Genomic DNA, 115,343 nt, shown 5'->3' with positions numbered 1-115,343 from the left:
TCGCTCTCGTACATGAGTACGCATCCGGAACTCTACAAATCGTTGAAAAATTCTCCGGAGAACGTAGCCCAAATGGCAAAGTATGAAAAAGCCTTGAGCGGCAAAGAGGTACACTATCTGCCCAAAGACAAACTGGAACCGGACGGACTGCCTTGGATCAAGAACGGAGACATCATCGCCCTGACCACCAATACTCCGGGACTGGACGTAAGCCACATGGGCATTGCCATTTACATCAAGGGGCAGTTGCACCTGCTGCATGCTTCATCCAAAGAGGGTAAAGTAGTAGTGGGCAAAACCGCACTGAGCCAAATGTTGAAAGACAGAAAATCGCTGACCGGCATCAGAGTGCTGAGAATGAAAAAATAAATCGAGAAAGGGAGCACAACGGACTCTCCCCGATCCCCGAAACCATTTTGATATATTTCGGGGATTTTTCTTGTCAATATGAAAGGATATTAGCGGATTTCATGACAATGCCTTCTGCTTTTAGACAGCAACCGGAAGTGAGGAAGGCGGAAAACGGGACTTTTCTTCCCGGAAAACCGGACTTTTGTAGCCGGAAAGCCGGGGTCCGACCCGAAAAGTGCCGGGATTTCTCCGAAAAGAAGTAAGCATTCGGTCCGAAAGACGTAAGCATTTACAGAATATGCTTACGTCTTTTCAAATTATCTCTATATGTTTTCCTACTTTACATCTATTGTTAGGGTTTCGGAGGTTAAAAGAGAAAGATTATTCTCTGGTTGTACTCCCGAAGCAGACAAGTTCGAACTAACAGAAAGAGAGCTACATGTTCTTATTACGCACCTTTTCATTCCGATGGCTTCACGACATCGCCATTATGACAGCCTGCAAAGATATCTGATATCAAAAATAAAATCGCCAACCCGCAAGGAAGGCGATTTTATCCGTTCAGTGTATCATTGGGCGGAAACAGAGCAATCTGAAGAGGTTTGATTATCATTTTGACAAAAGGACAGCAAGCAACTCCCGGCCCAACCGTTCTTTCACCTGCGCCATATCGATGCTGCGGCCAAGTTCTTGCTGAAGCGAGGTCACACCCTTATCAATGAAACCACAAGGATGGATGTAGCTGAAATAACGTAAATCGGTATTGACATTCAATGCCAATCCGTGCATTGTCACATAATGGCTGCTCCTGACTCCTATCGCACATATCTTGCGGGCCCGGGACGTATCTCCCTCCAGCCAGACACCGGTCGCCTTCTCCAACCGTCCCGCCACAACGCCGTAAGACGCGCAGACACGGATGACGGCTTCTTCCAATAAATGCACATACTCCTTCAATCCCAATCCGAACTCTTCAAGATTGAGAATCGGATAGCACACCAGCTGCCCGGGACCGTGATAAGTGATGTCTCCCCCACGGTCGATATGATAGAGAGTGGCACCGATAGTCTTCAGTTGCTCCTCTCCCAGCAACATATTATTTTCTTTCCCGCTACGCCCCAGCGTGTAAACGTGCGGATGTTCACAAAAAATTATACGGTTCTCGTAACTCTCCCCGTTCTGCTTCGCATGGACAAGGGCATCGAACCATTCCGTCTGGCGGCTCCATGCCTCAGAATATGGAATGAGTTCCCAATCGGTTGTAATTGTTTTCATAAGGACAAAGATAAAAAAATAAAAGAAAATGTGTATATTTGCGTGATTCAAAAAAAGAAAGTAATATGAAGTTTGACTTTCCACAAGTAGATCTTCCGTGCGAGATTTTGGCATGGAATGATGTAACCGAGGATATATTAAATATCTACAAACAATCATGCAGGCTGAAAGCCGGCATCTTTGCTATTTGTACGGAAGGCAAGATGACCGCAACCATTAATCTGATTGACTACGAGATAAAACCGAACGACTTGATCACACTGTTACCGGGTACCATTATCCAATTCCGCGAACGCACGGAAAAAGTACGTTTATGCTTTGCGGGATTCTCATCGGAATGCGTAGAGCGCATCAATCTGATAAAATCAATGGTCAGTTCCTTCTCCAAAATAACCGAATGTCCGATTGTAGAATTGCAGGAGGATATAGCCAGCTATCTGATAGATTATTTTTCTTTGCTGGCACGCGTGACGTGTGACGAAAAATTATCTCTCCCCTCCGAAATGACAGAGGTGTCTTTAAGATCGATCCTGACTGCCGTCGGATTAATCTATCAGAGATACTCCTCGAAAAACCACAATACGAACCGTAAAGAAGAAATCTGCCGCGAACTGGTAGGACTGGTCACGGAACATTACACCGAGGAGCGTCGTGCCCAGTTCTATGCGGACAAGTTGGGAATATCGCTGCAACACCTCAGTACCACGGTCAAGCAGGTGACCGGACGTAACGTACTGGACGTCATAGCCTACGTGGTCATCATCGACGCAAAAGCCAAACTCAAATCGAGCAACATGACTATCCAGGAAATCGCTTATTCACTGAACTTCCCCAGTGCTTCGTTCTTTGGAAAATATTTCAGGAGATATGTAGGCATGAGTCCGCTGGAGTTCAGAAACAGCTGACGACTTTCTCCGGGAAAGACATTCAAAACCCTTTTTTACCACAGAGGGCACAGAGTAACACAGAGCGTTCATGTGTTGATTATTCATGACTTAAAATTTGCTCTGTGTCACTCTGTGCCCTCTCTGTGGCAACTTCTGAAAGGAATTGTTATTTTCTGGCCAGGCTCAGTGAATTCAGCACGACACTTACACTTGAAAATGCCATCGCTGCACTGGCAAGCATCGGATTGAGCAGCAACCCGTTGATAGGGAACAAGATTCCGGCTGCAATGGGAATACCTATCAGATTATAGATAAACGCCCAAAACAGATTCTGGTGAATCAGTTTTACTGTTTGCTTGGAGAGTTCGAATGCACGGGGGAGCAACAGCAGATCGGATGTCATCAACGTAACCATCGCCACATCCATGGCTATATCGGTGCCTTTCCCCATCGCTATGCTGACATCAGCCAAAGCCAGCGCCTGTGAGTCATTGATTCCGTCACCCACCATAGCAACCGTTTTGCCCTGCATCTGGAGCTCACGCACAAACTCTTCTTTATCATCCGGCAAAGCATCTGCCACAAAGCGGTCGATGCCCAATTTGCCCGATACGGCAAGTGCAGTCCGCTGTCCGTCACCGGTCAGCATGCAAATGTCGATGCCCTGACGTTTCAGTTCCTTCACCGCCTCGGCAGAAGTCGGCTTTATCTGGTCGGCAATGGCGACAACGGCAAGTACCTCTGTTCCACGGCCAAAGTAAACGATACTGTTCCCGTCCGATTCGTATTGCACCATCATCTCGGCAAGTACGTCAGAAAGAGAAGCACTGAAATCTTTCAGCAATTTGTGGCTGCCCACCCAATAAGTGTCACCCTGATATACCACCTTGATACCTTTTCCGGTGATACTCTCAAAACTCTCCAACTGGGCAGGAACTATCTTCTCCACCTCTTGCAGAGAAGAGACAATGGCTCCGGCAAGCGGATGTTCGGATTTAAGCTCGGCTGCCAGCAGAACATTCTTGAAATGCTCTTCCTGTACTTGGGCCCAAAGCCATCCGGAGACAGTGGGGTGTCCCTCGGTCAATGTCCCGGTTTTATCGAGTACCACTACATTGACTTTACGCATCTGCTCGAGGGCAACAGCATCCTTTATCAGAATATGGTTGCCGGCAGCTTTGCCGATGCCCACCATCAGAGCGGTAGGAGTAGCAAGTCCCAAAGCACACGGGCAAGCAATGACCAGTACGGATACAGCCGAAAGCAAGGCATGTGAAAAATAATCGGTTCCTCCCACCAACAGCCAGATGACAAATGTCAGCACGGCAATGCACAGCACCACCGGTACGAAGATACCCGTCACTCGGTCTACGATACGCTGTACGGGAGCTTTACTTCCCTGCGCTTCCTGAACCATGCGGATGATGCGTGCCAGCACCGTCTCACTTCCCACACCGGAAGCTTTGATTACAAAAGCTCCTTTCTGGTTGATAGTTCCCGCCAGTACCCGGTCACCTACCTTCTTCTCTACAGGAATAGGCTCTCCGCTAATCATGCTTTCGTCTACATAAGACTCTCCTTCAGACAGACGTCCGTCCACGGGAATCTGTTCGCCCGGACGTACGACCACCAGATCGCCGGTTTGCAACTGGTCTATCAATATGTCTTCTTCGATCCCTTCGCGAAGCACTCGGGCCACACGGGGCTGAAGTCCCATCAATTTACGAATGGCGGTAGAGGTGTTTCCCTTAGCACGCTCTTCCATTAACTTTCCGGTCAGTACAAAGGCAATGATGACTACTGCGGCTTCGTAATAGACGTGCGGTTCAAGTCCGCGGCTATACCAGAACTCAGGGAAAAATGTATTGAAGACACTGAACAGGAATGCGATGGAGGTACTCAGTGCCACCAGTGTATCCATATTACTCCTCCCCAGACGTGCCTGCCGCCAGGCGTTGACGTAGAAAGATCCACCAAAAAAGATCATTACAGGGAGAGCCAGTATCAACTGGATCTCGTTAGAGAAAGGTACATGCATCAGAACCATAGAAAACAGTAACATAGGAACAACAAAGATCCATGCACCGATAACCTGCCGCTTCAGCAGCCGGTAGTGTTTCTCCTGTGCCTCCTCCTGACGTTCCTCTTTCAGGGCCTCTTCCACTATCAGGTCATAACCTGCGGCAAGTACAGCCGCACGGATCTCTCCGGGGGTCAGCTTGTCGGCCTCGTACGAAACGGACAGTGTGTTTGTGGCGAAGTTGACCGATGCGTCTACCACACCGGCCAGTTTCTTCACTGTTTTTTCCACATTATTAGCGCACCCTGCACAGTGCATGTTCAGTACAGGAAACGCCTTCTTTGTTATATTACTCATAATCTATTATTATATATACTGTCTAATAAACAATGAGGTAAAGAACAATGTTCACTTCTTGTCCGTTTCCTTTGCCTCCTTTATGACTACAGCTTCGTATTTAAATTTCCGAAAGCCTTCTTTCAGCTTTTCAACATTTGTCTTTTCGGCATCATAGGTAATGGTAACGGTTCGTTCCTTGAGATCGGTTGTAAAGTTTTTAAGCCCTTTCTCGAACTTGATATTATTCTTCACCTTTCGTTCGCAGTTGGCACATTCCATCTGTGCCACTTTGAAAACGACAGTACGGAAGTCTTTTGCCATAACGGCCGTCACCGAGAGCAAAGCCACCACCAGGGTAGCAATCATTTTTTTAGTCTTCATAAATGTAAGTATTAGTATTGATAAATTCTGTGATCTGTCACTTTTTATTCTTAATCTCTCGCCAGATTGAACCTGACTCCGATATATCCTTTCGCTCCATGAACCGGCCCCCATATCATGGTTGAGTCAAAACGATCGCCCCAAGGATCGGCAGCGTCGATAATCGGATTCTTCTGTTTAAAATTAGTCAGGTTTTCGCCCCCGATGTATATCGACCAGCGGCGGAAGTAGCGTGTCACTTGGGCGCTGAGTTGGCTGAAGCCTTTGTAGCGTGCATCCCACGAAGGGGTTCCGTCGGCAAGTGTGTACGGATTGGGCATACGTCCTCCCCCGTTCATCTGCCATGTGGCGTCAAACTGCCACAAACCCAGCGGAGTCTGATAAGAGGCAGTGACGAGGCCTTTATATTTTCCCGTCAGGGGCTTCTCCATCAATTGATGATTATAGGTAGTCTTGGCATCTGTCCAGCGATATGCGGCAGTCAGCGAGAATCCCTGAAAGAAGGGATAAGTGGCCTCCACCTGAAATACCTGCGAGTACGAGCGTCCGTCGAGATTGTAAAAGGCCACTTCGTGCGGATTCGTATCCATATCGACAACGACCTGTTTCAGAAAGTCGGTGTAATAGTATTCCAGGTTCAGGTTCAGCGTCTTCCCGAAAAGCGGGATATATCCCGATATGCTTGCTCCATAATTCCAAGCCTCTTCCTGATCAAGATGATCGGCGATGCTCACCTTGCGGCTGCTTGCCATCAGATAATTATTCTCGGCAAGCACATGGTTGGTGCGATATCCCTTTCCGGCGGAAAGACGGAAATGAACAAAGTCATTGGGGTTGTACTTAATGTGCGCACGCGGAGTCACAAAGAATCCGTACTCACTGCTATGGTCGCCACGAAGTCCGGCCATCAACACGAACTTATTATCCAGGTTGAAGGTATACTGTGCGTAGGCCCCGCCCACCGATTCACGTGCAAAAACTTTCGTCAACGGTGTTTCAGCGTTATTGGTCAGTCGGTAATGCTGGTCGTATCCGTCATAATTATAGCTGAAGCCTGCAGATAGATTGTGCTCTTTCGTAAATTCGGTTTCGAACATAAGCGAAGCATAGGCGTTGGATTGGTCGACGTTATAGATCTTCCGTCCATAAAGTGCATCCTGATTGTGCAACGTACCGGACAGAATCAATGCAAGATTCGTATTCTTCTCCTTATTAAATATATAGGCATTCTTAGTAAAGGCCTCGTAGCGCCGGGTGTCGATGTCTATTTCATACCGATCGGCTGCCGGCACGCCGCTATGGCTCACCTGACCACCTTTTCTGCTTTCGTCCAATGCCTTGATACCGGCCTGAAACACATAATGATCCCCCATATATGCCCAGCGATTCCAGAAGTTATACTGCTCTATCCGGGGAATATCGGCAAAGCCGTCATCATTGCCGTCGTGTGCCTTTGTTTCATTCTCGTAATGCGCCAGCAATGAAGTACTCCACCGCTTGGACAGTTTCACGGTGGCGTCTGCATTCGCTTCATAACGATTGGTAGTACTGGCAAAGAGGTTGGCCGAAACCCAATCGGCCTCAGGCAACTGCGGCTTCTTAAACTCAACATTGATCTGTCCCGTAAGAGCCTCGTAACCGTTTTTTACTGACGAGATTCCCTTTGAAACCTGTATACTATGCATCCAGGGACCGGGCACATAACCCAATCCATAAGGAGAAGCAGCACCACGATAGTTCGGGATATTCTCGGTCAGCATCTGCACATAGGTTCCGGAAAGCCCGAGCAACTTGATCTGTTTCGCTCCCGTTGCAGCATCCGAATAGCTGACATCTACCGACGGATTGGTAACAAAACTTTCACCGAGATTGCAACATGCCGCACGGCAGAGCTCGTCGCTGGTAATGATCTCTTCGTTCATCACACTGCTGCGCAACTTCAGCGTACTCAACTTACGGCTGACAATCTGCACTTCACTCAGTTCCATTCCTTCGCGCAGCACCACGTCCAGAACGGCTTTCTTATCGTTCACTTGTATGGTGTCGTTTTCGTAACCTATAAAACTTACGATCAGATGATTGGACTTGTCGGGTTTAGATATGGAAAAAGTACCGTCCTCACGAGTGGCTACCCCACCGGGAATGTTTTTCCAGAAAACGTTGGCACCTATAATCGGTTCGCCTGCCTGATCTTTCACCGTACCGCTCACTTGCGCCTGTACGGTCAGACTGCCGAGAAGCAGTCCGGTCAATAACATGTATTTCATTAAATTTCTTCGTTTGTCTTTTTTATTCGGTTTATATTCAATAAGAAACAGATAGGATTCACCGCAGACTGCACAGGGTGACACAAGTTACCCGGCTCCAACAATCTACGGAATCAATCCTTAAACGGTGAAAGCCAGTGCAATCTGCGATGCAATCCGAACAATAAAAATCGAAGAAACTAAATAAGCAAAGTAGAATAAAGAGCCAGGTAATGCCGGGAGCTTGTCTTAGGTGGTGGTATCACATAAGGGGGATCCAACACCTCATCGCGGAAAAGAGCACATAGCAAGTCCGATACCTGGTCACAAAGTAACAAGCTGACAGGAGCAGGAACAGAGGATTCGAATGCCTGCTTTACCAGATCAAGCTTATAGATGGTCGCCGTGCATCCCTCTCCCCGGCATGATTTATGGAACTCAAAGTCAAACTTACCACAGAAGCCGCATTTGTCAGCACAGCAACAATTTGCTGTTTCACAACCGCTGCAACAATATTGGGCAACAGAGACTCCCGCTCCTACATATACTATAAGGAGAGAAAGCATAACGGCAAGTATATAGCGGAATCTCTTCATAACGGTTGCAAAGATAAGCAGATTTAACCAGCCCGCCGCATTCTTTTTTCTTTTTTTATGCTGTCGATTCACTAATATGAACTATATTTGTCGATAGTGAACGATTATATAAATGTTGAATTTAAAGAAGAACCCCTTATGAAAAAACAATATGTCAGCCTACTTGCGATAATACTTGCTACAAGTGGCTTTTTATTTTCTTGCGGTGACAAGATGAACAAGAATACCGGTGCGCTGGAATTCGACAGTATACAGGTGAACGAAACGGCCCATCTCTTCGGAGATACCGCAAAACCGGCATGTAATCTGACCATCAATTTCGCCTATCCGGTGAAGTCGACAGACAATAAACTGAAGGACAGCCTGAACAGCTACTTTATAGCCGCTTGCTTCGGTGAAGGATATATCGGAGAGAAACCGGCGCAGGTGGTAAAGGAGTACACCGAATATTACGTAAAAGAATATCGCACAGACCTCGAACCGATGTATGCCGAAGACGAAAAGAACAAAGAGAGTGAAGGCTCCATCGGTGCATGGTACTCATACTATAAAGGGATAGAAAGCCACGTGCAACTTTATTATAAGAATCTGTTGGTCTATCGCATAAACTACAATGAATATACCGGAGGCGCACATGGCATTTACATGACAACTTTCCTGAATATGGACCTGATAAACCTGCGTCCGCTGAAGCTGGACGACATTTTCACTGGTGATTATAAGGAAGCACTGACCGACCTGCTGTGGAACCAGTTGATGGCGGATAAGAAAGTAACAACGCATGAAGCACTCGAGGATATGGGTTACGGCTCTACCGGAGATATTGCTCCGACGGAAAACTTCTATCTGGACAAAGACGGCATCACCTTTTATTATAATGTATATGATATCACCCCGTATGCCATGGGACCGGTAGAAATTAAGATTCCATACGAAATGATGGAACACATGCTGGGCAGCAACCCGATCATCGGAGAGATGAAATCAAAATAATCTAACTTTATTATTAAAATACAGATATATTACAACCTTATGAATACAACAGAACAAACTTCCTCCCTCCCCTCTGCCGGAGGGGAAAACGGAGTGAAGCTTCTTCTTAAATACTTTCCCGACTTGACGGAAGAGCAACGCAAACAATTCGCGGCGCTTTACGAACTTTACATTGACTGGAATTCTAAAATCAACGTAATCTCACGCAAGGATATCGAGAATCTGTACGAACACCATGTGCTTCATTCGCTGGGTATCGCCCGCATCATCCGTTTCCGGGCCGGCAGCAGCGTCATGGACCTCGGCACCGGAGGGGGATTCCCCGGAATACCGTTGGCCATTCTTTTTCCGGACACGAAATTCCACCTGGTGGACAGCATCGGCAAGAAAGTACGTGTAGCAACCGAGGTAGCCAATGCTATCGGACTTAAAAATGTCACTTTCCGCCATGCACGGGCCGAAGAAGAGAAACAAACATTCGACTTCGTTGTCAGCCGTGCCGTGATGCCCCTGGCCGACCTGATAAAGATTATCCGGAAAAACATCTCGTTCAAACAGCAAAATGCTCTCCCCAACGGACTTATCTGCCTGAAAGGAGGCGAACTGGAACACGAGGCGATGCCGTTTAAGCATAAGACAAGTATGCATAACCTGAATGAAGATTTCGACGAGGAATTCTTTCAAACCAAGAAAGTGGTATATGTAACGATTTAAACGATCAAACAACATAGTCATGAAAATTAAGAGATTTGAGTTCAATATGTTTCCCGTAAACTGCTACGTTTTATGGGACGAAACGAACGAGGCAGTCGTGATAGATCCGGGCTGCTTTTATGACGAAGAGAAACAAACTTTAAAGAACTTCATCGTCACCAACAATCTGAACATAAAACATCTGCTGAACACTCACCTGCATCTGGATCACATTTTCGGAAATCCATTCATGCTTCGCGAGTTTGGGCTGTCTGCCGAGGCCAATCAGGCCGACGAGTACTGGATAGACGAAGCCCCCAAACAGAGTCGCATGTTCGGTTTCCAACTGAATGAAGCACCCGTCCCACTGGGAAAATATCTCCATGACGGAGACATCATCACCTTCGGAAACACAACACTGGAAGCAATCCATGTACCGGGGCACTCTCCCGGAAGCCTTGTCTATTACTGCCGGGCTGACAACTGTATGTTTTCGGGCGATGTGCTGTTTCAGGGAAGCATCGGACGGGCCGACCTGGCCGGAGGCAACTTTGATGAACTGAAAGAGCATATCTGCAGCCGCCTGTTCGTCCTCCCCAACGAAACAATCGTATATCCGGGGCACGGAGCACCGACCACCATCGGAATAGAGAAGGCGGAAAATCCGTTCTTCAGGTAAGAGATTATCAACAAACCTTATTATAAATAAATCATTAATAACATGAAAACCGATTTATTAGCCTGCCGCCACATCGGCGTCAACAAAGCGGATGCCGAAGTAATGCTCCGGAAAATTGGAGTTGGTTCGCTTGACGAACTGATCGATAAAACCATTCCGGCCAACATTCGGCTCAAAGCACCTCTGGCACTACCCGCGCCGATGACCGAATACGAGTTTGCCCGCCACATCGCCGAACTGGCAGGCAAAAACAAACTGTTCACCACTTATATCGGTATGGGATGGTACAACACGATCACCCCGGCAGTCATCCAGCGAAATGTCTTCGAGAATCCGGTCTGGTATACTTCTTATACTCCTTACCAGACAGAAGTTTCGCAAGGAAGACTGGAAGCCCTGATGAATTTCCAGACTGCCGTATGTGACCTGACCGCCATGCCCTTGGCCAACTGCTCACTACTGGACGAAGCCACCGCTGCCGCCGAAGCTGTGACGATGATGTATGGCTTGCGTTCACGCAACCAGCAGAAGGCGGGAGCCAACGTGGTGTTTATCGACGAAAATATCTTCCCGCAGACCTTGGCGGTCATCACCACCCGCGCCATCCCGCAAGGCATTGAAATCCGTACCGGAAAGTTCCGGGATCTTGAATTTACGGACGACCTCTTTGCTTGCGTCCTGCAATATCCCAATGCAAACGGTAATGCGGAAGACTACCGCGAATTTACCGAAAAAGCACATGCAGCCAACTGTAAAGTAGCTGTAGCTGCCGACATCCTGAGCCTTGCACTACTCACCCCTCCGGGCGAATGGGGAGCGGACATTGTATTCGGTACCACACAACGCCTGGGTACTCCCATGTTCTACGGTGGTCCTTCGGCCGGTTATTTCGCTACCCGCGACGAATACAAACGCAACATGCCGGGACGTATTATCGGATGGTCGAAAGATAAATATGGCAAACTCTGTTACCGCATGGCACTCCAGACACGCGAACAGCATATCAAACGAGAAAAAGCGACTTCCAATATCTGTACCGCTCAGGCACTGCTCGCCACCATGGCAGGATTCTATACCGTCTATCACGGACAGGAAGGCATCCGCAACATCGCTTCACGCATCCACAGCATTACCGTTTTCCTGGAAAAGAGCATCGGTAAACTGGGATTCAAGCAGGTGAACAGACAGTATTTCGATACCCTGCGGTTCATTTTGCCCGACAGCGTATCGGCACAGCAGATTCGCACCATCGCTTTGAGCAAAGAGGTGAACCTGCGCTATTTTGATAATGGAGACGTAGGACTGAGCATTGACGAAACAACCGACGTAGCAGCTGCCAACATTCTGCTCTCTATCTTTGCCATCGCTGCCGGAAAAGACTTCCAGAAAGTGGATGACATCCCCGAAGCAACTATCATCGGCGAGGAATTGAAGCGCCAAAGCCCTTACCTCACACACGAGGTATTCTCTAAATATCATACCGAAACGGAAATGATGCGCTACATCAAGCGTCTCGACCGGAAAGATATTTCATTGGCACAATCAATGATCTCACTCGGTTCCTGCACCATGAAACTGAATGCAGCCGCCGAAATGTTACCTCTGAGCTGCGCCGAATTTATGTGCATGCACCCGCTTGTGCCGGAAGACCAGGCAGCCGGATACCGCGAACTGATTCACAACCTGAGTGAAGAACTGAAAGTCATCACCGGATTTGCCGGAGTAAGCCTGCAACCCAATTCCGGTGCTGCCGGCGAGTATGCCGGTCTACGCACTATCCGTGCCTATCTCGAAAGTATCGGACAAGGACACCGCAACAAGGTATTGATCCCCGCATCTGCACACGGCACCAATCCCGCATCAGCCATCCAGGCCGGATTCACGACTGTAACTTGTGCATGTGACGAACATGGAAACGTAGATATGGATGACCTCCGTGCCAAAGCTGAAGAAAATAAGGACGACCTGGCCGCACTGATGATCACCTATCCCTCGACACACGGTATCTTTGAAACGGAAATCGTAGAGATCTGCCAAATCATTCACGCCTGTGGAGCTCAGGTATATATGGATGGAGCCAACATGAATGCACAGGTAGGACTGACGAATCCGGGATTTATCGGAGCGGACGTCTGTCACCTGAATCTGCATAAAACCTTTGCATCTCCCCACGGAGGAGGCGGCCCCGGTGTAGGCCCGATCTGCGTAGCGGAACATCTGGTACCGTTCCTTCCGGGACACGGACTGTTTGGCAACTCACAAAACGAAGTATCCGCCGCACCGTTTGGCAGTGCCGGTATTCTGCCTATCACCTACGGCTATATTCGCATGATGGGTGCCGAAGGACTGACAATGGCAACCAAGACAGCCATTCTCAATGCAAACTATCTGGCTGCCTGCCTGAAAGATACGTATGGCATCGTATACCGGGGAGCCAACGGCTTCGTGGGACACGAGATGATTCTGGAATGCCGGAAGGTATACGAAGAAACCGGTATCAGCGAAAATGATATTGCCAAGCGCCTGATGGACTACGGTTATCATGCTCCTACCCTCTCCTTCCCCGTCCACGGCACACTAATGATAGAGCCCACTGAGAGCGAAAGCCTCTCCGAACTGGATAACTTCGTCCTTACGATGTTGACCATCTGGAATGAAATTCAGGAAGTGAAAAACGGTGAAGCCGATAAGGAAGACAATGTACTGATAAATGCCCCGCACCCTGAATATGAAGTAGTAAGCGATCGGTGGGAACACTGCTATACGCGTGAAAAAGCCGCATATCCGATAGAGAGTGTGCGTGAGAATAAGTTCTGGGTAAATGTAGCCCGTGTAGATAATACGCTGGGCGACCGTAAACTGTTGCCCACATGCTACGGCTGCTTCGACTGAAATTAATTTGATTCACCACAGAGTAACACAGAGTACACGGAATAGAAATTACAAGAGATAAACTCCGTGATACTCTGTGAACTCTGTGGTGAATTTAAACTTGAATCCGATACTCTATTCCACAATGGTTATTGTACCGGCTTTAACTGTCTTTTCTTTCAACAATGCGCCTTCCGCTTTATATCCCAAAGCTACGCAACCATAAACTTTATGATTTTCGGGCACTCCGAGAGAAGTCAGATAGGCCCGTACCTCCGGATCATCACAGGTCGTACCGAGCTGATTGATCCAACAGGAAGCGATACCCAGTGAAGTGGCTGCCAAAAACATATTCTCGATAGCACAGGCACAATCCATCCCGGCCCACCATTGCTTGGGTTCATTGGACACGATGACCAAGGTTGGGGCATGATAGTAACAGCAATACGTCTCACTGTGCCCCCGTTCCCGAAGATGCTTGTCATCACTTTTGGCAAATGCCCCTTTGATCCGTTCATTCAGTTCCTCCAGTTTCACCGTATTACGGACGGCAGTAAAATGCCACGTTTCGTAATGCATGCCGCTCGGCGCGTAAGCACCCGCTTCCAGGATGGCGTTCAAGTCATCCGCCGGAATCTGCTTTCGATCATACGCACGTACACTACGCCGTGCCTTAATGGTCTCTAAAACTTCATTTGTCTTCATTATCTATTCTCCTGCCAATCGGATTTATCTTTTAATCAACCCAATCTTTACATTCAGTTTGAAATAATACACTCCGTTCTCTCTCTCGAGGAAGCCATACTTGTCTTTATCAACCGATCCTTTTTCAAGACGCGAATTCAGATAAAGAAAGTCCTCAAATGCTTTCCTTTCCGATTTATGATAGCACAGTACCTCACCTTTGCCATCGACCAGCAATATACCTTCAACTGCCGAGTCGGTCCCATTGTATATTTTGGCCGGACGCATACCCAAGGCAAGTGCCAGCAGAAACTGCTTCATTTTAAACTCGTAAAAGCCATGCTTGCTGATCAGCTCCTCTTTTATCTTGAGAGGATTTACGATCTTCATCTGTTCGGTCAGTTCACTAACGCGTGTGATACCGTCCAAATGCATCATACGCACCATCTCTGCCAGCACACGGGGGAAGTGCAGATCGATCATCAGCAGATTGCAACGAAACACACGGTCCGCTACGTCCGAATACTTCAGTACGCCTCCCAGACGCTCAATCATCATCATACGCTCGGCCACCTCCGTGGGTGATTCAGGGAGGGCATTAATCTTATTGACGGTCGGAGTAGCAAACTTTACACCGGATTGCTCCAATTTCAGGTTTGCAGCACGTCCCCCATCCAGCAACGGATTCATTGCACTCAGACGCGAACGGACATTGAAACCGGCTAACGGAGCTTCGGGATGCCAAAAGGCGATTGAGAAATCAGTACGATCTTCCGTCCGTGCTTCAAGATCAAAGATCCCGGCTTCATCCAAAAACTCCTCCACCTCATCGGGAGAAGTGACTTCATCCGTAGACGAACCTTTTATCGCATTCAGAATCAGGTCAGCCACCGTTGCAAAATCTTCGCGGGGCAAGCTTTTTCCGACTTTCTCACCTTCCATCCGGATATCTTCTCCTTCGATATAGTAACGCCGGGTGCCATCATGCTCTTCACGTTGAATCATTGCAATGGGCCAGCACTTTTCGTCTTCTTTCTTTGCTTGTGGAGTTCCGAGAGAAACTTTTCCGTCCGCCAGCAGACGAAAAAAAACATATAGCTCACTCCACTCTCTTTTTGTTGCTTCAAATGCCATTCTATCTATTTTTTATTATGTGTGGGAAGAAAACCTCCCCCCTGTCTTATTTCTTTCTCTTATCCATTTCCTTTTTCTTCATCTAAAATACGTGCAGTCTCCACCTTTTCCAACCGAGACCTTAAGCGAGGCATCGCCGACTGTCGGATGCGAAGCGTCATGCTGCAATCCATATCATACGACTGGGAGAGAATTTCCGGTTCCTCCTCTTTCACAATCCGCATCACATCGTTCATAAACGGATATTCAAAAAGCACGGTTACTTCTTCATCCACCGTTTTCTCTACAACAGTGGCAGCGGCAATAGCCTCGGCGGCGGCAGCTTTATAAGCCACAATCAATCCACTGGTTCCCAACTTGATTCCCCCGAAATAACGGACCACAATAATCAGTATATCCGTCAGTTCGTTCGAGTTGATCTGTCCCAGAATCGGTTTGCCGGCCGTACCGGAAGGTTCTCCGTTGTCGTTTGCACGAAAGTTTTTACGTTCGTGCCCCAACATATAGGCATAACAGATGTGACGGGCATCGTAATATTTCTTCTGATACGTCTCCAGATGACTCTTAATCTCTTCTAATGTACGCACCGGAAGAGCGATGGCAATGAACTTACTACGCTTCTCGGTATAGGTACCTTCTGAAGCTTCAGTAATGGTTTTGTATGTATCTTCTGACATGATATCCGGAATCATTTTTAATGGTTCAGGCTATACCCAACAACTGTACTTCAAAAACCAGGGTAGAAAAAGCCGGAATGGGACCGCTGGTACGTGTCCCATACCCCATGGTATACGGGATGTAAATCATCCAACGATCTCCCACCCGCATTTTTTGCAAAGCGATCTGCCATCCCTCAATGACCTCACTCAAACGGAAAGCTTCGGGGCAGTTCCGTTTCCAGGAATTATCAAATTCCCGTCCATTGATCAGCGTCCCCTTGTAATGGACAGACACCACACTGCCAGGCCGGGGGGTAGCGGTACCACTACCTTCCTCCAAAACCTTATATAATATGCCACAAGGCAATTCACATACATCCGCTTCGGCACGTAATGCCTGCATGAATTGCTCATTCTGCAACTTGTATTCTTCTTTTCGTCCCATAGATCTATTCAGATAATAATTACTTCGGTTACAAAGATACGGAAAAACGTACATATTTGGATAGCCCGGAATGCAAAACGAGAATGTTCCCCTGTTTTAGAGTAACATCCTCGTTCTTTTTCTACATCGATACGCTCTTTATTCCAACTCGTGTATCACCAGCCCGGAACGCAGTTTCGGCTCGAACCAAGTGGTTTTCGGAGGCATAATGTTTCCCGTATCGGCAATATCCATCAGTTGCTTCATTGAAACGGGATAAAGAGCCAGTGCCACTTTCATCTCTCCACTATCCACCCGTCTGCTCAGCTCACCCAAGCCACGGATACCTCCCACAAAATCAATCCGTTTGTCCGAACGCAAATCTTTGATACCCAAAATTTCATCCAGAATCAGATTGGAAGAGATCGTCACGTCCAATACCCCAATGGGATCATTGTCGTCATAAGTTCCCGGTTTGGCTGTCAGGCTATACCATTTACCTTCCAGATAAAGGGCAAAATTATGCAATGCAGCGGGTTTATAAATCTCTTTCCCCTTCTCCTCTACCACAAAATTCTTCTCAAGAGCAGCCAGGAATTCGGCAGGTGTCAGACCATTGAGATCTTTCACCACCCGGTTGTAATCAATAATAGTCAACTGGTTCGCCGGAAAACATACAGCCATGAAGTAATTATATTCTTCGTCTCCGCGATGACCGGGATTCTGTTTCGCCTTCTCGGCTCCAACCAGAGCGGCAGCGGCCGAACGATGGTGTCCGTCGGCAATATAAAGTGCCGGCATAGCAGCAAACTCTTTTGTGATCACAGCAATGTCATCGTTATCATCAATCACCCAGAAAGTATGCCCGAATCCGTCACCGGGAGCAATAAAGTCGTATACCGGTTTTTGAGCCGTATACTTCCGGATGATAGTGTCGAGCACTGCATTGTCGGGATAAGCAAAGAATACCGGTTCGATATTGGCATTGTTCACACGAACATGCTTCATACGGTCTTCTTCCTTATCACGCCGGGTCAGTTCATGCTTTTTGATAACGCCGTTCATGTAATCGGGCACATAAGCACCTACCACCAGTCCGTACTGCGTCTTGCCGTTCATGGTCTGGGCATAGATGTAATAATTCTCTTTATCATCCTGCACCAACCAACCTTTATCGCGAAACAGACGGAAGTTTTCTGCCGCCTTGGTATAGACTTTCTCGTCGTGTTCGTCTGTTCCGACCGGAAAATCTATTTCAGGTTTAATAATATGATACAGTGATTTCTCGTTTCCGGCAGCTTCTGCACGAGCCTCTTCTGAGTTCAACACATCATACGGACGTGATGCGACCTGTTCTACCAAGTCCTGTGGAGGGCGGATGCCTTTAAATGGTTTTATTGTTGCCATAAAACTGGGGATTATTTGTTCACTCTAAATTTTTCGCAACCCTCTTTCAGGAAGCCTACAATCTGTTTCGCCGCAGCAATACCTGCATTGATATTTGCCTCGGCAGTCTGAGCACCCATCTTCTTTGGTGTCGAGAAATAACGTCCGGCAAAGAGTTCGGCGAACTTCGCATTGGCAGCAGGCATAATATCGGTGATGTATTTAAAGTCCGGACGTTCTTCCATCAGCTGAATCAGTTCGTCCTCATTGATCACTTCTTTGCGAGCCGTATTAACCAGAATAGCCCCTTTCGGCATATTGGCCAGCAGATTATGATTGATGGAATTTTTCGTTTCGGCTGTAGCGGGGATGTGCAGTGAGACGATGTTACAGGTCTTATAAAGCTCTTCGGCAGAGTCGACAGCTTTCACCCCATCTTTCTCTATCACGTCTTTCGGACAGAAAGGGTCATAAGCATAGAGTTCCATACCGAACCCCTTGGCAACACGCGCCACATTGCGTCCTACATTACCGTATGCGTGGATACCCAGCTTCTTTCCCATCAACTCCGTACCCGATGTTCCGTTATAGAAGTTACGGACAGCATAAACGAGCAAGCCAAATACCAACTCGGCTACGGCATTCGAGTTCTGTCCCGGAGTGTTCATCACACATACACCGTGTGCAGTAGCTGCATTCAGGTCTACATTATCGTATCCGGCACCGGCACGAACCACTATTTTCAATTCTTTCGCTGCATCGAGCACCTCGGCGTCGATGATGTCACTACGGATAATAATGGCATTTGCATCTTTCACTGCGCCAAGCAGTTGGACTTTATCTGTATATTTCTCAAGCAGAACCAATTCAAATCCGGCTCCTTCTATTTCTTTCTTGATGCCATCCACCGCAATCTTGGCAAATGGCTTTTCGGTTGCAACAAGTACTTTCATTTCTCTTTTCTGTTTTGGGAGAATTCACCACAGAGGATACTGCGGACACAAAATGCCGTCATTCAAGAGAGCCCTGTACCCTTTCCGTATGCTCTGTGGTAAAATCACATTATTAATGAAGTTTCTCAAATTCCTGCATGCAGTCAATCAGTGCCTGTACGCTCTCTTTCGGCATTGCATTGTAGCAAGATGCACGAAAGCCACCCACCGAACGGTGTCCTTTAATGCCGGACATTCCTTTATCCGTAGCGAACTTCAGGAAGTCGGCTTCCAGATCCTTATATTCCGGTGCCATTACGAAACAGATATTCATGCGTGAGCGGTCCTCTTTAGCAGCCGTTCCCACGAACATCTTGTTGCGGTCTATCTCGGCATACAGCATGTCTGCCTTCTCGGTAGCCCGGCGATCCATCTCTTTGACACTACCCTGAGCCTTAATCCAGCGCAAAGTCTGCATGGCGGAATAGATAGGCAATACGGGAGGTGTGTTGAACATGGAACCGCCGTCGATATGGGTCTTATAATTCAGCATGCTCGGGATGTAACGTGACACCTTGCCCACTGCATCGTCTTTCACAATGACGAATGTAACGCCGGACGGAGCCAGATTCTTCTGAGCACCACCATAGATACAGATGTACTTCGAAACATCTACCGGACGAGAGAAAATATCAGATGACATATCGGCAACCATCGGAATCGGTGAATCGAGATCTCCCTTCAACTCTGTACCATAAATCGTATTGTTGGTGGTCACATGGAAATAGTCTGCATCAGCAGGTATGGTAAAGTCTTTAGGGATAAACGTATAGTTTGCGTCAGCCGAAGAAGCTACCTCAACCACTTCGCCAAACCCTTTCGCTTCTTTCATCGCTTTCTTCGCCCAAACACCGGTGTTCAGGTAAGCAGCTTTCTTTTCAAGGAAGTTGTAAGGTACCATGCAGAACTGCATACTGGCACCACCGCCCAAGAAAAGTACCGAATACCCTTCGGGGATGCTAAGTATTTCCTTAAACAAAGCTACGGCTTCGTCCATAACTGCCTGAAAATCCTTGCCTCGGTGGCTGACTTCCAAAACAGAAAGACCTGAACCGTTGAAATCGAGAATAGCTTTCGCTGTTTCTTCTATTACTTCGCGAGGGAGAATGGAAGGGCCTGCACTGAAATTATGCTTTTTCATTTGATGAGTGTTTTTGGTTATACAATTTCGTTATTTTATGTCTACTGACATGGCGAATTTACGAATTTATTTCCTCTCAACAAACGTTTCTCTATAAAATTACAATCTCAGAGGGTATTTATCTTACTTTTTAATGGTTTATGCAGGAATTATACACCATTTTGTTATCTATACATGCCAAGATGGTAGAAAAAAGTTCAAACTGATATTATTACAAGGCTATCTATTTTGAAATGAAAGAGAGAGTGACTAAAAAGTGAATATTTATAAGAAGAAGAGGCAAAGACCGTAAAGAACCGGGGCGGACGACCGGAGCGCCGGGGTACAATGTTCGGAGCGCCGGGGTACAGTGCCAGGAGCACCGGGATGTAGGGAAGGAAGAGCCGGGATCCGAAAAGCTGTTTCACCACAGATTTCACAGATTAACACAGATTGATGATTTATCTTATCAGCAATAAAACTAAAAGTAATCGGTGTAATCTGCGGTGAATGTTTCTTGCGATCTCACCACTGAATTCACGGATTAACACAGATTGATGATTTACCTTATCAGCAATAAAACTAAAAGTAATCGGTGAAATCGGTGGTGGCGTGCCCCCTCTATCAAATAAATCCGTTTTAATCTGCCTCTTCAATCACCGTCTTCATCCCTTTGATCTTCTCACCGCGTATAAGCGTCAGCAATTGCTTGACCTTAGACCTCCGCACGGCTACAAAAGCATAATGATCCTTCACATCGATTGCCCCAACATCTTCACGCGCCAGATTTCCTTTTTTATAGAGGAATCCGGCAATATCGATCTTACTCAATTTGTCCTTCTTCCCTTTACCTATATAAATAGTTATCCACTGAGGTTTAGACGGACGGGACGCGTTCTCCGGTAAGTCAAAGATATCGAGTTCCGAAGGTATATAATCCGGTACACGTTCCTCCGGATTCAATATCAGATAAGAAGTACCCGTCGCATCCCAGCGGGCAGTACGTCCATTACGATGAGTAAAAGCTTCTTCATTCACCGGGATATGATAATGGATGATATGCTCCACCTCCGGTATATCAAGTCCGCGGGCAGCCAGGTCTGTAGACACCAGCACCGGACAACTGCCATTACGGAACTTATACAGTGCCCGTTCCCGATCCGGTTGCTCCATACCTCCATGAAAGCGTTCATTGGAAACTCCTTTTTCCGTTAGTAAGGCACTCACACGGTCCACCGCATCCCTGTGGTTACAGAAAACAATACTCGAACTGCTTCCCAACGTACAAAGCAACTTATAGAGGGTTTCTATCTTATCTTTAGCAGGCGAAACCACCTTCATCAACCGCAAACGTGATTCCTCCACACCGTTTGTCAGGAAATCAAGCTTTATCGTACGGTTCAGTCCTGTAAATTGCGGAATCTCTTCCGCATCTGTTGCCGAAGTCAGAAAACGCCGTTTCAAGTCGGGCAACTGTCCGATAACCGTTGCCATCTCTTCCTGAAAACCAAACTCCAGGCATTTATCAAATTCATCGATCACCAAGAGGCTCACTGTGCTTGCATCGAAGTTCTGCTTGGAGAGATGGTCGTTCATACGTCCGGGCGTACCAATGATAACCGCCGGCTGCATTCCTTTCATCGTCCGATGTTCTTCCATTGCCGGACGTCCGCCATAACAGCTCATTGCCTTGAACTCTGTTCCCATCGCCTTGAACACCTGCTCTATCTGCAACGCCAACTCGCGCGAAGGCACCAGCACCACAGCTTGTACTTCTTTCACATCAGCCCTCAGACTACCGACCAACGGCAACAAGAAAGCAAGGGTCTTGCCCGAACCTGTGGGCGAAAGCAATATCAGGTCTTCACCACCTTTATTAAATGCCTCAATAGACGCTTCCTGCATCGGATTGAGTTGTTCTATTTTCAACCTTTCGAGTATATCCTTCAAACCATTCATTGTTTTTTCCACATTTTTGAATAATGACACAAAGATAAAAAAAAACTGCTTCCGGACAGCCGAAAGCAGTTTCTTTATTATAATTCCCGAAGGATTATCCACCGAAGTTATCAAACATCAGGTTCTTAGCCGGAACACCAAGATCGTCGAGCATCTTCTCAACAGCCTTGCTCATCGGGCCAGGACCACACATGTAATATTCAATGTCTTCCGGAGCTTCATGGTTCTTCAGATAAGTCTCGTAAATCACGTTGTGTACGAAACCTGCTGTATACTTCACGCCGGCTGCGTCTGCTGCAGGGTCCGGACGGTCAAGTGCCAAGTGGAACTTGAAGTTCGGGAAATCTTTTTCAATCTGCAGGAAGTCTTCCAGATAGAACACCTCGTTCAGTGCACGGGCACCATAGAAGTAGTTCATCGTACGGTCGGTGATGTGCAGTGTCTTCGTCAGGTGCATAATCTGAGCACGCAACGGAGCCATACCTGCACCACCACCAATCCACATCATTTCGTTCTTCGAGTCGAGGATCGGGTGGAAGTCACCGTAAGGGCCACTCATGGTCACCTTATCACCCGGCTTCAGCGTGAAGATGTAAGAAGAAGCGATACCCGGCATCACATCCATAAAGCCCGGTCCCTGGTCTTTCGGTTTAAAAGGAGGAGTAGCGATACGTACAGTCAACATGATGCGATCACCCTCAGCCGGATAGTTGGCCATAGAGTAAGCACGGATAGTCGGTTCGTCGTTGCGGCACTTCAAACCCAGCAGACCGAATTTCTCCCATGCCGGAAGATATTCGTCACCGATCAGGCTCTTATCGATATCCTTATCATAATCCATCGAGAAGGCAGGAATCTTGATCTGAGCATACGAACCCGGCACGAAGTCCATGTGTTCGCCCGGAGGCAGAGCCACGATAAACTCTTTGATAAACGTAGCCACGTTCTTGTTCGAGATCACCTCACACTCCCACTCTTTCACACCCAGGATAGACTCGTCGATCTTGATAGACATATCCTGTTTCACCTTTACCTGGCAACCGAGGCGCCAGTGATCGGCCTGTTCTTTACGAGAGAAGAAACCGGTTTCGGTAGGCAAAATCTCGCCACCGCCTTCGAGCACCTGGCAACGGCACTGTCCGCACGAACCCTTACCACCACAAGCCGATGAAAGGAACACATTGTTGGCAGACAACGTACCCAGCAGTGTACCACCCTGAGATGTTTTCAGTTGTTGCTCTCCATTCATCGTAATCGTAACCTCGCCCGAAGGAGAAAGATAGCTCTTCGCAACGAGCAGTATAATGACAAGCAGGATGATCACCACAAGGAAGACTCCGATACTTGCTAATATTAAAGACGTCATTGTTTTATTCTTTTTACTTTAGTTATAACTTCAATCCAGAGAAACACATAAAGGCCATAGCCATCAGTCCTACTGTAATAAACGTAATGCCCAGACCTTTCAGCGGAGCGGGAACATCAGAGTAGGCCATCTTTTCGCGGATAGCAGCCAGACCAACAATAGCCAGTAACCAACCGATACCCGAACCGAGCGCGTATACCACAGCACTACCTACACCGGTGATGGCCTGCGGGTTCGACGGATCCATCGTGATTCTCTGCTGCATGAACAGTGAAGCACCCATGATGGCACAGTTAACGGCGATCAGCGGCAGGAAGATACCTAATGAAGCGTAGAGCGAAGGGCTGAATCGTTCCACTACCATTTCTACCAACTGCACGATACCGGCAATAACGGCAATAAAGAGAATAAAACTCAGGAAGCTGAGGTCAACACCTTCAATGATAGCATTGGCAGCCAGCACCTTTGTCTGAAGCAAGTAGTTGACCGGCAACGTAACGATCAAAACAAAAGTTACGGCGATACCCAGTCCTACAGCAGTTTTCACATTCTTCGACACAGCCAGATATGAACACATACCCAGGAAGAAGGCGAATATCATGTTGTCCACAAAGATGGAGCGGACGAATAAACTTAATAATTGTTCCATAATTTTTCTTTTACTTTCTTAGGTTGTATTACTTTTCCTGGAGTTCTTTGCAACGGCTGCGCTGATACCAGATGATACAAGCACAGATGATCAGTGCCATCGGCGGCATCAACATCAAACCATTGTTGATATAGCCCATCTTGTAGAATGACTCAGGGATAATACGGAAGTTGAGCAACGTGCCCGATCCGAGCAACTCGCGGAAGAAAGCCACGATAATCAGAATCTTGGCATATCCCAGACCATTACCCACACCGTCGAGGAATGACTCCCACGGGCCGTTTGCCATGGCAAATGCTTCCAGACGTCCCATCAGGATACAGTTTGTAATGATCAGACCTACGTATACCGAAAGCTGCACGCTTACGTCATATGCAAATGCCTTCAGCACCTCACTTACTATAGTTACCAACGCGGCTACTACCACCAACTGTACGATGATACGGATACGGTTAGGAATCGTCTTACGCAGCAAAGAGATAACGACGTTTGCAAAGGCCGTAATCACAGTTACCGAAAGCCCCATCACGATAGCCGGTTCCAGTTTGGCCGTTACAGCCAGCGCCGAACAGATACCGAGCACCTGCACGGTTACCGGGTTATTCAATCCCAGCGGAGTAGCGAATACTTCTTTATTCTTTTTAGAAAATAATTGGCTCATATTCTATCGTTCCTCCTTAATTATTAGTTAAAAATTTATCGTACTGGCTCAGACATGCTTTGATCATGGCATCCACACCTTTCGAAGTGATTGTACCACCCGAAATACCGTCCACCTGATAAGCAGGGTCTGTCACCTTTCCGTTTTTCTCTACAGCCAGTGCTACCTGTCCATCCTTCATCACTTTCTTACCTGAGAATTCACTTTGGAAAGCAACTGTCGCAATCTCGGCACCCAAACCCGGAGTTTCGCTGGCATGCGAGAAATAAACGCCATAAACAGTGTCTTTATCAGCATTTAAAGCCACATATCCCCAGATAGCGCCCCAAAGGCCGGCACCATAAACCGGTACTACATACTTGGTCTCTCCGTCTACCTCACATACGAAAACGTGCAAGCGATTGTTTTCTTTCGCTTCTTTTTCATAGCTGATAGAGAAACCATCCGTATTTTCTGTCAGAGTGCCATCTACGTTCATCAACATGTCACCCTTTACATATTTATTATATTCAGCATCGGCGTCCTTCACATCTCTGATGTTCAAAGCAGCCAGAATTTGCTTCTTCGTATCCAGCTCCTGATTCTTGTTCTGAATCGCTTTCAGTGAAGAGCTGACGAATGCGAGCAGGAATGCCACGATAACAACCATTACCGAAGCATAAATGATAGTATAAGAATTACTATTTGTATTCATCTTTCTTGTTCGGTTTAATTGTTAGACTTAATAGCGCGTTTTTCACGCAGTTTGATGTTGCTCTGAACCACACAGTAGTCGATCAGCGGAGCGAAGATATTCATCAGCAGGATAGCGAGCATCATACCTTCGGGATAACCCGGATTCAGCACGCGGATGATGATGGCCATCGCACCGATCAGGAATCCGAAGATATACTTACCGGTCTCCGTACGTGCAGAAGTCACAGGGTCGGTAGCCATAAATACGGCACCGAAGCAGAAACCACCCAGCACGAGGTGTTCGTACCAAGGCATGTGAGCCATGGCAGTGTCCGGACCTACAGCATTAAAAATCCAGCCCATGAAAGCACCACCTACGAATACGGAAAGCATCGTTTTCCAACTTGCGATACCTGTCCACAACAGGATAGCAGCACCAATCAGAATAGCAATCACACTGGTTTCACCGATAGAACCCGGAATCAGACCGGTCACCATGTCCCAGGAGAAAGCCGGGAACCCGTTCGGATCGGTAGCAGTAGATGCTACACCCAACGAAGTGGCCGCTGTCAGTCCGTCTACCGTATTGCCCAGTCCGAAGATACTGTCTTGCGCCACCCAAACGGCATCACCCGACATCTTGGTAGGATATGCGAAGAATAGGAAAGCACGGGTAACGAGCGCAACATTGAACACGTTCATACCTGTACCGCCGAATACTTCTTTGGCGAAGATAACAGCAAATGCAGTAGCTACCGCCAGAATCCACAACGGACAGTCCACCGGTACGATCATCGGAATCAGGATACCCGAAACGAGGAAACCTTCCTGAATTTCTTCCTTCTTCCACTGTGCTACGACAAACTCAATGCCCAGACCCACTACATAAGATACGATAATCTTAGGCAGTATGGCCAGGAAACCGTAAATGAACATTTCGATGAAGCCACCCTGAGCTCCGGTGTGAGTGAAATGCTGGTAACCTACGTTGTACATACCGAACAGTAAAGCCGGTATCAACGAAATAACCACAATCGACATGATACGTTTGCTATCAATCGAGTCGTGGATGTGCGCTCCCGATTTCGAAGTGGTGTTTGGCACGAACAAGAATGTTTCGAAACCGTCGAACACCGAACGAAACGCGTGGAGTTTGCCGCCCTCTTCAAAGTTCGGCTTTATCTTATCGAGATAATTTCTTAACGCTTTCATTAATTATGAATTATATAAATTATGTGTTATGAATTACATCATTTCAGCACGAAGCATATCGAGTCCGGCACGAACGATGCGTTGCAATTCCAGTTTCGAAGAGTCGACAAACTCACACAAAGCAAAGTCTTCGGGCGCTACTTCGTAGATACCCAGAGCTTCCATGCGGTCAATGTCTCCGGCAATGATTGCTTTGATCAGGAATTCAGGCAAAATGTCCATCGGGAACACTTTGTCGTATTCGCCGGACATGATCATATGGCGTTCGCCTCCCTTGATACGGGCATCGAGCACATACTCCTTCTTATTCCCCATCAACCAGCTGAAATACGAGCGGTTGACACTGAACTGATTGAAACGGGGCATGATCCATCCCAACATTTCGTGGATGTCATCGCCTTCGGGAATCACGGTCAACTGACTGTCGAAAGCACCGAGGAATCCGTTTGGTTTCACCTGCTTGCCTGTCAGCACATTACCGCTGATGTAACGCAACTCCTTATCTTTTGTCACGTTTCCGGCAAACACATTGGTCAACAACGCACCTACTTTCAGTTTGTAATAAGCCGGTTTCAGGACTTCAGAGCCTGTAACGGCTACAGTGCGTGTCAGATCCACCCGTCCGGAATTGAACAGACGTCCGATGAAGATCACAGCTTCTGCGCCGATGGTCCACACGGTTTCACCTTTCACCACAGGAGCTACATGATTGATTTGCACCCCTACATTTCCGGCAGGGTTCGGTCCGTCAAATACGGTTACCGTGACATTTTTAGCCTGTGTCAAGGCTGTCGTTTTTTGTTTGCTGCTAATACCGAGATACGTCTTGGCGATCTTAGCCAGGGCATCCAGTCCAGTCTGGAAATTAGCTTCTTCCCCTTTCAGAGCGAACTCAAAATCGGGTGCCAGCGGGTTGCTGTCGAAAGCAGAAATGAAAATAGCCCGCGGAGCGACTGTCGGATCGGCAATCACGTCATACGGACGCTGTCTCATAAATGCAAACATACCAGCTTCCAAGAGTGCAGCTTTCACAGCCTCACCGTCGAGTTTGGATACGTCCTTCTTGCCGAATTCTTCGTAATCCTGCTCAGCAGCGGCTTCAACCACGATGTTCAGCACCTTACGGCGTGCACCGCGCTCCACGCTTGTTACAACGCCGCTAACGGGCGAAACAAATTTAACTTCAGGATGGTTCTTGTCGATAAACAAGGGTCCCCCGGCCATCACATATTCCTGTTCTTTCACCACCACCTTCGGAGTCACTCCTGGGAAATCATCGGGTACGAGTGCGTAGAATCCCGGTTCTTTCACCGTTGAGAGCTCTTCAGCAGCTTTTCCTTTCAGGTTGATGTCAAGGCCTTTACGTAACTTTATTACATTTGCCATGTGATTATATAAAATAATGGTTTCATAATTTGCCCGCAAAAGTAATAAATAATAATGTGAATAAAGAGGAAATGTGAAAGGAATTAAGGAGATATTTCTTTAATTAGCATCGTTAACGATCACAAAGATACTAAAAAGGCTAAAATTATCACTGATGAACGGTCAACAAAGAACGAGGAACAGGCTATACTGAATGAATTATTGACGGCGAACAGGGGATGCCGGAAAGTATAAATTATGGGGGGGACATAGCCATCCGGAAAGAAGGGTGTAGCCTTAGTTGTAAAAGGGTGTAGCCCTATGGATGAAAGGGCGGAGCCCCAACAGCAAAAGGGTGTAGCCATCCGCGGAGGACAGCTACACCCTTTTTTATTTAGCGTCGATCGTTTTGAACCCTTCAATCGATATATAAAGATATGTATTCAATCTCCTCTCCCCCCAAAGGACGCTCCCCTTATAAACCGGGGGAGAATGAAGGCAATACCTACCTTATGGCACAAACCTGTTGACCGTTTATCATTCAGAGTTCATCGGTCAGCGTTCATTTCACTCTTCCGGAGCAAACATCGGGTCCCAGGCAGGCAAACGAACAGGTTTCTGCTTCAGAACTTCCAACACTTTGGAAGTTGCGAATTTCTTTTCTACCACCAGGCGGAACATATATTCGTTGAACCACTGATCCGTCATAATCAAGTGTCCCTGATAGCCATTGGCAGCTCCCCAACTGTTTTCCACCATCCATTTCACCGGTTTGCCATCCTTAATGTCTACCGCCATCAGAGTCATGGCATGGCTCGATCCACTGGCAAATGTCTGCACACGCTGTTTCTTATCCATACCGAAAGTGGTACCCATCAACGAAGCATAGTCATAGTTGTTCACATCCAGCAACCCGCGTTCCGAGTTCAAGAATTTACCTACATCACACGAAAAATACATCATCGTACTATCCTTCAGCGAAGCGATGGCCATCTCCTTGATTTCATCGGCCGGCAGGTTAACATACGTCCAGTTGCGTCCGTCATAACGGTGACGGTCAAAGTCGATTTCATAACACTTATAATATTCACGGCTCGGATCGTTCATCAGCATCACGTAATTGTCCAGCAGATTCTTGTCGCCGTATTTTTCGAGGAACGACATCGGTGTGTATTGTGCAGTCTCCACCGGATTTCCTTTTTCATCTTTACGCGTCCAGGTAAACTCCGTAGGCGGAACCCCCAGATTCAGCACCAGCATGCGGTATACGGTGCCCAGCATTTCCGTTTTACTGTTCTCAAGCGCAGGCAGTTTGTCTCCATTTGCAGCCTGATCACGCAGTTGCAGACCAAATTCACGCAATTTTTCAGCAATCAGCCCAGCCATGCGTGATGTATTCTCGCTGCTGTTCGTCTCAGGCATCACCTCTTTGGGCACCAGACCATATTTAGAAACGATGTCGGCTACACCTGTAAACGTACCTCCGTCACTCAGCGGATTACGGAACAGCCACTCCACCATTTTGTCGTCCATCGGCTTCTCACGGGTGTCGATGACACCTTGCAGGAAAAGATTCGCTTTCTCCAGTTGATCCCAGAAGAAGTTGTAATTCTGAGAAAACTCAAACGATCCGAGTCCGTACCGGGCGATGGCTTTGGCGCGCATCACATTCAGGCCGGTGAACAGCCAGCAACGACCGGACGATTTTTGGTCTGTAATTCCTTTTGAGTCTACTTTAATAGAAAAATGGGTATCCATTCCCTTCAGGTTGTCCTGATTCAGAGCAAGCTTACGGATATCGTTGTTACCGATCGCGTTACGGATGGCCTTGTCGGTTGTCGTGCCCTGGTAGTTTTGTTTAATCCGGTTCAGCATTTCGGGGCTGATACCTCCCTTGTCCTGCTGTGCATACACACTTAAGAATGCGGCACTCAGAACAAAAACAGATAATATTCGTTTATTCATGTGGTAAAGTAATTTGGTTAATAAAGGAGCCTTCTCCTTTTTCTTTGCAAAAATAGCATCCTTTTCCGGATTTTTTGTCACAGTATTTAGATTTATTATCTATTCGAATGAAAACTAATCCAAATAAAATAGTTTCCTTTGCACCCATATTCGTACATAGCAATGAAAAAACATATAATAGGTATATTGATGGCGATCATGCCCGCCACCTTCACTGTGGCTCAAGAAGAAGGCACTACGCTCAGCACTGACACGACAAATCAAGACAGCATTCCCGCCCTATCCAAGCGCGAACTACGACGTCAGCGGGTGGCCCGCCGTAACCTTCACTACAATATTCTCGGAGGGCCCAGCTACACTCCCGATTTCGGTCTGCTGATTGGCGGCAGCGGGTTGATGACCTTCCGGATGAATCCCAGCGACACCACCCAGCAGCGCTCTGTAGTGCCCGTAGCCATTGCCCTGATGTTCAATGGCGGACTCAACCTGTTCTCCAAGCCGCAACTTTTCTTTAAGGGCGACCGTTTCCGTATTTTCGGACAGTTCAGTTATAAAAACACACAGGAAAACTTTTACGGCATCGGTTACAGCACCAATAAGGATTATGTGCGCAGCGACACCACCAGCCAGTACCGCTACAGCGGATTACAGATCAACCCCTGGTTCCTGTTCCGCCTGGGCGAAAGCAACTTCTTTGCCGGTCCGCAAGTCGACCTCAATTATGACCACATGTACGATCCGGCCAAATACCTTGTCGACCAACCCTCTTATAAAGCGGCCGGCGGCACAGAGAAAGGCTACAAGAACTTCAGTTCAGGTGTCGGTTTCCTGCTGACTTATGATACACGCGACGTACCCGCCAATGCCTATCGCGGCATGTATCTCGACTTCCGAGGCATGATGTACCAAAAATTCCTGGGAAGCGACAACAACTTCTACCGTTTGGAGATAGACTACCGCCAGTACAAAACGCTGCGCAAACGCGGTGTGCTTGCATGGACCGCCCAAAGTAAAAACGTATTTGGCGACGTTCCACTCAATAAATACGCGCTAAGCGGCACTCCGTTCGACCTTCGGGGATATTATATGGGGCAATACCGCGATAAATCGTCACACGTCGTCATGGCCGAATATCGCCAGATGATCAATACGGACAAGGGCAACTGGGTGAAACGCATGCTCAGCCATGTAGGCTATGTGGCTTGGGCCGGATGCGGGTTTATGGGTCCCAATCCGGGAAAAATAGAGGGTGTTCTGCCCAACATGGGCGTGGGTCTCCGCATAGAAGTACAACCCCGTATGAACGTCCGTCTCGACTTGGGACGCAACATGGTGAACAAACAAAACCTGTTCTATTTCAACATGACCGAAGCATTTTAAATAAATTATATTCAAATTCAATGCTATATTTATAAAAAAAGGGGTATATTTAGGGCATTAGTTGCAGATTTGTCTTATCTTTGCACAGATTTCACAAGCATACAGACAATATATACAAATAAATATACCCGTTTATGAAAAGAACCCTATTCATATTCATTAGTATACCCCTACTCTTATTTGGCGCAGTTTCTTTTGTATATGCGCAGGAAACCAGCGATTATTCTAAACTGGATACGGAAGACTATACTAATATTTCTCTCCCCCCACTTGACCTTCTGTTCGAAAATGCCAAAGGAGGACCGATCTATGAACTGGCCGGTGTAAAAGAGCAGATTGAGCGCAAACTGCTGGCCAAGGAAAGACGCGCGTTCCTGAAGTTTTTCAGTGCCCGGGGTAGTTATCAGTGGGGAAAAGTCGGAGTAGATAATACGTTTACCGACGTTTCCACCCCCATTATGTACAACTACAATACATCCAAACAAACCATGTATACAATAGGCGGTGCAGTCAGTATCCCCTTTGACGAATTATTCGATCTGTCTCCTCGCGTTAAACGCCAAAAACTGAATGTAAAAGCTGCTGCCTTGGAACGGGAAGTAAAGTTTGAAGAGATGAAGCGGGAAATCATCGAGATGTACGCAACTGCAACCTCTCAGCTCAATGTATTAAAACTTCGTGCCGAAGCCTTGGAGTTAGCAACTATGCAATATGATGTGGCCGAAAAAAATTTCGTAAATAACATCATTGACACAGGAAATTTATCTGTCGAGAAGCAAAGACAATCCGCTGCATTAGAAGCTTTCGAAAAAAGTAAGTTTGAAGTAACCAAGAGTCTGATGATTCTGGAAGTCATCACCCGTACACCTATTTTAAGAAAATAAACAATCATACATTATGGACTATGTATTTTATCTACTCCGTTCCCTCTATCGCGTGAAATGGTGGATCCTGTTGGGTACTGCCCTTATTACCGCTTTTGTATATTTCCGTATAGGACGCATGCAAGGAGGCTACAATGTGGAATCCACCCTTTATACAGGGGTTGTATCGGGCTATGGCATCGAAGAAACGACTAAAGTAGACTGGGCGTTGGCTCAAAACTCAATGGACAACCTGATCAATATCCTGCAATCGGAAAGTACCCTGAAGCGTGTCTCCCTGCGTCTCTTCTCACGCGTCCTGGTAAAAGGAAGGCCGGATAAAGACAACGAAGGAATCACCGCCTCCAGCTATAATTATACTTACAATCACATGAAGAACAGTAAGGATGGTAAAGCGCTGGTTGCCTTGATCGATCGGAGCAGCGAAGACAAGACCATGGAGAACTTCATGAAATATGAACGTCCGGACAAAGAAAATTATATCTACGGATTGTTTTATTTTCAGCATGTATTTTACAGTTTTCAAGCCCTGAAGAAGATCAAAGTAGAACGCAAGGGGAACAGTGATTTAATCAAGACCAGCTACCAGTCCGGTGATCCGGGCATTGCCTATAATACGATCGACATCCTGATGAAAGAATTTGTCAACGAATATCAAGCACTCCGTTACGGAGGCACCGATAAAGTGATTGAGTACTTTGAAGCAGAACTGAAACGTATCGGAAAGGAACTTGCCGGACAGGAAGACAATCTGACCCAATATAATGTGGACAACCGGATTATCAATTATTATGACGAGACCAAAGAGATAGCTGCCATCAATAAAGAATTTGAATTGCGCGAACAAGATGTCGAGTTTGCTTACAACAGTTCGAAAGCGATGCTTATGGAACTCGAGAGACAGATGGACGCAAACTCCAAGCAACTGATCCATAACGTACAGTTAGTGGATAAACTAAAGCAGACAAGCAATTTAACCGGAAAAATCACTGAGATGGAAACGATTTCATCACCAAGTGACAGCACCGGAACCAAGCTCCAAGCCTACAAAGACCGCTTAGCGCAGAATCGGAAAGAATTATCAGACATTGCCAGCCGATACGTGAACGGACAACATTCCAAAGAAGGAGTTGCCCGAAACACCATCGTGGAACAGTGGCTCGACCAACTGCTGCTTTTTGAAAAAGCGAAAGCCGAACTGAAAATCGTACAAAAAAGCCGTAAAGACCTGAACGCGAAATACACTCACTTTGCTCCGGTGGGCACCACCATCAAGCGCAAAGAACGCATCATCAACTTTACCGAACAGAGCTACCTGACCAATTTAAAGAGCTATAACGATGCCCTATTGCGCAAAAAGAACCTGGAGATGACAGCCGCCATCCTGAAAGTGCTCAATCCGCCTGCCTATCCGATCAATCAGGAATCTGTAGGACGCCGGAAAATTGTAGCGATGGCATGTGCCGGTACCTTCATCTTTTTAGTAGCAGTATTCCTGTTGATAGAACTGATTGACCGCACCCTGCGTGACACGACTCGTACGCGCAAGCTGACAGGCGGCATTGTACTGGGCTCCTATCCTGCTCCCATGAAGCCCGGCCCCGTCAATAAACAATGTGAGGATGCGGCCACCCGTTATATGGCCACCGCTATTCAACGTTTCTTCACCGGACGAGCAGAAGGGCTTCCTTTTATTCTCAATCTTCTCAGTACCGAAGAAGGCAGTGGCAAGTCCTATTTGGCAGAGCGCCTTAAGAACTATTGGGAATCGCTTGGCCTGAAAGTACGACTGCTGACCGACGGAATTGATTTCGATTCCGGTTCGCCCGGTTTCATATTATCCCAAAGTCTGAAAGACATCTATACGCCTCAGTCCGAAGAAATCGTGATTGTGGAATACCGCAATCTGAAGCAAATAAACATACCGACACCCTTGTTGCAAGAAGCTCAATTGAACTTATTGGTTGCTTCGGCTATCCTTGGTTGGAAAGCGACTGACAAGGTATTACTCCAAAAGCTCAGGTTACAGATAGGAAAGCCTCCTTATTTCTACCTCAACCGCGCGCCGAAGTACGAAGTAGAGACTTATACTGGTATGCTTCCGCCTTATACCTGGATGCGCAAACAGATGTATCGGATCTCTCAACTCGCATTGACAGAAAGGTCTCTATACCGCCTCCGCAGCAAGAAAACCTCCAAAGACAATCTCCAGGATGACGATGATGAAGAATGATGAAGAAATCTATAAAGAACGGGATCCGGATACATCCGAACCCGTTTTTTATCTTTTGTTCGCCTCTCAGTTGATACTGATGTTGATGGGGATGTTCATATCCGTCAAGATGGGACTGGTCACTCTTCCGATAGTGACCGTATTGGGTGTGATCGCTCTGGGCAGATGCGGTAGCCGGAGTACAGACTGGAAACGGGGAAGAAACTTAATGGCAGGGCTTATCCTGTTATGGGGGCTCTATTGCCTGTTCGAAATAGGCAATCCTAACCACGTGCAGGAAGCCTGGAACATAGCCATCACCCAATACTTTTTCTACCCGTTGCTTTGCGCATTCTTAGTGCCCCTGACCATCCGTAATTATAAGGGAATAGAAATTCTGCTGCTGATTTGGTCCGTTTTCGTTTTAATAGCCACCCTGAAAGGTTACTGGCAAAAAAATCACGGCTTCAACGAACGGGAGTTCTATTTTCTTTATGTACTGGGCGGATACCGCACCCATATCATCTGGTCCGGCATCCGCTATTTTTCATGCTTTTCCGACGCGGCCAACTATGGAGTCCACGCAGCCATGGCCGCCACCACTTTCGGTCTGTCCGCCTTCTTCGTCCGTAAAAAGTGGATGAAGATATACTTCGGTGTCATCACTCTTTGCGCTCTTTATTGTATTGGCATCTCGGGTACCCGGGCAGCCGTAGGCGTACCGTTGGGAGGAATCCTACTGTATGTTTTAATCTCTAAAAACTGGAAAGGATTGGTGTTTGGAGCCGTTTCACTGGTTGCTATTTTCTCATTCTTTTATTTCACCAACATCGGAGACAGCAACCAGTATGTCCGCAAGATGCGCTCTGCCTTCCGTCCCAGCAAAGATGCATCCTATCAAGTAAGGGTTGAGAATAAGAACAACATGAAAGCATTGATGGCAGTAAGACCCATCGGTTACGGGCTCGGCCTGTCGAAAGGAGCACGTTTTCAGCCCCGGGAGCTGATGCACTACCCGCCCGACTCGTGGTTGGTGAGCGTATGGGTAGAAACGGGAATCATAGGACTGGTGCTCTATCTGCTTGTTCATGGAGTACTCTTTGCCTGGTGTTCCTGGCTATTGATGTTTAAAGTGATGAACAAGCGCTTGAGAGGCTTGTTGGCCGCCTGGCTTTGTATGGCTGCCGGTTTTTTCGTTGCCGCCTATGTAAATGATGTGATGCAATATCCCAACTCCATTATCGTTTATACCGGTTTCGCCCTTTGCATAGCGGGTCCATCTATCGATCCCGTGATGCAGAAAGAAGAAGAGGAACTGAAAAAGAAGAAAAATAAGACAGAACAAGAAGAATTTTATTAATAATTAAAATAGAAATGAATACGATTCACCACAGAGTACACAGAGGACACAGAGTTTTAATCTCTTATTTATTAAGATGTTTAAGAGAAGGATATTCTCTGTGTTCTCTGTGTCTTCTGTGGTGAATAATACTCAAAACCGTTACATAAATGAAACAAACATCTCCTGTCATCTCTTTTATCACCATCTGCTACAACGGCTTGAATGACACTTGTGAGCTGATAGAGTCGCTACGCGCTACCGTACATTCCGTCAGTTACGAAATCATTGTGGTGGACAACGCATCCCGGGAAGACGAAGCCCGGATGATACAGGAACGATACCCCTTTGTGCGTACCCTCCGCAGCGAGAAGAACCTAGGATTCGCGGGAGGCAACAACCTCGGGATACAGATAGCGCAAGGACAATACCTGTTCCTGATCAACAATGACACTTACCTGACCGAAGACGGGCTGCCGGCCTTGATTGAACGGTTGGAAAGCAGCCCCCGCATCGGAGCTGTTTCGCCCAAGATCCGCTTTGCTTTCCCGCCGCAAAACATCCAGTTTGCCGGATACACCAAGTTGAGCCCCTATACGATGCGCAACAAGGCTTTGGGTATGGGATGTCCGGACGATGATACTTTCACGCCTCGCCCCAGCGCTTACCTTCATGGAGCCGCGCTGATGCTGAAACGGGAGGTCATCTGGAAAGCCGGGCTGATGCCGGAGATTTATTTCCTCTATTATGAAGAGTTGGACTGGTGTACCAGCATGACGCGCGCCGGCTATCAGCTTTGGTACGAACCGCGCTGCACCGTTTTCCATAAAGAGAGCCAAAGCACCGGCAGGCAGAGCCCCCTTCGCGCTTTTTACATGATGCGAAACCGAATGCTTTACGCCTGGCGCAACCTGTCAGGAATGGAACGCTGCCTGTCCATCGTTTACCAGATGCTGGTAGTAGCTCCCAAAGACAGCCTGCGCTTCGCCCTGAAAGGACAGCCCAAGTTAGCAGGGGCCGTCTGGCGCGGAGTGAAGGATTTCTGGGCGCTGTGCTGAATCGTCTGCATAAATGTTTAAACAATAACCCAATATCAGACTTATGATACTAACCTTGATCGACTGGATTTTATTCATTCCGCTGGCGCTCTGCGTCAGCTATCTGCTGGTGTATGCCATCGCTTCCAAATTCTATCGTTCCCCCATCTATCCGGAAGCGGACAAGTTGCACCGCATCGCCGTATTCTTCCCTGCTTACAAGGAAGACAAAGTCATCATCGACTCCGTACGCTCTTTCCTTGAGCAGGACTACCCCAAAGAGATGTACGATGTATACGTCATCTCCGACCACATGCAGGACTCCACCAACGAAGCCCTTCGGCAGCTCCCCATCCGTCTGCTGACAGCCACCTACGAAGACAGTTCCAAGGCCAAAGCTCTCCTGCTGGCCATCCGTGCCATCCAGGAGGACGGAAAGGCAAGCGGGCTAAGCGACTACCGGCTGGCTTACATGTATGACATCGCCGTGGTAATGGATGCCGACAACGTAACCGTCCCCGGTTTCCTTTCCGAAGTAAACCGTGCCTACTCTGCCGGAGTAAAGTCGATGCAAGCCCACCGCGTAGGCAAAAACCTGAATACGGACATCGCCCTGCTGGACGGGGTGAGCGAGGAAATCAACAACGGATTTTTCAGGAAAGGGCACAATGTCCTCGGATTGTCCGCCGGCTTGGCGGGTTCGGGTATGGCTTTCCAGTATTCCTGGTATTACGAGGCTGTGGATCAACTCAAAACGGCAGGCGAAGATAAGGAACTGGAGCTTCTGCTGATTGAGTACGAAATGCATACCGTCTACTTGGATCACCTGCCCGTCTACGACGAGAAGACGCAAAAGAAAGAGAACATCAAGAATCAGCGCCGGCGCTGGATGGCAGCACAATTCAGCATTCTGCTCAGGGCGTTGCGCTTCGTAAGAGACGTCAAGGAGGATGCGGGATGGTGGCGATGGTGGCCGGAACCGGATTTGACCAATAAAATTGTCCAATGGATGCTCCCCCCACGTCTGGTGCAACTGACGGCCGTTTTCGGGCTGACACTGCTCGCCACATTAGTGAACTGGCAGGCGGCACCCAAATGGTGGGTATTGTCGGCAGCACAGGTGGCAGCCATGTTCATTCCCGTCCCCGCCCGTCTGCTCAACGGTAGACTGCTGAAGGCACTGATGCAAGTACCCTCGCTGGCACTGGGAACCATCGCTAACCTGTTCCGGCTCAAAGGAGCTAACAAGAAATTCATACATACCGAGCACGGTGAATGACATAAGTTCACCACAGATTACACGGAATTTCCGTTTCTCGTTTACGGGTATCCGGAGAAAATAAATCCTCTATGGGACACGGCTCTTTCATCAGGGCGGACGCTCAATAAGTATAACATCTTATTAGGGTTGTATTATTTCCTAAATATGTAGTCCCTTCCTTGTGTTTTTCAATATTTCCTGCTCCTTTTGTCTGTGTGTAATATAATTCATTACATTTGCTTTTTACTATATTAATCCATATCGCAATATGACCATTCAAGCCTTTTCAGCTATTATTCCTGATGTAAGAGATGATAAGAATAAAATATATCAGTCTAACGAAATAGTGTTCATCGCCCTAGTCGCTGTTATCTGCGGTGCTGATACGTGGAACGAAATAGAAACATTCGGAAAAACACATGAATCATATTTCAAGGCTCGTCTTCCGGGCTTGGTTTCCATTCCTTCTCATGATACCTTGAGCCGTTTCTTCTCCATATTGGATATCGATTGGTTTGAAGAATGTTTCAGGTTGTGGGTTGATGACATCTGCCGTAGAATTCCCGGAGTGGTATCTATTGATGGAAAAGCCATTTGTGATAATCCCGATAAAAGTAGTAACTCAGAAAATGGAGTGAGAAGTAAACTCTACATGGTCAGTGCCTGGTCTGTATCTAACGGTATTTGCCTTGGCCAAAGAAAAATAGAAGAAAAATCGAATGAAATAAAAGCTATCCCCGAGCTGATAAAGACACTGGATCTTGAGAATTGTATCATAACCATTGACGCTATCGGCTGTCAGAAATCAATCACTAAACTAATAATAGAGAACAAGGCTGACTATATTTTATGTGCCAAAGATAATCATGAAGCACTCAGGGATATAATAGAGTTTAATCTTAGTGAGGAATCGAGATACTATTTATGTCACGCAAAAAGGTACTTTGAGGAAAACAAAGGGCATGGAAGAAGTGAATACAGAGAATGTGTATGCATAAGCGCTAAAAATCTTCAGTATTTTCTCAAAGGCTGGACGGGAATCAAGACATTGGCAATGATAAATTCTATTAGAAAAATGGGGGATAAAGAAGCTGTCATGGAAACAAGGTATTATATATCATCATTGGAACCTGACCCGATTATCATACTCAAATCGATTAGATCACACTGGGAGGTTGAAAATAACCTACATTGGGTACTTGATATAGGATTCAGAGAAGATGATGACAGGAAAACAGGAAATGCAGCTATCAACTTTTCTGCCATATCAAAGTTAGCACTCATGCTATTGAAACAGAGTAACATCAAACTGGGAATGGCAGGAAAGAGGAAAGCCTGTGGATGGGATGAGAAAATAAGAGATAAAGTCATTGGTATTGAAGAAATATAGAAAATGATAAGATGTTATACTTATTGAGCGTCCGCCCTGAACTTTCATTTACTCCGCCTCCCTCTCATACGAAAAACGCGTTTCGATCTTCCATCTTCTACCTTTTTGAATGCATATCATTGATTGTGAGATGCATAGATTAGTGGAAGATGCGGTTTTTATGCCATTTATCTTCCCCCCCATCTTCCACCCACCGTTTTAAAGGGCATTTAAGTCGTAACAATTTGGAAAACAAATGGATATACCCAATCTCTTATCCGTTTATCTCTCTAAAAGCATTTCATTTCCCTTACTATCTTTAGTCCAAATGATTGGATCTTTATCTCGGCCCGGGTATGCGGGCTCATCAGCCCAGGTATGCGGGCTGGGATAAAGAGTTATATGACAATGATTAATCTGTTGTACTTCTTCGGTAATAGTCGGCCAAATCCTTTCTTAAAAAAGAAACAACGAAGCGCTGCTTCCACATCACAGTGTGCGAATGGAAGGCTTTTTTTATGACACATCCTTATACAAAAAAACACGTCTAATCTTTGCAGAATAAATAACCATAACACTCTTAACAGTCATGACGAACAAGAAACAGAAAACACCGGAAAAACTTCCAATAGAGCCCGAAGAAGCAAACATCAAGAGAGCCAATAACATACTACAGAAATCCATCGGATTTTTTTAATGAACCTGCGAAAAAAGCGGATATCTCTACCACTCAGACCTATGAGATGATGGAAATAGACCGCAGCCTGCTTAGCAAGCTGGAACACGGCAAAAACATGTCGACACAGAAACTGACGGCAATCACGGCCTACTATCTCGCCTTCATAGAGGGCAACTCGACGATCAAAGTGGACTATGAGGAAGTTCTGAGGAAAACCATCGCGCAAACTTCATCTTTTTTCTGAGAGCGAAAAAGATGAAGTTATCCTTTTTTTTCATTACTTTTGCAAAACTAAGACCAAACAAACATCATGAACGCATTAATCGTTTTCAATGAAAAAGATACGGATAACCTCTTTGTGCGCACGCTACACGAGGCGATCCGCCGCCAGGGAATTGACGTCGAACGATCCACACGGGCCTTCTGGGAGTCCAACATCCGGTATGACATTATCCACTTTCAATGGCCCGAAGAAGTGGTGGGATGGAACTGCACCGACCCTTCAATCATAGAAAAACTGAAACAGCGCATCGACCATTTCCGTGCCGGAGGCAGCCGCTTCGTGTATACACGCCACAACATCCGTCCGCACTATTGCAGCAATCCCATCATCGGGCAAGCGTATGACATCATTGAAACGAACAGCGACCTGACCGTACACATGGGACAGTTCAGCCTCGACGAATTCCGCAGCCGCTACCCCAAGAGCCGCAACACACTGATTCCGCACCATTTGTACGAACACACTTATAATGAAGCGATCTCACGACAAGAGGCCCGAAGGCAACTGGGCATCCCGGCGGACCGCTACGTGATCACTTCATTCGGCAAATTTCGCGACTGGGAGGAGATACGCATGGTACTCGGCGCATATACACACCTCCAGACAAAGAAAAAGTATCTGCTGGCCCCGCGCATGTTCCCGTTCTCAAAACATCCCGGAAACAGTAATCCTCTGAAACGGCTCCTCTCCCGCATCGGATATCACCTGGCGATGCCCTTACTCAACAAAACGCTACGCATAAAGGCGGGAGCCAGCGAGGAACTGATCAGCAACGAAAGCCTTCCACTATACATCGCCGCCGCGGATGTGATATTCGTACAACGCAAACAGATTCTGAACTCGGGCAACGTGCCGTTGGCTTTTCTCTTCCATAAAGTAGCTATAGGGCCGCAAACGGGAAACGTGGGAGAACTGCTGCGCGAAACCGGTAATCCGGCATTTGACGCCGCCCGTCCGGAAAGCATCGTCCGCGCTCTGGAAGAAGCCGCCTCACTGGCCCGGGAAGGACAAGGAGAGAGGAACCACGAATACGCCATCGCACGCTTTGGGACGGAACACATAGGCAGCATGTACGCCGAAGCCTACCGTCTGTTGCAAAACGCAGATCATTGATCGCCCATCGCTAATCGTTCACCGTTAATCGTTAAAAAGAAATGACTTCCATTAAACATCAACTCTTCTCCGGAGTATTCTACACCGCCCTGGCCAAATACAGCGGCATCGTCGTGTCCCTTGTCGTCGCGGGCGTACTGGCACGCCTGATCTCGCCGGACGACTTCGGCGTGATGGCCATAGCCACGGTGATCATCGCCTTTTTCAACCTGTTCACCGACGTAGGTCTGTCACCCGCCATCATCCAGCACAAAGGATTGACCCAGGAGAACCTGTCCGGACTCTTTTCTTTCACCATCTGGACAGGTATCGGCCTGGCACTGCTTTTCGCCGCTGCCTCGTGGCCCATTGCCGCCTACTACGACCGGGAAATACTGCGGACGCTGTGCCAGCTGCTGGCCGTCAACCTGTTTTTCGCCTCTGCCACCATCGTTCCCAACGCACTGTTCTACCGCAACAAAGAATTCAAATTCATCGCCCTGCGAAGCTTCGTCATACAGATTGCCACCGGTGCGGCAGCCGTCGTGGCGGCTCTGTGCGGAGCCGGATTGTATGCGCTGGTCATCGGGCCCATCCTGTCGGGCATCCTGATTTTCGTGGTCTCCATACGACGCTATCCGCAGCGCCTGAGGCTTACGTTGGGGCTGGACGTGTTGCGCCGGATATTCTCCTACTCTGCCTACCAGTTCCTGTTCAACATCATCAACTACTTCAGCCGGAACCTCGACAAACTACTGATCGGCAAGTACATGGGAATGTCTCCCCTGGGTTATTATGAAAAATCGTACCGTCTGATGATGCTGCCGTTACAAAACATCACACAGGTGATCACCCCGGTGATGCACCCCATCTTCAGCGAATACCAGAACGACCTTGAACGCCTGGCATCGGGTTACGAACGCATTGTCCGCTTTCTGGCCTTCATCGGACTGCCACTGAGCGTGCTGCTGTACTTCACGGCCGGCGAGGTGACCCTGATCCTGTTCGGCGACCAATGGATGCCCTCCATCCCTATATTCCGGATACTCACGCTGTCGGTAGGCATACAGATCGTCCTCTCCTCCTCCGGGTCCATCTTTCAGGCGGCAGGCGATACGAAAAGCCTGTTTGTGTGCGGCCTGTTTTCATCGGTACTCAACGTGGCGGGCATCCTGTTGGGCATTTTCCGGATAGGCACACTCCAAGCCGTAGCCACGTGCATCACACTGACGTTCACCGTCAACTTTGTGCAATGCTACTGGATGATGTACCGGGTGACTCTGCACCGCAGCCTGCGACATTTCGCGGTTCAGCTTGTATCACCATTAGCGGTCAGTGTACTGCTGATAGCCGTACTCTATCCGCTCAGCCTGCTGACAGAAGGAGGCAACATTTTTCTGACCCTGATTGTAAAAAGCATTATATTTTTCTGTATATTTGGGTGCTATATACAGTTGACCGGTGAATATGACATCATCGGCAAGGTAAAAAGCATCATAACCAAAAACAAACGATGAAAGCACTGTTTCTTATATTCCACGGATTCGAAGAGGCAAACGGAATCAGCAAAAAAATCCGCTATCAGGTGAAAGCACTGAAAGAGTGCGGAATAGATGTACGCACATGCTGGCTGGATGATGATCACAATCATAAACGACGAATGGTGGATAATCAGGTACTTCAGGATTACGGTAACGGAATCCGTGGAAAGATACTGAAACGGACAGGCCTGAAGTGTATTGTCGATTATGTAAAATCGAACAACATACAGATAGTGTACGCAAGAAGCGATCACAACACCACCCCTTTTCTAATCTACATGTTTTGGCAACTGAAACGAACTGGAGTGAAAACGGTCATGGAAATACCAACCTATCCATACGATCAGGAATATAAAGGACTTCCGTGGGGATACCAACGCGTATTGCTGGCCGACAAATGCTTGCGCAGGTTGCTGGCCAAGCAAATCCACAAAATTGTCACCTTCTCTGATCATAAAACCATTTTCGGACGCCCGACAATACGAATATCCAACGGAATAGACTTTGACGCCATCCCAATCAAACAGGCTACCACTCCCTCACCCAAGGAATTGAACTTGATCGCTGTTGCCACCATACACCCTTGGCACGGCTTCGACCGAGCCATTCGGGGAATGATACAGTATATCCAAAATGAACATAAACAAGAAGTCAGACTACACATCGTGGGGCAAGGTGTGCCATCAGTCATGGACGAATATCAAGAATTAGTAAAGAATAACGCATTAGAGCCATATGTCATTTTCCATGGCCCCCTGTTCGGAGAGTCCCTCGATAAAGTATTTAACGAATGTCAAATAGGAATAGGCAGCCTGGCACGTCATCGAAGCGGAATCACTTACCTACGGTCACTAAAAAATCGTGAATACGCCGCCCGGGGCATCCCTTTCATCTATTCGGAAATAGATGAAGATTTTGAATCAATGCCTTATATCATGAAAATACCAGCAGACGAATCGTTCTTAGACATCCATCGGATTATCAAGTTTTACGATTCAATAAAAGAAATGCAACCATCTGACATACGAGCATCTATCAGCAACAAATTGTCGTGGAAAGTACAAATGAAACACGTAATTGAAGAGCTATGAAACAACCCATCAAAATAGCCTATTGTATACCTGGTCTCTACGCTACAGGCGGCATGGAAAGGGTGCTTACCTTAAAAATAAACTACCTTGCAGACGTGTTAGAATATGACATATACATTATCCTGACCGAAGAAAAGGAACTGCCCCCTGCCTATACATTATCGGACAAAGTGCACCTGATCAATTTTAACCTTAATTTTGATCGCATGCACTCAACAGCCCCGCATCTATGGCAGCGGCTATGGAAATACAGACAATTGCAAACAGCCTATAAGAAGCGGCTGACGGAGACATTAATGCAAATTCGTCCGGATATTACCATCTCTGTCCTTCGACGAGAAATTAATTTTCTTACTTCTATTAAAGACGGAAGCAAAAAAATCGGTGAATTCCACTTCAGTCGGCAAAACTATCGCAGCTTGGAACATCTAACGTTCCTTCCAGCCTTTATCCGCCGGAAATTATCGGAATTATGGATCAAGCAACTTGTTCAGAAATTACGCGAGTTAGATCAGTTCGTCGTGTTGACCCATGAAGATGAAAAAATGTGGCCCGAACTGAATAATGTGATTTGCATTCACAACCCTGCCTCTTTCAAAACCGAACATACCGCTGATGGAACTGCACACCGGGCAATCGCTGTAGGACGATATACGTACCAAAAAGGATTTGACCTGTTACTACCTGCATGGCAGATCGTCAGCCAGCAACATCCGGATTGGGAACTGGAAATATTTGGTGCTGGCGACCGAACTGATTATCAAGTGCAAGCCAAGGAACTGGCAATAGAGCAAACATGCCATCTGAACGGAATAAGTAACGATATAGCAACAGAAATGAGTAAAAGTTCAATTTTCATACTTTCCTCGCGTTATGAGGGAATGCCTATGGTAATTGGTGAAGCAATGGCGTGCAGAGTGCCCCCAATTTCCTTTGCTTGCCCCTGCGGTCCACGTGACATCATTACCGACGGAACAGATGGACTACTGGCAGAAAATGGAAATATTGTGGCATTAGCAGAAAAGATCATTTACATGATAGAGCATGAAGATCTGCGAAAACAAATGGGAAAACAAGCACAGCAAAACATCCGGAAGTTCTATATAGACAATATTATGAAACAATGGGATGAACTCTTTAAAAAACAAAGATCATGAATAAAGCAACACAAATTATCACCAAAATTCGCTATAAATTAAAATATGGAAGTACCGTAGAATGGTATAATTTTTGGTATATAGTCTTACGAAGACGCCAAAAGATCATTCCTCAAATAGCATCTATCAGTGAAACAATCCAAAAGATAGTAGAGGACCGTTGCTCTGTCAGCCGCTTCGGAGATGGAGAAATGCTGCTGACCCATCCTGATAAAAAAATTGGCTTTCAAGAAGGGACTCCTCTCTTATCAAAAAGGCTTAAGGAAATATTGACCAGTAAAAATGAAAAACATCTCGTATGTATATCTGATGTATTTCAACATTTGGAACGATACAACCGAAAAGCACGAAGATTCTGGCGGACCCATTTCTTTATATATGGATCATGGTGGGATCAGTTATTGACATCAGAGCGAAAATATTATAATACATTTGTCACCCGCCCTTATATGGATTTTAAATCCAAAGAAGCATGTGGACAATGGTTTCATGAAATGAAAGCCATTTGGGAAGGTAGAGATATTGTATTTATTGAAGGCGAGAAAAGCCGTTTGGGAGTTGGCAATGACCTATTTGATAATGCACAAAGTATCCGTCGGATTTTGTGCCCACCTTGCAACGCTTTCAACCGCATAGAAGATATTAAAGCCGAAGCATGCAAACAAGATAATAAAGTGCTGTTTCTGATCGCACTTGGTCCCACAGCCACAGTATTAGCTTATGATCTATTTAAAATCGGATATCAAGCCATCGACATCGGGCATGTGGACATAGAATATGAATGGTGGCGCATGGACGCACAACGTAAAGTAAAGCTTGAACGCAAATACGTTAACGAAGCTCCTAACGGAAGTCAAGTGGCTGATGCAGGTGAGGAATACAACAAACAAATTATCGCGAAAATAAATTGAAGTTATGAAAATTGTATATTACTTGCCGTCACTATATGCCCCGGGGGGACTTGAACGTATCATTACGTTTAAAGCCAACTATTTTGCAGAACATCTCGAAGGCTATGAAATCTACATTCTCACTTCTGAACAAGTGGGACAAAAGCCTTATTATACGCTATCTCCAAAAGTAAAGCATATTGATCTGGATGTACCATTTGACTGGCCCTTTAATCAGTCGCGCATCAGCAAACTTTTGAAATACCCATACCGCTACTGGCTATTCAAACGGCGATTCAGCCGGACACTAACTCAAATACACGCCGATATCACAATCTCAACACTGAGAAGAGAGTTGAATTTCATATCTTCGGTGCAAGATGGAAGTGCCAAGATCGGAGAGTTTCATGTAACTCGCCATTCGTATGGAGTGGGAAGTAGAGAATATGGAAAGTCAATTGTCGGGAAACTTAGGAACTACTGGACAAAGGCCTTTATGAAAAATCTCCAGTCACTTGCCAAAGTAGTACTATTGACCAATGAAGAAGCAGAAAATTGGCCGGAACTTTCCAACCTCTGCATCATCCCCAACCCGGTCATCATCACTCCTGACCGACAGTCGGACTGTACAACCAAACAAGTAATAGCTGCCGGAAGATATGCTTCCCAAAAAGGATTTGACCTTTTAATACAAAGTTGGGCTCTCGTCTCCAAGCAGCATCCAGATTGGACCTTACGCATTTATGGCGAAGGCACTCTGCGAGGTGAACTACAAAAAGAAATAGAAAGATTGAAAATAGATAAAACTTGCATACTTGAACCTACAGTATCCGACATCGTAAATAAATATTATGAAAGTTCTATTTTTGTCTTGTCTTCACGCTTCGAAGGATTCGGCATGGTCATTACAGAAGCAATGTCATGTGGAGTTCCTCCGGTTGCATTCGCCTGCCCTTGTGGCCCCAAAGATATCATTGAAAATGGTAAAAACGGAATCTTGGTTCAGCCAGAGAACATTGATGAAATGGCACTGCAAATAACTAAATTAATAGAGAATGAAAAGGCACGAAAAGAGATGGGACAACAAGCAAACATACGTTCGCATCGTTTCCAGATGGAAACAATAGTAGAAGAGTGGAAAGAATTATTCAAAACATTGACTAACAAACAATGAACTGGTATACAGAATATTTATCCTTGTTTGACAAGCCGCTATCACAGTTAGCCCCAAAGGACATAGATAATGTCAAACAATTGCTGGAAAAGCAACAATCAGAGAATCCCCTTGTGTCTGTGGTTCTGATAGCTCACAATGAAGAATGCCATTTGATGAGTTGTTTATGGTCATTGTCAGCAAACCATCATAACTTCCCAATCGAAATATTGGCAGTCAACAATCTTTCAACAGACCGCACTGAAGAAGTATTACAAAAAATTGGAGTCCCCTATTTCAATGAAATGCAAAAAGGACCTGGATATGCACGTCAATGTGGCCTAAACCACGCCAAGGGTAAATATCATCTCTGCATTGATGCAGATACAATCTACCCTCCCTTCTATATTGAAACGCATACCAAAGAATTAATAAAGCCCAATGTGGCGGGTACATATAGTTTATGGAGTTTTATCCCCGATAGAAATCATTCTCGCCTGGGATTATGGGCATATGAATCTCTACGAGATATACATTTGCGCATACAAGCCATCAAACGTCCCGAACTGTGCGTACGTGGAATGGTTTTTGGATTTAAAACAGATTTAGGGCGACGTTTCGGGTTCCGTACAGATATCCGACGAGGAGAAGATGGTTCATTAGCATTAGCTATGAAACCACATGGAAAACTTGTTTTCATAACAAGCCGCAAGGCACGTGCTCTGACAAGTAATACTACGCTCAGTGCTGACGGATCACTTTTTAATAGCTTTCAGATCAGAATAACCAAAGTTATCAAGGAATTTGCGGGTCTATTTACCCAAAAAAAGAAATATGATGATCAAGATTCAAATCTTCTTAAGTAATGAAACTAAAAATATATATAAATAAAGGATTATTATTTCAGGTTCTTATCATGTGCCTTTCATATATAGTATTACTATATATGCATTATTCTGTCGTAGCGGATAAAAGTGATATCAGTACTTTTGCCTATATAGAGAATCTATGCTTTAGTGCAGCAGATATCTGCCTAATCTCTATTATCCCGACTTTATGTATAAAAAGAAGACACTACTTTTTCCTACTTCTTTTTTCAGTAATATGTCTGTTTGCTCTTGCAAATATCTGGTACAGCCGATATTTTTCGTCCTATCTGCCACTGTCATTGTATACCGAATTTAATAACCTAGATGGACTATCCGAAAACATAACAGACGCAGTCAAAACTACCGATTTTTTTGTCTTAACAGCTTTCCTTGCAGGAATAGTGTGCTATTGCATTTTTTGCAAAAAACTGACGTATATCACATTTAAGATCAGAGCAAGGCGAGCATCCTTTATCGGGCTGACCAGTATTCTACTGGTTGGCATCTTGGTAGGAAACTCTGCATTGCGCTGGAAAGATTTAACTTGGAAATACGTAACTCCTTATAATTATACTCCTGTAGAAAGTACTTTCCAATTTGGGATGATATATAGTTATCTGATAGAGTCGTTAAAAAAAGTAAATAAAGATTATTCTGTTGAAGAACTTAAAAAATTGAGCCCTTATTTCTATGTTTCCGATTATGTACAGGAAGAGTGTAAACCTACAAACCTGATATTAATAATTGTAGAGTCATTGCTCTCCTACCCCACAGAATTAGTAATCGATTCAATAGAAATTACTCCGAACCTAAATCAGTTGGTAAAAGAAGGAGCCTATTATAATAAACACATGATTCCACAAGTCAAACTAGGAGAATCAAGTAATGGGCAATTTATCTATCTAACAGGATTATTACCTAAAAAACAAGGGATTACAATCAATGATTATTTAGATAATACATTCATATCAATACCTTCACTACTGAAAAAAGAAAATATAAACAGTAGAATGGTCATACCAACTTCACCCACTATGTGGAGACAAAACAGAGTTTGTGAACGTTATCAGATAGATCAACTCTTCTCTCGGAACAGCTATCCCGATCAAAAACAAGTAAAAAAATGGCTAACAGACCAACAAATATTTAATTATGCAGCATGCATAGATGCCCAAAGCAACAAGCCCTTCATGTCTATTATTTTAACATCATCCACACATTCACCATACGTTCATAGTGTTAAAAAGTATCCAATTAAATATCCAGATAATTTTTCATCTGAGTTAAAAAATTATCTATCTAATGTACACTATATGGATGAATGTCTAGGTAACTATTTGAATTCACTAAAGCGTAATAACCTGTACAATAGTAGTATTATCGTTATAGTGAGTGATCATCAGGCACACGACTTTTTACTCAATGCAGAAACACAACAGATTACCTCTTTAATTCCCTTATATATTGTTAATTCCCCTGTGAAAATTAATAAAAAAATGATTACCCAATCACTCAATCAGATGTATATCCCACTATATTAGATATTATGGGTATTAAAAGTCAATGGAGAGGCATAGGAACCAGCCTACTTACTCCGGACTCTGTTATAAACAGCCAAATGAGAATTGACAGAAAAGAGAAAGAGCAACAAATATCAAACATTATATTAGATAGTAACTTTTTTTCCAAATCAAACCACTAAAATAGACATAATATGAAAAAGCCTACATCAATAAGCCTCATGCTTCTGAGTACATTCATATCTATATCATGTATTCATGACAAGGATCTTTATATCACCCCATCAAAGGTATCATATGTATATCCATTCCAAAATGAAAAAGATAATTATTCGGCAGAAATATCAATAGAACTGGCAAACAGCACTCTACTTAATAATACTCTCAAACAAGATATTGAAATTCCAGCTCTTAAATACAATAAGACACTTTTATTCATGTTGACACAAGATGATTGTAAACACTCAACATATTGTCGAACTTGGGCTGCAATTAATGGAAAACCAATATCAAACTCTACTCCATTTAAGACTTCTTCATCAGATACTCATCAGTTATTTTATGATGCTTTACAATTACTAAATGGAGATCTACCACCTAATACGATTACCCCCTTAAAGACATTAGGTAGTACAGATGGGAGTGGAAATGAAATCAGATTTGCCATCACTTCAACACTCTGGCCTGAAGAGGAATCCATGAACGTACAATCACGAATTATGTTTACACCAAATGGCAATTATTCGCGTTTTTATATGAAATCCGAACTTTCTTGGTATGACATCATTGATATGTTAAACTATGGAACAGGCATCGCTTTTCATGATGTAAAAGCTGCCGATGTAAATGCAGCAGAAAACATCCGGGAACATTTCATCATAGCTCAAGACAGCATATTGAAACATTTAGCAGGAAGAGGGTGCAAGATGCTTGCAGAACCCAATGGAAATAAAACATATCTGGAAGCCGCACAAGCCTACGAACCTATTCGAACCCTTACCGCACAGACCGGAACAATCAGGCTCAACCCCTTCAGCGTGAACGGGGACCTATCGAAAAAAGTGCTGCACAGAGTATTTTATAATTCACCCGCCGAAGTGAAAAATGCGATAGAAACCCAGATGAAAGTACCAGTGGAAATGAGAGAAGCAGTCCATATAGGTGTACACAACACAGACAACGGATGGACCAACTTCCTCCTTTGGCTGAACGACACTTATGGCAAAGATGGCGAAGATTGTGTATGGATGCCCAGTCAGGAAGAGTATTACGAATACAATTATTACCGCACACACGGAAAAATTGGAAAGAGCGTAGACGGGCAAACACTTAAATTGACCGTTAGCCTGCCGGGTCAGGAATATTTTTATTACCCTTCGGTCACCGTCAACCTGAAAGGACTGAAGAAAGAAGACATCCAGTCGATAGGAAGTAATAGTGTCGTCACCGGACTGTCTTACGGAAACTATCATGACGGGGTTATGGTAAATATCGACTGCCGAAAATTTTTGGTGGAACATGCCACGCACTTTGTAGAGCAATATGAAAAAGACAAAACAAACCAATCGAACAAAGCGGACGCACTCTACTTTGTGAATATGCTAAAAGAATCGAGCAAAAAAACAGAATTACTGAACCGGATTAAATAAAAAATACTATGATCACCGTACAAATCCTTTTCTGGCTTGCCCTCCTCCTCGTATTCTATACCCACTTGGGATACGGAATACTGCTTTACACACTGGTCAAGCTCAAAGAACTCACTGTGAAACCCGTCAAGCGGCAACTCCCGCCCGACAAGCTGCTGCCGGACGTGACACTCTTTATCACTGCCTTTAACGAAGAAGACGTTGTGGACGAAAAAATGCGCAACTGCCTGAAACTGGACTATCCCGAGGACAAATTGCACATTGTGTGGACCACCGACGGAAGCAACGACTCTACCAACGAACGACTGAAGGCATGGCCGCAAGCCACCGTCCACTTCCAACCCCTGCGGCAAGGAAAAACCGCTGCCATGACACGGGGGATGACATTGGTGGACACGCCACTTGTGGTATTCACCGATGCCAACACAATGCTGAACCGGGAAGCGATACGCGAAATCGTGTTGGCTTTTGAGGACCCGGGGGTGGGATGCGTGGCCGGAGAAAAACGCATTGCCGTGCAAGAAAAGGATGGAGCCGCAGCCGGTGGTGAGGGCATATACTGGAAATATGAATCGACACTGAAAGCACTGGACGCACGTCTCTATTCGGCTGTAGGAGCCGCAGGCGAGCTGTTTGCCATACGCCGGGAGCTGTTCACAGTGATGGAACCGGACACACTGCTGGATGACTTCATCCTGTCGCTGCGCATCGCCATGCAGGGATACAAGATAGCCTATTGCACCCGGGCATATGCCATCGAAAGCGGATCGGCAGACATGGGCGAAGAGCAGAAAAGAAAGGTGCGCATTGCCGCCGGCGGACTGCAATCTATCTGGCGGCTGAGGGAACTGCTCAATCCCTTCCGTTACGGAGTGCTGAGTTTCCAGTATATATCACACAGGGTGCTGCGGTGGTCGGTGGCCCCGGTGCTGCTGTTCGCCTTGCTCCCGCTCAACGTTGCCATACTGCTGATGGGGGGCTCTCCTATCTGGTACGGCACCATTCTGGCACTTCAGGTATTGTTCTACATCTTAGCGATGGGAGGCTATTACCTGTCTGCCCGGCAAATAAAAAACAAGCTGTTATTCATCCCATATTATTTCCTGTTTATGAACATTAACGTGATGAAAGGTGTTAACTACCTTCGTAAAATGAAAGGAACAGGAGCATGGGAAAAAGCCCAAAGAACGAAAACAGAATCCTTAAACCAATAAACCGAACGAAGCATGGATAGAATACTGCATGACGTAAACAATGCCCATAAGATATTGCAACTGACAGCTGACACACTGATCTTGGTGGACAAAAACGGCACGTGTCTGGACATCGACCCGCACAGCGATTTGTGGTTTCTGCAAGAAGACAGGCTCTTGGGAAAAAATCTGTTCAATCTGCTTCCCGACCATACCTTCCAGAAACTGCTGCCGGACTTCCGCCGGGTGACCCAACAGGGGATAACGGTGGACCGCAACTACAGGCTGCCGCTGGAAGGAGGCGAAACGTACTACTTCAAATGCATCATGCAGCCGTATGACGGCGACAAGGTGTTGTGCCAATATCGAGACATCACGGCACGGAGCAACGTAAAGCTGCAACTGGAACGTACGAATTACGAACTGAAAGAGATACAAAAAGCGGCACAGATAGGGCAATGGAAATATTCATCGCGCGAAAAGACATTCTATTATCGGGGATACAACGGAATAGTATGTACGGAAGAAGAGCGGAGCATCAACTTTCAGGATTATTACGAGACCATTCTGAGCGAAGATCTGCCTGCCGTGAACACATGGATGGAGGCAAACCGCCGTAAACTGGTAAAGGAGTACATCGAATACCGCATTCTGCTGGAAGGACAGGTATACTATATGCGCCAGCAATGCTACCTGAGGGGTGAAGAAGAAGACGGTAACATCATTCTGGAAGGATATATACAGAACATTACGGACATCCAGCGGAAGAGGAATGACATCAACACGCTGACGCATGCCATCAACAATGCCAAAGAAAGTATTTATGCGGCACGGAAAGACGGCACGCTGATATTTGCCAACAGACAGTTCAGGCTCAACCACCGGATCGCGGAACAGGCGGACCTATCGCAAATACGGATTTTCGACATTGTAGGCGACATGGACGGTCCGAAGGATTGGGAAGAACGTTACCACAGCATACGGGAAGGACAGAATTTCAACTTCCTGGCCTACCACCCGCTGAAGCATGATAAAAGCACATTGGCGTTTGAGGGTACGATGTACAGCGTGACAACGGATGACGGAGAGGAAACCTTTTGGTCGTTTACACACGACATATCGGAACGTATACGGTACGAATCGCAGATAAAACGGCTCAACCGCATCATGGATACCACGATGGAAAACCTCCCGGCGGGGATCGTTGTGAAGGATATAGAGAATGATTTCCGGTATATCTACCGAAACCGGGAATCGTATAACCGGGATATCAGCGCGGAAAACGCCATCGGTATGAACGATTTCGATTATTATCCGCTGGAAATGGCACAGCAGAAACGGAAAGAGGACATGGAAATTGCCAATACCGGAAAAGGGATGCACTGGATCATGGAAGGTAAAGACAAAAATGGCAATCTGCTGATTCTGGACAAACAAAAAATCATAGTAGAAAGTGAAGACTTCTCGCCCATCATTGTCAGCATCGAGTGGGACATTACTCAGCTGGAACTGATGCGTCGCGAACTGATGGAATCGAAAGAGAAAGCAGAGACGTCGGATAAACTGAAGTCGGCCTTTCTTGCCAATATGAGCCACGAAATACGGACACCGCTCAACGCCATCGTAGGATTCTCACGCATCATCTCGGAGAGCGAAAACCCGGAAGAGCGAAAAGAATATTATGAAATAGTGGATGCCAACAACGAACGGTTGCTGCAACTGATCAATGAAATACTGGATCTGTCGAAAATAGAATCGGGCATCGTGGAGTTCACTTACGGACCGGTAAAGCTGCACACGCTTTGCAAAGAGATTCATGATGCACATGTGTTCCGCTGCCCGCAAGGAGTGGAACTGAAATTCGACTCGCCGGACGAAGCTTTGAGCATTCACTCGGACAAGAACCGGATTTTCCAGGTATTCTCTAACCTGATAGGAAATGCATTTAAGTTCACGACACAAGGCAGCGTGAGCTACGGCTACAGGCAAGAAGCCGAAAAAGTGGTATTTTACGTAAAAGACACCGGACTGGGCATCGAACCGGAGAAGTTGGGACGGGTGTTTCAGCGCTTTGCCAAGCTCAATAACTTCGCTCAGGGCACGGGGTTGGGACTGTCGATATGCAAGACTATCATCGAACGTCTGGGAGGAGAAATATCCGTTTCTTCGGAAGTGGGGACAGGTACTACATTTACCTTCTGGCTACCTCTGGAAAGCGCAATGCAAGATGTGAAGGCCGATAAGGAAGAACATCGGGACGGAGAAACCGACAACCGGCAATATCCGGAAGCCGACGACCGGACAAAAGAGCCGGCGGGAAGCAAGGAGGAACGTAAATCCATGGAAGTAACGGAGGCGGAAACCGATAAGGCTACCATCCTGATAGCAGAAGATACCGACAGCAATTATGACTTGCTAAATGCGATTCTGGGCAGGAAATACCACCTGGTACGTGCCAGAGATGGCATGGAAGCTGTAACCATGTACGATGAAGCGGAACCGGACCTGATATTAATGGATATAAAAATGCCCAATCTGGATGGGCTGGAGGCTACCAGGATCATCCGGCAATTGTCCGCAGATGTACCTATCATCGCACAGAGTGCTTATGCTTATGAATATGACCGGAAAGCTGCCGAAGAGGCAGGATGCAACGATTTCATCTCGAAACCGATTGCTCAGGAAAAGCTGAAGGAGATGATAAAGAAATGGTTGAGATAAAGAACCTCACCACAAGTTCACCACAGAGGACACGGAGTTCACAGAGGAAGAATTTAAGATCTTTCTATAAACCTGGAAAATAAAAACTCCGTGTCCTCTGTGTCCTCTGTGGTGAACTTATGGTGGACTAAAATGCAGAATTTAAAACAATGGGAAAGAAAGCCGTATCCAAATTATTTTATTATACCTCTGTCGCACTGACTTTTGCTTTGGCTGGTGTCACCATCATCGGAGCATTTGCCGGGCATGTTCCCCCGGAAAGTTCGACTTTAATACCTTTTATCGGGCTCTTGCTGTCGGGGCTCTTGCTGATCAACCTCGCTGCGGCCATCTATTGGGGCATACGCCGCCGGTTCTGGATAGTCATTCCGCTGATAGCCATAGCTGCCAACTGGCAATATCTGGGACGGATATTCCAACCACCCTTTCCGGCGGAAAAAGGAAATGGAAGAACTTTGAAAATAGCGACGTATAACGTAGACAGTTTCGGTAACGAGCAATCGGGGTACTCGTGCAAAGAAATCGCGAAATACATGGAAGAGCATCAAGTGGACATCGTCTGTCTTCAAGAGTTTGCCGCTAACCGATATTTCACCGCAGACAGCATACGAAACACATTTGCAAATTGGCAATACGTCATTATCCCGCAAGCTCCGGACAGCATCTCCATCCTGCAGATAGCTTTATTCAGCAAATATCCGGTGAAGGACAGCAAACTGATCACTTATCCGGACTCAAGGAATTGCAGTATGTGGTGCGACCTGGACGTAGACGGACAAACGGTTCGTGTTTTCAATAACCACCTGCAAACAACGGAGGTCAGCCAAAATAAGCGCAGGCTGGAAAGGGAACTGGCTAAAAACGAACTGACAGGCAGAGAGGAAGCAGTGGCCAGGCAATTGTTGGAGGGACTCAACGAGAACTTCAGGAAACGTGCGGCACAGGCAAAGACTTTGGAACAATTAATCCGCACCACCCCCTACCCTATACTGGTTTGCGGTGACTTTAACTCTCTCCCATCGTCCTACACATACAGTACCGTGAAAGGTGACAATCTTCAAGACGGATTCCAGACTTGCGGACATGGGTACATGTATACGTTCCGGTACTTTAAACGCCTGCTGAGAATCGACTATATTTTCCATTCCAAAGAATTTAAAGGGGTAGACTACTATTCGCCTGACCTCGATTTGTGCAGTGATCATAATCCGGTAGTGATGGAGGTGAAGATGTAAACGGGAGTGTATCAAAACGCCTTTTCACCACAGATCACACAGATTATCACAGATACCATAGATTAAAATATTAATAATCAACGAATTAATCTCACTCTATGTTACTCTGCGTCCTCTGTGGTGCGTTTCACCCCCATAACTCTCTCGTTATAATATAAAAGAAGGCCGTCCTGATTACTCAGAGCGGCCTTTCTTATTATAAATGAATTAGTTTCCTTATTCTACTTTCTTCAAAGAGTCTGCAACATATTCAAACTGTCCTTTACCTGTCACTTTATATTTAATGGTATATTGTGTGGTAGAAGAGCCATCGTAGATGGCGAAGTTAATTGTATAGAACACATCTACACCTTCCACAACATCCGCACTACCATAGATTGCTTTCAATCCCGGAAGGAATGCTTCTGGCAAACGTTCGAACATCAACTTAGTAAGATCGGCATCTGACATGTTGCCATAAGCGGCAGCATTTTGTTCTCTCCACTTCGCCGGGCGGAAATCAAAATTGTTCTGATAAGCAGAGCTACCATAATAATATTCGTTATTACTCTTACCATTAAATATAGGTGCATATTCTTGTCCCTTATTGGCAATCACCCAATCGGTAATGGTCTGATAGAATGCAGCAGTTTCTGCATCGCCCTTTTCTGCCTTCAAAGTAACCACAGTGCTCGGGTCAAAGTTCCACTTACCGTCAGACAGTACAAACTGCTCTGTCTTATCAACAATACGTGTATTCAGTGACCACCTTGTAGTTTCAGCCGAGTATGTGTATTCATCGCTATAAATCTTCAAAGCAGTACCATTGTAATATCTGTAAATCACTACACGTGCATCGCCATCAACAGGATATGCTACCATCTTAGACAAATAAGCAGGCAAATAGTTAACAGCCGGAACTTCTGAAGTAAAGTAACGTTTGCTCTGCCCCATATCTCCATAATCAGCGTATGTCGGAACATATACGTCACCACTCTTATCTTTCCAGCTCTTACCATCGTACACTTTCACTGCGTAAGCAGGAGTAGAAAGACTGTTAGCCGGGATAGAAGTACCTACCATGATGTTATCAATCTGATAAGTAGTAGTCTTTTTATTGGCACCATCACCTACATATTTAAAGGCTACATAAACCTTCTTGCCCGCATAAGCTGATAAAGACATCTTACCGGCAGAAGCGAATGTACCGTAACCGCTTGTCGGCTTGGTAGGGATGTTGAAATCCGAAGTTACGTCAGTCCAGTGAGCAGCTTTAACATCTTTACCATCAAAATCTTCTGAGATAAGCACTGACAGACAGTTGGCATTGTAATAACCCACAGTTACATCAAAACCAAGATAATCACCGGCAACAACAGAAACAGCAGGGGTAACCATCCAAGCTATACATTCACCTTCCATCTTATTGGCCGAGTATTGCACATACTGATTATCATCATAAGAAGTCACTTTCCACTCGGTTCCACCAACAGAACTGAGAAACCAGCCTTTCAGCTCAGTTAAGTCTCCGGTAGGAAGTGCTTCAAAATCCTGCCACATCAACGGATTCTCCAACTGTCCCTCGCCCAACTTATAGTCAACGAAAACAGCTGTTCCTTTTTCAGCATCTTTAAACTTCTCGTTCAATATCTTATACATTTGGCCTTCAGTCTTTTCATTCAGATAAGGCGCAAACGCATCCTCACCATAAACCAACTTGTATTCGGCATCCGTCGGTTTCAGATATTTCACCGAAGCATACTCAGACAACAAAGAAGACATCGCTTCTTTGTACTTATAAGTAATCTTTGCACTCGAGCCCTTATCGGCGGTGTAATACTTATCAAGCAAGAAAGCAGGTATGTAGGTAGCTCCTGTAATCTTCTCTGTCAGATACATGTTAGTCTTCACATTCGCGAGGTCCTTAGACAAATCGTCAGGTTTATGATTCGCTGCAGAATCTTTATTTACAGAATTTGTACTGATAGCCGCATAATCAGCATCAGTCAGCGTATATTCTATCTTCATCAAATTCGTCGGTTGGGTCATCTCGTCCAATCCTTCGAAGTTGTCATCGTTATATTTACAGCCGGACAGCAGAATCAACGATACCGCTACAGGCATTAATAGATTTCTATTCATAATTTAAACTTCCTGTTTTAGATTAGAAATTAACTTTTAATCTCAAGCTATAAGTGCGGCCGAATCCGTAGAACACATTATAAGCGGTCTTCCAGTCGTGATTGCCACCATCTGTAGCGTCAGAAATATAAGTCTGATCGAATAAGTTGTTCACGTTACCTGACAGCACTGCATTCAACTTACCAAAATTGAATTTATAACTTGCGTTCAAGTCGAATGTGCTTGCTGACGGAATACGCCAGGGAGTAGAAAAGTCCTTTTCACTGTTCATCACCAGGTCGTTTGAGGTTAATGCCCAGTCAGCATAGTTACGTGCGTATAAATTCCAGTCGATACCCAGACGAATGGCCTTATCAATCTTGAAAGTAGCACCCAAAGCAGCAGTAGTCTGTGCCGATCCTCCCACTTTCACATCTTTCAGGTTCAGTTTCATTGTACCCGGTTCCAACCCATTGGCTGCGGCATTAACAAGAACTGTTATATCCTTACCATCATTTCCCTTAATAGATGCACTGTTTACAAATTGACCTTCAACAGTGAAACTTCCTGATGCATTGCTATCCCAGCGCCAGTTACCGATAGAGAACATACCGCTCAAATCCAGCCATTGGAAAGGTCTTGCAACAAAATCAAGTTCAACACCCTGGTGTAAGGCGTTTACACCTTGCATATTGATAACAGATTTGGTAGAAACCAGCTTACTTGCATCATAAGGCTCGCTAAGACTACCTTCGTAGTAATTATTAATATCTTGCGAACGAGTAGTAGTCTTATCCATCCAGCGAGTGTGGTAAGCATTGACATTCACCGTCAAATACGTTGAACGGTAACCATATCCGATTTCGAAAGAGAAAACTTTTTCGTTTACTGCATCCGGATTAGTCGCATTGCTGGTAGTTGAATTCAGAAAAGCACCGCCCGAGAAGAAAGGAGCACGGCTGATATAACCGATATTAGCAAAAACGTTATGATTTTCGGTAAGGTTATAATTCAAACCTCCTTTTGCATTCCATCCGATAAAGTTGGTGGTTTTTGATTTAGCGTGTGCCTTGTCATAATAGAAGCGGTCATAACGCCAGTAACCGGTATTAGAAACCGAACCGGAAATGAAAGCACTCAGCTTATCTCTGTTGTATTCACCCTGGGCAAACACACCTTCAGACATTACATAACCATCGTAGTCACGATAAACCACATCACCCACTTTCAACTTCTGATTTACGAATGCCGAACCGGCAGCAGCAGCGGCATTGTTGGAAGTAAGCACATTGGTTCTTGAACTGGAATCTACATAAAAGTCACCACCATAGAGGTCAACCAATTCATTCGTATGCGTACCTTTATAATAACGGTAGTCTATACCACCATAAAAATCAAAATAGTCACCAATCTTGGTTGTATAAGTAGAGAGCAGACCATACCAGTTATGGAAGTTCTTAGACTTCGACATAGCCATAACCGAACCGTTCTCGCTGGCTTCGTTCAAAGCATAGATTTCATCATAAGCAAATGTACCGTCAGCTTTACGGAAAGTCATATTCAGCTTTCCACTGTTACTACCATACCAGTTGCTACGATCAGCACCGGTCAATCCTTGACCGGAATAACCATATCCACGACCGATAGAAGCATACAAGGCTGTACTTAAGCTTGATTTATCATTAATCTGCCATAAGTGGTTCAACGACAACTGAGGTTTATTATATACATTATATGCAGATGATTTTCTTTGTCCATTCAATCCAAAACCGTAAGTAGGATTATAACGATAAGGCTTTTCACCATTCATATAGTTTTTAGCAACTTCTTGCCATCCCTCGATAGTAAGTCCGTCTTTATTTCCACGCTGATTGTGCCACTGAGGAGCAGCAAAAGCAGTAAATGACAATTGATGATTGTCGTTGAAACGTTTTGTGATATTCACAAACCAGTTATAAGCCTCATAGTCGGTTCCCTGAATATAACCATCTGCCCAGGTCTTACCTCCCAAAAGGGTCATAGCCCAACCTGACTTTGTCAATCCGGTAGATACCTTGAACAGGATCTTGTTTAATCCGTCATTACCCATACCGTAAGATATGAAACCGCCCTTATTGGCATCAACTGTATTTGTCACGATGTTGATAGAACCACCCACAGAAGGAGCTGCTACCTTTGACGCACCCAAACCACGCTGTACCTGCATGCTACGAGTCACATCACTCAAACCGGCCCAGTTAGACCAGTAGATACCACCCCACTCCATATCATTCATCGGAACACCATTAATCATCATAGCAGAGTTCTCAGTCTTGAAACCACGTATGTTCACTTTGGAGTCACCAAAACCACCACCTTGCTTAGTTGCATAGATACCCGGAGTTGACTTCAGAACTTCAGGAAACTCCTGCGTTCCGAGCTTTTCTTCGATAAAGACAGGGTCAACTGTTGATACAGCTACCGGTGTTTTACGGGAAACAGCAACGGAAGATGTAATGATAACGTCATTCAATACCATTGCATCAGCTGCCATTTTAATCACGCCCAAATCTTCAGTACCACCTTTGTGAGTAATCTTCTTGCTGAAGTCTTTGTAGCCAAGGTACTTGATGAGCAGTGTCGAACCGGAGGCAGCTTTCTGTGTAAACTCACCATCCAAATTAGTCACACTGCCTTGGGTAGTACCGACAATCATTACGGCTGCACCAATCAATGGCTCACCTGTTTCCGCATCCACAACTTGACCTTTCACTGTTACCTGGGCAATAGCCGTAGCGGCAGAACATACCGTCAGTACTGCAACCAGCAGGAAATGAATTAGATGTCTTCTCATAATTCTCTTTGTTAGTTAATAGAACTTGTTAATTAATAAATTGTAAATAAACGTTTTGGAGTACAAAGGTAATTAATATTCTTTATATATACATTACAAAGATGCTACAATTTTTTAAGAGAGATAAACATATTATAGCTCTATGAAACAAAAAAGCCCCGCAAATCAATTGCGGGGCTTACATATTGTTAAGTATTAGTCAGCTATCAGCTTTCTATATCTCACACGCTTAGGTTCTTCGTTACCAAGTCGTTTCAATTTATTCTCTTCATACTCCGAATAAGAGCCTTCAAAGTAGAACACGTTCGAATCGCCTTCGAAAGCAAGAATATGAGTACAGATTCGATCGAGGAACCAACGGTCATGCGAAATGACAACAGCACAACCGGCGAAATCTTCCAGACCTTCTTCAAGTGCACGCAGAGTATTGACATCAATATCATTGGTCGGCTCGTCGAGCAATAATACATTTCCTTCTTCCTTCAATGCCATGGCAAGGTGCAAGCGATTACGCTCACCACCGGAAAGTACTCCACAAAGCTTTTCCTGATCAGCACCCGAAAAGTTGAAGCGTGAAAGATAGGCGCGTGCGTTAATGTCACGCCCTCCCATGCGGATCAAATCATTTCCGCCGGAAATTACCTGATAAACACTCTTATTCGGATCAATATCTTTATGTTGCTGGTCTACGTAAGCCACCTTCACGGTCTCCCCTACTTCAAATTCACCCTTATCAACTGTTTCCAGTCCCATAATCAAACGGAAAAGAGTTGTTTTTCCGGCACCATTCGGTCCGATAACTCCCACAATACCATTGGGAGGAAGCATAAAGTTGAGATCGTCAAACAACAGTTTATCACCGTAAGCTTTAGCCACATGTTTAGCCTCGATCACCTTATTACCCAAACGAGGACCGTTCGGTATGAAGATTTCCAGTTTCTCTTCTTTTTCTTTCACGTCTTCGTTCAGCAATTTATCGTACGAGTTCAAACGAGCTTTGCCCTTAGCTTGACGTGCCTTGGGTGCCATACGTACCCATTCGAGTTCACGTTCCAGAGTTTTGCGACGCTTGCTGGCAGTCTTCTCTTCCATTTCCATCCGCTTGGTTTTCTGCTCCAGCCAGCTGGAATAATTACCCTTCCAAGGGATGCCTTCGCCACGGTCAAGTTCAAGAATCCATCCGGCCACATGGTCAAGGAAATAACGGTCGTGTGTCACAGCAATTACCGTACCTTCGTATTGCTGCAAATGCTGTTCCAACCAGTCGATAGACTCAGCATCCAAATGGTTGGTCGGCTCGTCGAGCAATAAAATATCAGGTTTTTGCAATAACAAGCGGCAAAGTGCCACACGACGACGTTCACCACCCGAAAGATTAGCCACAGACTGATCTTCGGGCGGGCAACGAAGAGCATCCATTGCACGTTCCAGTTTACTATCCAGATTCCAGGCATCCGTCGCATCAATAATATCCTGCAACTCCCCTTGCCGTGCAAAAAGCTGATCCATCTTGTCCTGATCTTCATAATATTCAGGCAAACCGAACTTCTGATTAATTTCTTCGTATTCGTTCAGTGCATCAACAATGGGTTGCACACCTTCCATTACGATTTCTTTCACTGTTTTAGTGTTATCCAGATAAGGCTCCTGTGCCAGATAGCCTACTGAATATCCGGGAGAAAAGACCACCTCTCCCTGATAAGACTTCTCCAGACCGGCAATAATCTTCAGCAAAGTAGATTTACCCGAACCGTTGAGACCGATAATACCAATCTTAGCTCCATAGAAGAAAGAAAGATAAATGTCTTTTAGCACATTTTTGTTAGGTTGGAAAGCTTTGCTTACTCCCACCATCGAGAAAATTATTTTTTTATCGTCAGCCATATATAAATAATGTATATTGATATTTATGGTACAAAGATAACAAAAATGTTCAGAATTTATTTGCAATTATAAAAAATAGCTCTATCTTTGCACCCGCTTAACAGCAATAAAGGATTGATTCGCTAGCTCAGCAGGTAGAGCACAACACTTTTAATGTTGGGGTCCTGGGTTCGAGCCCCAGGCGGATCACTGAAAACAAAAGAAAAATCAAGCAAATCCCTGATAATCAAGCATTATCGGGGATTTCTTTTTTCTAGCAGGTAGCAGAAAATAGCCGTTTCAAGCATATTATCGGTGGATAAATCGTGGGACTAAAATTTAATCGAAAAAAGTCCCACGAATTTGCATCTTTCTCACTGATACATAGTATTTTGCATAGACTTACTTTGGAAGAGAATACATAGTTTTGTAACTTTAAAAACGATGTAAAAATGGCTCGAAAATCATTTTCTGTATTGTTCTTCATCAAGAAAGGCAAATTATTAAAGAACGGAGAAGCACCCGTGTGCATGAGAATCACCGTAAACGGCTGTATGGTAGATATTTCTATCAAAAGAAGCTGTCCCGTAAACCTATGGAATCAGGCTAAAGAGAATTCAAAAGGCAAAGACCGTATGTCAGTGGAACTGAACCACTACTTAGAAATCACCCGTTCCCACATACACCAAATTTATAGAGAACTAGAAACTTCCGACAAGGTTATCACTGTTGATCTTGTTAGAAAACTGTTTTATGGTGTGGACGAAGATAATAAAACACTATTGCAGGTATTCAGGGAGCATAACGAACAAAGCCGTAAGCTGATTGGCAAAGACTTTGTAAGTAAGACCGTTCAACGGTATGAAACCACTACCCGATATTTGGAAGAATTCATTAAGAAAGAATATCAGCTATCGGATATTGCTCTGAACAACTTGGAAGCCAACTTCATTTCTAAGTTCGATGCTTTTTTGAAGATTGAAAAGGGTTGTGCACAGAACTCTGCTATCACCCGACTAAAGAACTTGAAGAAGATTATCCGCATTGCTTTAGAAAACGACTGGATAAAGAAAGATCCGTTTGCTTACTACCGTTTCAAACTGGAAGAAACCGATCCTGAATTTCTGACAATGGACGAGATTAAGATCATTCTTGCCAAAGAGTTCACCATTAAGCGAGTAGAACAGGTACGAGACGTTTTTGTCTTTTGCATTTTTACCGGTTTGGCGTTCAGCGATGTGAAAGATTTATCACCCGAACACTTGGTAAAAGACAACAAAGGGGAACTTTGGATAAGGAAGAACCGCCAAAAGACAAAAATCATGTGTAACATTCCTGTGTTACCTGTGGCAGCTTCTATACTTGAAAAGTATAAAAATGTGGCAGAATGTACCGGAAAGCTATTGCCTGTATTGAGCAATCAGCGCATGAACAGTTATTTGAAAGAGATTGCCGATGTATGCGGGTTACAGAAAAATCTGTGCACACATTCAGCTCGGCATTCCTATGCCACAAGCATTTGCCTTGCAAATGGCGTGAGCATGGAGAATGTAGCTAAGATGTTGGGACACGCAGATACAAGCGTAACAAAACACTATGCACGGGTACTGGATCAGAATATTCTAAAGGATATGCAAAAAGTTAATAGTTGTCTGTCGGAATTGGCTATATAATAAAGGCAGTAGCCAAAGCCAATATAGAAAAAGGATTGGGAAGAATAAATTTCATTTTCTCAATCCTTTTTTTATTGTAAGTTTTCCAGAACTCAATATGAAACATTGACAAAGGTAAGTTCCGTATTCAGTCCGTTCAAGTCCGAGCCTTCGGTTTAGATGAAAATCTTCCTCTCATTACATTTCGAGCGTATTTTCATCTAAAGACTTGCACAGACTAAATACTTCACTGGAAAAGTCAATGATTCAAATTAAATTCCGAAAAACAATGTTTTCGGGGCTGGCATGAGGAAAGCACCTTCCACTTGATTAGAGTTTAAACAAGTTTCTCATACAAATTGAACCAATCCAGCCCATAGTTGCCAAAGCCTAAATCTACGGTATCAATGTATTCAAAACCGCATTTCTCATAGAGGGAGATTGCCGGAAGATTATTTTCATACACATCCAAACGGATGGATTTTATACCTGATTGTTGAGCCAGTTCAAACGAATAATCCATCAAAACACGACCGATACCCATTTTTAAGAATGAGGGATGCACCACAAAAGTACGTATCACAAAAATACGACTGTAGTCAGCTTCTATTTTCCACCTTACATTATTATAGGCTTCATCGGGATGATGGTCTAAGATAATAGAGCCAGCTATCTTTCCATCATGCCTGACAACAAAAAGAGTATTATTTTCTATGCCAGCAACTGCATCTTCACGGATAGGATAAATGCCTTTTATCCATCCGGGATAATTGGTGGTAGCTGATAGATAATCATTCAGATCATCATATAACTTTTCTAATTCGTCAATATCGGCAGTCGTACCGGATTCTATTACAAACTTCATAATTTCAACTGTTTTGGGATGCAAAGGTATAATTTCCACCTTAATAAAAGAGGTTTCATTTTAAGATAGTGGAAATCATACTCTTTTAGATAGTTATTCTTTCCAGCTTTCAAAGTAGTGCTTTTGGAGCAGCTTATCAATATCGCTCTGGCGATAGATGATTTTACCTTTTATCTGGATAAAAGGGATTAGCCCTGTATCTCGCCACTCTTGCAGGGTTCGCAGACTGACATTCAGTTTTTTGGAAACCTCATTATTAGAAAGAAAGCGTTCCCCGTTCAGGTGGGGCTTGTAATGCTTGACTATAGATTCAATGCCGTCCAGCATCGAATCGAGCGAAGAAATAAATTCTTTGACTTGCGGAGTATCTTTATTTATTAGTTCCATGATTGAAAGATTGTTTTATTGAAATATTGATTTCAAGATTGCTAGATAGCTGGTTAGTTACGCAGATAGTCACCCAGCGATGAAATGCTAAGTACATCTTTTGCCGGATCATAATCTACATAGAGCCGTTTGGATGCAGTGACAATAAAATACTGGCTACCATCTTGCTGTATCTCATAAGTAGCTGGTGAAGCCTGTTTGGTAGTTTCCGATACATATATAATAGAAAGAAGATAGTCTTTATCATTTCGGTAGATGATAACCGTAGGATTCAGATTAATGCTTTCCCATGTACCGACAATGGAAAACAGGTTGAAGGACGGATAATCTTCTTTAGTTCTTTTCATAAGACGTGGTTTGTTTGGGTGATTGATTCTGTGTTTCACTGTCTGCAATAATTCTTTCAATATCGGAAGACTTATAATAAATCTTGCTGCCAATTTGAGAATAAGCCAGCCGTCCACTACTTCGGTAATATTGCAGCGTTCGCTTACTAAAGCCTAACAACAGGCACACTTCCTGACTATCCAGCCAGTTTTCTACTTTCTGGGTATGAGTGCTACACAAACTTTCTATTCGTTTGGCAAACTCGGTGAACCGTTCGCAGACATACGAAAAGGTTCTCTTTTCAATGGTTACTACTTCCATACTTCTAATTTTAAATGGTTTATAAAACGTGTTGATTCTATTTTCTTCGGCAAATGAAAGAAGAATCAAGAGCCGTTTTCAAAACTGTCTGAAAGTGGTATACCCTGTCTACCTCTGGCTCAATCCATTTGGAATATACTCATAGGATATTCTTTTTTTGAATGCATTTACATAGAAAGTCAAATGGAAATAGAGATACGAAAAGATTTATCGCTTATCTTTGCCACATGACTACCAATAAGATAACTCCCGAAGAATTATGGGCAAGACAGCAGATAAGCCCGCTGGATGTGGACTATGATTTGTGGAATGAACGCAGGGCATCCATACAGACATTCTCACAAATGAGCCACAGTTGCATCTTTACGGTAGATGTTTTCAAAGAACGATACGATTTTGCATCCGATAATTTTGCTACTATCTTCGGATATAATCCTACATGGATAAAGACGATTCGGAAGCAGGGTGATTTATTGGAGGAACGAATTCACCCGGACGACCGGGCACAACTCATCGAACACCAGATTGAACACGGACAGTTCATCTATTCACTTCCGCAAGAACAAAGAAATAATTATCAGCAGATATTCCAAATTCGTATGCTGAATGCCCGGCAGGAATATGTGAATGTAATCAGTCGTCACCAAGTGATTCAGAAAGACAAGAACGGAAAGGCATGGATGATTATGGGAGTGATGGATATTTCACCTGACCAAACACCTATGGAGCGAATCAAGCGGACGGTTCTAAATCGGAAAACGGGTGAGATACTTGCATCGGCAGTTGTTCCGACAGACCAACAATTAACCAAGCGGGAAAAGGAAATACTCTTATTAATCCGACAGGGCTTTTTGAGCAAGGAAATTGCTTATAAACTGAACCTTAGTATTTACACGGTGAACAATCACCGCAAGAATATATTGGCAAAACTGAATGTCGATAATGTGATCGAAGCCATCAACCGGGCAGAAAGTTTCGGTATTCTCTATTAACTAAGCACTGGCGTTTTATCTTAATGTACATCATTATTCAATCACTTCAATATAAAAACTAACAGGACGAAAACCATCGTTACACGAAATCATTGCTGAGTGCGGATTTTTCATCCAGCCATCATAGAAGTTACCGCCTCCATTGGCTAATTCCGTAACAAAATAGCTCATTGAACCCCATGCGCTTTCACACAGTTCTTCCGGTTTCTGCCCATCAACTGAAATAAAGGTCGTACCTTGTTCAATATCACAAGTGTGTTCAATCGGATTTTCGTACATAGCCGACAAATCACTATGCTGCACCCTTCTTATAGCTATTATTCTAATCTTTTTCATTTTCAATTTTTGTTACATACGATATATTTGTAGGGTACTTTAAACGTATTTTCCATTACGGCAACCAATCCAAGCTATTTGTCAGCGGATTGGTTTTTCTCCATTGTTCCAGTTCTTTGTAACTACGAACTCCACCCACGAAAACAGCATGATAGATTTCTATGCCGGGAATCTGCACACCGTCCGGCACATCGAATTTAATTTGAAGAATAGTTTGCTTGATTTCCGGGGTAAGTCGGTTCGTTATGGCAGCAGTTACTTTTTCAACCACACCATCATATTTTGAGCCTTTACGAATATGAATCATGTCAAACTTCCACGTGTTCATGTCTTCATCTTCGTAGATGGCGTGCCATTCGATGCATTCTTCTTCTATCTGAATCAGATTCTTATAGTGGACTTCCTTTAAAGAGAGCCGTTCGGCAAGTTCCTGCATCACTGAAAAGCTGGCTGCAATATCCAATGTATCAGTATATATATGCAGGTCTATATCCCTACTCTTTGCCAGCAGACCGGATTTGAGCGAACCTACCAGATGGACAGTTGCCCCAATACGTTCCCATGCTGGGATAATACCGGTATGTTCCAGTATCTTCCAAGCAGTTTGCTGATTATGTAGGGCAAGTTTAAGAATATCCATGTCGTTCATTTTGAGCGTACAAAGATACAAAACTTATGGATATATAGCTATAAATAGCCATTTCCTATCCTATTGGATTGCAGTAATTTTGCGCACCGTTTTGACTCTATTTTCATCCTTTAGCAATAAATTACTATGGTATTCAATCAAACAGAGAAGCAAGAAAGAAGCTATTTGCAGCAAATAATCAATCGGCTGAAGCAGATAATCAGCCATACCGATGTGTCCGTGAAAGACCATGTAGATACATTGGCGGAGTACAAAGACTACCTTTGGAATAATAAAGATATTGATCCACATGAGATACGCTCCATGCGTGAAAGCATCCTGAATCATTTTGCCATAGGCGAAAGTGTAATTGACAAACGCCGACGGCTTGCCAAAATAGTGGATATTCCCTACTTCGGACGAATCGACTTTCAAGAGAAGAGCGAGAGCCATCCGATAATCCCTGTTTATATCGGTATCCACACCTTTCACGATACTGAAAGCCGAACAACTGTAATTTATGATTGGCGAGCACCTATTTCAAGTATGTTCTACGATCATGAACTGGGCGAAGCATCTTATCAATCCCCATCGGGAGAAATTAATGGAGAAATTTCCCTGAAACGCCAATACCGAATCCGAGCTGGAAAGATGGAATTCATGATCGAAAGTGCGCTGACCGTCCACGATGATATACTGCAAAAGGAACTAAGTTCTAATGCAGATGATAAGATGAAGAACATCGTTGCCACGATCCAGCGAGAACAAAACCGGATTATCCGTAATGAGGAAGCCCGAACGCTCATTATTCAGGGTGTGGCAGGTTCGGGCAAAACTTCTATTGCCCTACACCGCATCGCCTACTTGCTATATGCTTTTCAGGGCAGTATCTCTTCAAAAGACATATTGATTGTTTCTCCGAATAAGGTGTTTGCCGATTATATCTCTAACGTCCTGCCCGAACTGGGGGAAGAAACCGTACCCGAAACCAGCATGGAGCAGATACTTTCCGAAGTACTGAATCACAAATACAAATACCTTAGTTTTTTAGAGCAAGTGAATGAATTGCTGACAAAACCAACACCGGACTTTATTGAGCGAATCGAATATAAATCATCTTTCGACTTCATCGCCAGTCTGGATCGCTTTATTTTGCACATCGAAAACCACTACTTTAGAGCAGAGGATGTGAAGCTAACCAAGCATATCACCGTCCCGGCTGAATTTATCGAAGAGCAATTCCACCGTTTCAACCGCTACCCCATGCGCCAGCGGTTTGAGGCAATGACGGATTATATTCTCGATATGATGAAAGTACAATACGCTTTCACTGTGACGACTGCCGAACGGAATTTCCTTAAGAAAGAGATTAAGCGAATGTTTGCCGGAAACAATGATCTGCAAGTCTATAAAGATTTCTTCGCATGGATGGATAAGTCGGAACTGTTTAAAATGCGGAAGAACCGCACACTTGAATATGCCGACTTAGCACCATTGGCGTATCTGCATATCGCTTTGGAAGGTGGTACAAAGAACTATGTTAAACATTTGCTGGTAGATGAAATGCAAGATTATTCTCCAATCCAGTATAAGGTAATACAAAAGCTATTCCCTTGTCGGAAAACGGTATTGGGTGATACCAGCCAGTCGGTCAATCCTTATGGTTCGTCTACTGCGGATATGATTCAGAAAGCTCTTGTCACAGGCGAGGTGATGAAGCTGTGCAAGAGCTACCGCTCTACTTGCGAGATCACTGATTTTGCACAGAAAATACGGACAAATACCGATATTGAACCAGTCGCACGGCATGGAGAGAAACCGAAAGTATTACAATTTAATAATGAGAAAGAAGAACTATCTGCTATTAAAGATTTAATAGTTACCTTTCAGGCATCCGCCTATAAATCACTGGGGATTGTTTGCAAAACCGAATCGCAAGCCTGTGAGATGGCAGATAAATTACAAATTCCTGATATTCATTTCCTATCGAACCAAAGTTCGGCTTTTGTGCAGGGTATTGTTATCACCTCTGCACACATGGCAAAGGGTTTGGAATTTGATGAGGTAATTATTCCACAAACAGACGATAGGAATTATCATTCAGAAATCGACCGGAGTATGCTATATGTGGCGGTCACGAGGGCAATGCACCGTTTAACACTGACATATAGTCGGAACAAAACACCATTATTCTATTAATTTGAAGAATGAAAACGACACGGAGAGAAATGATACAAGCTTTTTTGTTTATAGCCAAAAAGAAAATTATATATTTAGTAGTCGAATTTCCTAGTTTTTCATACTTTCGTATTGTATCAACTAACAAATAGTATTCACTTCTTATGAAACTCTGTATATAGCTACGCTCCTGCGAATAGCCCCTTCAAGAAAGCTATTCGGGTATGACCAAACTCATCTCATAAAAGAGTTTAAATTATTTTATGGTAAAACGCCTTCAAAGATCACTGCTGAATAAAAAGTCCGATTTTTCCTATTTTTGGAAAACTCTATGTTGTAACTTCGCGGCATGGAATTACATAGCATAAAGCAACTGTCAATACTTTATGAATGCTAGTAAAGATGAAGTTAAATATAAACAGTGATTTAAGAAATCGCTAAAAATATAAAAGCAACTATTGAAAATAACTTAATGACAAGATAATGAAACATTTAGATAAATATATTGTTGTGTGCAAATGGGTTGAAAGCTATGAAAGTCCTATTACATTAAAGAAAGATGAAAAAGTTGTAGTCAATTTAGCTATAAAAGAAACTGATCCGGAATGGGTAAATTGGGTTTGGTGTATAGCGGGGAATGGAATGACAGGTTGGGTACCTATACAAATTTTGAACGTATGTGAGACCTTACCGAATGAGCAACAAATAGCTATTGCATTAGAAGACTATTCTGCTTATGAGTTACCAGTAAACCAAAACGAGATAGTAATCGGTTCAAGATGCCTAAATGGTTGGTTATGGTGTCGAAAGGAAAATTCAACCAAAGAAGGTTGGGTACCGATTAGATGTTTAAAGCGATCTATTGAATCATTGTAGAATAAGCATTGCCGAAATGATAAAATAATACCGAATTTGTAGAAAGAAGACTATATATTACGTAATCCATAGTAAAAATGAAATCAAAAATAGACAACAATTTAAGAAATGCGAAGAACATAGGTGCAACTATCGAGAAATACCTTAATGAAATTGGTATATTCACTTTAGCCGATCTTGCAGAAGCAACCTCTGTCAAAGCTTTTATAAAGATACGTGAACAACATCCTGAAAAGACTATACCTGTGTGCTATTATCTATATTCTTTAGAAGGAGCTCTATTAAACTTACACTGGAATGATATTCCATCAGAGTTAAAAAAAGAACTAAAAGATAAAATTCAGGATTAACTATTAGAACAATTTGATTAATGATTAGGCTATTAAAAAAGAATTAGCAGATTGATTCATTTTTACACTCATTAATATAACATATGAGACTACCTTTGCAAAAAACAATAAGTACATTAAAATGATACGATTACAAAATAAAAACAGGTTTTGAAAAGGAAGACATTATTGAGTCCTCAGTTATAAAAGAGGGAGAAATAGTTGATGAACATTTATATAGTATTAGGAAAAAATGAAAATAGATATAGGCGATCACATTATTAGTAAATTATATTTACATGATATAGTTAAAGTGTTGTCCGATGAATTAAGCGGGTCGGAACTGAACACTGTTTTACTGGACGTTTTTAACAAGCGTGTTCAGCAGGAAACTCCCTCGTCTTTACTAAGTAAATATGAGGGCAACAAGCTTGTTAAGCCCGCCTTATTAGAAGATGTTTTAAAATATAAAGAAAATGAATTACGGTGCTATAAATTAACATCGAAGTCCTGAAAACAGTGAATCGCCGTCCTTCCTTAGTAGCGATGGAAGATATCTTTGCTCTGCTACGTGAAAGGGGGGTAAGCATCAACCTTGACTTTCTTTATGGCTTGCCCAAGCAAACAGTAGAGAGCTTTGCCCGTAGTATAGAGCAAGCCATTTCCTTATCACCCGACAGACTGGTCACATTCAGTTACGCCCACGTGCCTTGGATCAATAAACGACAGTTGATTCTGGAGAAATCAGGTCTACCCGATAATCGTGAAAAACGGAATATGTTTGACACTGCTGCCAAGCTATTGCTTGAATCCGGTTATCAATCTATCGGAATGGATCACTTTGTACGCCCAAACGATGAACTGAGTATCGCCATGCAAACCAAAAAATTACACCGCAACTTTCAGGGTTATTGTACCCGACGCACTACTGCACAAGTATATGGCTTGGGCGTAACTGCTATCAGCCAACTCGAATCGGCCTATGCTCAAAACACGAAAGATATTCTCCACTACATCAAGACTATCGGCAAAGGCGAACTATGTATTACCAAAGGCTACGCCCTTTCTCCAACCGAGCAATTAACCAGAGAAGTGATTGAAACCTTAATGTGCAATGGATGCATCGATTGGAAAGCTCTGTCAAACCGTTTGCACGTATCAGTACCGACTCTAAAAGCCGCTACAGCCTATGATGAACAGAAACTGTCGGTCTTTGCCAATGACGGGCTGATTTACTATACTGATGACTATCTTGAGATGACAACCGAAGGTTCGGCATTTGTACGCAACGTAGCCGCTTCACTTGACAAGCTTATGCTCCATACCCCACATTCATATTCAAAACCTTTGTAAAAATGAACCAAGCAGAAACAAAAAATTATCGTTTGCGAGACACGATTATCATTGGTGCAGGTCTCACCGGACTGACTATCGCCTATTACCTCACTCGCAAGGGATGTGATGTCGAAGTAATCGAACAGCAATCCCGCACGGGCGGTCAGATATGTACCTACCACGAAAGTGACTTTACTTTCGAAAGCGGACCGAATACCGGTATAATCTCTCACCCTGAAGTAGCCGAGCTTCTGGAAGCACTCTCTCCAATCTGCCGTTTAGAAACAGCCCGCGAAGCTTCTAAACAACGTCTTATATGGAAAGGTAATCGTTTTCACCCTCTCCCCTCGGGACTGTTCAGTGCAATTGCCACACCATTGTTCAGTACAAAAGATAAATTAAATATCCTATGCGAACCTTTTCGTTCAAGAGGCAACAATCCTGACGAGACCATCGGCGAACTGGTCCAACGTCGCTTGGGCACGTCCTATCTGCATTATGCGGTAGACCCATTCATTTCGGGTGTATATGCCGGTGACCCCATGCGGTTGGTCACCCGTCACGCCCTGCCAAAACTTTATCAGCTTGAACAGACCTATGGCAGCTTCATCCGCGGTGGCATTGCAAAACCGTTTTCATCCCGAAACCAACGCGACCGGCTGGCCACACGAAAAGTTTTCTCTACCCATGGAGGTCTTAGTAATCTGACAGGAGCATTGGAACAGGCCATTGGGAACAAACGATTCTCATTGGGAGCTACTTCAACGTCCCTGATACCTTGTGAGCGTGGTTGGTTGGTTTGCTTTACAGATGCCAACGGGAAGGTTAATCAAATTCGTTGCCGGAAAGTGATAACCACCACACCTGCCTATGCCCTGCCTTCACTTCTTCCTTTTATCCCCACCGAACAAATGAACCGGATCAGCAATCTTACCTACGCTCCTGTTATGCAAGTCTGTGTGGGACTGCATAATACTTATGGAAAAGAGTTCCGCGCCTTTGGGGGATTGGTTCCTTCCTGTGAACAAAAGCCTGTTTTAGGTATTCTGTTTCCATCGGCTTGCTTCGATAATCGTTCCCCCGAAGGTGGTGCATTATATTCATACTTCCTAGGCGGAACAAGACACCCCGAATTTCTGACGAAAAGCAATGACGAAATTACCGAATTAATTGGTACCACCTTGCACGAGATGCTGAATTATCCTGCTGGAATAGCACCCGATCTGATACGCATCTTCCGGCATGAAAAAGCCATTCCCCAATACGAAAGCAGCAGTGGCGACAGGTTTGCTACAATTAACGAACTACAAAAGCAATATCCCGGATTGGTGTTGGCAGGAAATCTCAAAGGAGGAATCGGTATGGCCGACCGAATCAAACAAGCTGTAGAGATCGCCTGCGAAAGATAAGCCTTTAATTTTTAACGTTCTCCTATATTTACAACAGTTTTAGAGAAAACCATCTCTCTTTTTGTATTAAGAACAAAATAAGGATATCTTCTATCAAAATATACCACCGGATTTGAACGTCCATTCGCAAAACTTAGATATTCTACCAAACCTTGCGTTACTATGTCTTTTGAAATATCATTGAGACCAGTTGCTTTATATTATTTAGTTATTCATATTCGATTAACAATTATTTATTTTTTTATCAAGAATTCGCCTTTATTTTCGTTATATTCCATGATGCCGGTGACGCAGAGAAGTAAAGTGATGATTCATTTCAGCTATTTAAATATTTGTCCTTTCAGCATAGTATTTTAGAAAAAGAAAGCGATATCCTAAAATTGCTATCAGAAAATCGTAAAAAGTCCATTCTGACTAACTATTCATTTTCCCAAAAGCAGCGAAACAGAAATGGATTAGTAAGTAATATGCAAATATTCCACATATTTATAGGATGAAAGCAAGAAGCCGTTAACAAGAAGTTAATATCGTAAAAACAAAGAACGAACTTTTCATCAAGAGAAAATTAATATCCCGAAAACAGGAAGTTAACTTCCTGTTTTCGGGATATTAATTTCAGAAAGCAAAACAAGATCAAGCCGTAATAAAAATGATAAACCGAACGAAAAGAAAGGCTGTTTTCTTCCAGAATACAATTATAAATAAACATCGGGAGGATAGCATTTGGGAACCGTTCCGCTATTTTAGCATTCAATTTAATTACAATATTCGTCAATAGCCCTTCATCGTGAGCACGATATTCCCCAAATACAAAACGCATGAATTATGCTATCGCAAAATCCACGCGTTTTTATTCTATTCGTCATCGTCAGCCTGCAAAGAAACGTTTCTCCGCATTTCTAAAATACAAAATGACAGATTACTTTTCAGTTACTCCACTCATTGTTTTCAATGCTACATTCAGCAATGTCTCATTCGTATTGCCAAAAGGCAGATAAGTGCTTAAATAAGAATCCTCGTTATATTCGTATGCAGGTTTGAACCCGTTGGCATAATCTGATTTTTCTTGTACGTTGAATACATTACATACAACCAGATTCAGGATGAACCGGTCCGTCGGATGAACAAACGGCTCTGTAGCAACATATTCTCCCGCAGTTTGAGTTCCTATCAATATCACTTTCATATAAGGGTTAAGGCAATTGATAACCATTTCCGCAGCTCCTCTCGTAGCGTTGGTAGTCAATACATAAACAGTGGACAAATTGAGATTCGCACCCGACTGGATAAGTGCCGGGTTAAACGTCAGATCCTGATTCGATTCTACACGTTTATCACTATACCTCAATAAAGCAAGCAATTGATTCATTTTATCAGCCGGTGCGAGCATTGTACAGAGCAACTGTACACAATCTAAACTGCCGCCGGTGTTATATCGAAGATCTAACACAAACTCATTTACACCATCTGTCTGGAATTCCCGGAAAACTTTCCGTAAATCGTCGTTATAGGCTTGACTATCCGCTGTCGGTCCTGCTTTAAACTTATTGTACATCAGATACCCAACCGTTTTTCCATCCCAAGGAATAACATTGAAATAATGGACAGGTTTATCGATCAAAGAACGTGAAGCAGGTATCGTTGTGTCTCCTATCGATACGACACTACCTGTTGTTTTGCCATCTTCCCCAACTACCTCTTTATATGCACCTATTTGAAGTGTCCGGACACCTCCTTGTTGCAATTCCGGCTCTACCTTTTTTGTGATATAATCTCCATCTAACATCATAATCCAATGCCCACGCTTCAATCCGGCTTCTTCGGCCGGCGAACCTGGAACAACATAAGAAATCAGAGCATTATAAGCCGTATCGTTATCAAGCACTTTATATAGGCTATAGTTGAAACCATAGCTTGGGATAGGCTCGTCAAGCAAAGAGTCGATCTTGCTGAAGCCTTTATCCATGGAAGCGACAGCTTTCTTCAGAAACGCTTCCGGTTTCTGGAAATAGTCCGGAGCAGCAGGTGATGGCATATCTCTATACCACAGATACTCCTGACGCATCACACTGTCTATCCAAATATCGCGTCCCGTCTCTGGATAATATTCCGGCCAGCGGTCTACACCACAGGAAAAAAGACTTGTCAGTATAAGAGTTCCCAGTAAGGGAAGTATCAATCGTTTTCCTCTTTTCATAATTTATAGGCAATCTTAATCTGCGCAAATGTAGTGAATACTTAGCTTTCATACCACAATTACGATATAAAAAAGATAATGGTGAAGTGAGTTAAAACGGAAAAATGGTATGAGAATCTGTAATTCGGATACAGCACTTTCTCTGATACCCGGTACTTTTGCATATAGTATCAACGTAAAAATAGAAAAGAAAGAAATATGACGATCAGAGAATTTAAAGAGCATGTAAAAACAAGGAAACTCCTTGATACAGAAGGAATCCATCAATTCATGGATGTCATGAGTAACGAAGCAAGACGTGTCACATTTCAACTCAACACGGCATATCATACGCCCAACGAGGTACGAGAACTGCTTTCTGAACTGTTCGGTTATCGTGTTCCCTCTTCATTTCGTGTATTTCCTCCGTTTTACACGGATTTCGGTAAGAACATTACTATTGGCGAAAATGTGTTTATCAATGCCTGCTGCCATTTTCAAGATCATGGTGGGATTACAATCGGTGACGGTTGTCAGATCGGGCATAATGTGGTTTTCGCCACACTCAACCACGGACTGCTACCCGAAGAGCGCAAGTCCACCCAACCCGCCCCAATCGTACTCGGCAAGAACGTGTGGGTAGGCTCCAATGCAACCATTCTTCAAGGAGTAAGCATCGGAGACAATGCCATTGTCGCAGCGGGAGCAGTAGTAACCAAAGATGTCCCGTCTGATGCCGTCGTCGGTGGAGTGCCGGCAAAGTTTATCAAAACAATCCGATAAAACAATTACTTCATTATAACATATATCATTATGAACAAAGTTTTTTTATTTTTATTATTCAACTTTTTGACAATAACAAGTATGGCACAAGAAAAAATCAAACAGACAGCCGGGCGCGATCAACTTGGTGACTTTGCCCCTAAATTTGCGGAACTCAACGACGATGTCCTTTTCGGCGAAATCTGGAGCCGCACTGACAAACTCAGTCTGCGTGACCGTAGTTTGGTTACGATCACTTCACTCATTAGCCAAGGTATAACGGATAACTCACTGACGTTCCATCTCCAGTCGGCCAAGAATAACGGTATCAGTCGCACGGAGATATCCGAAATCATCACACATATAGGCTTTTATGCAGGATGGCCGAAAGCATGGGCCGCTTTTCGGCTTGCTAAGGAGGTATGGGCAAAAGATACAACCGGTGTAGATGCAAAGGCCGCTTTCCAGCGTGAAATGATATTCCCGATAGGAGAACCTAACACAGCCTATGCGCAGTATTTCACCGGTAATAGCTACCTTGCACCCATATCGCGTGAACAGGTTAATATCTCCAATGTCACATTCGAACCCGGTTGCCGAAATAATTGGCACGTTCATCATGCGAAGAAAGGTGGCGGACAGATGCTGATCGGTATAGCAGGCCGCGGCTGGTATCAGGAAGAGGGTAAACCGGCGGTAGAAATTCTTCCCGGTACAGTCATACATATCCCTGCCAACGTGAAACACTGGCACGGTGCAACAGCCGAAAGTTGGTTCGCGCACCTTGCATTCGAAATTCCCGGGGAAGACTCCTCTAACGAATGGCTGGAACCTGTGCCTAATAAAGAATACAATAAACTCCCCCAATAATGACAGATCAGTTATGTACAAAATTATATTCGTATTTCTGGCAATAATGGGCATAGCCACTGCATCATGTGCCCAACAAAAACAAGGCGCAAACAGAAAGCAGCCCAATAACAAAGTGCTTATAGCCTACTTCTCGGCGACAGGAACTACAGCAAGTGCTGCTGAAAAATTGTCTAAGGTTACAGGTGGAGAACTTTATGAAATTACTCCAACCCAACCCTATACAAATACTGACCTCAATTGGAATAACAAACAATCGCGCAGTTCGTTGGAAATGAATGATCCGAAATCACGTCCGGCCATCCGGAAATCTTCCAAAGATATCGCCGATTATGACGTGATTTTCCTCGGCTATCCTATCTGGTGGAATCTTGCTCCACGTATTATCAATACATTCATCGAAAGCTATCATTTGAAAAACAAGACAATCATCTTGTTCGCCACATCGGGAAGCAGTAGCATCACTAACAGTATGGCAACTCTGAAGAAAAGTTATCCCGACCTGATCTGGAAAGAGGGAAAACTGCTGAATGGAATGAACGAAAAGGATATCCGCGAATGGATCAGTATAAACCACTCTTCCTATTTTGCATTTCAGAATTTTTGCGTATCTTTGTTTGCAGGGAGTTGTTTGATAGCGCAATACTTCAAAGCCTCTTGAGAATCTATTTTTCGAACCGGTATCCTTCCTGCTGATTTATTAAAAAATAAAACACCTTATTACTATGATCGTACAGGATTTAAATTTTGATCAAACAGTAGCCATGGCAAAAGTCAAAGCGGAAAGCATGATACAAAACGGACTTTATTCACGTTTCGGGTTATCCGAAAAAGAGAGACTGGACAAAGCCCTGTTAGGCTGTATCGGAGAGTTGGCTTTCCAAAAACATCTGAAAAATCTGGGAATCCCATTCGAATTGGACCAGACAGATTTCCAATCCCATCACTCCGATGAATTTGATGTAAAAGTAAACGGTGCCAAAATTGATATCAAAGTAGCAAAGAAAACAACTGCCAACCCTCCAACCGACAATTGGACCTATGGTTATCCACAAGAGCAGCATCCCGAAACAAAAGATTACGTCGTTGTAGGTTGGGTAGACTTCAACAGAAAAGAAGTTGGCTTTTATGGTTGGATCAGAGGAGAGCAAATAGTGGGATTTAAAGTTGTCACCTGCAATTCTTATGCCAAGTATCCTTATCTGACACCTAACCATGAATTCAAATGGGGATGTCTCACCAAGGATTTGAATGAGATTTTGAAGTAAAACGATTAGATTATCCCCCGAAAAACACTCTTCATTGAGTTTTTTCTCATTTTTCTTCAGAAATTCATAGGGTATTCTCCGTTTGAACGATCTTATATACAGAAAGCAAACTATTATTCACCCTTTAAACTCTGAAAAAGATGAAAACGCAATGGATAAGATCAATCGGATGTATACTGGCAGTTTTGATTCTGTCGGGCATCATGCCGCTGGCTGCACAGGACAATGCGGAAAGATACACCACTATCAGTGGAGTAGTCAAAGACAAACTCAACAAAAAGAAACTGGAGTATGTCAATGTATCGATACCAGGAAGCAGTGTCGGTACCGTCACCAACGCAGACGGTGAGTTTACTCTAAAGATTCCCGAGTCGGTTCAGGCCAAAGACATTGAAGCCTCACATGTAGGTTATCTCAATTCCCGTATCCCTTTAAAAGAAGAAAATCCCACAGAACGGATTGTCTGGCTCACTCCTTATGCCAACCTGCTTAGTGAAATCCTGGTAAGAGCCAGAGATCCACGCAGCATTGTGGAAGAAGCACTTCGCAAGATCCCGGCCAATTATAGTCCCCAAAGCAACATGCTCACAGGATTCTACAGAGAATTGGCTCAAAAAGGGCGTCGCTATATCAATATTTCAGAGGCTGTAATCGATATTTATAAAACGCCCTACAATGAAACTGCCGAACACGATCGGGTTCAGATTTACAGAGGACGCAGACTGTTGAGCCAAAAACAGAGTGACACACTGGCTGTAAAATTACTCGGAGGCCCCAATATGGCCATTTATATGGATATAGTAAAGAACCCGGACTGCCTGTTGGCCAAAGAAGACCTATTGTTCTACGAATTTCGAATGGAAGACCCGACCTGCATTGACGACCGATCCCAGTATGTCATCAGCTTCCGTCCAAGAGTAAAATTATCCTATCCCTTATGCTATGGTACACTCTACATCGATAAAGAGCGACTGTCATTCACACGCGCTGAGTTTAACCTCAGTATGGATGATAAGAATAAAGCCACTCAAGCTATCTTAAGAAAAAAACCTTTTGGACTGCGTTTCAAACCCGTAGAAGTATCATACCTGATATCATACAAAAACCTGGGAGGGATCACTTACCTAAGTTATATCCGGAACAATATCCGCTTTAAGTGTGACTGGAAGCGTAAACTGTTTTCTACCAACTATACCATCTTATCGGAAATGGTGGTTACGGACAGGAAAGAAAACAATATTACAGCTATTCCATATAAAGCAGCATTCAAACAAAATCATGTATTCTCAGACAAAGTGGATAACTTTACCAGTGACAACTTTTGGGGAGGCTATAATATCATAGAGCCTACAGAGTCATTGGAGCATGCAGTAAACAAATTAAAAAAGCAGCAGAAGCAGTAATCACTTTTTATAGTATCTTTGACGAACTCTAACTCCCGATATATCCCCAATATGCTGAACGACGTATTTATACTTACTCAAATAAAAGAAGGCAATATAAAGGCGTTTGAAACATTATTCCGCCAATATTATACTCCGCTTCGCCTATACGCCGCCAGCATAACGGGTGAACCGGACGTAGCCGAAGAAATCGTCGAAGAATTGTTCTATGTATTCTGGAAAGATCGGGAAAAACTTGAGATTTTTCATTCTGTCAAGAACTATCTCTATCGGTCTATACGTAACCGCTCTATCCAGTATTGTGAACATCAGGATGTCAAAAAGCGCTATCAGGATGCGATTTTATCCGTTCCGGTAAATATAGCTTCACCCGATCCGCAAGAGCAGATTGAGTACAAAGAACTGCAACAAATTATAAACCGAACCCTTGAGAAACTACCGGAACGCCGTTTGCATATCTTCCGACTACACCACACAGAAGGAAAAAAGTATTCGGAAATAGCCTCTCTCCTCTCACTATCGGTAAAAACAGTAGAGAAAGAAATGACCCGGGCACTCCGGACTTTACGAAAAGAAATTGAGAATTATATCCAGATATCATGAATCGAATCGAAAAAAACAAGACCCAAACCGATCAGGCGTGGAATAAATTACACAATCGCCTGGAGACAGACGGACTGTTACCAACGGTGACAGAACGTCGTTTTGCCATACGTCCGACCGCATGGATCGGCATAGCAGCCATTGCAGCTATTATAAGCCTATGTGTTTACCTGCCTACGGTGTTACGGACCGACCACCAGCTTTCCGGCGGTGAACTATTGGTCAAAGCAAACAAAGAAGAGAGCATACTGGTCACCACGCTTGAGGATGGTTCCGTTGTCTATCTGTCAGAGCAGACTTCACTGGAATACCCCAAACATTTTTCTAAAAAAAGAAGAGAAGTGAGTTTGAAAGGAAACGCCCTTTTTGACATAGCGGGCAATCGTGCACGTCCTTTCTTCATCGAAACCGAGAAAGTACAGATCGAAGTGATAGGTACCGCCTTTCATGTGAAAAACAGTAGCAACTCTCCATTCGAATTAGCAGTTCAGAGAGGTGAGGTAAAAGTTACTCAAAAGCACAATGGCCAGGAAATACATGTCAAAGCCGGGGAAACCGCTACTTTATTGGATGATGAATGGCAGCTGACTATGACCGAGAATTCCGAACAGTTTGCCCGATACATGCAAAACATGCGTTTCAAAGACGAACAGTTGGACAATATCCTGCATGCCATCAACCTTCGCCAGACGGAAATATATCTGCAGAGTTCCCCGGAACTGGGGAAACATGTACTGACGGTTTCTTTCTCAGATGATTCTCCTGAGAAAATGGCCGAGCTAATCGGCCTTGCACTGAACCTGAAGTGCACACGCAATCAAAACATAATCACCCTCTCCGAGTAATCCCGGAATCAAAACCCACAAACAATGAAAGCCTCGAAAAGTCTCTGCCTGCAATGCCTGTTCACCTGTCTGCTATTATTCATAGCAGCCCGGGTAAAGGCGGATGACTCCGGTATACTCGATCGTATCATCCGGTTACCGAAAAGTGAAATGACCGTTTATAAACTACTTTCTAAAATAACGGAAGAGACAGGATACCTGTTCATCTACGACAGCAAACTGGTTGACAATGAACGTACGGTAAAGTTGAAAGGTGGAAAACAGACCGTACGCCAAGCCATTTACAGTATAATTGGTAATGACAACCTTAAACTACGTTCGGTAGACAAACACATCATCATTTATCGACCGGAAACGGCATTAAGCACAAGTAAGGAAGAAAGTTTATGCAGAGACAGCACACTCTCGTTCACTCTTGAAGGAACATTAATAGACCAGCTATCCAGGGAACCGATCCCCTATGCTACCGTAGGTGCCGAGGGTTCCTCAATCGGTAGTGTCACCAATCAAAACGGGAGTTTCAGGCTTCATCTGCCCGATTCCCTCCGAAACGGCCGGATTCGCTTTTCACATCTGGGCTACGTACCGCAAACCACAGATGCATCCCTACTTGCCGGACGAAACGGAACTTTTGCTTTAGAGCCTAAGGTAATTCCCCTACAAGAGGTTATTGTACGCATTGTCAATCCGGTGCGTCTATTGAGAGAGATGCTGCAATTCCGAAAAAAGAATTATTCCAAAGTCCCTGTCTATCTGACCTCTTTCTATAGGGAAGGTATCGAACAAAAGAACCGGTTTGTCAGCCTGACAGAAGGCATCTTCAAAATATATAAGGCTCCGTCGGATGCTCCGGAAAAGACCGACCAAGTAAAGCTACTGAAAATGCGCCGTATCACTAACCAAGCTGTAAAGGATACCTTAATTGCTAAAATGAAATCGGGTATTCATGCCTGCATTGAGTTAGACCTAATCAAAAGTTTACCGGAATTCCTGCTTCCGGACTCCAAAGAATGTGTTTACGTTTACACTTCCAGTGATCTTACTGTAATCGACAACCGGCTTGCCCACGTAATCTATTTCGAACAACGCTCAAGTATCAAGTCTCCCAATTATTGCGGTGAGCTCTATATCGACACGGAAAACAATGCCCTGCTACGGGCACGATTTGAGTTGATTCCTCGGTATATACATAAAGCAGCCAACATACTGGTTGAGAAAAGAAGCCGAAATATCCGGATTATTCCCCAAAAAGTGGTTTATACCGTATCCTATAAACTTTGGGAACATACATATTACATCAACCACGTACGCGGTGACTTACATTTTAAGATAAAACAAAGAAATAAATGGCTTGGTAGCACCAGTCTACATACATGGTTTGAGATGGCCACCTGCAAGATAGAAACGGACAATGTCAGCCGTTTCGGCCACAACGAACGGTTATCTGTAAATACCATCTTCGCGGAAACTCCATTTGCATACGACAAAAACTTCTGGGAAGATTTCAATGTAATTCCCCCTGAAAAAGAGTTGAGTGAAGCCATAGAAAAGATTTCATCGAAAATCGAAGAGACAGGAAATTAAAGCAATTGCCGACACTGTTTATTTCTTCAAGTTCACTCCCCTTTCGGCAATATACACTCCGCTCAGAATCAGTGCCGATCCCAATAAAGCAACTATTGTGATGGTTTCGTCGATCACAATGGCAGAGGTTAGCAAAGTAACAAGGGGAACTACATAAATATAACTGGTGGCACAAACCACTCCCAATTGTTTCACTGCCGTATTCCACATAATATAACACAGCATCGAAGCAATCACCCCCAGAAAAAGCAGATTTAGAGCGACAACGGGCCGGAACAGGATATGTATATCCGTCTGTAAAGGATACACTAAGAACAGGGGCAAAAGAGTCACCAAACCATAAAAGAAAACTTTCCGTGTAATAAACAATGTCGGATAATGAGTATTCATCCTCCTGAGAAGCAAGCAATAAAAAGCCCACATTAATGCAGCTATCAGGGTCAGAATATCACCGGCCGGACTAAGCTGCAAAATGAAACTGCCATTAAACACAACCAATCCCACCCCAATAAGCGCCATCAGAGAACCGCCTATCAGACGTGCTTTTAATTTATCGCCTTTATAGAAAAAGGGTGCCAACAGTGCAGTCAGAATAGGAGTCGTACAGATAATCAGCGACACATTGGAAGCAAGCGTCATACCCAATGCCGTATTCTCGGCTACAAAATAGAGCGAACCTCCACATAGTCCGAGTCCCACAAACCGAAGTTCATCCTGCCAACTCTTAGCCCGCAACACTCGGGGAGAGAAAAACCAGATGCAAATATATGCCAATAAAAAACGGTAGAATAAAATATCGACAGGTGACAGGCCATATTTTATTAAAACTTTAGTAGCAACGAAAGTCGTTCCCCATATCATTACTGTCACCGCTGCCATCACATGATACCATCCGGCCGTTTTCTGAGTTGTTTTCATATTCTTCTATAAATTTTCTCTGCAAAGATAAGGATTGCAGCCGGAAGAAAGTCGTATCTTTGCCACTCATTTCTTATTAAATAGTATCATGCAAGGAATCAAGAATCTGACTCAAGGTCCTATCAATAAACAATTGTTTAACTTGGCGATGCCCATTATGGCTACCTCGTTTATCCAAATGGCATATAGCCTGACAGATATGGCTTGGGTAGGGCGTTTGGGGAGTGAAGCCGTCGCCGCTGTCGGTTCGGTAGGTATCCTGACCTGGATGTCCGGTTCCATTTCCTTACTGAACAAAGTAGGTTCCGAGGTCAGTGTAGGTCAGTCCATCGGAGCACAAAATCATGAAGATGCCCGTAATTTCGCGTCACACAACATTACTATCGCCCTTATTATTTCACTTTGCTGGGGCGGGCTGCTTTTCCTGCTTGCACGTCCCATCATCGGTATCTACGAACTGGAAGCGCACATCACCGAAAATGCAATCGCTTATCTGCGCATTATCTCTACCGGGCTACCTTTCATTTTTCTTTCGGCAGCCTTTACCGGTATTTATAATGCCGCCGGAAGAAGTAAGATACCATTCTACATCAGTGGTACCGGATTGGTATTGAACATCCTCCTCGATCCCCTCTTCATCTTCGGTTTCGGGCTGGGTACCAACGGAGCAGCCTATGCCACCTGGATTTCGCAAGCAGCAGTATTCGGCATTTTTATCTATCAATTACGTTGCAGAGACGCTTTATTGGGACGATTCTCTTTCTTTACCCGGTTAAAGAAAAAATATACCCATCGTATCCTTAAATTAGGTTTACCGGTAGCTACCCTTAACACCTTGTTTGCTTTCGTCAATATGTTCCTTTGCCGTACAGCATCCGAACAAGGAGGGCATATCGGATTGATGACCTTTACCACCGGAGGACAAATTGAGGCTATCACCTGGAATACATCACAAGGATTCTCCACTGCCTTAAGCGCATTCATTGCTCAAAACTATGCAGCCGGACGAACAGACCGTGTGATAAAATCATGGCATACGACTTTGTTGATGACCTCAATCTTCGGTACGCTCTGCACCCTGCTTTTTGTATTTTTCGGAAACGAAATCTTTGCTCTCTTTGTTCCCGAACAGGCCGCTTATGAAGCAGGAGGCGTGTTTCTCCGCATCGACGGTTATTCACAACTCTTTATGATGCTTGAGATCACGACACAAGGTGTATTCTACGGTATCGGACGCACCATTCCACCTGCCGTTATCAGCATCACCTGCAACTACATGCGTATTCCGCTCGCCATTCTGTTTGTCCGCATGGGCATGGGAGTAGAAGGTATCTGGTGGGCTGTTTGTGTCACTACTGTTGCCAAAGGGGTTATTCTGGCCGGTTGGTTTGCATTGATTAAACGGAAAGTGTTGTCGCGCCCGATACTCTGAAAAGAAAAAGCACAGCTTAGACAACAAAAGCACATATCTTCTTGTTTTTTTTACAAGGTAAATGACAGGCAAAACAAATAATCTGTATATTTGCCACGTTTTTATAAAATGGAAGTATCCATTTAATTATTAACTATATAAAAAGAGCTTAATTATGAAGAAAATTAAATTTATGGCTTTGTTTCTAAGCATGGCGCTTGTTTTCGGAAGTTGTGGAAGCATGAATAATACAGCTAAGGGTGGTGTCATCGGCGGTGGTTCGGGAGCGGCCCTGGGAGCTATTATCGGTGGTATTGCCGGTAAAGGAAAAGGTGCTGCTATCGGTGCTGCAGTAGGTACTGCCGTAGGTGCCGGAGCAGGTGTTCTCATTGGTCGTAAGATGGACAAGAAAGCTGCTGAGGCTGCAAAAATCAAAGACGCACAAGTAGAACAAGTTACTGATAACAATGGTCTGGCTGCCGTAAAAGTAACTTTCCCCTCAGGTATACTTTTTGCATTCAACTCTTCTGCACTAAGTGCAGCATCTAAACAATCATTAGCTGAATTTGCCAATATCCTGAAAGAAGATCCGACAGTCGATGTAGCCATTATCGGTCATACCGATAAAGTAGGCAGCTACGAAGCTAACCAGAAAGTATCGGCCAACCGTGCATACGCCGTTGAAAACTATCTTCAGGCATGTGGCGTTAAACCTTACCAATTCAAAAAGGTGGAAGGAGTAGGCTACTCACAATACAACGAGTCGGAAACACCGGAACAAAACCGTCGTGTAGAAATATTTATGTACGCCAGTGAACAGATGATTAAAAACGCTGAAGCCGGTAAATAACGATTTCATAATACACCCACAGGTGTTTTATGCCATGTGCCAATATACTGTTTGCTCCTCCATATAAAAAAGGATGGTAAGTCAGTATATTGGCACATTCGTATAACAAACCAACAAGATCACACACAATGAAACTCCGGAAACCCTTTCGCATTCTGCGCAATCTGATCCTTTTTTTCTTTATCTCCTCGATCGGTGCCGTCATTTTCTATCGATTCGTGCCGGTATATGTCACTCCACTTATGATTATCCGCTCTGTCCAGCAACTCGTTTCGGAAGAAAAAGTGATATGCAAGCATACGTGGGTACCATTTGATAAAATCTCTCCCAGCCTGCCCATGGCGGTGATTGCTTCGGAGGATAACCGCTTTGCCTCTCACAACGGATTCGACATGATAGAAATTAAAAAAGCGATGAAAGAAAACGAAACCCGGAAAAAGAAACGGGGTGCCAGTACCATCAGCCAGCAGACAGCGAAAAACGTCTTCCTTTGGCCACAGTCTTCGTGGGTACGAAAAGGGTTTGAGGTCTACTTTACATTTCTGATTGAAACCTGCTGGCCGAAAGAACGGATTATGGAAGTATATCTAAACTCCATCGAGATGGGCAAAGGTATTTACGGTGCTCAGGCAACCGCTAAATATAAATTTAAAACGACAGCCGCCAAACTGACCCGGGGACAGTGTGCCCTGATCGCAGCAACTTTACCAAATCCAATACGATTCGACTCGGCACACCCCTCACCTTATATCAAACGACGCCAAGGACAAATTCTGCGACTGATGAATCTGGTTCCGAAGTTCCCTCCTGTTGATAAGGAAAAAGCGAAAGAAAAAGATACAAAAAAACAGAAGAAGAAAAAGAAGAAATAGCAACTTCGCCAAACCGCCCCCGATGATGTAAGGATAATATAGAAAAGAGGCCACTTCTGCAAAAAGCAGAAGCAGCCCCGGAGATTTATGTAAAACAGAAAATTACTGTTGAGGACCTGTACCAAAAGCCGGTGCCTCTTTATCATACCAGACACGTTCTTTGCTTAACGTCACAGGTGAATTACTCATCTCACCTTCATACGTATAGCCCTGTGCCTGATAGGCTGCAATTGTAATGTCACGGAGCAAATCAGAATCAAGAGGTTTGCTTACCGGGAAACGTCGCGGAATGACGTACTGGTCACCCAATAACGGATCAAAATCCTGATATGGCAACAAGGTACTGTTCTTCATTGGCACTCCCGAACGACGGGCGGTAACAAACATGTCCATCGGAAGCATCAGATAATGAATATATTGCTGAATATAAACTTTCTCAAGGTCTTTACTCAAATCACCTGTCAGATGGTATGCATCATGTGACAGCATTTCATCAATCATGCCTTCTTTCAGGCTGATTGTCTTATCGTGTACATCGCCTGTGTAGGTTTTATCATAATAAGGAATATGATTCTTAGAGGAAACAAAATCATAACCACGAACAGACATCTCGACACCTGCACTCAAATACTGTTGTGCGGTCATCGGCAGATTGGCACCCAACAATTTGAATTCCGCCAGCAGGAGGTTGGTTTCACCTGCAGAGAAGTACAGTCCGTACCAGCCGTATTCTTCCTTATCTTGTACGGGAGCTACATCGGGAACATCGGGGAATGTGTAAATCAACAGACCTTTAATATTTTCGGTATTCCGGTAGGCAATCGGAGTATAGGTCTTTTTCGCACCGTCTTTGCTCAGCAAATAGAACAACTCGTTGTTGGGGTCGAAATAGTCTTTGTACTCTTCCTTTTTATTGATATCTACCTGACAAGGAACTCCATAATAGCGTACCCAAGGCTCTCCGGGAGCTTTCCAACTCTCAAAGTGTTTCTTTCCGTCCGCATCGACCGTATAGTTCACATTGGCTTCTACATAAGACGGTAAAGCTCTTTTTTGATCAAAGAAACCTTGAACTACATTAGAGTTGTAATCGTTCTTCTGGAAAAAGTAAAACAAACGAGGGTCACGATTGCTCACCATAAAATCGATTAACTGCTTAGTTCCCGCACCAACGGAAATATCATTGTTCCAGTTATTGTCTCTTTTACCTTTATTGAAAACAAAATCATCGTCGAGAGTTAAAATAAGACCGGCCGGATTCTGGGCAGCCTCATTCACGATGGCAATCGCACGAGCCTTGTCTTTATTAACCAGGCGTGCAGCAATTCTGAGTTTCAATGAGTTTGCCAATTTAGCCCATTTATCAAGTTTTCCTCTATAAATAAAATCCTGCGCACCAAGCACGTCTTGCGGATTATTCTCCTTCAGATAGTTAATTGTCTCGTCAAGCTGTTTCAGCCAGAGTTCGAACAACTCTTCCTGTGTATCGTATTTCGGAGTCAGAGTCCCACCATAACGGGCCATTTCTGCCTCTGAATATTGACGGGATCCATACATATCCGAGTCTTCAAGTCCCAAGTACACCAGCATCGGATTACATAAATAAGCAATATATTGGTATTTTGCTTTTTCATCATCCGACATCAGACTGATCTGATGCTTTATTTCATTCGTATAACGAAGCACCTCGTTGACCTGATAGCCACAGCCGGTCTGAGTTACCATATTCAATTTGCTGGAGTTTCCACCTCCTGAGGCAGTTGCCTGCACCCAGGTAGACATTGCATCGAAACCGGCAAACCACTGAAGATAATCGGCCGGCTGAAAACTCATGGCGCATTGAGTAAATAAATAGCGTACGTTCGGTTTTGAGACTGTGGAGGGATTGGTATTCTGTCCGGCAAATTCGTCTTTACAAGACGACATCAGGAATCCTGTACCTACAACAGCCACAGCTGCCATATATAGATATTTTTTCATCATTTGTTTCATACTAAATATCACATTAAAGGTTTAGAAATCTACATTAATAGTCATCATATAATTAGCCGTGTAAGGTTCATAGCCACGGATACGGAACTCAGAAGCCGTATTACCACGAACACTTTCAGGATTCAGATGGTTAGGCAACGAGTTGTACAGATATCCCAGATTACGCGCAGAGAAGCTCAATCCCAATCCCTGGGCACCAAACTTACTTGCCACTGATTTCGGGAAGCGATACGATAAGGTGATCTCGCGCAAAGCAATATAGTTCAACTCGTGTACCCAAGTGTCGAATATCGTATTCTGTCCCCAGGCCGCACGGTTTACATGATAAGTTCCGGCATGTGTGGGTTCCAGTTTCCCTTCTGCCACCAACTGTTTGTAGGACATACCGCTTACATCCATTTTCGTTCCGTCTACAAGTGTTGCGAACGTACCATTCTTAAATACTCCGTCGGGGATAACACCATCGCCATAAGAGATTCCTTTACTGTCACCGTACTGGCTGGTCCAAGACAAACCACCATGTTCAGGATCACGCCATTTTAAAGAACTCTTGATCCACCCGGCCTGTGTACCATACAAGTTAGAGTAAGAAGCTACCAATCCTCCAAAACGCATGTCAGTAGCAATATGCAGGCTCAAATTTTTCCAGGACAGAGTAGTAGATAAAGAGCCTAAAAAGTCGGGAGTCATTTTACCCACTTCCTGTACTTTTCCGCTACGTGCTTCGTAAGCTCCCCGCCAACTGTCGTCCCACTCCAACAATGTTTCTCCTTTTTCATTTTTAGCCGGAAGAATGTCGGACATCAATAATCCGTAGTCGCCGCCTACTTTGGCAACCGAACCGATATGGTAATCGTAATCATTAGCATAGCCGCTCAATGCAATGTAGTCTGCCACATTTTCATGTAATGAGATAATAGTATTTTTATTCTTTGTATATGTCATTGCGACATCCCACTGCCAGTCTTTATTTTTATACGGAGTGGCGTTTACAGCAATTTCAATACCTTTATTCTGAATATTACCAGCATTTATCAACTGAGTGTTCACACCCGAAATAGCAGGAACTTCAATCGACATGATCTGGTCTCTCGTATTTTCCTTATAATAAGTAAAGTCAAAGTTCAAACGGCTGTCAAACAAACGTAAATCCAAACCAACTTCCCAGGCATTCTTACGCTCCGGCTTCAGCTTCAAACTCTTCATTGTCTTATCGAGAGTGTTCACATAGATATTGCCATCATACATTTCTTTGGTTTCAAAGCCATATACCGAGTTCACATAATAGGGATCGGTATCGTTACCGACCTGTGCCCACGATCCGCGTACTTTGGCAAATGTAATCCAATGCGGCAAATCGAATGTTTCATTGAGCAGCCATGAACCGGATACTGACGGGTAGAAGTAAGAATATGTGCCCGTCCCGTTTTGATATACCAAAGAAGACGACCAGTCATTACGCCCTGTTACATCTAAATAAACCTGATTTTTCCATCCCAGATTCAAGGCAAAGACAGCAGACATCATTCTCTTAGTATTTGAAATGCTCGCTTCCGACTTTTTAGGATTCTTTGAGTTGTCGACAAACCATTGTCCCGGTACTACCATACCGCCATCTGTATATACTTTATATGCTTCCGAACGACTTGTATAGTATTCATATCGCGCGAAACCACCTACGCTGAAATCTTGTATCTGCTTATTGACAGTAAATGTTCCGCCAAAGGTAGCCTGCTCTTTTGTGGTTTGCCCCATTGTATACTTACCGCCTTCATTTGCATATCCACTACCCAGTTGTTTTTCTTCAAACTTAGTGTAATAGTAATTCATATTGGCATCGGCTTTAAATCTCAGCCAATCCAGAATCTGCACATTCACTTCCATTTGGGGACGAACCACAGTCTCTTTCTGGGAATAATCGTATTTGTCGATCATAAAAAACAAATCACGTCCCGGAACTGAACCATACTTGTCACCATAACTTGTAGATGCCAGTCCACCATGCTCACCCAGATATTTATCGCGGAAATAATTCACATCCAGCATCGGAGTCATAATGGTTCCGTTCGGATTGACAAAACGCTCTCCTACTGTTCGCGGAGAATTCTTCGGATTTGAGTTGGTGAAACTCATAGCAGCCGAAACTTCCACCCGATCACTGATTTTATGCGAACCTTTCAATAAAAACGAATAACGCTCAAATGTATTCTTTTCGCTGGTAGATCTTGCTTTCTTATAAGAAAGAGAAGTGTAATACGATGTTTTATCATTGCCACCGCGAATAGCCACATTCGTATTGGAGTTCAGCCCCAATTGATACAAATCCAGCATGTTGTTTTTATGGGGCGAATAATTGGTCCAGGTACCATCATAGTTGCGGATCGGCTGACCATCGTATTTAGGTCCCCATCCATAACTGTCTGCGCCTATTAGTGTCCGGTCTCCTTTATCATCGAGTTTGAACTGAAAAGGATCCCATACGGAACCATTGTTGTCCGTGTCTTTCCAACCAGGCATCAACCCCACTCCATATTCAGTCTGGATATCCGGTGTCCGGTAAGCATGATCGATACCAAATGTTTGTGATACAGAAACCCCGAAGCCTTTGAAACCTTTTCCCGATTTGGTGGTAATCACCACAGCTCCGTTCAGACCACGTGAACCGTAAAGAGCAGTCGCAGCAGCACCTTTCAGGACCGAAACTGTCTCAAAGTCATCCGGATTAAGGTTCTTCAGTTCATTACCATAGTCATTGGCATTATTGTTTCCGGCATCCCAGTCCATTGTGGTATTTCCTGAAGTCGAGTTATCGAGAATAACTCCATCGATCACATAAATCGGCTGATTGTTTCCTTTCAAAGTAGAAGCACCGCGAATCTGAATCTTCGTCGCTCCGAACATACCTCCGTCTGACTGACGAATCTCGACACCTGCAACTTTTCCTTGTAAGGCGGCTACCGGAGAAATCGTATTGGCAGCTTTCAGGTCATCGCCTTTGACCTCGGTCACTGCATACCCTAAAGCTTTCTGTTCACGCTTCAACCCTAAAGCCGTCACCACAACTTCATCCAGTATCTGGGTATCTTCTTGAAGCACAACATTAATAACTGTTTTACCGCTTACTTTTACATCCTGTTTCTTCATGCCGATGTAAGAAAACTCCAGGACTCCGTCTGCAGGAACATTAGATAAAGTGTAATTGCCATCAATGTCAGTCACTGTACCGATCGATGAGCCTTTGACAAGTACACTCCCTCCGATAATAGGTTCACCGGTTCCATCTTTTACAATTCCTTTCACTGTTATATTCTGCGCAAAAGCAGTAACAGACAAAAAAGATAGAACAAGTACTAACACCTTTTTTATCAATTTTACATTGATAATTTTCGAGTTATTCATTCATTTTTCTTTTTTAGTTAAACAATATGTGTTAATTTAGGTTATAATAATAGTTATAGTTCTCTTAGAACTTGGTTATTCTTGAAAAATGTAAATTATATACAATATTAAATACTTTATTACGCTGTAATTTTACATTTGTCAATCAGATTTAGTTGTATATTTTAAAATAAGGAGTTGCCAATCTTATTTTGCGGAGTAAAGATAGATATAAAGTATCAAAATACAATAAATATACTATAATATTTTTAAATGCTAATTTCTACTTTTTTTTCTTCGCCATTCACCACCTTTCAGAATCCCTTTAAAAGTTACTGTAGCGTTTTTTAAGACTGAGTTCTAAGAGAACTTAGTTGATCCGTTTATATATCCATTCCAAAGGGATTTGAAAGATATGTGTCATTTCTCAAATTAACTATATATACGAAGTTTGATCACTATTTACAAGTAAAAGTTCCATCCAGATTTAGAAAATCGAAAACTAATTCTTATCTTTTTCTGAATATAAACCCAATATTTATTTACTATCTACGAAAAAGAACCGGTAGATTTCTACCGAAACAAGATATTACAAATGTCATATACAACCCAAGCCTTATATAATAACTACGGTAGTAGTCGAAATAAAAAGAAAAGCAAATAAGACGGGAAACGAATCACCTAAAGATCGGACGGCCGGGACCGACCTTCCGGACAGCCGGGATTCAGCTAACGGAGTGCCGGGCTCCGGACATCGAAGCGTCGGGATAAGAACACCGGACAGCCGGGCTTCAGGAAGAAGAGAGGCTGGGTTTGGGAATGGCACTAAAAAAACAAAGACCGCTCCGGTTTACACCGGAAACGGCCTTTATCCACTCTATAACAATACAACTTTTAAAACGTTATGCCGGTTCTTCACATCTTTCTACATAAGCCAAAGCATCACCTTTATTGACCAAAGCACCTTGCTTGGCACATACCTCGATGATACGTCCACTAAAATTAGCCAATACTCTATCATAAGTGTTCCATGGAGTAGCAATATAGCAAAATACATCATCCGGTTCATATTTATGCCCCACTTCAGGAGGCATGGAAGGCGATTCAACATCTATTTCCCAGATAATCCTACCCTTTTCCATCGCAGTGATTGGCTCTGCCTTGGCACGCTTCATCCTTTTCACATCTTCTTCGGAGAAACCTTGTTTGGCCAATGCCGCATCCTTGGCACGTTGCAGGTCTTCCTCAAACCTCTTCTTGGCTACTCCCGATTTATAATCACGATACTGCCTGTCATGCATGGCCAGTTCAAACAGTTCTTCATCATCGGGCCCGAACTCCCAACCATTCTCCTGCATCTCTTTACGATATTCATCAAGCTGGTCGGGATAGTTCTTCTGCGGATCTTCATCTGTAAATTCGTACCCCTTCTCTTTGGCCAATGCTACAATTTCCGGATCCAACGGGCCAGGTAAACGGCCGCTTTTACCCAGAATCATCCCCCAGGTATTATTGTCTATCATGCTCCAGCGTTCCTCACCTTTCACACGTGCCATTACATTCATTAATGCCACATTTTTCACATACTGGCTGAATGGAGTTACCAGTGGAGGATAGCCTAACTTAGGCCATACGTATTCCACTTCGTCGAACAACATCACAAGCAGATCGTCAATGCTGAGCTCAGGCTGATTATTACTCTTTAATATCATATTGATACCGGCATGCACACCCTTCAAATCGGCCATCATAGACCCCATCATTCCTCCTGGCAAGCCACATTTCAACAATAGGGAAGACATATGTTTGTTGGTCGGATCCATAAAGTAACCAAGGAAATCATCAATGAACTCCTGTGTCATGGCACGCGCCTTCATATAGGCTTTCATATTAATTTCAGGTACACGAAAACCGGCATCTTTCAGCATGGCCTGTACAGAAATCACATCCGGATGAACTTTTCCCCAAGACATGGGTTCCATAGCTACATCAATGATGTCGGCGCCATTCTCACAAACTTTAAGAATGGAGGCCATCGACAGCCCTGGTCCGCTATGACCGTGATATTGAATCAGCACTTCGGGATGGCGTTCCTTAATGGCTTTAGTCAATTGTCCTAACATGGCCGGACGCCCGACGCCCGCCATATCCTTCAGACAGATTTCGGGAGCACCGGCCTCAATCAGCTTATCAGCAATAGCCGTATAATATTCCACCGTATGAACCGGTGAAAAGGTGATACATAAAGTTGCTTGCGGAATCATCCCTCCCTCAAGCGCATAGTGTATGGAAGGAATAATATTCCCCACTTCATTTAATCCACAAAAAATACGGGTTATATCTACCCCTTGAGCATGCTTGACTTTATACATCAACCGACGAACATCGGCAGGAACAGGATACATTCGTAAACCATTCAGCCCTCGATCAAGCATATGGGTCTGTATTCCGGCATCATTGAAGGGTTTGGTGAAAGCCCGTACTGCTTTGTTCGGATTTTCACCATAGAGCAGATTGACCTGTTCGAAAGCTCCGCCATTGGTTTCCACACGAGCAAAACATCCCATCTCAATAATCAAAGGGGCAATTCGCACTAACTGGTCTACACGGGGTTGGTATTTACCGGACGACTGCCACATGTCCCGATATACGAGACTGAATTTAATTTCCTTTTTCATTGCCGTAAGTTATAAGTGATTTCACATTCATTAGGTTAACTTGTTATATTACAAATATACTGAGATATTTGACATAAAGACAAATTACACTCCCAAAAAGTTCTTATAAAAGACATGTTATATATCATATTGTCACAAAAACAAAGGAGCAAGGAGGGGGTCCCTCACTTACTCCTTCTTTTAAACAACTAAAAATCTACACTAAATCACTACCTAAAATCAATCTTTTTATTTCATAAATAATACCTAATTAAACAAAGTCCTTCAATTCCTGTTGCAGTCTCTGCCGGGTAAAAAAGATCCGGCTCTTAACCGTACCGAGTGGCAATTCTAATTTTTCAGCTATTTCACGATATTTAAATCCGGAAACATGCATTGAAAACGGTACTTTATATTCTTTAGGCAACGCATTTACTACACGGTGCATTTCTTTCAAGTCATAGGCTCCTTCGGTACTTTCAAATCCGGAGTCTTGCGGGAGATTCAGATGGAAGAGGTTGTCGGTTTGGTCTACATAAGTTTGGTCACGCACAACTTTACGATAGTTATTAATAAAGATGTTGCGCATGATTGTATACATCCAGCCTTTAAAATTAGTATCCGGCATAAATTTATCTTCATTATCTAATGCTTTCAATGAAGTTTCTTGTAACAGGTCATTGGCTTCTTCGCGATTGGCTGTGAGTTTATAAGCAAAACGGAGTAACTCTTCTTGTACTCCTATCAGGTCTTTTCTAAAACTTAAACTTTTCATACGTTGCGGTTTTTAAGCGGTTAATATTTCGTTTCTTTCTCGATGATGCAAGTTTAAGGCTTATTTTAGATTTCAGTAGGGTAAATTTCACCAATCTTTGGGGTAAAAACTATCAAATGATAGTTTTTGGGTGCTATTTGACAGTTTTTGGGTGTTACTTTAAGAAAGTTTCAATACACTTTGAGAGGTTTGTTTGATAATTAATGTTTTTTATTATGCGCTTTTTGTAAATAGAGACTGAATAACATACCTTTGGATCAAGTTTAACAACGTTAAGAATCAAAAGAATTATGAACTTACTTATCATTTTGGGGATTGTAATCATCCTCGCGATTGTCATTGCTTCCATGTACAACTCGTTGGTAAAACTGAGAAACAACCGCGAAAATGCATTTGCCGACATCGATGTACAGTTGAAGCAACGCCACGACCTTATCCCACAATTGGTGGATACAGTAAAAGGATATGCAGCTCACGAAAAGGACACACTCGAACGTGTCATCCAAGCCCGTAACGGAGCTATCAGTGCCCGAACAATCGATGAAAAGATTACAGCAGAGAATCAACTGAGTTCCGCCCTTGCGGGATTGAAAATCACCTTGGAAGCTTACCCGGACTTAAAGGCCAATCAAAACTTCCTCCAGTTACAGGAAGAGATTTCGGATGTAGAAAATAAACTGGCTGCTGTACGCCGCTACTTTAACTCAGCCACCAAAGAACTGAACAATGCAGTACAGACATTCCCTTCCAACCTGATAGCCAACATGTTCGGCTTTCATAAAGAAATGATGTTCGATTTGGGTACTGAACAACGTGCCAATCTGGAAGAAGCCCCGAAAATCAAATTCTAATCCCCCAGGAGAGCAATGCACATGCAATACGTCGGAATACAGACACAACAGAGCCGGAACAACCTACGTTCCGGCATTTTACTGTTCCTTTTCCCTTGCCTGGTGGCAGTACTGACCTATTTGTTCAGCTACCTGCTCATCACTTTTACCGTGACAGATGATTACGAGCAATATGACACATTGGCCATGACCAATCAAATGTTTATTAACCTGATTCCTTATATTATAGGAGGCGTTCTGGTCTGGTTTATTATTGCCTACTTTGCCAATTCCAGTATTATCAAAGCCGCTACAGGGGCAAGACCATTGGAACGTAAAGAGAATAAACGCATCTACAATTTAGTGGAGAATCTCTGTATGTCGCAAGGGATGAAAATGCCTAAAATCAACATAATCGATGACAATTCACTCAATGCATATGCCAGCGGAATTAACGAACGTACTTATACGGTCACCTTATCAAAAGGAATCATCGATAAACTCAACGACGAGGAACTTGAAGGGGTCATTGCACACGAATTGACACATATCCGTAATCACGATGTCCGACTGCTGATTATCTCCATTGTATTCGTAGGCATCTTTTCGATGTTGGCACAAATAGCACTGCGCTCCGTTTATTACTCTTCGTGGACACGCAGCCGGAATGATAAAAACAATGGTGCTATCCTCATCTTGGTTTTAGCCATGATTGTAGCCGCCATCGGCTATTTCTTTGCCACGCTGATGCGCTTTGCCATCTCCCGCAAACGTGAATACATGGCCGATGCAGGAGCAGCAGAAATGACAAAGAACCCATTGGCTTTGGCCAATGCTTTAAGAAAGATATCTGCAGATCCCGATATAGAAGCTGTGGAGCGCGAAGATGTAGCGCAGCTATTCATACAACATCCTGGCAAACAGGCTAAAAGCGCATTGAGCGGGCTAAGCGGGCTCTTCGCCACCCATCCGCCAATCGAAAAACGAATTGCCATTCTGGAACAGTTCTAACAGAAATATCCTCCCCCAATAGACTCAAAAGTCTTCTTCGCCACAGGTTATACAGATTAAGCATTATGTAAACGACGATTTAAAATTCATTCTGTGTTAATCAGTGCAATCTGTGGTAAGTTTTGACATACCTCCCTTTTTTATTCTTTGTGAAATCCCATCCGGTAAACACGAAATAATATTAAATCATTTGTCTGCTTTATACATTTTATCTCTTCCGACCGTTATCTTTATGTAAACATCCGAAAAAGAACCATTGATATGAAAACAAACAAGTGTATCATCCTTCTGATGTTGCTCATCATCGGAACAGGAGTTTGCCCGCTTCAGGCCCAAAACCGGAAAGAAAAGAAAGAGCAAAAAGAACAAGCAGTAAAAGAGCTAATCGAATCGGAAAACTACCGGATTGACGTATCTACAGCATACCCACGCCGAGGGCATATGATTCCACTGACCTCAGTTTATTCCGTTATAGTTCGAAACGATTCGGTCTTTTCACAACTACCCTATTTCGGGCGTGCTTATTCCATTCCTTATGGAGGAGGGCAAGGACTGATGTTCAAGGCTCCGATTGACAAATATAATATGGTCATGGGCAAACGCGGAGCAGCGAAGATAAACTTCACCGCCAGAAACTCCGAAGATCAGTTCAAGTTTAGAATCACTATCTACTCTAATGGTTCGTCCAGCATAGATGTCGATATGCAGAATCGTGAATCGATCAGCTTCTCCGGTGATCTGATACTGCCGGAATAAAATTAGTATAAGTCTACTCCCCTTTCAGGATAGGCAAACAGATTTGATATTTCACGGCCAATGCGCGTACCACAAAAATGCAACAGCCACTGATGACCTGTGTTAAAGCAGCATCAACACCCAGACGGTCGAGTCCCCAATAAATGACTCCGCCAATAACGCATGCCATGGCATAAATCTCTTTACGGAAAATCAACGGAATCTCGTTGATAAACACATCGCGGATTACGCCACCGGCCGCTCCGGTCATTGTGCCCATAATGATGGCCACCCAAAAGGCATAGCCCAAATCGATCGTTTTGCTGATACCAACTACCGTAAATAATGCAAGCCCAATGCTATCGAAGATAAAAAACGTGTTGTGCATATGAATCAGATGCTTCCGGAAAAAAATAACCCACAGAAGGGCCAGCGCCGAACAGATAAGATAAATGGGATTCGTCATCCAGAACGGAGTAACGTCCAGCAATACGTCACGTATAGTACCACCGCCAATGGCAACAGCCACACCGGCTACATAAGCACCAAACCAGTCAAACTGTTTGGCAGATGCAAGACGAATGCCACTAATGGCAAAAGCAAATGTCCCGATAAACTCCAGAATCTGGATAAAGGTCGGAATCTGAAAGATTGTTGGCATATATCAAGTTTTTTGTGTGCAAAGAAACAAATAATTCCGCAAGAAAGTGTACATTTGTTCCTTGAAAATTGTAAGAATACGAAGATGAAGATAACGATTGTTGCCGGGGCTCGCCCTAACTTTATGAAAATCGCCCCTATCACCCGGGCTATCGATGCCGCTAAGGCACAAGGTAAACGCATTTCTTATCGCCTGGTTTACACAGGGATAGAGAATGACACCAGTCTGGATGCATCCTTATTTGCAGATCTGCATATGAAAGCTCCCGATGCCTATCTGGGCGTAAACGGCAATAACCCCACAGAACTTACTGCGGGAATAATGATCGCCTTCGAACGTGAATTGACGGAAAACCCTACGCACGTAGTTCTGGTAGTCGATGACCTCACTGCAACTATGAGCTGTGCGATCGTAGCCAAAAAACAAAATATAAAAGTGGCACATCTCGTAGCCGGCACCCGTTCGTTCGATATGTCCATGCCCAAAGAAGTCAACCGTATGATAACAGACGGACTTTCCGACTATCTGTTCACAGCCGGCATGGTGGCCAATCGTAACCTGAATCAGACAGGAACAGAAAATGAAACAGTCTACTATGTAGGCAACATCCTGATCGATACAATACGGTATAACCGCAACCGCCTGATAAAGCCAATATGGTTCTCTGTCCTGGGACTGAAAGAGCATGAGTACATCCTGCTGACCCTCAACCGCCATGTGCTGCTGAACAACAAAGAAAATCTGCGGAAATTGATAGAGACCTTACTTGAAAAGGCAAACGGCATGCCGATTGTGGCACCACTGCACACTTATGTACGCAATGCGATCAAAACTCTCGATATCACAGCTCCTAACCTGCACATCATGCCCACACAAAGCTACCTCTCTTTCGGATATCTGATGAACCAGGCAAAAGCCATTATAACAGATTCAGGCAATGTGGCGGAAGAAGCGACCTTCCTGGGAATTCCCTGCATCACCCTCAACACCTATGCCGAGCATCCGGAAACCTGGCGCACAGGCACCAATGAACTGGTTGGGGAAGATCCGGCAGCATTGGCTGCCAGTATGGATAAACTGATGAACGGAGAATGGAAACAAGGTACCTTGCCCGAACGCTGGGACGGACGAACCGCAGAACGAATTGTACAAATATTATTGGGGGAATAATGCCGGATTCCCCCTCCTTACAGGACTCAAAAGATACACAAAAAAGGTTATATAGTCCTTTCAATCAAAAGGAATTTATTACCTTTGCAGTCTCACGATGAGATGAAGTGTGTATGAAACAACAATATTCTAAACTATTAATAGTAGTCTTCCTTATACTCTCTGCGCCACAGGCTTTTGCACAGTTGAAAGGAGTAATCACCGATTCTATTTCACATGAGCCGCTAATGTACATTTCCGTTTTCTATGAAGGAAAAGGAGTTGGCGGTATATCCAATGCTAACGGAGAATATCAGGTAGAAACCCGCAAAGGATGGAACGAGTTGACCTTCTCTGCGGTGGGTTATATCACCAAGAAAGTGAAAATTCCGGCGGGCGCCAAAGAACTCAATGTAGTACTCTCACCGGATGATGTCATGCTGGAGGAGGTGGTTGTAAAACCTAAAAAGGAAAAGTATTCCCGGAAGAATAATCCCGCTGTGGAATTCATGCGAAAGGTTATCGATCACAAGAAAGCTCAGAAGCTGGAAACCAACGACTATTATCAGTACAACAAGTATCAGAAGATGAAGATGTCACTCAATGACGTGACACCCGAAAGCCTTGAAAAAGGAATCTATAAAAAGTTTTCTTTCCTCAAAGACCAGGTTGAGGTTTCGCCTGAAACCAACAAACTGATTCTGCCTATCTCGGTGCAGGAAACGTCTTCCAAAACCATTTACCGGAAGGACCCGGAAAGTAAAAAGACCATAATCGAAGGTATGAACTCCAATGGCGTGGAAGAATTCTTCTCAACAGGTGATATGCTGGGTACCATCCTCAATGATGTATTTGCCGATATCAATATCTATGATGATGATATCCGCCTGTTGCAACGCCGTTTCGTAAGCCCAATCGGAAGCGGAGCCATCTCTTTCTATAAATTCTACCTGATGGATACTGTGATGGTGGATAAAGATAAATGTGTGCATCTTACCTTCGTCCCACAGAACCCTCAGGACTTCGGATTCACCGGACACCTGTATGTGCTGGACGACTCTACCTATGCAGTGAAGAAGTGCACCATGAATCTGCCTAAAAAAACAGGGGTAAACTTTGTAGAAAATCTGGATGTCGTACAGCAATATGAACAGCTTCCCAATGGCAACTGGGTGCTGACAGACGACGATATGACTGTGGATCTTTTAGTCATGAAAGCTATTCAGGGCATCCAGGTAAAACGAACAACCAAATATAGCAATTATGTCTTCGACCCCATCGAGCCACGACTTTTCCGTTTGAAAGGCAGTGTGATCAAAGAGGCGGACATGCTGACCAAAAGTGACGAGTATTGGGCCGGAGTACGCCAGGTGCCTCTAACAAAGACCGAGAGCAGCATGGATCTTTTCATGAACCGGCTGGAACAAATACCCGGATTCAAATATGTGATATTCGGAGCAAAAGCGTTGATAGAAAACTATGTGGAAACCGGAACCAAAGAACATCCGAGTAAGTTTGACTTCGGACCGATCAACACCATGATATCGAGCAATTATGTAGATGGTACCCGTTTCCGTCTCAGCGGCATGACTACTGCCAAGCTGAATCCCCACTGGTTCTTCAACGGATACGGAGCGTACGGACTCAAAGATAAAAAATGGAAATACGAAGGCAATGTGACCTACTCTTTCCGCAAATGCGAATTCTTCCCCTGGGAATTCCCGAAGCATTACATCTCGGCCTCCTACCGTTACGATGTCATGTCGCCAATGGATAAGTTCCTCGACACGGATAAAGACAACGTATTCGTAGCGTGGAAAACCACAACCGTCGACCAAATGTCATACGTACGGGACGCCACACTGAGATATGAAATGGAAACTTTATCGGGTTTCTCGGTTGCGGCCATGGCACGACACCGGGAAGATACTCCGGCAGGCAAGTTGCAATACATCCGCAATGATGCTGCCAAAACCATCGTACCCGATATAACTACCGCCGAATTGGGGCTGACTTTACGTTATGCGCCGGGCGAGACCTTCGTCAATACAAAGCAACGCCGTCGTCCGGTATCGCTGGATGCTCCCATCTTCACCCTCTCCCACACTACCGGATTTAAAGGTGTTTTAGGAGGAGAATATAATTTCAACCTGACGGAGGCAAGTATCTGGAAGCGCTTCTGGCTCTCGTCCTGGGGTAAAGTAGATGTTACCTTAAAAGGAGGTGCACAATGGAATACCGTTCCGTTCCCATTACTTATTTTGCCAGCCGCCAACCTATCGTATATCACACAGAAAGAAACGTTCAACCTGATCAATAATATGGAGTTCCTCAACGACCGTTATGCATCGCTGGCACTCACATATGACATGAATGGTAAACTTTTCAACCGCATCCCGCTGATTAAGAAACTAAAGTGGAGAGAGGTATTCCGTTTCCGAGCTCTATACGGCAACCTGACGGATAAGAATAACCCGTTTAAGAGCAATAATCCGGAACTGTTTGATTTCCCGCAACGGGACGGCAGCTACACCAGCTATGTGATGGATCCGAAAGTACCTTACCTGGAAGCCAGTGTGGGCATTTACAACATCTTTAAATTGTTGCATATCGAATACGTACGCCGTCTGACTTACCTGAACCACCCGGGAATCAACAAACAAGGTATCCGGTTTATGATTCAGGTAGTATTCTGATCCGCCTATCTATCATTCACACTATAAAACCTCAATACGATGAATTTCACAGTACACACCTGCAATGGCATGAAGCTATGGTTGGTTTTTCTTATGTTAAGCAGTGCAATCCATGTTTGCCGGGCGGATTCTCCACGACAAACCATCAACTTCAACCGAGAATGGAAATATTGCCGGGGAGACTTCAAGAGTGCTTCCCGACCGGATTTTGACGATTCCGACTGGGAAAGGACGGGACTTCCCCACTCTTTCAGTACTCCATACTTCATGTCGAAAGATTTTTATGTAGGTTACGGATGGTACCGCAAAGCCTTTCCGATAAAGAAAGAAGTGCTTGGCAAAAGGAGCTTTCTTGAATTCGACGGTGTATTTCAGGAAGCAGAAGTTTTTGTGAACGGACATCGGGCAGGAACCCACCAAGGAGGATATACCGGATTTTCCATTGATATATCGAACTATCTGAAAGAAGGAAAAAACCAGATAGCGGTTCGGGTTAACAACTGCTGGCGACCTGACCTCGCTCCACGTGCAGGCGAACATGTATTCAGCGGAGGCATTTACAGGAACGTACGCTTAGTGATCAAAGAACCGACCTATATCGATTGGTATGGCACATTGGTCACCACACCGGACTTAGGAGAAAAAAAGGGAAAGTCAGGGAGCGTCCACATACGGACAGATGTATGCAATCGTTCCGGAAAAACAGAAACTTACCGACTTCTGACCACTGTTATCGATCCCCGAGGCAAAGAAGCGGCTTCTGTTTCTACATCACAATCATTGCCGGACAACGCAACCTACACATTTGAGCAGCAAACCCGCGAGATTCAGGCACCGGAACTGTGGCATCCCGATCATCCTGCACTTTACAAAGTGGTCAGCTCGCTTTACCACGGAGAAAAATTGATAGACCGCTATGAAACGTCTTTCGGATTCCGCTGGTTTGAATGGACACCGGACCGGGGATTCTTCCTGAACGGGGAACATTATTATTTTAAGGGAGCCAATGTTCATCAGGATCATGCCGGATGGGGAGATGCCGTGACCGAAACCGGTATGCGAAGAGATATCCGTCTGGTAAAAGAAGCCGGCTTCAACCTGATACGAGGTTCGCATTACCCCCATTCACCGACTTTCTCACAAGCATGCGATGAAATAGGTATGCTATTCTGGGCAGAGAATGCATTTTGGGGAATCGGAGGTCACAAAGGAGATGGCTACTGGAACGCAAGTGCATATCCCGTAAATGAAGCAGACAGGGCAGGATTTGAGAGCAGTGTAAAAGCCCAACTGAAAGAATTGATCCGCATCCACCGCAACCATCCTTCTATTGTTGTATGGAGTATGAGTAACGAACCGTTCTTTACCGCACCCGAAACGATCGACCCGATGCGCAAGTTACTGTCAGAAACCGTCAAACTCTCCAAGCAACTCGATCCAACCCGTCCGGCGGCCATTGGCGGTGCTCAACGTCCGTTGGGAGAGAAACGAATTGACAAGTTGGGTGATATAGCCGGATATAACGGTGACGGTAGCTACATCCCCGAGTTTCAGCAACCGGGCATACCGACGGTAGTTTCAGAGTATGGCAGCACGACAGCCGACCGTCCGGGAGAGTACGATCCGGGCTGGGGAGACTTGGCAAAGAATAATGCGCAAAATGGCTTTGCCTGGCGTAGCGGACAAGCCATCTGGTGCGCATTCGACCACGGGAGTATAGCCGGAAGTGCTCTTGGGAAAATGGGAATTATCGATTATTTCCGGATTCCCAAACGTGCCTGGTATTGGTACCGCAATGCCTACAAAGGGATTGCTCCGCCGAAGTGGCCAGAGGCAGGAACACCTGCACGCATTGCCCTGACAGCCGATCAAACGAACCAGATAAAGACAGACGGGACAGATGACGTTATGTTGTCGGTAACCATTCTGGATGCAGACGGTAAACCGGTCAACAATTCTCCGGCAGTCAGCCTCAACATCATATCCGGTCCGGGAGAGTTTCCTACCGGTACCTCGATCCTATTTGAAAAAGAGAGTGATATCCGTATTCTCGATGGAAAAGCCGCGATTGAATTCCGGTCATACTATGCCGGAGAAACCGTGATACGGGCTACCTCGCCGGGGCTCGAGCCTGCCGAGATCACACTCCGGTTCATCGGAAGCACTCCTTATACCGAAGCCTGCAAAGTGAAAGACCGACCTTATACACGTTTTGAGGTTCAGGATAAAACAGATAACCTGCAAACCTTCGGGCCCAATAATCCGACCTTCTGCAGTTCATCGGCCGACGGACACTCGTCCGCATTTGCTGCCGATGGAGATGGAGCCACCTATTGGCAAGCTGCCGGCAACGACCCGGAACGCTCCTGGACATTGGACACAGAGAAAGGCTTGTCCATACGCCACATCCGAATCGCATTTCCGGATACGGACCATTACCAATACAAAGTGGAGGCATCGATGGACAGAGAACACTGGACACTTATTCCGGATCAGACCAACTATAAACAAAACGAGAACATTCGGATGATCCAGGTTGTTCCGGGTATACAGGGACGTTTCATACGTATCAGTTTCATCGGAGAAAAAGCCGCTATCACAGATGTACAGGTGATGGGGACGGTGATCGACTAATAAACAGATTCATTACAAATAGATATGCAACCATTAGCGGAAAGGCTACGGCCAAAGACATTAGATGATTATATCGGTCAGAAACACCTTGTGGGACCGGGTGCTATCTTGCGCAAGATGATTGATGCAGGACGTATCTCTTCATTCATCCTGTGGGGGCCTCCGGGGGTCGGTAAAACAACACTGGCCCAGATAATAGCCAACAAGCTGGAAACCCCTTTTTATACACTGAGTGCCGTAACATCGGGCGTAAAAGACGTACGCGAAGTGATAGATCGCGCCAAAAGCAACAAATTCTTCACTCAGTCCAGCCCCATCTTGTTTATCGACGAAATACACCGATTCAGCAAATCTCAGCAGGACTCGTTGCTGGGAGCTGTCGAGCACGGAACAGTTACTCTGATAGGTGCCACCACGGAAAACCCGTCTTTTGAGGTAATCCGCCCACTCCTCTCCCGTTGCCAGCTCTATACACTGAAGTCTCTGGAGAAAGAGGACCTGCTGGAATTGCTTCAACGTGCCATCACTACCGATACCGTACTGAAAGAACGTAAAATAGAACTGAAAGAAACCAGTGCCATGCTTCGTTTTTCGGGAGGCGATGCCCGCAAGCTGCTGAATATACTGGAACTCGTAGTAGAGTCGGAAACGGAAGAGACCGTAGTTATCACTGACGATCTGGTAACCGAACGCTTACAGCAGAATCCGCTGGCTTATGATAAAGACGGCGAAATGCATTACGATATTATTTCGGCATTTATTAAATCGATCCGGGGCAGCGATCCCGACGGTGCCATTTACTGGTTGGCACGTATGGTAGAAGGAGGAGAAGACCCGGCATTCATTGCCAGACGTCTGGTCATCTCGGCTTCGGAAGACATTGGCCTGGCCAATCCGAATGCACTGCTATTGGCTAATGCCTGTTTTGACACGTTGATGAAAATAGGCTGGCCGGAAGGAAGAATCCCATTGGCGGAAACCACCATTTATCTGGCAACCAGCCCTAAAAGCAACTCAGCCTACAATGCTATCAACGATGCACTGGCATTGGTGCGCGAAACCGGCAACCTGCCGGTACCTCTGCACCTGCGCAATGCTCCCACCAAACTGATGAAGCAGTTAGGATATGGCCAGGAATATAAATATGCCCATAATTATGAAGGTAATTTCGTAAAACAACAATTCCTGCCGGACGAAATCAAGAATAAGCAAATATGGCAGCCCCAACACAACCCGGCTGAACAGAAACATGCCGAACGAATGAAACAACTCTGGGGAAATGAAAAGAACTATTAAACATCTGTAATTGTTTTATTAGATAAAGAGTTATTAATTCAGTATTCAAGTACACAAACTTAATACTTAACACCTAATAATTTATGAAGATAGTAGTTTTAGACGGCTATGCCGCCAACCCCGGAGATCTGAACTGGGATGAATTGAGAACTTTAGGTGAGTGTGAAATCTATGATCGCACAGCCCCCGAAGAGGTGCTTACACATGCGAAGGATGCCGAGGCCATCCTTACCAACAAAGCCGTGATCACCGCAGAGCACATGGCCTCTTTGCCTAACCTGAAGTATATCGGCGTAATAGCCACCGGATATAACATTATTGATATTGCGGCAGCCAAAGAACGCGGTATTGTGGTTACCAACATCCCGGCTTACAGCACTCCATCCGTCGGACAGATGGTTTTTGCCCATATCCTGAATATCACTCAGCGAGTGCAACACTATGCAGACGAAGTGCGTGGAGGGCAGTGGACCCGGAATCAGGATTTTTGTTACTGGGATACCCCGCTTATAGAGCTGTTAGGAAAGAAAATCGGTCTTATCGGACTGGGACAGACCGGATATAATACAGCCCGTATCGCAATCGGGTTCGGAATGAAAGTGTGGGCCTATACCTCCAAGTCACGGCTTCAGTTGCCTCCCGAAATCAGAAAAGCGGAACTCGACCAGATTTTCCGTGAATGCGACATCGTCAGTCTGCATTGTCCGTTAACGGAATCAACCCGTGATCTGGTTAATGCCCGTCGCCTTGAACTGATGAAACCAAACGCCATCTTAATCAACACCAGTCGCGGCCCTTTGATCAATGAACAAGACCTGGCAGACGCCCTGAATAATTATAAGATTTATGCCGCCGGATTGGATGTACTCTCCACCGAGCCTCCACGTGCGGACAACCCATTGCTGACTGCCAGAAATTGCTATATCACCCCGCATATAGCCTGGGCTACTTCCGCCGCCCGTGAACGTCTGATGACCATTCTGGTTGACAACCTGAAAGCATACATCGGTGGAAAACCCATAAACAACGTAGCCAAATAAAATCAGATATCAAAAAAGACAGGAATACTATCGGGATTCAGAATATATCCCGATAGTTTCTTCAACTCTTCTTCCGCATCCATCACTGCACAAGAATAACCGGCAACAGACATCATCGGCCAATCGTGCATCGTATTACCTACCACCAGAATCTCCCGCAAAGAGATTCCCAATCTCGAACATAGAGTCATCAGTCCATTCTTCTTTCCCGCCCTGCTGTCCACCACTGTCAGCAACCGGCCTTCCTGATACAGTTGATATACCTCCCCCTCCAATCCGGCCGACAACCGAGTAGCTTCCCGGACAGTAGGCGCAAGCACGGCACACTTAAAGATTTCTCCTTTCCAAGTATAACGAGTGATCCGGCAACCGGGGAAATCAAGAGTCACAGGATGTTCAACCGGAACACATTCAACGGTATCTTCATAACACAGAAAGCCCCCATCGGCAAAAACCCCTCCCGAAAACAAGTCGAACACATCACCAAGCCGCTTCTTGGCGTGTGCCATCGGCAAGGCAGTACTCAGGTACAGAGGTAAGCGGCCGGACATATATTTTAGTGCAGAAACGGTACGCCCGGGAATCCTCCCCTGCGCATCTGTCAATGTACCGTCAATATCAAAGAATACAGCCCTGACCTTTTTCCTCTCTGGTATACGCCACAATGCCCCTTCTCCCATCATTCTTCTCAGAGGCGTATCCCGCAGATTGCTGAAAGCAATATAGCAATCGCATACTTTACGGAGACAAGAAGGCTGAAGGAGAGAAGTAGAATCATCGTAGAAATTCCCTGTCCGCACCCCACTTCTCGGGCAGGCATACATCCCCCCTTCCCGATCAACAAACAGACTCTCTCTGCCTCCGGAACAATTATTCAAACATGCCTTTGCGTTCCGCCGATCATAATCGAACAAATTATCCATCTCGTTAAAAAAACGGACATCTTCCTCCGAAAGCGGTTTTCGTAAACCTTGCATTGCGTTCACAAACAAGTAGACCGACGGATCCAGCAGCAGCCTCAACCTCCGGATCTGTTCCTTTGCCGAAGGATCACCAACCACTCCCGCACAGACCTCAATACCAGCCGCATGCAGTTTTTCTATTTTAGACGCAAACTCTGTGACATCCGCCATCTCAGGATGGTAGCTCGCCCAGAATTTGATTTTGGTGACATCTGCCCGAGCCTCTTCAACTTCATCCAGAAAACGGGAAACTGAAAAGGACAGGTTGGTCTGACAAGAAACCCCGGCCACATGGGGCATGGCAGCCAGACGAATGATACCTTCTCTGTAATACCGATGTATCATCGCTTCTCCATAAGGAATAATCAGAATACGCAACGCCCCATGCTTCCACTGACTGATACGTGAAATAAAACGGTGCAGCGCTTCCCGGTCACTATCCGTATCGGCAGATGCGGATTTCCTGCCAAACGGACAATACGAACATGTATAGTTGCAATATTCCAGACTGCCCCTATAATAGATATTCCGGATAGTACTCAAAGCCCCCATTGTGCAAAGTTGATCAAGGATATATATACTCGGACATCAGTCTCCTTACGGCAGGTGAAACAAAAGACTGGCCGATGTAATCGGAGTAAGCCATTCCTTCCTCCGTAAGAAGCAGAACCCGGTTTTTCTCTTCAATCCACCCCCGGTCTGTAAATTCCCGGAAGAGCGTTCTGTCCGGCTCCTTACCAAAACGTTGTTCATACTCCACCGTGTCCAGCCCCCGATAATACATCAGGTTCTTTATAATAAACCTTATTTGTACCTCTTCCGCGGAAAGCAAATAACCATTGGTTACCGTCAAAAAATCAGTAGTCCGGATATAACGGTCTATCTCTCCAGCTATGGCTTCCTGCCGCACAGCGTATGGAGTGGCATAATGTAAATTTCCCAGATAGCTCCGTCCCCCGGAACCACAGGACAGCATGGTTTCATCGCCACAGGAGAACTCCAGTTCCACTGTTTTCCGTTTAACAAAGCGACGCATGGAAGTCTGCACAAATCCCTGCTCCACCAACAGTTCACGAGCTGACCTGTAAATAGCATAGCACATGTCATCCGTTGAACGTACATCGATACGTGTACCCGGCCGGACATAAAGAGGATAAATAAATAATTCGTCGGGGCGATAAGTAAGCGCAGTGGTAAGCGAGTGAATAAAGCTATCCACCGTCTGTCCCTCAATGCCATAAATCAGGTCGAGGTTCAACTGCGGGAAGTCCGCTTCCCGAATATTTTGAAGTGCATCGATCACGGTAGCAAGCACAGGCCTCCTTTTCAGTTTTTTCAACTCCGCATCATTGAAACTCTGTACACCCATGCTCAACCGTTCCACCCCCCTCGTCCGCAATTGCCGCAAAACTTTCTTGTCGGCATACTCCGGTGAAGTTTCGATGGAAGTGAATACCTCCGAAGGACGTACGCCGAACAGCTCGGCTATGCAAAACAGTTCATCCAACTGCTTTTCGTTCAGAATAAGCGGAGTACCTCCCCCAACTGCAAACGAAGTAAATTTCAGATCTTGTGCCGCCACGGACAACTGTTCTGCCTGACGGCGCATCGTACGGAGATATGCCGAGATACGCCCTCCATCACAGCTCTGCTGTGAAAACAGATTGCAATAACCGCACTTATGGGCACAGAAAGGGATATGAAAATATAGACTTGCCTGCCCCCCTGCCAACCGTTCAAAATAAGGGGCAAGAGAGACCGGAGGATTAAAAGTACGGTAAGCCGTCTTATGCGGATAACTGTACATATAGCTGATATATCGTGAAATCTGCTGCTGATCGTTCATTTTCTGAGAATAAAATGTTTATAAGGCACCGTATATACCTTCTCGTGGGAAATGCAGTGATACTCGTAACCGTCCTCACCATAACAGGTGCCATGATCGGACAAAGCAATGACCAATGTATCCGAACGTCTTCTGAAAGCCTCGAACAAGCGGGGCAATTGACTGTCAACGTATCGTAAAGCCGCAGCATGCGACTCTTTGTCGTCTTTCTTCTTACCCTCTACATAATGGCAGTTGGGATAATGGATGGCCGAGAAATTGATATACATGAATACTCTCCGGTCCGCCGGATACTTTTCCAGTTTACCGACAGCAAAATCCACCTGATTGGCGGCACTGTTCTTATCCGTGCAGCCAAAAGCAGGCAGCCAGTAACTTTTATTGAAATAACCGGGAAATACCCTTCCGATGTCATTCCGTTTACTGAAAAAGCTGACTCCGCCGATACAGATGGTTTCATAACCGATATTGGACAGGCTCTGTACGAATGTAGCTTCTTTAAAAGCATAACTGCCCTCCGGAGGTATGCGCCCCGTGCCGGCCTGAAAAGGGAAAAAAAGCCACTTCCGGCTGCGCAACACATGGGGTTCGGCAGGTGAAGGCAAGAATCCGGCAAAAATGGCGAAATGCGAGGGATAGGTAAAATTGCCGGGAGCATGCCTCTTCTCCCAGCCACTGCCATAGCTATTCAGTACGGGAGTTCCCCCGGAAGCCTCTTCGGCCACACTGACGTCATAGCGCAAGGTGTCGAAACAGAGCATCAGTATGTCATGCGTGCCCACAATTCCATTCATATCTATATCCGGTTTCCGGTCTTGCTTACCGGATGGCAGTTCATCTATTTCCATTGAAAAGTGATTCTATCGTTCTTATCTGATTGGTGTATATCTTATTCTCCGTAAACATATCCTGATAGATATGATCTCCCTGTCCGTTCACCTCTATAATATAAGGTGTATCCGTGTTCCGTGCAATCAGCACATCTATGCCTGCATACCGCAGTCCCAGAGCCCGCGTGGCGGCAATGCTCCGGCAAAAAAGCTCCTCACGGACGGAAGGTGCAAGCGAAAGCTCTCCGAACAGCCTTGCTTTGTTGTTCAGATGAAGATTGGTTATGGCACCTTTGCTACAACGTATCACGACATAGTCGACTTCATCTTCCCTACAGACAACACGCAAGTCATAATTCTCCCCTTCCAGTTTTTCTTTTACCATCCACTCTTCAAGGACAGCTCCGCATCGCATGACTTCTTCTGCCAGCACAGCAATCTCTTTCCGGTTTGTCAACCGGCAGATACGTTTTTCATTACAAGCATGATCTCCCGCCCAACGCATGGTCGTATAAGCCACCCATTCGTCCCGGCGATGATTGTATCTGACAGCCATTACCCCTCCGGCTCCGGAGCCATAGCGAGGTTTAAGAAACCCTCCCCTCTTCTGTCGGTAAAGCAGTTCGGCCAGTTCATCAAAAGTGCGTAGTGCCGCCGAGAACAACGGGGTTGTTTTCAAGCCTGCCCCGGCCAGTTTCTGCTGAGTGCGGACCTTATCCAAAGCACAGAGAATTGCACTCGGCTCGTTCAGAAAATGCACGCCCTCCGGTCTATCCACAGCGGCTAAGCGCCTCAACATCTCCCTGTAATCCCGGCAAAGCGAATTGTATTTCCGGAAGTCCGTTTCCTGAAACACCGGAGGTTCCAGCTTCACAACCGTATCACGATACTCCGGAAGAGTAGCCATCAACTCATCGTATGTGACAAAGCAGGTATCCGCCCCGAGGCTTCTACCCGCTTTGATAAAGTAGTCCGTACGTTTTGAAGTCGAATTACTGACAACACATATCTTCATTCATTTACTCCGTAATCATTGGGAAACTGTAATCATCATCATACTCTTGTGAGTCGGAAACGTCGATCTTCACCGGCAGTGCCTTCTGCAACTCCTTTTTCATCTCGTCACTCAGGTAATTGTATTTCATATTGATAAACTTCAAGTGGCTGATCTTGTCCACATGATCCAGCAACAGTTGTGCTCCCTTGTCTGTCAATACTCCGGCAGAGATATCCATCGTCTCCAGTTGGGGAAGAATATCCGATTCGAGGAACATCTCCACAACAGCATCTTGTTCTTCCGCATCGACAATGCCCAGCCATTTCAGTTTAGGAAAACGGTCTTTGGAGAAGAGAGGCTTGAATACAGCCAGATCACCCTCAAATCCGTAGTCTTCCACTCCTACATAAAGGACCAGCTTTTCAAGGTTAGAGAGGTCGGATCCCAGAATGTCCTCCACCACCGAATCGGGCAGGCCACCACTGATAATCTCAAGTGACTTCAGGTTGGGACGAGGTTTCTTGCCAATGCTCAGATTATTGGTGCCTTTAATCTTGAGATTGTTCAGCAAGGGCATCACGTCCAACACCGGACCTAAATCCACCTGCTCAATCCAGGAGATCTCCTGTTCTTCAGAATCCATGTCTCCCCAGAACAGGCCCTCAAGATGGGCAAACTTTTCCTTATTCGCCACAATGCCGTCGGCAATAGCCGAGCAGTCCTCTCCGTCGTACCCCCAACAGCCGATCGTGATCTGCCTGAGCGACGGCAGCTTTTTATCCTTCAATATCCTATCCATCAAGTTCACGCCCTCTTCTGCCTCGTCATAGCTCAGCGCATACTTTTTAGCTTCCACCTTCATTTCCTTGGCAACCTCTTCCCGGGTTTCCACATATCCTTTCTTCGTCTTCTCCGCCACTAATTTGGCAGCGGCCTTTTCGGCCTCTTCGACCGACGAGAAATTCTTTACTTGTGTTTGTCCGTCTGTTCCCAACTTGCCATAGTTCACAACAACATCGGTTCCCCGAACATCGATGCTCCAGAACTTCTGAGACTTAAAGTCTTGAAATACAAATACTCGTTTCATAGTATGTCTGTTTAATTACTGATAAAAACAATGCTTATCCGCCTTCGTTTGTCAAGAGCAGATAAGCATCGCTACAAAAGTAATAAAATTCCGATATCCTGTACTTCTATCTGATAAAAATCTTAGTAGGCATGTCCGCCTTCGTCCATTTCCTTTGCATCGATCTTACGATTGTCGATGCTGCGCCAGGCGTAGAAGATGTAGGCGATGACAAACGGAACCAAGATAGAAACGTAAGCCATGGTTTTCAGCGTAAACTGGCTGGAACAACTGTTGGCAAGGGTGAGAGAGCTTTGTATATCCGTGTAAGACGGATAATAAGCTGTATTGTTATATCCGGCAGTAAGCAACAGTGCCAGGACGGTGAGTACCGTACCAATGCCGGCAAACCAGATCCCTTTATCGAATGTCTTCTTCAACATTGTTTTGCCAATGCCGAACAGCACCAGCACAACCCCTGCAAGGAATATAATCAGCACTACCGGCATTTCGATAAAGTTATTGAAATACTTATAAGGTTCCATATAGATCTCCTTTGTTTCCGGATTGACAGCATATCCGTCGGCCAGCAAAGTGCGGATCACAAAAGTTAGGAAGAACACCAGAAACAGAGCTGTATTCGCAATCAACGAACGAC

Annotated in this window: 92 protein-coding genes, 1 tRNA gene and 2 pseudogenes (2 of these 95 running past the window's edge); 53 read left to right on the top strand and 42 right to left on the bottom strand. The window is 44.7% G+C overall.

The window, feature by feature from the left end:
• Positions 1–369 carry the 3' end of an N-acetylmuramoyl-L-alanine amidase-like domain-containing protein gene (locus FDF36_RS01185; RefSeq protein WP_005817845.1) on the top strand. The gene continues 408 nt to the left of window position 1, outside the view, so 369 of the gene's 777 nt are visible here — the last part of the coding sequence; the start codon falls outside the window, past its left edge; the stop codon is at positions 367–369.
• Positions 370–960: 591 nt separating this feature from the next.
• Here FDF36_RS01185 and lipB read toward each other — a convergent pair.
• Positions 961–1,626 carry a lipoyl(octanoyl) transferase LipB gene (lipB, locus tag FDF36_RS01180; protein WP_220390014.1) on the bottom strand — a complete coding sequence of 222 codons (666 nt, stop codon included), beginning with the start codon at positions 1,624–1,626 and terminating at the stop codon, positions 961–963.
• A 65-nt stretch (positions 1,627–1,691) separates the two neighbouring features.
• Between lipB and FDF36_RS01175 the strand changes: the two genes are divergently transcribed.
• Positions 1,692–2,531, top strand: coding sequence for a helix-turn-helix domain-containing protein (locus FDF36_RS01175; RefSeq protein WP_005787242.1), 840 nt, complete (start codon positions 1,692–1,694; stop codon positions 2,529–2,531).
• Positions 2,532–2,679: 148 nt separating this feature from the next.
• Here the strand turns inward: FDF36_RS01175 and FDF36_RS01170 are convergent, their stop codons facing one another.
• The 4 genes from FDF36_RS01170 to FDF36_RS01155 all read right to left on the bottom strand — a co-directional run bounded on the left by FDF36_RS01170 (position 2,680) and on the right by FDF36_RS01155 (position 8,095).
• A complete protein-coding gene (locus FDF36_RS01170; protein ID WP_220390013.1) occupies positions 2,680–4,890 on the bottom strand; it encodes a heavy metal translocating P-type ATPase in 2,211 nt (736 codons plus the stop codon).
• Between the two features lie 51 nt (positions 4,891–4,941).
• A complete protein-coding gene (locus tag FDF36_RS01165) occupies positions 4,942–5,253 on the bottom strand; it encodes a heavy-metal-associated domain-containing protein (RefSeq protein WP_005787238.1) in 312 nt (103 codons plus the stop codon).
• A 50-nt stretch (positions 5,254–5,303) separates the two neighbouring features.
• Positions 5,304–7,520 carry a TonB-dependent receptor gene (locus FDF36_RS01160; RefSeq protein WP_220390012.1) on the bottom strand — a complete coding sequence of 739 codons (2,217 nt, stop codon included), beginning with the start codon at positions 7,518–7,520 and terminating at the stop codon, positions 5,304–5,306.
• Positions 7,521–7,699: 179 nt separating this feature from the next.
• Positions 7,700–8,095 (bottom strand): hypothetical protein, encoded by a 396-nt coding sequence (locus FDF36_RS01155; protein WP_220390011.1) that lies wholly within the window; start codon positions 8,093–8,095, stop codon positions 7,700–7,702.
• 138 nt (positions 8,096–8,233) lie between these two features.
• On the opposite strand from FDF36_RS01155, the gene FDF36_RS01150 reads away from it, so the two are divergent.
• From FDF36_RS01150 to gcvP, 4 genes are all read left to right on the top strand, one after another.
• Complete coding sequence (locus FDF36_RS01150; protein WP_220390010.1) at positions 8,234–9,088, top strand: RsiV family protein; 855 nt, start codon at positions 8,234–8,236, stop codon at positions 9,086–9,088.
• A 93-nt stretch (positions 9,089–9,181) separates the two neighbouring features.
• Positions 9,182–9,802 (top strand): 16S rRNA (guanine(527)-N(7))-methyltransferase RsmG, encoded by a 621-nt coding sequence (gene rsmG, locus FDF36_RS01145; RefSeq protein ID WP_220390459.1) that lies wholly within the window; start codon positions 9,182–9,184, stop codon positions 9,800–9,802.
• Between the two features lie 19 nt (positions 9,803–9,821).
• Positions 9,822–10,460, top strand: coding sequence for an MBL fold metallo-hydrolase (locus tag FDF36_RS01140; RefSeq protein WP_220390009.1), 639 nt, complete (start codon positions 9,822–9,824; stop codon positions 10,458–10,460).
• A gap of 42 nt (positions 10,461–10,502) precedes the next feature.
• Complete coding sequence (gene gcvP / locus FDF36_RS01135; protein WP_220390008.1) at positions 10,503–13,352, top strand: aminomethyl-transferring glycine dehydrogenase; 2,850 nt, start codon at positions 10,503–10,505, stop codon at positions 13,350–13,352.
• Between the two features lie 114 nt (positions 13,353–13,466).
• On the opposite strand, the gene FDF36_RS01130 is transcribed toward gcvP, so the two are convergent.
• The 15 genes from FDF36_RS01130 to FDF36_RS01060 all read right to left on the bottom strand — a co-directional run bounded on the left by FDF36_RS01130 (position 13,467) and on the right by FDF36_RS01060 (position 29,582).
• Positions 13,467–14,036, bottom strand: a complete 570-nt coding sequence (locus FDF36_RS01130; RefSeq protein WP_014298830.1) for a nitroreductase family protein — start codon at positions 14,034–14,036, stop codon at positions 13,467–13,469.
• 24 nt (positions 14,037–14,060) lie between these two features.
• Complete coding sequence (locus FDF36_RS01125; protein WP_220390007.1) at positions 14,061–15,149, bottom strand: HpaII family restriction endonuclease; 1,089 nt, start codon at positions 15,147–15,149, stop codon at positions 14,061–14,063.
• A 59-nt stretch (positions 15,150–15,208) separates the two neighbouring features.
• Complete coding sequence (locus tag FDF36_RS01120) at positions 15,209–15,826, bottom strand: IMPACT family protein (RefSeq protein WP_220390006.1); 618 nt, start codon at positions 15,824–15,826, stop codon at positions 15,209–15,211.
• A 25-nt stretch (positions 15,827–15,851) separates the two neighbouring features.
• On the bottom strand, positions 15,852–16,253 hold the full coding sequence (locus tag FDF36_RS01115; protein ID WP_220390005.1) for a BamJ family beta-barrel-assembly machinery protein: 402 nt from the start codon (positions 16,251–16,253) through the stop codon (positions 15,852–15,854).
• Between the two features lie 138 nt (positions 16,254–16,391).
• The gene (locus FDF36_RS01110; RefSeq protein WP_005820013.1) at positions 16,392–17,639 is read right to left on the bottom strand and encodes a DUF1015 domain-containing protein; all 1,248 of its coding nucleotides are present in this window, start codon (positions 17,637–17,639) and stop codon (positions 16,392–16,394) included.
• An 11-nt stretch (positions 17,640–17,650) separates the two neighbouring features.
• Positions 17,651–18,571, bottom strand: a complete 921-nt coding sequence (locus FDF36_RS01105; protein ID WP_220390004.1) for an NAD(P)-dependent oxidoreductase — start codon at positions 18,569–18,571, stop codon at positions 17,651–17,653.
• 112 nt (positions 18,572–18,683) lie between these two features.
• Positions 18,684–19,751, bottom strand: coding sequence for a 3-phosphoserine/phosphohydroxythreonine transaminase (gene serC / locus FDF36_RS01100; RefSeq protein WP_220390003.1), 1,068 nt, complete (start codon positions 19,749–19,751; stop codon positions 18,684–18,686).
• A gap of 618 nt (positions 19,752–20,369) precedes the next feature.
• Positions 20,370–21,689: a DEAD/DEAH box helicase gene (locus FDF36_RS01095; protein ID WP_220390002.1), complete on the bottom strand. Its 1,320-nt coding sequence runs from the start codon at positions 21,687–21,689 to the stop codon at positions 20,370–20,372.
• A 94-nt stretch (positions 21,690–21,783) separates the two neighbouring features.
• Positions 21,784–23,055: an NADH:ubiquinone reductase (Na(+)-transporting) subunit F gene (nqrF, locus tag FDF36_RS01090; protein WP_032540623.1), complete on the bottom strand. Its 1,272-nt coding sequence runs from the start codon at positions 23,053–23,055 to the stop codon at positions 21,784–21,786.
• A 22-nt stretch (positions 23,056–23,077) separates the two neighbouring features.
• Complete coding sequence (gene nqrE, locus FDF36_RS01085; RefSeq protein ID WP_005776993.1) at positions 23,078–23,704, bottom strand: NADH:ubiquinone reductase (Na(+)-transporting) subunit E; 627 nt, start codon at positions 23,702–23,704, stop codon at positions 23,078–23,080.
• 28 nt (positions 23,705–23,732) lie between these two features.
• A complete protein-coding gene (locus FDF36_RS01080) occupies positions 23,733–24,365 on the bottom strand; it encodes an NADH:ubiquinone reductase (Na(+)-transporting) subunit D (protein ID WP_005820005.1) in 633 nt (210 codons plus the stop codon).
• A 16-nt stretch (positions 24,366–24,381) separates the two neighbouring features.
• On the bottom strand, positions 24,382–25,059 hold the full coding sequence (locus FDF36_RS01075) for a Na(+)-translocating NADH-quinone reductase subunit C (RefSeq protein ID WP_022012701.1): 678 nt from the start codon (positions 25,057–25,059) through the stop codon (positions 24,382–24,384).
• Positions 25,060–25,073: 14 nt separating this feature from the next.
• A complete protein-coding gene (locus FDF36_RS01070; protein ID WP_005776987.1) occupies positions 25,074–26,252 on the bottom strand; it encodes an NADH:ubiquinone reductase (Na(+)-transporting) subunit B in 1,179 nt (392 codons plus the stop codon).
• A gap of 33 nt (positions 26,253–26,285) precedes the next feature.
• The gene (locus FDF36_RS01065; RefSeq protein ID WP_220390001.1) at positions 26,286–27,638 is read right to left on the bottom strand and encodes a Na(+)-translocating NADH-quinone reductase subunit A; all 1,353 of its coding nucleotides are present in this window, start codon (positions 27,636–27,638) and stop codon (positions 26,286–26,288) included.
• 546 nt (positions 27,639–28,184) lie between these two features.
• Positions 28,185–29,582, bottom strand: a complete 1,398-nt coding sequence (locus FDF36_RS01060; RefSeq protein WP_220390000.1) for a C1 family peptidase — start codon at positions 29,580–29,582, stop codon at positions 28,185–28,187.
• Positions 29,583–29,744: 162 nt separating this feature from the next.
• Here FDF36_RS01060 and FDF36_RS01055 point away from each other — a divergent pair, with 162 nt between their 5' ends.
• The 20 genes from FDF36_RS01055 to FDF36_RS00960 all read left to right on the top strand — a co-directional run bounded on the left by FDF36_RS01055 (position 29,745) and on the right by FDF36_RS00960 (position 56,137).
• Entirely contained in the window at positions 29,745–30,962 is a 1,218-nt protein-coding gene (locus tag FDF36_RS01055) for a BamA/TamA family outer membrane protein (protein WP_220389999.1), read from the top strand.
• A 134-nt stretch (positions 30,963–31,096) separates the two neighbouring features.
• A complete protein-coding gene (locus FDF36_RS01050) occupies positions 31,097–31,846 on the top strand; it encodes a TolC family protein (RefSeq protein WP_220389998.1) in 750 nt (249 codons plus the stop codon).
• 13 nt (positions 31,847–31,859) lie between these two features.
• Entirely contained in the window at positions 31,860–34,079 is a 2,220-nt protein-coding gene (locus FDF36_RS01045; protein ID WP_220389997.1) for a GumC family protein, read from the top strand.
• Positions 34,069–35,418 carry an O-antigen ligase family protein gene (locus FDF36_RS01040; protein ID WP_409013147.1) on the top strand — a complete coding sequence of 450 codons (1,350 nt, stop codon included), beginning with the start codon at positions 34,069–34,071 and terminating at the stop codon, positions 35,416–35,418. The genes FDF36_RS01045 and FDF36_RS01040 overlap by 11 nt, the downstream gene beginning before the upstream one ends.
• A gap of 149 nt (positions 35,419–35,567) precedes the next feature.
• Complete coding sequence (locus tag FDF36_RS01035; RefSeq protein ID WP_220389996.1) at positions 35,568–36,455, top strand: glycosyltransferase family 2 protein; 888 nt, start codon at positions 35,568–35,570, stop codon at positions 36,453–36,455.
• Between the two features lie 43 nt (positions 36,456–36,498).
• Positions 36,499–37,713, top strand: coding sequence for a glycosyltransferase family 2 protein (locus FDF36_RS01030; RefSeq protein ID WP_220389995.1), 1,215 nt, complete (start codon positions 36,499–36,501; stop codon positions 37,711–37,713).
• A gap of 250 nt (positions 37,714–37,963) precedes the next feature.
• Positions 37,964–39,085 carry an ISAs1 family transposase gene (locus tag FDF36_RS01025; RefSeq protein ID WP_220389994.1) on the top strand — a complete coding sequence of 374 codons (1,122 nt, stop codon included), beginning with the start codon at positions 37,964–37,966 and terminating at the stop codon, positions 39,083–39,085.
• A gap of 722 nt (positions 39,086–39,807) precedes the next feature.
• Positions 39,808–39,987, top strand: a complete 180-nt coding sequence (locus tag FDF36_RS01020; RefSeq protein ID WP_220389993.1) for a hypothetical protein — start codon at positions 39,808–39,810, stop codon at positions 39,985–39,987.
• A gap of 66 nt (positions 39,988–40,053) precedes the next feature.
• On the top strand, positions 40,054–41,139 hold the full coding sequence (locus FDF36_RS01015; protein ID WP_220389992.1) for a glycosyltransferase family protein: 1,086 nt from the start codon (positions 40,054–40,056) through the stop codon (positions 41,137–41,139).
• 41 nt (positions 41,140–41,180) lie between these two features.
• Positions 41,181–42,635 (top strand): lipopolysaccharide biosynthesis protein, encoded by a 1,455-nt coding sequence (locus FDF36_RS01010; protein ID WP_220389991.1) that lies wholly within the window; start codon positions 41,181–41,183, stop codon positions 42,633–42,635.
• Entirely contained in the window at positions 42,632–43,750 is a 1,119-nt protein-coding gene (locus FDF36_RS01005; protein ID WP_220389990.1) for a glycosyltransferase family 4 protein, read from the top strand. Before FDF36_RS01010 ends, FDF36_RS01005 begins: the two co-directional genes overlap by 4 nt.
• Positions 43,747–44,907 carry a glycosyltransferase family 4 protein gene (locus tag FDF36_RS01000; RefSeq protein ID WP_220389989.1) on the top strand — a complete coding sequence of 387 codons (1,161 nt, stop codon included), beginning with the start codon at positions 43,747–43,749 and terminating at the stop codon, positions 44,905–44,907. Before FDF36_RS01005 ends, FDF36_RS01000 begins: the two co-directional genes overlap by 4 nt.
• A complete protein-coding gene (locus tag FDF36_RS00995) occupies positions 44,904–45,818 on the top strand; it encodes an SP_1767 family glycosyltransferase (protein ID WP_220389988.1) in 915 nt (304 codons plus the stop codon). Before FDF36_RS01000 ends, FDF36_RS00995 begins: the two co-directional genes overlap by 4 nt.
• 4 nt (positions 45,819–45,822) lie before the next feature.
• Positions 45,823–46,971: a glycosyltransferase family 4 protein gene (locus FDF36_RS00990; protein ID WP_220389987.1), complete on the top strand. Its 1,149-nt coding sequence runs from the start codon at positions 45,823–45,825 to the stop codon at positions 46,969–46,971.
• On the top strand, positions 46,968–47,816 hold the full coding sequence (locus tag FDF36_RS00985; RefSeq protein WP_220389986.1) for a glycosyltransferase family 2 protein: 849 nt from the start codon (positions 46,968–46,970) through the stop codon (positions 47,814–47,816). Before FDF36_RS00990 ends, FDF36_RS00985 begins: the two co-directional genes overlap by 4 nt.
• On the top strand, positions 47,816–49,360 hold the full coding sequence (locus FDF36_RS00980) for an LTA synthase family protein (protein ID WP_220389985.1): 1,545 nt from the start codon (positions 47,816–47,818) through the stop codon (positions 49,358–49,360). The genes FDF36_RS00985 and FDF36_RS00980 overlap by 1 nt, the downstream gene beginning before the upstream one ends.
• Before the next feature lie 173 nt (positions 49,361–49,533).
• On the top strand, positions 49,534–50,988 hold the full coding sequence (locus FDF36_RS00975) for a polysaccharide deacetylase family protein (protein ID WP_220389984.1): 1,455 nt from the start codon (positions 49,534–49,536) through the stop codon (positions 50,986–50,988).
• 8 nt (positions 50,989–50,996) lie between these two features.
• Positions 50,997–52,202, top strand: a complete 1,206-nt coding sequence (locus tag FDF36_RS00970) for a glycosyltransferase family 2 protein (protein ID WP_220389983.1) — start codon at positions 50,997–50,999, stop codon at positions 52,200–52,202.
• Between the two features lie 12 nt (positions 52,203–52,214).
• Positions 52,215–54,902, top strand: a complete 2,688-nt coding sequence (locus FDF36_RS00965; protein WP_220389982.1) for a hybrid sensor histidine kinase/response regulator — start codon at positions 52,215–52,217, stop codon at positions 54,900–54,902.
• 149 nt (positions 54,903–55,051) lie between these two features.
• Positions 55,052–56,137: an endonuclease/exonuclease/phosphatase family protein gene (locus tag FDF36_RS00960; RefSeq protein WP_220389981.1), complete on the top strand. Its 1,086-nt coding sequence runs from the start codon at positions 55,052–55,054 to the stop codon at positions 56,135–56,137.
• A gap of 216 nt (positions 56,138–56,353) precedes the next feature.
• Here FDF36_RS00960 and FDF36_RS00955 read toward each other — a convergent pair whose 3' ends face one another.
• The 3 genes from FDF36_RS00955 to ettA form a co-directional block, all read right to left on the bottom strand.
• Entirely contained in the window at positions 56,354–58,258 is a 1,905-nt protein-coding gene (locus FDF36_RS00955; protein WP_220389980.1) for a choice-of-anchor J domain-containing protein, read from the bottom strand.
• A gap of 22 nt (positions 58,259–58,280) precedes the next feature.
• Complete coding sequence (locus FDF36_RS00950; protein WP_220389979.1) at positions 58,281–61,070, bottom strand: TonB-dependent receptor; 2,790 nt, start codon at positions 61,068–61,070, stop codon at positions 58,281–58,283.
• 195 nt (positions 61,071–61,265) lie between these two features.
• The gene (gene ettA / locus FDF36_RS00945) at positions 61,266–62,954 is read right to left on the bottom strand and encodes an energy-dependent translational throttle protein EttA (protein ID WP_005776885.1); all 1,689 of its coding nucleotides are present in this window, start codon (positions 62,952–62,954) and stop codon (positions 61,266–61,268) included.
• 116 nt (positions 62,955–63,070) lie between these two features.
• On the opposite strand from ettA, the gene FDF36_RS00940 reads away from it, so the two are divergent.
• Positions 63,071–63,143 (top strand) — tRNA-Lys (locus tag FDF36_RS00940).
• A 242-nt stretch (positions 63,144–63,385) separates the two neighbouring features.
• Complete coding sequence (locus tag FDF36_RS00935; RefSeq protein WP_220389978.1) at positions 63,386–64,606, top strand: site-specific integrase; 1,221 nt, start codon at positions 63,386–63,388, stop codon at positions 64,604–64,606.
• A 316-nt stretch (positions 64,607–64,922) separates the two neighbouring features.
• On the opposite strand, the gene FDF36_RS00930 is transcribed toward FDF36_RS00935, so the two are convergent.
• The 4 genes from FDF36_RS00930 to FDF36_RS00915 all read right to left on the bottom strand — a co-directional run bounded on the left by FDF36_RS00930 (position 64,923) and on the right by FDF36_RS00915 (position 66,485).
• Positions 64,923–65,450, bottom strand: a complete 528-nt coding sequence (locus FDF36_RS00930; RefSeq protein ID WP_220389977.1) for a GNAT family N-acetyltransferase — start codon at positions 65,448–65,450, stop codon at positions 64,923–64,925.
• Between the two features lie 93 nt (positions 65,451–65,543).
• Complete coding sequence (locus tag FDF36_RS00925) at positions 65,544–65,837, bottom strand: helix-turn-helix domain-containing protein (protein ID WP_117988208.1); 294 nt, start codon at positions 65,835–65,837, stop codon at positions 65,544–65,546.
• Between the two features lie 53 nt (positions 65,838–65,890).
• On the bottom strand, positions 65,891–66,184 hold the full coding sequence (locus tag FDF36_RS00920) for a DUF3876 domain-containing protein (RefSeq protein ID WP_220389976.1): 294 nt from the start codon (positions 66,182–66,184) through the stop codon (positions 65,891–65,893).
• The gene (locus tag FDF36_RS00915; RefSeq protein ID WP_046146521.1) at positions 66,171–66,485 is read right to left on the bottom strand and encodes a helix-turn-helix domain-containing protein; all 315 of its coding nucleotides are present in this window, start codon (positions 66,483–66,485) and stop codon (positions 66,171–66,173) included. Before FDF36_RS00915 ends, FDF36_RS00920 begins: the two co-directional genes overlap by 14 nt.
• Before the next feature lie 227 nt (positions 66,486–66,712).
• Here FDF36_RS00915 and FDF36_RS00910 point away from each other — a divergent pair, with 227 nt between their 5' ends.
• A complete protein-coding gene (locus FDF36_RS00910; RefSeq protein ID WP_220390457.1) occupies positions 66,713–67,477 on the top strand; it encodes a LuxR C-terminal-related transcriptional regulator in 765 nt (254 codons plus the stop codon).
• 33 nt (positions 67,478–67,510) lie between these two features.
• Here FDF36_RS00910 and FDF36_RS00905 read toward each other — a convergent pair whose 3' ends face one another.
• Positions 67,511–67,813, bottom strand: a complete 303-nt coding sequence (locus FDF36_RS00905) for a TIGR04076 family protein (protein WP_220389975.1) — start codon at positions 67,811–67,813, stop codon at positions 67,511–67,513.
• Positions 67,814–67,868: 55 nt separating this feature from the next.
• Positions 67,869–68,462, bottom strand: a complete 594-nt coding sequence (locus FDF36_RS00900; RefSeq protein WP_220389974.1) for a nucleotidyltransferase domain-containing protein — start codon at positions 68,460–68,462, stop codon at positions 67,869–67,871.
• A gap of 126 nt (positions 68,463–68,588) precedes the next feature.
• Here FDF36_RS00900 and FDF36_RS00895 point away from each other — a divergent pair, with 126 nt between their 5' ends.
• From FDF36_RS00895 to hemG, 5 genes and pseudogenes are all read left to right on the top strand, one after another.
• Entirely contained in the window at positions 68,589–70,640 is a 2,052-nt protein-coding gene (locus FDF36_RS00895) for a HelD family protein (RefSeq protein WP_220389973.1), read from the top strand.
• A 462-nt stretch (positions 70,641–71,102) separates the two neighbouring features.
• Positions 71,103–71,495, top strand: coding sequence for an SH3 domain-containing protein (locus tag FDF36_RS00890; protein ID WP_220389972.1), 393 nt, complete (start codon positions 71,103–71,105; stop codon positions 71,493–71,495).
• 77 nt (positions 71,496–71,572) lie between these two features.
• On the top strand, positions 71,573–71,845 hold the full coding sequence (locus tag FDF36_RS00885) for a TfoX/Sxy family protein (RefSeq protein ID WP_220389971.1): 273 nt from the start codon (positions 71,573–71,575) through the stop codon (positions 71,843–71,845).
• 477 nt (positions 71,846–72,322) lie between these two features.
• Positions 72,323–73,177 (top strand): annotated as a pseudogene (locus FDF36_RS00880) (oxygen-independent coproporphyrinogen III oxidase); the annotation flags it as partial.
• A gap of 2 nt (positions 73,178–73,179) precedes the next feature.
• Positions 73,180–74,568, top strand: a complete 1,389-nt coding sequence (gene hemG / locus FDF36_RS00875) for a protoporphyrinogen oxidase (RefSeq protein WP_220389970.1) — start codon at positions 73,180–73,182, stop codon at positions 74,566–74,568.
• A 919-nt stretch (positions 74,569–75,487) separates the two neighbouring features.
• Here hemG and FDF36_RS00870 read toward each other — a convergent pair.
• Positions 75,488–76,765: a S41 family peptidase gene (locus tag FDF36_RS00870; RefSeq protein WP_220389969.1), complete on the bottom strand. Its 1,278-nt coding sequence runs from the start codon at positions 76,763–76,765 to the stop codon at positions 75,488–75,490.
• A 198-nt stretch (positions 76,766–76,963) separates the two neighbouring features.
• Between FDF36_RS00870 and FDF36_RS00865 the strand changes: the two genes are divergently transcribed.
• From FDF36_RS00865 to FDF36_RS00830, 8 genes and pseudogenes are all read left to right on the top strand, one after another.
• Positions 76,964–77,527, top strand: coding sequence for a sugar O-acetyltransferase (locus tag FDF36_RS00865; protein WP_220389968.1), 564 nt, complete (start codon positions 76,964–76,966; stop codon positions 77,525–77,527).
• A 30-nt stretch (positions 77,528–77,557) separates the two neighbouring features.
• Positions 77,558–78,376 carry a carboxymuconolactone decarboxylase family protein gene (locus FDF36_RS00860; RefSeq protein WP_220389967.1) on the top strand — a complete coding sequence of 273 codons (819 nt, stop codon included), beginning with the start codon at positions 77,558–77,560 and terminating at the stop codon, positions 78,374–78,376.
• Between the two features lie 13 nt (positions 78,377–78,389).
• Positions 78,390–78,944 (top strand): annotated as a pseudogene (locus FDF36_RS00855) (flavodoxin); the annotation flags it as partial.
• A 157-nt stretch (positions 78,945–79,101) separates the two neighbouring features.
• Complete coding sequence (locus FDF36_RS00850) at positions 79,102–79,644, top strand: hypothetical protein (RefSeq protein ID WP_220389966.1); 543 nt, start codon at positions 79,102–79,104, stop codon at positions 79,642–79,644.
• A 140-nt stretch (positions 79,645–79,784) separates the two neighbouring features.
• Positions 79,785–81,047 carry a carboxypeptidase-like regulatory domain-containing protein gene (locus tag FDF36_RS00845; protein WP_220389965.1) on the top strand — a complete coding sequence of 421 codons (1,263 nt, stop codon included), beginning with the start codon at positions 79,785–79,787 and terminating at the stop codon, positions 81,045–81,047.
• A gap of 51 nt (positions 81,048–81,098) precedes the next feature.
• Positions 81,099–81,650 carry an RNA polymerase sigma-70 factor gene (locus tag FDF36_RS00840; protein WP_220389964.1) on the top strand — a complete coding sequence of 184 codons (552 nt, stop codon included), beginning with the start codon at positions 81,099–81,101 and terminating at the stop codon, positions 81,648–81,650.
• Positions 81,647–82,495, top strand: coding sequence for a FecR family protein (locus FDF36_RS00835; protein ID WP_220389963.1), 849 nt, complete (start codon positions 81,647–81,649; stop codon positions 82,493–82,495). The genes FDF36_RS00840 and FDF36_RS00835 overlap by 4 nt, the downstream gene beginning before the upstream one ends.
• 24 nt (positions 82,496–82,519) lie before the next feature.
• Positions 82,520–84,079, top strand: coding sequence for a carboxypeptidase-like regulatory domain-containing protein (locus FDF36_RS00830; protein ID WP_220389962.1), 1,560 nt, complete (start codon positions 82,520–82,522; stop codon positions 84,077–84,079).
• A gap of 18 nt (positions 84,080–84,097) precedes the next feature.
• Here the strand turns inward: FDF36_RS00830 and FDF36_RS00825 are convergent, their stop codons facing one another.
• Positions 84,098–84,997 carry a DMT family transporter gene (locus tag FDF36_RS00825; protein ID WP_220389961.1) on the bottom strand — a complete coding sequence of 300 codons (900 nt, stop codon included), beginning with the start codon at positions 84,995–84,997 and terminating at the stop codon, positions 84,098–84,100.
• A gap of 88 nt (positions 84,998–85,085) precedes the next feature.
• Here FDF36_RS00825 and FDF36_RS00820 point away from each other — a divergent pair, with 88 nt between their 5' ends.
• The 3 genes from FDF36_RS00820 to mtgA all read left to right on the top strand — a co-directional run bounded on the left by FDF36_RS00820 (position 85,086) and on the right by mtgA (position 88,130).
• Positions 85,086–86,429 carry an MATE family efflux transporter gene (locus FDF36_RS00820; protein WP_195316500.1) on the top strand — a complete coding sequence of 448 codons (1,344 nt, stop codon included), beginning with the start codon at positions 85,086–85,088 and terminating at the stop codon, positions 86,427–86,429.
• A 154-nt stretch (positions 86,430–86,583) separates the two neighbouring features.
• Complete coding sequence (locus tag FDF36_RS00815) at positions 86,584–87,258, top strand: OmpA family protein (RefSeq protein WP_005786956.1); 675 nt, start codon at positions 86,584–86,586, stop codon at positions 87,256–87,258.
• A gap of 128 nt (positions 87,259–87,386) precedes the next feature.
• A complete protein-coding gene (gene mtgA / locus FDF36_RS00810; protein ID WP_220389960.1) occupies positions 87,387–88,130 on the top strand; it encodes a monofunctional biosynthetic peptidoglycan transglycosylase in 744 nt (247 codons plus the stop codon).
• A 102-nt stretch (positions 88,131–88,232) separates the two neighbouring features.
• On the opposite strand, the gene FDF36_RS00805 is transcribed toward mtgA, so the two are convergent.
• The 4 genes from FDF36_RS00805 to FDF36_RS00790 form a co-directional block, all read right to left on the bottom strand.
• Positions 88,233–90,122, bottom strand: coding sequence for a SusD/RagB family nutrient-binding outer membrane lipoprotein (locus FDF36_RS00805; RefSeq protein WP_220389959.1), 1,890 nt, complete (start codon positions 90,120–90,122; stop codon positions 88,233–88,235).
• A 21-nt stretch (positions 90,123–90,143) separates the two neighbouring features.
• Complete coding sequence (locus FDF36_RS00800; protein WP_220389958.1) at positions 90,144–93,521, bottom strand: SusC/RagA family TonB-linked outer membrane protein; 3,378 nt, start codon at positions 93,519–93,521, stop codon at positions 90,144–90,146.
• Positions 93,522–94,402: 881 nt separating this feature from the next.
• Positions 94,403–96,178 (bottom strand): oxaloacetate decarboxylase, encoded by a 1,776-nt coding sequence (locus FDF36_RS00795; protein ID WP_220389957.1) that lies wholly within the window; start codon positions 96,176–96,178, stop codon positions 94,403–94,405.
• Between the two features lie 250 nt (positions 96,179–96,428).
• Complete coding sequence (locus FDF36_RS00790) at positions 96,429–96,932, bottom strand: RNA polymerase sigma factor (protein ID WP_005776700.1); 504 nt, start codon at positions 96,930–96,932, stop codon at positions 96,429–96,431.
• Positions 96,933–97,222: 290 nt separating this feature from the next.
• Here FDF36_RS00790 and FDF36_RS00785 point away from each other — a divergent pair, with 290 nt between their 5' ends.
• The 3 genes from FDF36_RS00785 (at position 97,223) to FDF36_RS00775 (ending at position 99,529) form a co-directional block, all read left to right on the top strand.
• On the top strand, positions 97,223–97,783 hold the full coding sequence (locus tag FDF36_RS00785; protein ID WP_220389956.1) for a LemA family protein: 561 nt from the start codon (positions 97,223–97,225) through the stop codon (positions 97,781–97,783).
• Between the two features lie 21 nt (positions 97,784–97,804).
• Entirely contained in the window at positions 97,805–98,773 is a 969-nt protein-coding gene (locus FDF36_RS00780; protein ID WP_032537378.1) for a M48 family metallopeptidase, read from the top strand.
• A gap of 261 nt (positions 98,774–99,034) precedes the next feature.
• Positions 99,035–99,529, top strand: coding sequence for a DUF4251 domain-containing protein (locus tag FDF36_RS00775; protein ID WP_005819762.1), 495 nt, complete (start codon positions 99,035–99,037; stop codon positions 99,527–99,529).
• A gap of 13 nt (positions 99,530–99,542) precedes the next feature.
• Here FDF36_RS00775 and FDF36_RS00770 read toward each other — a convergent pair whose 3' ends face one another.
• Complete coding sequence (locus tag FDF36_RS00770) at positions 99,543–100,169, bottom strand: trimeric intracellular cation channel family protein (protein ID WP_005776695.1); 627 nt, start codon at positions 100,167–100,169, stop codon at positions 99,543–99,545.
• 84 nt (positions 100,170–100,253) lie between these two features.
• Here FDF36_RS00770 and wecB point away from each other — a divergent pair, with 84 nt between their 5' ends.
• The 5 genes from wecB (at position 100,254) to FDF36_RS00745 (ending at position 108,984) form a co-directional block, all read left to right on the top strand.
• Positions 100,254–101,339: a non-hydrolyzing UDP-N-acetylglucosamine 2-epimerase gene (gene wecB / locus FDF36_RS00765; RefSeq protein WP_005776693.1), complete on the top strand. Its 1,086-nt coding sequence runs from the start codon at positions 100,254–100,256 to the stop codon at positions 101,337–101,339.
• Positions 101,340–101,452: 113 nt separating this feature from the next.
• Positions 101,453–104,014 carry a DUF5686 and carboxypeptidase-like regulatory domain-containing protein gene (locus FDF36_RS00760; protein WP_220389955.1) on the top strand — a complete coding sequence of 854 codons (2,562 nt, stop codon included), beginning with the start codon at positions 101,453–101,455 and terminating at the stop codon, positions 104,012–104,014.
• Positions 104,015–104,053: 39 nt separating this feature from the next.
• The gene (locus FDF36_RS00755) at positions 104,054–106,648 is read left to right on the top strand and encodes a glycoside hydrolase family 2 protein (RefSeq protein WP_220389954.1); all 2,595 of its coding nucleotides are present in this window, start codon (positions 104,054–104,056) and stop codon (positions 106,646–106,648) included.
• A 24-nt stretch (positions 106,649–106,672) separates the two neighbouring features.
• On the top strand, positions 106,673–107,944 hold the full coding sequence (locus FDF36_RS00750; protein ID WP_005808784.1) for a replication-associated recombination protein A: 1,272 nt from the start codon (positions 106,673–106,675) through the stop codon (positions 107,942–107,944).
• 83 nt (positions 107,945–108,027) lie between these two features.
• Complete coding sequence (locus FDF36_RS00745; RefSeq protein ID WP_005776688.1) at positions 108,028–108,984, top strand: D-2-hydroxyacid dehydrogenase; 957 nt, start codon at positions 108,028–108,030, stop codon at positions 108,982–108,984.
• A gap of 2 nt (positions 108,985–108,986) precedes the next feature.
• Here FDF36_RS00745 and FDF36_RS00740 read toward each other — a convergent pair whose 3' ends face one another.
• The 6 genes from FDF36_RS00740 to cydB all read right to left on the bottom strand — a co-directional run.
• Entirely contained in the window at positions 108,987–110,498 is a 1,512-nt protein-coding gene (locus tag FDF36_RS00740; RefSeq protein ID WP_220389953.1) for an STM4011 family radical SAM protein, read from the bottom strand.
• Positions 110,499–110,511: 13 nt separating this feature from the next.
• Positions 110,512–111,792, bottom strand: a complete 1,281-nt coding sequence (locus FDF36_RS00735) for an STM4012 family radical SAM protein (RefSeq protein ID WP_220389952.1) — start codon at positions 111,790–111,792, stop codon at positions 110,512–110,514.
• Entirely contained in the window at positions 111,789–112,640 is an 852-nt protein-coding gene (locus tag FDF36_RS00730; RefSeq protein ID WP_044299678.1) for an STM4013/SEN3800 family hydrolase, read from the bottom strand. Before FDF36_RS00730 ends, FDF36_RS00735 begins: the two co-directional genes overlap by 4 nt.
• Complete coding sequence (locus FDF36_RS00725) at positions 112,627–113,637, bottom strand: STM4014 family protein (protein WP_220389951.1); 1,011 nt, start codon at positions 113,635–113,637, stop codon at positions 112,627–112,629. Before FDF36_RS00725 ends, FDF36_RS00730 begins: the two co-directional genes overlap by 14 nt.
• A gap of 4 nt (positions 113,638–113,641) precedes the next feature.
• Positions 113,642–114,706 carry an STM4015 family protein gene (locus FDF36_RS00720; protein ID WP_032540562.1) on the bottom strand — a complete coding sequence of 355 codons (1,065 nt, stop codon included), beginning with the start codon at positions 114,704–114,706 and terminating at the stop codon, positions 113,642–113,644.
• A gap of 122 nt (positions 114,707–114,828) precedes the next feature.
• Positions 114,829–115,343: the 3' portion of a cytochrome d ubiquinol oxidase subunit II gene (cydB, locus tag FDF36_RS00715; RefSeq protein ID WP_220389950.1), read on the bottom strand. The gene runs 634 nt beyond the window's last position; 515 of the gene's 1,149 nt are visible here — the last part of the coding sequence; its start codon lies off the right edge, out of view; its stop codon occupies positions 114,829–114,831.

The organism is Bacteroides fragilis, from assembly GCF_019583405.1.
In the GTDB taxonomy this organism is placed as follows: Bacteria; Bacteroidota; Bacteroidia; order Bacteroidales; family Bacteroidaceae; genus Bacteroides; species Bacteroides fragilis_B.
This window is presented reverse-complemented; position numbering and strand designations above follow the sequence as displayed.

Excerpts from the sequence above, each read along its gene's own strand:
- lipB (WP_220390014.1), bottom strand. The coding sequence starts at position 1,626 with ATGAAAACAATTACAACCGATTGGGAACTCATTCCATATTCTGAGGCA.
- FDF36_RS01175 (WP_005787242.1), top strand. The coding sequence starts at position 1,692 with ATGAAGTTTGACTTTCCACAAGTAGATCTTCCGTGCGAGATTTTGGCA.
- FDF36_RS01170 (WP_220390013.1), bottom strand. The coding sequence starts at position 4,890 with ATGAGTAATATAACAAAGAAGGCGTTTCCTGTACTGAACATGCACTGT.
- FDF36_RS01165 (WP_005787238.1), bottom strand. The coding sequence starts at position 5,253 with ATGAAGACTAAAAAAATGATTGCTACCCTGGTGGTGGCTTTGCTCTCG.
- FDF36_RS01160 (WP_220390012.1), bottom strand. The coding sequence starts at position 7,520 with ATGAAATACATGTTATTGACCGGACTGCTTCTCGGCAGTCTGACCGTA.
- FDF36_RS01155 (WP_220390011.1), bottom strand. The coding sequence starts at position 8,095 with ATGAAGAGATTCCGCTATATACTTGCCGTTATGCTTTCTCTCCTTATA.
- FDF36_RS01150 (WP_220390010.1), top strand. The coding sequence starts at position 8,234 with ATGAAAAAACAATATGTCAGCCTACTTGCGATAATACTTGCTACAAGT.
- FDF36_RS01140 (WP_220390009.1), top strand. The coding sequence starts at position 9,822 with ATGAAAATTAAGAGATTTGAGTTCAATATGTTTCCCGTAAACTGCTAC.
- gcvP (WP_220390008.1), top strand. The coding sequence starts at position 10,503 with ATGAAAACCGATTTATTAGCCTGCCGCCACATCGGCGTCAACAAAGCG.
- FDF36_RS01130 (WP_014298830.1), bottom strand. The coding sequence starts at position 14,036 with ATGAAGACAAATGAAGTTTTAGAGACCATTAAGGCACGGCGTAGTGTA.
- FDF36_RS01125 (WP_220390007.1), bottom strand. The coding sequence starts at position 15,149 with ATGGCATTTGAAGCAACAAAAAGAGAGTGGAGTGAGCTATATGTTTTT.
- FDF36_RS01120 (WP_220390006.1), bottom strand. The coding sequence starts at position 15,826 with ATGTCAGAAGATACATACAAAACCATTACTGAAGCTTCAGAAGGTACC.
- FDF36_RS01115 (WP_220390005.1), bottom strand. The coding sequence starts at position 16,253 with ATGGGACGAAAAGAAGAATACAAGTTGCAGAATGAGCAATTCATGCAG.
- FDF36_RS01110 (WP_005820013.1), bottom strand. The coding sequence starts at position 17,639 with ATGGCAACAATAAAACCATTTAAAGGCATCCGCCCTCCACAGGACTTG.
- FDF36_RS01105 (WP_220390004.1), bottom strand. The coding sequence starts at position 18,571 with ATGAAAGTACTTGTTGCAACCGAAAAGCCATTTGCCAAGATTGCGGTG.
- serC (WP_220390003.1), bottom strand. The coding sequence starts at position 19,751 with ATGAAAAAGCATAATTTCAGTGCAGGCCCTTCCATTCTCCCTCGCGAA.
- FDF36_RS01095 (WP_220390002.1), bottom strand. The coding sequence starts at position 21,689 with ATGAATGGTTTGAAGGATATACTCGAAAGGTTGAAAATAGAACAACTC.
- nqrF (WP_032540623.1), bottom strand. The coding sequence starts at position 23,055 with ATGACGTCTTTAATATTAGCAAGTATCGGAGTCTTCCTTGTGGTGATC.
- nqrE (WP_005776993.1), bottom strand. The coding sequence starts at position 23,704 with ATGGAACAATTATTAAGTTTATTCGTCCGCTCCATCTTTGTGGACAAC.
- FDF36_RS01080 (WP_005820005.1), bottom strand. The coding sequence starts at position 24,365 with ATGAGCCAATTATTTTCTAAAAAGAATAAAGAAGTATTCGCTACTCCG.
- FDF36_RS01075 (WP_022012701.1), bottom strand. The coding sequence starts at position 25,059 with ATGAATACAAATAGTAATTCTTATACTATCATTTATGCTTCGGTAATG.
- FDF36_RS01070 (WP_005776987.1), bottom strand. The coding sequence starts at position 26,252 with ATGAAAGCGTTAAGAAATTATCTCGATAAGATAAAGCCGAACTTTGAA.
- FDF36_RS01065 (WP_220390001.1), bottom strand. The coding sequence starts at position 27,638 with ATGGCAAATGTAATAAAGTTACGTAAAGGCCTTGACATCAACCTGAAA.
- FDF36_RS01060 (WP_220390000.1), bottom strand. The coding sequence starts at position 29,582 with ATGAATAAACGAATATTATCTGTTTTTGTTCTGAGTGCCGCATTCTTA.
- FDF36_RS01055 (WP_220389999.1), top strand. The coding sequence starts at position 29,745 with ATGAAAAAACATATAATAGGTATATTGATGGCGATCATGCCCGCCACC.
- FDF36_RS01050 (WP_220389998.1), top strand. The coding sequence starts at position 31,097 with ATGAAAAGAACCCTATTCATATTCATTAGTATACCCCTACTCTTATTT.
- FDF36_RS01045 (WP_220389997.1), top strand. The coding sequence starts at position 31,860 with ATGGACTATGTATTTTATCTACTCCGTTCCCTCTATCGCGTGAAATGG.
- FDF36_RS01040 (WP_409013147.1), top strand. The coding sequence starts at position 34,069 with ATGAAGAATGATGAAGAAATCTATAAAGAACGGGATCCGGATACATCC.
- FDF36_RS01035 (WP_220389996.1), top strand. The coding sequence starts at position 35,568 with ATGAAACAAACATCTCCTGTCATCTCTTTTATCACCATCTGCTACAAC.
- FDF36_RS01030 (WP_220389995.1), top strand. The coding sequence starts at position 36,499 with ATGATACTAACCTTGATCGACTGGATTTTATTCATTCCGCTGGCGCTC.
- FDF36_RS01025 (WP_220389994.1), top strand. The coding sequence starts at position 37,964 with ATGACCATTCAAGCCTTTTCAGCTATTATTCCTGATGTAAGAGATGAT.
- FDF36_RS01020 (WP_220389993.1), top strand. The coding sequence starts at position 39,808 with ATGATGGAAATAGACCGCAGCCTGCTTAGCAAGCTGGAACACGGCAAA.
- FDF36_RS01015 (WP_220389992.1), top strand. The coding sequence starts at position 40,054 with ATGAACGCATTAATCGTTTTCAATGAAAAAGATACGGATAACCTCTTT.
- FDF36_RS01010 (WP_220389991.1), top strand. The coding sequence starts at position 41,181 with ATGACTTCCATTAAACATCAACTCTTCTCCGGAGTATTCTACACCGCC.
- FDF36_RS01005 (WP_220389990.1), top strand. The coding sequence starts at position 42,632 with ATGAAAGCACTGTTTCTTATATTCCACGGATTCGAAGAGGCAAACGGA.
- FDF36_RS01000 (WP_220389989.1), top strand. The coding sequence starts at position 43,747 with ATGAAACAACCCATCAAAATAGCCTATTGTATACCTGGTCTCTACGCT.
- FDF36_RS00995 (WP_220389988.1), top strand. The coding sequence starts at position 44,904 with ATGAATAAAGCAACACAAATTATCACCAAAATTCGCTATAAATTAAAA.
- FDF36_RS00990 (WP_220389987.1), top strand. The coding sequence starts at position 45,823 with ATGAAAATTGTATATTACTTGCCGTCACTATATGCCCCGGGGGGACTT.
- FDF36_RS00985 (WP_220389986.1), top strand. The coding sequence starts at position 46,968 with ATGAACTGGTATACAGAATATTTATCCTTGTTTGACAAGCCGCTATCA.
- FDF36_RS00980 (WP_220389985.1), top strand. The coding sequence starts at position 47,816 with ATGAAACTAAAAATATATATAAATAAAGGATTATTATTTCAGGTTCTT.
- FDF36_RS00975 (WP_220389984.1), top strand. The coding sequence starts at position 49,534 with ATGAAAAAGCCTACATCAATAAGCCTCATGCTTCTGAGTACATTCATA.
- FDF36_RS00970 (WP_220389983.1), top strand. The coding sequence starts at position 50,997 with ATGATCACCGTACAAATCCTTTTCTGGCTTGCCCTCCTCCTCGTATTC.
- FDF36_RS00965 (WP_220389982.1), top strand. The coding sequence starts at position 52,215 with ATGGATAGAATACTGCATGACGTAAACAATGCCCATAAGATATTGCAA.
- FDF36_RS00960 (WP_220389981.1), top strand. The coding sequence starts at position 55,052 with ATGGGAAAGAAAGCCGTATCCAAATTATTTTATTATACCTCTGTCGCA.
- FDF36_RS00955 (WP_220389980.1), bottom strand. The coding sequence starts at position 58,258 with ATGAATAGAAATCTATTAATGCCTGTAGCGGTATCGTTGATTCTGCTG.
- FDF36_RS00950 (WP_220389979.1), bottom strand. The coding sequence starts at position 61,070 with ATGAGAAGACATCTAATTCATTTCCTGCTGGTTGCAGTACTGACGGTA.
- ettA (WP_005776885.1), bottom strand. The coding sequence starts at position 62,954 with ATGGCTGACGATAAAAAAATAATTTTCTCGATGGTGGGAGTAAGCAAA.
- FDF36_RS00935 (WP_220389978.1), top strand. The coding sequence starts at position 63,386 with ATGGCTCGAAAATCATTTTCTGTATTGTTCTTCATCAAGAAAGGCAAA.
- FDF36_RS00930 (WP_220389977.1), bottom strand. The coding sequence starts at position 65,450 with ATGAAGTTTGTAATAGAATCCGGTACGACTGCCGATATTGACGAATTA.
- FDF36_RS00925 (WP_117988208.1), bottom strand. The coding sequence starts at position 65,837 with ATGGAACTAATAAATAAAGATACTCCGCAAGTCAAAGAATTTATTTCT.
- FDF36_RS00920 (WP_220389976.1), bottom strand. The coding sequence starts at position 66,184 with ATGAAAAGAACTAAAGAAGATTATCCGTCCTTCAACCTGTTTTCCATT.
- FDF36_RS00915 (WP_046146521.1), bottom strand. The coding sequence starts at position 66,485 with ATGGAAGTAGTAACCATTGAAAAGAGAACCTTTTCGTATGTCTGCGAA.
- FDF36_RS00910 (WP_220390457.1), top strand. The coding sequence starts at position 66,713 with ATGACTACCAATAAGATAACTCCCGAAGAATTATGGGCAAGACAGCAG.
- FDF36_RS00905 (WP_220389975.1), bottom strand. The coding sequence starts at position 67,813 with ATGAAAAAGATTAGAATAATAGCTATAAGAAGGGTGCAGCATAGTGAT.
- FDF36_RS00900 (WP_220389974.1), bottom strand. The coding sequence starts at position 68,462 with ATGAACGACATGGATATTCTTAAACTTGCCCTACATAATCAGCAAACT.
- FDF36_RS00895 (WP_220389973.1), top strand. The coding sequence starts at position 68,589 with ATGGTATTCAATCAAACAGAGAAGCAAGAAAGAAGCTATTTGCAGCAA.
- FDF36_RS00890 (WP_220389972.1), top strand. The coding sequence starts at position 71,103 with ATGAAACATTTAGATAAATATATTGTTGTGTGCAAATGGGTTGAAAGC.
- FDF36_RS00885 (WP_220389971.1), top strand. The coding sequence starts at position 71,573 with ATGAAATCAAAAATAGACAACAATTTAAGAAATGCGAAGAACATAGGT.
- hemG (WP_220389970.1), top strand. The coding sequence starts at position 73,180 with ATGAACCAAGCAGAAACAAAAAATTATCGTTTGCGAGACACGATTATC.
- FDF36_RS00870 (WP_220389969.1), bottom strand. The coding sequence starts at position 76,765 with ATGAAAAGAGGAAAACGATTGATACTTCCCTTACTGGGAACTCTTATA.
- FDF36_RS00865 (WP_220389968.1), top strand. The coding sequence starts at position 76,964 with ATGACGATCAGAGAATTTAAAGAGCATGTAAAAACAAGGAAACTCCTT.
- FDF36_RS00860 (WP_220389967.1), top strand. The coding sequence starts at position 77,558 with ATGAACAAAGTTTTTTTATTTTTATTATTCAACTTTTTGACAATAACA.
- FDF36_RS00850 (WP_220389966.1), top strand. The coding sequence starts at position 79,102 with ATGATCGTACAGGATTTAAATTTTGATCAAACAGTAGCCATGGCAAAA.
- FDF36_RS00845 (WP_220389965.1), top strand. The coding sequence starts at position 79,785 with ATGAAAACGCAATGGATAAGATCAATCGGATGTATACTGGCAGTTTTG.
- FDF36_RS00840 (WP_220389964.1), top strand. The coding sequence starts at position 81,099 with ATGCTGAACGACGTATTTATACTTACTCAAATAAAAGAAGGCAATATA.
- FDF36_RS00835 (WP_220389963.1), top strand. The coding sequence starts at position 81,647 with ATGAATCGAATCGAAAAAAACAAGACCCAAACCGATCAGGCGTGGAAT.
- FDF36_RS00830 (WP_220389962.1), top strand. The coding sequence starts at position 82,520 with ATGAAAGCCTCGAAAAGTCTCTGCCTGCAATGCCTGTTCACCTGTCTG.
- FDF36_RS00825 (WP_220389961.1), bottom strand. The coding sequence starts at position 84,997 with ATGAAAACAACTCAGAAAACGGCCGGATGGTATCATGTGATGGCAGCG.
- FDF36_RS00820 (WP_195316500.1), top strand. The coding sequence starts at position 85,086 with ATGCAAGGAATCAAGAATCTGACTCAAGGTCCTATCAATAAACAATTG.
- FDF36_RS00815 (WP_005786956.1), top strand. The coding sequence starts at position 86,584 with ATGAAGAAAATTAAATTTATGGCTTTGTTTCTAAGCATGGCGCTTGTT.
- mtgA (WP_220389960.1), top strand. The coding sequence starts at position 87,387 with ATGAAACTCCGGAAACCCTTTCGCATTCTGCGCAATCTGATCCTTTTT.
- FDF36_RS00805 (WP_220389959.1), bottom strand. The coding sequence starts at position 90,122 with ATGAAACAAATGATGAAAAAATATCTATATATGGCAGCTGTGGCTGTT.
- FDF36_RS00800 (WP_220389958.1), bottom strand. The coding sequence starts at position 93,521 with ATGAATAACTCGAAAATTATCAATGTAAAATTGATAAAAAAGGTGTTA.
- FDF36_RS00795 (WP_220389957.1), bottom strand. The coding sequence starts at position 96,178 with ATGAAAAAGGAAATTAAATTCAGTCTCGTATATCGGGACATGTGGCAG.
- FDF36_RS00790 (WP_005776700.1), bottom strand. The coding sequence starts at position 96,932 with ATGAAAAGTTTAAGTTTTAGAAAAGACCTGATAGGAGTACAAGAAGAG.
- FDF36_RS00785 (WP_220389956.1), top strand. The coding sequence starts at position 97,223 with ATGAACTTACTTATCATTTTGGGGATTGTAATCATCCTCGCGATTGTC.
- FDF36_RS00780 (WP_032537378.1), top strand. The coding sequence starts at position 97,805 with ATGCAATACGTCGGAATACAGACACAACAGAGCCGGAACAACCTACGT.
- FDF36_RS00775 (WP_005819762.1), top strand. The coding sequence starts at position 99,035 with ATGAAAACAAACAAGTGTATCATCCTTCTGATGTTGCTCATCATCGGA.
- FDF36_RS00770 (WP_005776695.1), bottom strand. The coding sequence starts at position 100,169 with ATGCCAACAATCTTTCAGATTCCGACCTTTATCCAGATTCTGGAGTTT.
- wecB (WP_005776693.1), top strand. The coding sequence starts at position 100,254 with ATGAAGATAACGATTGTTGCCGGGGCTCGCCCTAACTTTATGAAAATC.
- FDF36_RS00760 (WP_220389955.1), top strand. The coding sequence starts at position 101,453 with ATGAAACAACAATATTCTAAACTATTAATAGTAGTCTTCCTTATACTC.
- FDF36_RS00755 (WP_220389954.1), top strand. The coding sequence starts at position 104,054 with ATGAATTTCACAGTACACACCTGCAATGGCATGAAGCTATGGTTGGTT.
- FDF36_RS00750 (WP_005808784.1), top strand. The coding sequence starts at position 106,673 with ATGCAACCATTAGCGGAAAGGCTACGGCCAAAGACATTAGATGATTAT.
- FDF36_RS00745 (WP_005776688.1), top strand. The coding sequence starts at position 108,028 with ATGAAGATAGTAGTTTTAGACGGCTATGCCGCCAACCCCGGAGATCTG.
- FDF36_RS00740 (WP_220389953.1), bottom strand. The coding sequence starts at position 110,498 with ATGGGGGCTTTGAGTACTATCCGGAATATCTATTATAGGGGCAGTCTG.
- FDF36_RS00735 (WP_220389952.1), bottom strand. The coding sequence starts at position 111,792 with ATGAACGATCAGCAGCAGATTTCACGATATATCAGCTATATGTACAGT.
- FDF36_RS00730 (WP_044299678.1), bottom strand. The coding sequence starts at position 112,640 with ATGGAAATAGATGAACTGCCATCCGGTAAGCAAGACCGGAAACCGGAT.
- FDF36_RS00725 (WP_220389951.1), bottom strand. The coding sequence starts at position 113,637 with ATGAAGATATGTGTTGTCAGTAATTCGACTTCAAAACGTACGGACTAC.
- FDF36_RS00720 (WP_032540562.1), bottom strand. The coding sequence starts at position 114,706 with ATGAAACGAGTATTTGTATTTCAAGACTTTAAGTCTCAGAAGTTCTGG.